Raw genomic sequence first — 86,528 nt, forward strand, 5'->3', positions numbered from 1 at the left:
TCGTGGACCGGGCCGGCCGTACCGTCGCCATGGTCACCCACGACCCGGCGGCCGCCGCCTGCGCGGACCGGGTGATCTTCCTGTCCGACGGCCGGGTCGTCGGCCGCCTCGACCACCCGACGGCCGACGCGGTCGCCGCCCAGCTGAGCGTGTGGGAACGCTGATGTGGCGCATCTCGGTGCAGTCCGTGCGCCACTACTGGGCCCTGTTCGTCGGTACGTTCGTCGCGCTCGCCCTCGGCGTGGCCCTCATCGGCGTCTCGGCGGCCGCCCTGGCCGCCACCTGGTCGGTGCCCGCCCCCGCCGCCGACCTCCCCTCGGTCACCCTCACCGACGGCACGGGCAAGGCCCGCACCCTCTCCGGCGGCGCCCTCGACATGGGCGGCGTCCAGAGCGTGCTGGCCATGGCCGGGGTGGTCTCGGCCTTCGTCACCGTCTTCGTCATCGCGGGCACCTGCGCCTTCGGCATCGCGCTGCGCCGCCGGGACATGGGCCTGCTGCGCCTGGTCGGCGCGGGCGGCCCGCAGGTGCGCCGGATGGTGCTGGGCGAGTCCCTCGCGGTGGCCGTGCCCGCCGCCCTGACCGGCTGCCTCGCCGCGGCCGTCGCCGCGCCCGCCGTCCTGGACGCCCTGAACGGAACCGGCCTCTCCCCGGTCGAGCTGCACCTGGGACCGGTGCTGTGGCCCCTGCTGTTCGCGGCCGGCAGCGGTCTGCTCATCGCCGTCCTCGGCGCCTACGCCGCCTCGAAGCGGGCGGCCCGGGTGCGGCCCACCGAGGCCCTGCGCGAAGCCGACCTGGACGCCCGGACGATGACCGGCGGGCGCGCGGTGAGCGGCGCCGCACTCCTGGTGGGGGGAGCGGTCATGGTGCTCCTCGCCCCCGGCGCCGGCGCCGAGGCGGCCACCCCGCTGGCCCTCTTCGGCACGATGGCGCTGGCCGTCGCGGCGACCCTGCTCGGCCCGGTGTACCTGCCCGCCCTGCTGGGGCTGCTCTCGCTGCCGCTGCGCTGGGCCGACCCGGTCGCCGGGCGGATGGCCGCCGCGTCCCTCACCACCTCGCGCCGCCGCACCGCCTCCCTGGTGGGACCGGTCCTGGCGATCACCGCCGTCGTCGGGGTGTTCACCACCGTCCTGTCCACCGCCGGAGCCGCCACCGAGGCGGACGACCGGGCCCGTACCACCGCCCAGTTGGTCGTCGAGCCCGTGGGCGACGGCGGGCTGAGCGCGGCGGACCTGGCGGCGCTGCGCGCCGACCCGCGGGTGGCCGCCGTCTCCGCGCCCGCCCCGCTCGACGTGGCGGTCGCGGGCCCGATCGAGGTGTGGAAGGACCAGGCGGCGGTCGCCGACCCGGCGAGCCTCACCCGGACCCACCGCATCACCGTCACCGAGGGGAAGGCGGGCATGCTCGCCCCCGGAACGGTCGCGGTGTCCAAGGAGTTCGCCGACTGGTACGGGCGCCACGCGGGCAGCGAGGTGACGTACGGCCTCTTCGGCGGCCGGCCCGTCAAGGCCACGGTGGCCGCCGTCCTGGACGGCGGGTCCGCGGTGCCGCACCTGCTGCTCCCGGCGGCGGACGCCGGGGGCGCGGCCGCCGCCCCCGAGCGGGCGAGCGTCCTGCTCGACCCGCAGGCCGCGGGCTCGGCCGGCGCGGTCGCCGCCGAACTGACGCGGCGCCTGGGCCCCGAGCGGGTCAAGGTCACCGAGAGCGCCCACTGGTTCGACCACGCCTCCACCGGCCAGGACCGGCTGAACCGCCTGGTCCTGTTCGTCCTGACCGGGCCCGCCTCGCTGTACGCGCTCATCGCCGTGGCGAGCACCCTGGTCATGTCCTACAGCAGGCGCGGCCGGGAGGTCGCCGGGATGCGCATGATAGGCGTCAGCACCGGTCAACTGCGCCGCACCGCCGTGTGGGAGACCCTCGGCACCACCGTCGCGGGCGTGGGGATCGCCGCCGTCCTCGTCACCCTCGGCGCCCGCTCCTACCGCGGTGCGCTCACCGTCCTCGGCGGTGAAGCCCCGCTGAGCGTGCCGTGGGCGCTGCTCGCGGGCCTGGCGGGGGCCTGCGCGGTGGTGGGCGTGGTGGTCGGTCTCGTCGCGACCGGCCGTCTGCTCCGGCACGCCGGCGTGGCGGCGATCACCTCCCGGCAGTAGGACCCGGCGGGTGATCGGCGTAGCGTTCTCTGTCACCTCGCGCCTATGCTGGGCCCCCCCACACGACACACCCCCTTCACGTTCACCATTGGACGGCCCGTGCCCGTCAACTGGCTTGGTCCTCACGAGCAGGAGTTTCCATGCGCGTCGCGATCGCCGAGGATTCCGCGCTCTTGCGAGCGGGAATAACGAGGCTGCTGGCCGACGAAGGAATTGACGTCGTCGCTTCCATGGGTGACACCACGAATGTGCTCGACGTGGTGCGCACCACCCGGCCGCACGTGGTGATCCTGGACGTCCGGATGCCGCCCACCCACACCGACGAGGGAATCCGGGCGGCCATCGAGATCCAGCGCTCCTGCGAGGGGACCGCGGTCCTGCTCCTGTCCCAGTACGTGGAGCACACCTACGCCGAGGAACTCGTCCGCAACGCCCGAGGTGGGACGGGGTACCTGCTCAAGCAGCGGGTGGGCGACTTCGACGAGTTCCTCTCCGCGCTGCAACGGGTCCGCGCCGGCGAGACCGTCCTGGACTCCGACATCTTCAAACAGTTCGTCGGCAGTCCGCGGGAGAAGCGGGCCACGGATCTACTGACGCCCCGTGAACGCCAGGTCCTCGAACTCATGGCGACCGGCCTCACCAATGGCGGAATCGTCAACCGCCTCGGCATCTCCGAACGGGCCGTGGAAAAGCACGTCACCGCGATCCTCGGAAAACTGCAGATCCCCAATACCGGGGAGAACCACCGCAGGGTACTCGCGGTCCTCGATTACCTGCGGGGCATCGAACGGCTGCAGGACATCACCGAGTGAAATGTAGTGGTTCGTAGTTCCGTGAAATTGCCGACTCCCTACCGCGTCGCGGCCGGCCTCATCTACCTTTCCGTCGGCAGCCTGGTCGGCCTCCTGCTGGCCCCCCTCGTCGTCGTCTCCCTGGTGCTGCGCGGCGTCTCCTGGCTGCCGCTCGTCGGCCTGCCGCGCGCGGTGATCCTCTGCGCGCGCGGCGCGGCCGCCCTCGCCCGCTGGGCGGGCCGGGTTCCCGCCGACCGGCCGTCCCGCGACAGCCCGTTGTGCGAGGCGCTGCGGGAGGTGCCGGCCAGGATGGCCGTCCTGCGCGACGGCTTCTCCTTCAGCCTCCCGATGCTGCGCGCCGTCGCCGACCTGGAACGGCTGCTCGCCCACTCGGTCGCCGTGGACCGCCCGGCGCCCGGCGAGCCGCCGCACCGTGCGAACGCCCTGCGCGAGGAGCAGCGCCAGTCCTCGGAGGCGAGCTGGGACGACATCGGCTACCTCGGTCTGCTCCTGCTCGGCACGGTGTGGCTGATCCCGCTGGCCGCGCTGGCGATCCCGGTGGTCTCCTTCCTCGTGGCGCTGCCCGTCGGCCCGACCGAGCAGCTCGCCTTCGGCCCCGGCAACACGATCCTGGTGGACGGCCCCGGCACCCGGATCCTGGTCGCCCTGGGCTCCGTACTCGTCTTCGCCGTCCTCATCGGGCTGCTGTTCGGCATGGGCCGGCTGCGCGCCCGCATGGTGCGCCGCATCCTCAGTCGCATCGACGAGGCCGAGGCGCAGCGCCGGGAAGCCGCCGCGGAACGCCAGCGCATCGCCGCGCTGCGGGTCAACGACGCCGATTACCGCCGCCTGGAACGCGATCTGCACGACGGCGCGCAGGCCAGGCTGGCCATGCTGCTGATGACCCTTTCGTATGCGAAACAGCGCCGGAGTGGTGACGCCGAATACCTCACCGCGCTGATCGAGGAAACCCGGGAAGAAGTCCGCAGGGCGCTCGACGAGATAAGGGACCTGGTCCGCGGAATCCAGCCGCCCATTCTCAGCGACCGCGGTCTGGACGCGGCCGTGATCGCGCTGACCGAGAAATTCCACGTACCGGTCTCGGTGTCCGGCCGACTGGAAAGCAGGCCGGACGTCAATGTGGAGTCGGCGGCCTATTACATCATCGTGGAATGCCTGGCCAATACGGTCAAGCACGCGAAGGCCTCCGCCATCGACGTCCGGCTGGAGCAGGACGAGGACCACCTCGTGGTCTCGGTGACGGACGACGGCGTCGGCGGCGCCGCCGGTACCGCCGGAACGGGCCTGCGCGGCCTGGAGGACCGGGCGGCCGCCCTGGGCGGACGGCTCGATGTCGCCAGTCCGCAGGGCGGCCCCACCACGGTGCGCGCCATCCTCCCCTGGTCGATGAACAAGGTCTGACCTGCGACTTTGCCTCACATCGAAACTCCTTGCCCTTCCTTGACCGGGTGGCCGAGGATGTGGGGGTACGGGTAGCCGCACCATCCGGGGTGCGGGTAGCCGCACCTACCGGAGGGATGGGGGAGAGACGTGGAAGCGCACCACACGGCGGAGCGGCTGCGGGAACTCGCGCACGACCACACCGTTCCCGGCGCGCAGCTGACCATTCACCGGGCGGGGCGGAACCTGTCCGCGGCCACCGGAGTCGTCCGTGCCGGCGGCCCGGAAGCGGTCACCACCGCCACGGCGTTCGCCTACGGATCCGTCACCAAGGCCTTCACCGCCACGGTGGTGGCCCGACTGGAGTCCGACGGGGATCTCGAACTCGACGATTGCGTCGGGGAGTACCTGGCGGAGTTCGACGCGGCGACGGACGAGGCGATATCTTCCGTCACCCTGCGGAATCTGCTCAGTCACACCGCCGGCCTGATCGCCGACCACGAGCCGGACCGGGCGGAAGACGCCTCCCTGGCCCGCTATGCGGCGGACATGGCGACCACCCGGTCGCTGCACGCACCCGGCGGCCACTTTTCCTATTCGAATTCCGGATACAACATTCTGGGCCGCGTCATCGAAGCCGTCACCGATATGACGTGGCGGCAGGCGACGGAACGGCTCCTGCTGCGCCCGCTCGCCATCGACCCGCTGTTCCTGCACGGCCCGGCGGCGCCCGGCCGCACCCTGGCCGACTGTCACACCGTGCGCCCCGGCGAGCGCGTGGCGCGCCCCGCGGACCTGTACGTGCCGCCCAGCTGGGCGCCGGCCGCGGGACTCGCCGGGAGCGCCGACGACCTGATCGCCCTGGCCCGGCTCCACCTCGGCAGCCACCCCGCGTCCGCCGTCGTGGCGGGTGCGGACGGGTTCGCCGGAGCGGGCGTACGGGTCGCCGCGGCCGACGCCTTCGGGATGGCCGACGGGTGGGGTGCGGGCCTGGCCCACTACGCCTCGCCCGAAGGCGACTGGCTGGGGCACGACGGCACCGTCGACGGCGGCACCGCGCACCTGCGGTTCCACCCGGCGAGCGGCACCGCCGTCGCCCTGACCACCAACTCCACCACCGGGACGCGGATGTGGGCCGATGTGGTGGACCTGCTCCACTCGCGCGGCATTCCGGTCGGCGACTACCGGCCGTCCCTGCCCCCGCAGGCGCCGCCCGGCGCGGACACGAGCGCCCTGCTCGGTCAATTCCGCAACGGCGACACGTACTTCACCGTCCGTACCCGGGGCGACGTCGGCCGCGGCGCGCACGACGCGGACTGTCCGGGGCTGCGGCTCTCCGACGGGACCGGCCTGGTCGCCGACCTGACCCTGCACGACGGCCTGGTCTTCACCGCCCGCCGCGCCGACGCCGACGAGGCGCCCTACACCGGCCGGTTCGTCCTCGACCCGGCCACCGGCGAGGCCGTCCTGATGCAGCTGGGCGGACGGTCCGCCCGCCGCGTGGCGGTCCGCTAGCAGCCGGCCCGCTGCTCCGGCGCCGCCCCGTGCGCCGCCGCTCCCCGAGCGGCGGCCCGGCCGGGACCTGACCGCCCGGCCGGGCCGCCCCCGCTCTTCCGCCCCCCGCTACCCCCCAACTTCCGCTCTTCCTGCTCGCCGCGGCGCGGCTCCGCCCCCGCGGCCCCCCTTCTTCGCTTCACCCTCACCGCACCCTCACCGGTTTCCGGGCTGCCCGCCCCGGCATCCCCATGCCCGGAACCACCCCTTCTGGAGGTACAACGTGGCTCGCGCCGACGCGTCGGACAACCGGGACCTGCCCCGCCAGGTGGAGTTCTGGCGGGACAGGCTGGAGGGCATAGCCCCCCTCGAACTGCCCGCCGACCGGCCGCGCCCGGTCATCCGCAAGCCCCGCACCGCGACCGTGGAATGCGCGCTCCCCGCTCCCGCCGCCGCGGCGACGGCAGGCCCGGACGCCACCGCGGTCCTGGCCGCCGCCGCCATCGCGGTCCTGGCGCGCCACTCCGGTCAGGAGGACATCGCCCTCGGCGTGCCCTCCCCGCGCACCGGCCACACGGTCGTCCTGCGCGTCACGGTCGACGCCTCCGCCCCGTTCGCGGAGCTGCTCGCCGAGACCACCGCGCGCCTGGCCGACGCCCTCGCCCACGACGGCGTACCCCTCGACGAACTGGCCCGCACCCTGGCCCCGCACAGCGATACGGGCATCACCCCCTTCGTGCAGGCCGTGGTCGCCGTACCGAGTGAACTGCCGCGGGAACTAAAGGAGTTCGACCCGCTCGACCTGTCCTTCGAGACGGACCCGGCGGCGGCGCTGCTCCGGATCCGCTACAGCACCGCCCTCTTCGACGAGTCCACCGCCGCCCGCATCGCCGGCCACCTCGGAGTGCTGCTCGGCGCGGCGGCCGCGGACCCGGCCCGCCCGCTGTCCGCGCTCCCGATGCTCACCGCCGAGGAGTTCGAGCAGGTGGTCCGGGAGTGGAACGACACCGCCCGCGACGTGCCGCTCGCCACCTTCCCCGAGCTGTACGCCGCCCACGCGGCCGCCCGCCCCGACGCGACCGCCGTCATCGACGAGCAGGGGGCGGTCGGCTACCGCGAACTGGACGAGCGGGCCAACCGGATCGCCCACCACCTGATCGAACTCGGCGCGGAGCGCGGCCAGTTGATCGGTCTCTGCGTCGAGCGCGGCGCCGCCATGGCGGCCGGCCTGCTCGGCATCATGAAGGCGGGCGCCGCCTACCTCCCGCTCGACCCGGCCTATCCGGCCGAACGCCTCGCCTACATGCTCCAGGACTCCGGCGCACGGATCGTGCTGACGGAACGCGCCCTGCGCGCCGCGCTCCCCGCCACCGACGCCGTCCTGGTGGACCTGACCGACGACCGCGCCGCGATCGACGCCCGCCCGGCCACCGCCCCCGAGGTCGCACTCGCCCCCGAGGACCTGGCCTACGTCATCTACACCTCCGGGTCCACCGGCCGCCCCAAGGGCGTGCTGGTCTCCCACGCGGGCATCGGCAACCTGGCCGCCGTACAGGCCGAGGCCTTCGAGGTCACCCCGCACAGCCGGGTCCTGCAGTTCGCCTCCACCAGCTTCGACGCGGCGTTCTGGGAGGTCTGCATGGGCCTCCTGAACGGCGCGGCCCTGGTCATGGGCCGCAAGGAGACGCTGGCGCCGGGGGAGCCCCTGGCCGCCTACGCCGCCGAACACGGGGTCACCCACGCCACCCTCACCCCGGCCACCGTCGCCGTGCTGCCCGAGGGCCGCGGCCTGCCCCCGGAGGCCACGCTCATCGTGGCCGGCGAGGCCAGTACCGGCGACCTGGTGTCCCGGTGGTCCGCCGGCCGCCGGATGATCAACGCCTACGGCCCGACGGAGAGCACGGTCTGCGCGACCATGAGCGCCCCGCTGGGCGGCGCGGCCGTACCGCCGATCGGCGCACCCATCGCGAACTTCCGGATCTACATCCTGGACGAGGCCCTGCACCCGGTCCCGGCCGGGGTGCGCGGCGAGCTGTACATCGCGGGCATCGGCCTGGCGCGCGGCTACCACGGCCGCCCCGGGCTCACGGCGGAACGTTTCATCGCCCATCCGTTCGGCGCCCCCGGCGAGCGCATGTACCGCTCCGGCGACATCGCCCGCTGGCAGAGCGACGGCACCCTCGAATACCTGGGACGCGCCGACGACCAGGTCAAGGTGCGCGGCTTCCGCATCGAACTCGGCGAGATCGAAAGCGCCCTGGCGCTCCACCCCGATGTCGCGCAGGCCGTGGTCCTCACCCACAACACCAACCTGCTGGCCTACGTCTCGGCCGCCGCCGGACGCCGCCCCACCGCCGTCGCGCTGCGCACCCACCTCGCCGCCGACCTGCCCGAGCACATGATCCCCTCGGTGATCGTGGTCCTCGACGACCTGCCGCTCACCCCGAACGGCAAGGTCGACCGCAAGGCCCTGCCGGAGCCCGGCTCCGTCCGCGAGAGCGCCCCGGACGCCGAAACGGCCGGCGAGGCCGAAGCGGCCGCGGGCGCCCCGCGCAACGCCGTCGAGGAAACCCTCGCGGGCGTCTGGTCCGAGGTGCTGGGCCTCGAACGCGTCGGCATCCACGAGGACTTCTTCGCCCTCGGCGGCAACTCCATCCTCTCGGTGCAGGCCGTCGCCCGGATGCGCCGCGCCCTCGGCGTCAAGCTGTCCCCGCGCATCCTCTTCGACACCCCCACCATCGCCGCCCTCGCCGCCTCGGTGGCCCCCGAGGAGAGCGTCCAGGACACGGCCATCCCCGTCGTCTCCCGCGACGGCGTGCTCCCGATGTCCTTCGGCCAGCAACGCCTCTGGTTCCTGGAGGACTTCGACCCGGGCAGCGGCGAATACCACACCGCGATGGGCCTGCGGCTGACCGGCTCCCTGGACGCCGCCGCCCTGCGCGCGGCCACCACCGACCTCACCGCCCGCCACGAAGCGCTGCGCACCACCTTCGGCGTCGTCGGCGGCCGCGGCGTCCAGGTCGTGCACGCTCCCGACGCGCCCGAGGCGGCCCCGCAGTGGCGCACCGCCGACCTCACCGACGTCCCCGCCGCCCAGCGCGAGGAGCGGCTGCGCGAGCTGGTGCGCGCCGAGACCGCCCGCGCCTACGACCTCAAGACCGGCCCGCTGGTCCGCGTCCTGCTGGTCCGGCTGGCCGCCGACGAGCACGTCTGCGTCCTCGGGATGCACCACATCGTCACCGACGGCTGGTCCATGGGCGTCGTCACCCGCGAACTGGGCGAGCTGTACGCCGCCCGCACCGAGGGCCGCCCGGCCGCGCTGGCCGACGTACCCGTCCAGTACCCGGACTTCGCGGCCTGGCAGCGCGGCCGCCTCGAAGACGGCGGCCTGCTGGAGCGGCAGCTCGGCTGGTGGCGCGAACGCCTCGACGGCATCGCCCCGCTGGAACTGCCCACCGACCGCCCGCGACCGGCCGTCCGCTCCTCCGCCGGAGCCGTGTACTCCTTCTCCGTCCCCGCCGACACCACCGCCTCCTTGCGCCACCTCGCGCAGGAGCAGGGCGCCACCCTCTTCATGGTGCTCACCGCCGCCGTCAAGACCGTCTTCGCCCGCTACTCGGGGCAGCAGGACATCGCGGTCGGCACCGCCACCTCGGGCCGCGCCCAGGCCGACCTGGACCAGCTGATCGGCTTCCTGGTCAACACCGTCGTCCTGCGCTCCCGGGTCGAGCCGGACATGAACTTCGGGCAGCTCCTCGGCCAGGTCAAGGAGACCGTCCTGGAGGCCTTCGCCCACGAGGACGTGCCCTTCGAGCGCCTCGTCGAGGCCGTGCGCACCGACCGCGACACCAGCCGGACCCCGCTCGTCCAGGCCATGGTGGTGCTCCAGAACGCGCCCGCCGAAGACCTCGGCCTGCCCGGCGTGAGCGCCACCGCCTACCCGGTGGACCGCGAGGCCGCCCCCTTCGACCTCACCGTCGAGTTCTTCGAGACCGACGGGGCCCTCACCGCCCGGGTCGGCTACAGCACCGCCCTCTTCGACGAGGCCTCGATCGCCCGTTTCGCCGGCCACCTCTCCACCCTGATGCTGTCCGCCGCGACCGCTCCCGACCAGCCGCTGGGCGCCCTCGCGATGCTCGGCGACGAGGAGTTCGGGCAGGTCGTACGGGACTGGAACGGCCCCCGCACCGAGCCGCTGACCGGGACCTTCCCGCAGCTGGTCGAGGCCCGGGCGCGCCGGCGCCCCGACGCGATCGCCGTCGAGGACACCCGCACCACCCTCACCTACCGGGCGCTGGACGAGGCCGCCAACCGGCTCGCCCACCACCTCGTCGCCCACGGCGCGGGACCCGGCTCGATCGTCGGCCTGTGCGTGGAGCGCGGCGCCGACCTGGTCGTCGGCCTCCTCGGCATCATGAAGGCGGGCGCCGCCTACCTGCCGCTGGATCCCGGTTACCCGGCCGACCGGCTCGCCTTCATGCTGGCCGACTCAGGCGCCGCGATCGTCGTCACCCAGACCGGCCCGCTGGCCGCACTGCCGCCCACGGACGCCCGCATCGTGGACCTCACCGCCGACCGCGCCCTGATCGACGCGCTCCCGGCGAGCGCCCCCGACGTCGTGCTGCACCCCGCGGACCTGGCGTACGTGATCTACACCTCCGGCTCGACCGGTACCCCCAAGGGCGTCCTCGTCCCGCACGCGGGCATCGGCAACCTCGCCTCCGCCGAGATCGACCGGCTGCGGGTCACCGAGGACAGCCGCGTCCTGCAGTTCGCCTCCTCCTCCTTCGACGGCGCCGTCATGGAGGTCCTGATGGCCCTGCCCGCGGGCGCCACCCTGGTGCTGCCCCCGCACGGCCCGATCGTCGGCGAGGCCCTCCAGGCCTTCCTGCGCGAACGCCGGATCACCCACACCCTGCTCGCCCCCTCCGCCGTCGCCACCCTCGTCCCCGAGGGCCTGGAGGAGCTGCGCACCCTGGTCGTCGGCGGCGAGGCCAGCACCGGCGACCTGGTCGCCCGCTGGGCGCCCGGCCGCCGGATGATCAACGCGTACGGCCCCACCGAGTCCACCGTCGTCGCCGCGATGAGCCTGCCGCTGACGGGCGGGGCGGTCCCGCCCATCGGCAGCCCCCTGCCCAACACCGCGGTCCGGCTCCTGGACGCCGCGCTCCAGCCCGTCCCCGTCGGGGTGCCCGGCGAGCTGTACCTCGCGGGCCCGCACCTGGCCCGCGGCTACCACGGCCGGCCCTCGCTGACCGCCGAGCGGTTCACCGCCGACCCCTACGGGGAGCCCGGATCGCGCATGTACCGCTCGGGCGACGTGGCCCGGCTGCGCGCCGACGGGGCCCTCGAATACCTCGGACGCGCCGACGACCAGGTCAAGCTGCGCGGCTTCCGCATCGAACTCGGCGAGATCGAGAACGCGCTCGGCCGGCACACCGCCGTCCGCGACGCCGTCGTCGTGGTCCACGAGGACGAGCGCGGCCGCAAGCGCCTCGTCGCCTACCTCGTCGCCCGCTCCGCCGCCGACGGCGGCCCCGGCGGCGCCCCCAGCACCGGGGAACTGCGCTCCCACCTCGCCGGGTCCCTGCCCGACTACATGGTGCCCGCACAGTTCGTCACCCTGGACCGGTTCCCGCTCACCCCCAGCGGCAAGGTCGACCGCCGCGCCCTGCCCGCGCCCCAGCCGCAGACCGCGGGGACCGACACCGCCCACACCCCGCCCCGCGACGCCACCGAGGAGACCCTGGCCGCGGTCTGGGCCGACGTACTCGGTGTCGAACGGGTCGGGATCCACGACAACTTCTTCGACCTCGGCGGGGATTCGATCCTCTCCATCCAGGTGGTTTCCCGGGCCCGCCAGGCCGGCCTGCTGCTCACCTCCAAGCTGCTCTTCGTCCACCAGAGCATCGCCGCCCTCGCCGGAGCGGTCACCACGGTCGACGAGAACGCGGCCGCCGCCGCACCGGCCGAGGCGTCGGGCCGCGCCGAACTCACGCCGATCCAGCGGTGGTTCTTCGCGGAGCACACCGTGAACACCGACCACTACGGCATGTCCGTCCAGGTCGAGCTGGCTCCCGACACCGACACGGCGCTGCTGGAGCGCGCCCTCGGCGCGGTCGTCGGCCACCACGACGCCCTGCGCATGCGCTTCACCCGTGACGGTGGCGCGTGGATCCAGGAATACGCCGACCCGGCGGACCGCGCGGCCGGGCTCTTCTCCGTGCGCGACCTGTCCGCCCTCGGTGACGCGGAGCGCGAAGCGGCCCTGCACGAAGCCGCGGCGGGCGCGCAGCGCTCCCTCGACCTCGCGGGCGGCGCCCTCGTCAAGGGCGTGTTCCTGCGGCTCGGCGCGGCCCGCCCGCCGCGCCTGTTCCTCACCGTGCACCACCTGGTCATGGACGGGGTGTCCTGGCGCGTCGTCCTCGAAGACCTCGCCACCGCCTACGCCCAGCTCGCCGAAGGGCGCACGCCCGACCTCGGCGCCAAGTCCAGCAGCTACGGCCAGTGGTCCGAGCGCCTCGCCGAGCACGTCCGTACGGGCGCCCTCGACCACGAGGCCGGCCACTGGCAGCGGGTCGCCGCGGCCACCCGCCCCCTGCCCCGGCCGGCCGGCGCGGACCCGGCCGCCCCGAACACCTTCGGGACGGCGGCCACCGCCTCCGTCACCCTCGGCCGCGCGGACACCGAGGCGCTCCTCCAGCGGGTGCCCGCCGCCTACCGCACGCAGATCAACGACGTCCTGCTGACGGCGCTGGGCCGGGTGCTGGGCGACTGGGCGGGCGATCCCGTCACCATCGCCCTCGAAGGCCACGGCCGCGAGGAACTGTTCGAGGACATCGACCTCGCCCGCACGGTCGGCTGGTTCACCACCATCCACCCCGTCACCCTGGACGTCCCCGCGGGCGACTGGGGCCCCGCCCTCAAGCACCTCAAGGAAGAGCTGCGCGCCATCCCCGGCCGCGGCCTCGGCTACGGGGCCCTGCGCTTCCTCTCCGCGCCCGGCACCCCGGGCCACGCCCTGCGCACCGCCCCGCACCCCGAGGTCAGCTTCAACTACCTCGGCCAGTGGGACGGCACCACCAGCCGCAGCGGCCTGGTCCGCGGCCGCCTCGCCGCCCTCGGCGCCGACCAGGCCCCCGACCAGCCCCGCCCGCACCTCATCGACATCGTCGCCGCCGTCACCGACGGAGAACTGCGCGTCGACTGGATCCACGCGCCCGCCGCGCACCCCACCGAGGCCGTCCAGCGCCTCGCGGACGCCTTCCTCGCGGCCCTGCGCGACCTGGTCGCCCACTGCCTGCTCCCGGACAGCGGCGGCGCCACCCCCGCCGACTTCCCGCTCGCCGCCCTGGACCAGGCCGGCGTCGACCGGATCGCGGGACACGGCAGCGCAGCGAAGGAGACCGAGGACATCCACCCGCTGACGCCGATGCAGGCGGGCATGCTCTTCCACACCCTCTCCGAACCGGGCTCCGGCGCCTACTTCGAGCAGCTGACCTTCGCCCTCGACGGGGTGCGCGACCCGCACCTGCTCGCCGCCGCCTGGCAGAGCGTCGCCGACCACACCGAGGTGCTGCGCTCCTCGCTCGTCTGGCAGGGCACCGAGCGCCCCCTGATGGTCGTCGGCCGCCGCGCCGAACTGCCCGTCACCCACCTCGACTGGCGCACGCTCACCGCGGAGCAGCAGCGCGGCGCCCTGCGCGCGTTCCTCGCCGAGGACCGCGCCCGGCCGCTGGACCTGAGCACCGCCCCGCTGATGCGGCTCGCCCTGATCCGGCTCTCCGACAGCACCGTGCGGCTCGTCTGCTCCTTCCACCACATCCTGCTCGACGGCTGGTCCACCTTCGACGTCCTCGGCCAGACGTACACCGCCTACGCCGCTCTGGCCGCCGGCGAGACGCCCGTCCTGCCGGCCCGCCGCCCCTTCTCCGCCTACGTCGACTGGCTGGAGCGCCAGGACCTCGCCGAGGCCGAGGCGTACTGGCGGGACCTGCTCGCCGGCGTCAAGGCGCCGACCGCGCTGCCCGGCGTCCGCGGCGGCGCGAGCGGCCACCGGGCCGGAGCCGCCGGCCGGACCGTGCGGCGCCTGTCGCCGCAGCTCTCGCGGGAGCTGGCCGACTTCGCCCGCAGCCACCGCATCACCGTCAACACCGTGCTCCAGGGCGCCTGGTCGCTGCTGCTGGGCCGGCACGCGGGGGAGCGGGACGTCGTCTTCGGCGCGACCGTCTCCGGCCGCCCCACCGAACTGCCGGGCGCCGACTCCATGGTCGGCATGCTGATCAACACCCTGCCGGTGCGGGTACGGATCGACGAGGACGCCCCGGTCGGCGACTGGCTGGCCGCGGTGCAGCGCGCCCAGGTGGAGGCCCGCCAGTACGAGTACGTACCGCTGCCGCAGATCCAGGGCTGGAGCGGCGTCGAGGGCGGCACCAGCCTCTTCGAGAGCCTGGTCGTCTTCGAGAACTACCCGGTCGACGAGCGGGCCGCCGCCGCCCACGGGCTGCGCCTGCACGGCCTGGAGGGCACCGAGGCCACGAACTTCCCGCTCAACCTGATCGCCTACGCGGGCGACGAACTGACCTACACCCTGGCCTACGACGCCGGACTGTACGACGACGAGGCCGCGGCCCGCCTCTGCGGCCACCTCGACGCCCTGCTGGCCTCGATCGCCGCCAGTGGCCCGGACCAGCAGGTCGCAGCCCTGACGATGCTCACCGACGCCGAGGCCGAGCTGACGCTGCGGTCCTGGAACGACACCGCCCGCCCGCTCCCGGACGCCACCCTGCACGAACTCTTCGCCGCCCGGGCCGCCCTGCACCCCGACGCCGTCGCGCTCAGCTACGAGGGCCGGGAACTGACGTACGCCGCACTGGACGAGCGCGCCAATCGGCTCGCCCACCACCTGGTCGCCCTCGGCGCCGGCCCGGAGCAGCTCGTCGGCCTGTGCCTGGAGCGCGGACCGGAGGCCGTCACCGCGCTCCTCGCGGTCCTCAAGGCGGGCGCCGCCTACCTGCCGCTCGACCCCGGGTACCCGGCCGGCCGGCTCGCCCACATGATCGGCGACGCCGGAGTCCGGCTGCTGGTCAGCGACGCCGCGCTGCGCGAGCGGCTCCCGGACGCCCCCGGCGCCGTACTGGTCGACCTGGACGCCGACGCGGCGCGGATCGCGGAGCGCCCCGCGACCGCCCCCGCCGTCACCACCGCCCCCGACGGCCTCGCCTACGTCCTCTACACCTCGGGCTCCACCGGCACCCCCAAGGGCGTCCTGACCAGCCACCGGGCCGTCGTACGCCTGGTGCACGAGGCGGCGTACACGGACATCGGCCCGGGCGACACCGTCGCGCAGTTCGCCTCGCTGTCCTTCGACGCCTCCACCTTCGAGGTGTGGGCGGCCCTCCTCGGCGGGGCGCGCCTGGCCGTCCACCCCGCCGAACTGCCCACCGCCGCCGGACTCGGCCGGTTCGTCAAGGACCACGAGGTCACCCACCTCTGGCTCACCGCCGGCCTGTTCCACCAGGTCGCCGACGACGCGATCGGCGCCTTCAGCGGACTGCGCCAGCTCATCGCGGGCGGCGACCGGCTCTCCCCGGACCACTGCGCCCGCGTGCTGGACGCCCACCCCGGGCTGCGCCTGACCAACGGCTACGGGCCCACCGAGGCCACCACCTTCACCACCACGCACGACCTGCGCGGCGCCCTCGGCGACGGCGCGGTCCCGCTGGGCGCCCCGCTGGCCAACACCCGGGTGTACGTCCTGACCGGGGCCCTGGAGCCCGCGGCCCCGGGGGTTCCCGGCGAGCTGTACATCGCGGGTGCCGGACTGGCCCGCGGCTACCTCGGACGGCCGGGCCTGAGCGCCGAGCGGTTCGTGGCCGACCCCTACGGCGCCCCGGGGGAGCGGATGTACCGCTCCGGCGACCTGGTGGCCTGGCGGCCCGACGGCACCCTGGAGTTCCTCGGCCGCAGCGACGGCCAGGTCAAGATCCGCGGGTTCCGCGTGGAAACCGGCGAGATCGAAGCCGCGCTCGTGGCCCACCCGGCGGTGGGGGACGCGGCCGTCGTCGCGCACACCGACGGCGGGGACGGCGCCGGGTCCGGATCCGGCCGTACGGTCCTGGTCGCCCACGTGGTGCCCGCCGCGGGAGCGCCCGCCCCCGACGCCGACGAGCTGCGCGCCCACCTGGCCGCCTCGCTGCCCCCGCACATGCTCCCGGCCGCCTTCACCCGGCTGGCCGCCCTGCCGCTGACCGCGAACGGCAAGGTCGACCGCGCGGCTCTGCCCGCACCGGAAGCGGAGCGGCGCCTGACGGGCGCGACGGCGTACGAAGCCCCGGCCGGCGTCACCGAAGAGGTGCTGGTGGAGGCCTGGGAGGAACTGCTCGGGGTGGAGCGGGTCGGCGTGCACGACAACTTCTTCGCGCTGGGCGGCGATTCGCTGCTCGCCCTGCGGACGGCCTCCCGGATCAACGAGATGTTCGGCACCGACCTCTCGCCCCGGTCCCTCTTCGACCGGCCGACCGTCGCCGAGACCGCCCGGGCCGTGGAGGAGATCATCCTCGCCGAGCTGGAGGCCGCGGCCGGGACGGCGGACGCGGCGGACACGCCGGACGCGTCCACCACGGCCGACGTGCCCGGCGCCGCCGAAACCCCCTGACGGCCCTCAGCCCCCCACCTCGTCCCACCCCCGTCCACCCACGTTCCTTCCTTCCCTCGTTCCGAAAGGCCCACCGTGTCCAACCCCTTCGAACAGCCCGGCCGTTCCTACACCGTCCTGGTCAACGACGAGGGCCAGCACTCGCTCTGGCCCACCGGCACCGCCGTCCCGGCCGGCTGGCAGGCGGTCCTCGCCGACCGGCCGCGCGAGGAGTGCCTCGCCTACGTCGAGGCGAACTGGACCGACATGCGCCCGCGCAGCCTGGCCACCGCCTCCGCGGCGTCCGCGGCCCCCGCCGCCGCCCCGGCCGCCGACCCGGCGGCACGCGGCTGACACCGCGCCCTACGTCACGAGCGGCCCACACCGCTCCCGCCGCTCCGAACCGCTGAACCGCACTCCCAGGGGGATCCCTCGATGAACACGCCGTCTTCTCGCGCGGACCGGATAGCCGCCCTGCCCGACCGGCTCCGGGAATCGCTCGCCCAGCGCCTCGCCGGCCGGGCCCGGCCCGCCGCCGCGGCCGCGGGGCCGCTGGTCCCCGCGGTCCCGCGGGGGGACGGCCTGCCGCTGTCCTACGGGCAGCAACGCCTCTGGTTCCTGGAGGACTTCGACCCCGGCCGCGCCGATTACCACTCGGCGCTGCCACTGCGGATCACCGGCGCGCTCGACGCAGAAGCGCTGCGGGCGGCCGTCGGCGACCTCGTGGCACGCCACGAGGCGCTGCGCACGACCTTCCGCGCCGAGCACGGCAAGGCCCTCCAGGTCGTCCACGACCGGCTCGCCCCCGGCTGGACGGCCGCCGAGGCGGACGGCGAGGACGGCGCACGGGAGATCGTCCGGGCGGAGATGGCGCGCCCCTACGATCTGGCGGACGGCCCGCTGGTCCGGGTCCTGCTGGTCCGGCTCGCGGCCGACGAGCACGTGTGCGTGCTCGGCATGCACCACATCGTCACCGACGGCTGGTCGATGGGCATCGTGGCCCGGGAGCTGGGCGAGCTGTACACCGCCCGCGTCGAGGGACGCGCCGCCGCCCTGGCCGACGTACCGGTCCAGTACCCGGACTTCGCGGTGTGGCAGCGCGGCAGGCTGGAGGACGGCGGACTGCTGGAGCGGCAGACCGACTGGTGGCGGGAACAGCTGAAGGGCATCTCGCCGCTCGAACTGCCCACCGACCGGCCCCGGCCCGCCGTCCGGTCCTCCGCCGGCGCCGTGCACGCCTTCGAGCTGCCGGAGCACACCCTCACCGCGCTGCGGGAGCTGGCCCACGCGCACGGCGCGACGCTCTTCATGGTGCTGACGGCCGCGGTCAAGGCGGTCCTCGCCCGCTGGTCCGACCAGGAGGACATCGCGCTCGGCACCTCCTCGGCCGCCCGCGGCCACCGGGAGCTGGAAGGGCTCGTCGGCTTCCTCGTCAACACCGTCGTGCTGCGCACCCAGGTCGAACCGCAGCTGTCCTTCGCCGAGTTGCTGGGCCGGGTCAAGGACACCGTCCTCGACGCCTTCGCCCACGAGGACGTCCCCTTCGACAAGCTCGTCGAGGCCGTCCAGCCCGAACGCGACCCCAGCCGGACCGCCCTCGTCCAGGCCATGGTGGTCCTCCAGAACGCCCCGGCCGACGCCCTCGCGCTGCCCGGCGCCGAGACCGCGGCCTACCCGCTGGAGCGCGACGCCTCCCTCTTCGACCTCACCTTGGAGTTCGAGGAGCGCGGCGGGCGGCTGCACGGCCTGATCGAATACAGCACCGAGCTGTTCGACGAGAGCACCATCGCCCGGCTCACCGGCCACCTGGAGGTCCTCCTCGACGGCGCCGTCGCCGACCCGGCCACGGCCGTCGGCGCGCTCCCGCTGCTCACCGACGCCGAACACCGGCAGATCGTCGTCGACTGGAACGCCACCGAACTCCCGGGCTTCCCCGTGGAACTGATCCACGAGCGACTGGCGGCGCAGGCCGCCCGCACCCCCGACGCCGTCGCCGTGATCGCCGAGGACGCTACCCTCACCCACCGCGAGCTCGACGAACGCGCCAACCGGCTCGCCCACCACCTGAGCGCGCTGGGCGCGGGCCCCGGTTCCCTCGTCGGCCTCGCCGTCGCCCGCGGCTCGGCCATGGCCGTCGGCCTGCTCGGCATCCTCAAGGCGGGCGCCGCCTACGTCCCGCTCGACCCGGCCTTCCCCGCCGACCGCCTCGGCCACATGACGGCCGACTCCGGCGCCCGGCTCATCGTCACCGAGAGCGCCGTCCGCGACCGGCTGCCCGCGTCCGGCGCCCGCCTCGTCGACCTCGACGCCGAGCGCGAGGAGATCGCCGCCCGCCCCGCCACCGCGCCCCGCACCACGGTCACCGCCCGGGACCTCGCGTACGTCATCTACACCTCGGGATCGACCGGCACCCCCAAGGGCGTCGCCATCGAGCACCGCAACGTCCGCCACATCTGCGCCTCCTGGGCGCAGCGCTACGGCCTCGACGACCTCCGGCTGCGCTTCCTGTCGGTCTCCAGCCTCTCCGTGGACCTCTTCTTCGCCGACCTGATCCGCTCGCTGCCCTTCGGCGGCGCGCTGATCATCGCCTCCAAGGACGTCACCACCGAGCCGCCGGCCCTGCTCGACCTGATCACGGAGACCGGCGCGACAGGTCTGGAGATCGTCCCCTCCCTGCTGAACGCCGTCCTCCAGGAGGTGGAGCGGCGCGGCGACGGCTTCCCGCCGCTGCGCCTGATCTCGGTGGGCTCCGAGGCCTGGCGCGTCGAGGACTGCGCGACCCTCCTGCGCCAGATCCGGCACGACGCCGTCGTCGTCAACGCCTACGGCGGCACCGAGGCCACCGTCGACTCCACCGTCTTCGTGCCGAGCGCCGAGGCGCCGGCCACCACCGTGTACGTGCCCATCGGCCGCCCGCTGCCCGGCACCCGCGTGTACGTGCTCGACGCGCGCCGCCGCCCCGTGCCCGTCGGCGTGCCCGGCGAGATCTGGATCGGCGGCGACGGGATCGGCCGCGGCTACCACGGGCGCCCCGACTTCACCGCCGAACGCTTCGCCGACAGCCCCTTCGTCGCCGGTGACCGGCTCTACCGGACCGGGGACCGGGCCCGGCTGCTGCCCGGCGGCGACCTGGAGTTCCTGGGCCGAGCCGACGACCAGGTCAAGATCCGCGGCTTCCGCATCGAACTCGGCGAGGTCGAGAGCGCCCTGCTCACCCACCCGGACGTCGCCGACGCCGTCGTCCTGGCCCGGCAGGAGGAGTCCGGCCGCCGCAGGCTCGTCGCGTACGTCGTCCCCCGCGCCGCGGGCGCCGACGGCGCACCGGACACCTCCGCCCTGCGCGGCCACCTGTCCGGCCTGCTGCCCGACTACATGGTCCCCGCCGTGTTCGTCACCCTGGACCGGCTCCCGCTCACCCCGAGCGGCAAGGTCGACCGCCGCTCGCTGCCCGAGCCCGAGATCCAGGCCGGCCGCTCCGGAGCCGACCACACCGCGCCCCGCGACGAGACCGAGCGGATCCTGGCCGACGTATGGGCCGACGTGCTCGGCGTCGAGCGGGTCGGCGTCCACGACAACTTCTTCGACCTGGGCGGCGACTCGATCCTCTCGATCCAGGTGGTCTCCCGGGCCCGCCAGGCCGGGATCAAGCTCTCCTCGAAGCTGCTCTTCCTGCACCAGACCATCGCCGCCCTGGCGGGCGCCGCCGTCGCCGCCGCACCGGCCGCCGCCGTGACCACCGAGGTCAGCGGCCGCGCCGAACTCACGCCCATCCAGAAGTGGTTCCTCGCCGAGCACACGGTCGACCCGGACCACTACGCCATGTCCGTCCAGCTGGAACTCGCCCCGGACACCGACCCGGCCCTGCTGGAGCGCGCCCTCGACGCGGTCGTGGCCCACCACGACGCCCTGCGCATGCGGTACACCCGCGAGGGCGACGAGTGGATCCAGGAGTACGGGGACCGGCCCACCGGCCTCCTGTCCGTCCTGGACCTCGACGCCGGCCCGGACCTCGAACAGCCCCTGCACGACGCGGCCCTGGCCGCCCAGCGCGCCCTGGACCTGGCCGGCGGCACCCTGGTGCGCGGCGTCCTCTTCCGGCTCGGCCCCGACCGGCTGCCCCGGCTCTTCCTCGCCGTGCACCACATCGTGATGGACGGCGTGTCCTGGCGCGTCCTCCTCGACGACCTGGCCACCGCCTACGACCAGCTCGCCGCAGGCCGCGCCGCCGTCGACCTCGGCGCCAAGTCCAGCAGCTACCAGGAGTGGTCACGGCGCCTCGCCGACCACGTCCGCGCCGGCGGCCTCGACCACGAGTACGACCACTGGCGCGCCGTCGACCCGGCGGGCGCCCCCGCGCTGCCCGCGGACCACCCGGACGGCAGCAACGTCACCGCCCACGAAAGCACCGTCGAGGTGCGCCTCGGCCGCCAGGAGAGCGAGGCCCTGCTCCAGCGCGTCCCCTCCGCCTACCGCACCCAGATCAACGACGTCCTCGTCAGCGCCCTGGGCCGCACCCTCGCCGACTGGACCGGCAGCGACCGCCTCGTCCTCGGCCTGGAGGGCCACGGCCGCGAGGAGCTCTTCGACGACCTCGACCTCTCCCGCACCGTCGGCTGGTACACCACCCACTTCCCCGTCGCCCTGGCCCTCCCCGGCGACCGGGCCTGGGACGGGACCCTGAAGTCCGTCAAGGAACAGCTGCGCGCCGTCCCCGGCCGGGGCCTCGGCTACGACGCCCTGCGCTTCCTCTCCGCACCCGGCACCCCGGGCCACGCCCTGCGCTCCGACCCGCTCCCGCAGATCAGCTTCAACTACCTCGGCCAGTGGGACGGCGCCACCGGCCAGGACGGCCTCATCCGCGACCGGCTCCCGGCCCTCGGCCTCGACCACGCGCTCGACGAGCCCCGCCCCTACCTCCTCGACGTCGTCGGCATGGTGGAATCCGGCACCCTCGGCTTCACCTGGATCTTCTCCGCCGAGGTCTTCGAACCGTCGACCGTGGAACGCGTCGCCCGGCAGTTCCTGACCGAGCTGCGCGACCTGATCGCGCACTGCCTGCTCCCGGACAGCGGCGGCGCCACCCCCTCGGACTTCCCGCTCGCCGCCCTGGACCAGGCGGACGTGGACCGGATCGCCGGCCGCGGCAGCGCCGCGAAGGAGATCGAGGACATCTACCCGCTGACGCCGATGCAGGCGGGCATGCTCTTCCACACCCTCGCCGAACCCGGCTCCGGCGCCTACTTCGAGCAGATGAGCTTCACCGTGGACGGGGTGCGCGACCCGGCGCTGCTGGAGCGCGCGTGGCAGCACGTGAACGATCACCTCGACGTCCTGCGCGGCGCCGTGCGGTGGGAGGGCGTCGACCGGCCGCTGCTGGTCGTGCACCGCCGTACCGAACTGCCCGTCGTGCACCTGGACTGGCGCACGCTGAGCGCCGGTGAACAGGCGCTCGCGCTGGAGCGCCACCTGGCCGAGGACCGTGCCCGGGGCATCGACCTGTCCGCCGCGCCGCTGGTGCGCCTGGCGATCGTACGGACCTCCGACACCTCGGTGCGCGTCGTGCGGACCTCGCACCACGTGCTCCTCGACGGGTGGAGCACCTTCCAGATGCTCGACGAACTCGTCACCGCCTACCGGGCCGTGGCGGCGGGCGAGCACCCCGCGCTGCCCGCCCGCCGCCCCTTCTCCGCCTACGTCGACTGGCTGGAGCGGCAGGACCTGGGCGAGGCGCAGGCGTACTGGAGCGCGCTGCTGGGCGACGTCACCGAACCGACCGCGCTGCCCTTCGACCGGCGACCCGCCGCGACGCACCGGGCCCAGTCCGCGCAGCGGCTGGTGACCCGGCTGAGCACGGAGGCCTCCGACCGGCTGTACGCCTTCGCCCGCGCCAACCGCCTGACGGTCAACGCCGTCCTGCAGGGCGCCTGGGCGCTGCTGCTGTCGCGCTACTCGGGCGAGCGGGACGTGGTCTTCGGTGCGACCGTCTCGGGCCGCCCGGCCGACCTGGCCGGGGCCGACGCCATGGTCGGCATGCTGATCAACACCCTGCCCGTGCGGGTCGAGGTCGACGCCGACGCGCCGGTCGGCGAGTGGCTGGCCCGTCTCCAGCAGGCACAGGTGGAGGCGCGGCAGTTCGAGTACGTACCGCTGCCGCAGATCCAGGGCTGGAGCGGCGCCCCGCGCGGCACCCAGCTCTTCGAGAGCCTCGTGGCCTTCGAGAACTTCCCGGCGGACGGCGGCGGGCACGACGGCGACGGTGACGGCGTGCGCCTGCACGGCCTGGAGGGCGCGGACGTCACCAACTTCCCGCTGAACCTGGTCGCTTACGCGGGTGAGGAACTGGCGTACGCGCTGGCCTACGACCCCGAGCTCTTCGACGCCGACACCATCGCGCGGCTGGCCGCCCATCTGGAGGCGCTGCTCACCGGGATGGCCGCCGAACCGGGTCGTCCCGTGGCGGCCGTGCCCATGCTGGCGCCGGGTGAGTTCGACCGGGTGGTGCGGGAGTGGAACGCGTCGGGCGGGGTGGAGGCTCCGGCGGGAACGATCCACGGGCTGGTGGCGGAGCGGGCCGCGCTGTCGCCGGATGCGGTGGCGGTGTCGTTCGGTGACGAGTGGGTGACGTACGGGGAGTTGGAGGAGCGGGCGAACCGGTTGGCGCATCATCTGGTGGCGTTGGGTGCCGGGCCGGATGCTCTGGTGGCGCTGTCGGTGGAGCGCGGGGTGCAGATGGTGGTGGGTCTGCTGGGGATCATGAAGTCGGGTGCGGCGTACGTGCCGTTGGACCCGGCGTATCCGGCGGACCGGCTCGCGTACATGCTGGACGATTCCGGTGCGCGGCTGCTGGTCACCCACCGGGGACTGAACCGCCAACTGCCGCTGGACGGGGTAGCGGTGGTGGACCTCGACGCGGACGCCGACGTGATCGCCGCGGCCCCGGCGTCCGCACCGGAGACCGGTGTCACCGGCTCCCACCTGGCCTACGTGATCTACACGTCGGGTTCGACGGGGCGTCCGAAGGGTGTGGCGGTGGAGCACCGGTCGGTGCTGAACCTGCTGGCCAACTGTGACGGGCTCTTCGGGTTCGGGGCGGATGACGTGTGGACGGTGTTCCACTCGTACGCCTTCGACTTCTCGGTGTGGGAGTTGTGGGGTGCGCTGGTGTCGGGTGGTCGTGCGGTGGTGGTTGCGCAGGACACCGCGCGGAGTCCGGAGTTGATGTGGGAGTTGTTGCGGGCGGAGCGGGTGACGGTGTTCAACCAGACGCCGTCGATGTTCCGTGAGCTGGTGGGGAGTGCGGGTGAGGTGCTGCCGGATCTGCGGTGGGTGATCTTCGGTGGGGAGGCGTTGGAGCCGAAGCACGTGCTGGGCTGGTTCGAGCGGTTCCCGGATGCGGGTGCGCGGCTGGTGAACATGTACGGGATCACCGAGACGACGGTGCATGTGACGTATCAGGAGATCACGGCTGCGCATGTGGTGGCGGGTGGCCGGTTGCCGGCGGGGCGTCCGTTGCCGAGTTACCGGGTGCTGTTGCTGGACGAGCGGGGTGCGCCGGTTCCGGTGGGTGTGGCGGGTGAGATCCATGTGGCGGGTGGTGGTCTGGCGCGTGGGTATCTGCATCGTCCGGAGTTGACGCAGGAGCGGTTCCCGGTGAATCCGTTCGGTGAGCCGGGGGAGCGGATGTACCGCTCGGGCGATGTGGCCCGGTGGCGGGCGGACGGGACGCTGGAGTATCTGGGGCGTGCGGACGACCAGGTGAAGATCCGCGGGTTCCGCATCGAGCTGGGCGAGATCGAGACCGCGTTGGTGGGTCACCCGCTGATCCGGGAGACGGTCGTCACCGCCCACCAGGGCGCCGACGGCCACAAGCGGCTCGTCGCGTACGTCGTCACGGACACCGTCGTGCCCCTTGCGGAGCTACGGGCCCACCTGGCGGCCTCCCTGCCGGACTACATGGTGCCGGCGGTGTTCGTGACCCTGGACCGGCTCCCGCTCACCCCGAGCGGGAAGGTGAACCGGCGGGCGCTGCCCGCGCCCGAGGTCCAGGCCGAGCAGCTCGGCACGCAGTACACCGCCCCGCGCGATGAGACCGAGCGGATCCTGGCCGGTATCTGGGCCGACGTGCTCGGTGTCGAGCGGGTTGGCGTCCACGACAACTTCTTCGACCTCGGCGGCGACTCCATCCTGACCATCCAGGTCGTGTCGCGGGCCCGGCGGTCCCTCGGCGGGAGTCTCTCCCCGCGCCTGCTCTTCGAAGCCCCGACGGTCGCGCAACTGGCGGCCGCCGTGGCCCCCGATGACTCCGGTGCGCAGGGGGCGCAGGCCGGGGCGGCCCTCGGGATTCCGGTGGTGCCGCGGGACGGCCTGCTGCCGATGTCCTTCGGACAGCAGCGCCTGTGGTTCCTGGAGGACTTCAACGAGGGCAGCACCGAATACCACTCGGCCACCGCCCTGCGGCTGACCGGACCGCTCGACGCCGCCGCGCTGCGCGCGGCTGTCGGTGACCTGGTGGCGCGCCACGAGGCGCTCCGGACCACCTTCGACGTGGCCGACGGCCAGGGTGTGCAGATCGTCCACCCCGTGCTGGAGCCCCAGTGGCAGGCGGCCGAGGCCGGGACCGAGGAGGAGCTGCGGGAGCTGGCGCAGGCGGAACTGGTCCGCCCGTACGACCTGAAGAACGGCCCGCTCGTGCGCGTGCTGCTCGTCCGGATGACCGGGTCGGCCGCCGAGGAGCACGTGTGCGTGCTCGGCATGCACCACATCGTCACGGACGGGTGGTCGATGGGCGTCGCCGCCCGCGAGCTCGGCGAGCTGTACGCGGCCCGCACGCAGGGCCGCCCGGCGGAGCTGGCCGCCGTACCGGTGCAGTACCCGGACTTCGCCGCCTGGCAGCGCGAGCGGCTGGTGGACGGCGGTCTGCTGGAGGAGCAGCTCGGCTGGTGGCGTGAGCGGCTCGCGGGCATCGAACCGTTGGAACTGCCCACCGACCGGCCGCGGCCGACGGTGCGCTCCTCGGCCGGCGCGGTCCACGGGTTCGAGGTACCGGCGGCCACGCTCGGCGCGCTCAAGGAGCTGGCCCGCGAACAGGGCGCGACGCTCTACATGGCCCTGACGGCCGCGGTGAAGACGGTCTTCGCCCGCTGGACCGGCCGGCAGGACATCGCGGTCGGCACCGCGTCCGCCGGGCGCGGGCAGGGCGAGGGGAACGGCGACCTGGAGCAGCTGATCGGCTTCCTGGTCAATACCGTCGTCCTGCGGTCGCACATCGAGCCGGACATGCCCTTCCGGGCGGTCCTGGACCAGGCGAAGGAGACCGTCCTCGACGCGTTCGCGCACGAGGAGGTGCCCTTCGAGCGCCTGGTGGAGGCCCTCCAGCCGGAGCGCGACACCAGCCGCACGCCGCTCGTCCAGGCCATGGTGGTGCTCCAGAACGCCCCCGGCGCGCACCCCTCGCTGGGCGGGGTCGAGGTCACGGACTACCGGCTGGAGCGGGACACCGCGCTGTTCGACCTGACCCTGGAGTTCGAGGAGTACGAGGGCGGTCTGCGGGCGCTCGTCGAGTACAGCGCCGAGCTGTTCGACGCCGGCACCATCGCCCGCTTCGGCGAGCACCTGAACGTGCTGCTGGACGGCGTCGCCGCGGACCCGGACCGGGCCGTGGCGGACCTCCCGCTGCTGACCGCGGGGGAATTCGACCGGGTGGTGCGGGAGTGGAACGCCTCGGGCGGGGTGGAGGCTCCGGCAGGAACGATTCACGGATGGGTGGCCGACCGGGCCGCGCTGTCACCGGATGCGGTGGCGGTGTCGTTCGGTGACGAGTGGGTGACGTACGGGGAGTTGGAGGAGCGGGCGAACCGGTTGGCGCATCATCTGGTGGCGTTGGGTGCCGGGCCGGATGCTCTGGTGGCGCTGTCGGTGGAGCGCGGGGTGCAGATGGTGGTGGGTCTGCTGGGGATCATGAAGTCGGGTGCGGCGTACGTGCCGTTGGACCCGGCGTATCCCGCGGACCGGCTCGCGTACATGCTGGACGATTCCGGTGCGCGGCTGCTGGTCACCCACCGGGGGCTCAACGGACAACTCGCCGCCACCGATGCCCGGGTGGTCGATCTGGACGCGGAGGCACAGGCCATCGCGGCCCGGCCGGCCACGCCACCGCAGACGGGTGTCACCGGTTCGGACCTCGCGTACGTGATCTACACGTCGGGTTCGACGGGGCGTCCGAAGGGTGTGGCGGTGGAGCACCGGTCGGTGCTGAACCTGCTGGCGAACTGTGACGGGCTCTTCGGGTTCGGGGTGGATGACGTGTGGACGGTGTTCCACTCGTACGCCTTCGACTTCTCGGTGTGGGAGTTGTGGGGTGCGCTGGTGTCGGGTGGTCGTGCGGTGGTGGTTGCGCAGGACACGGCGCGGAGCCCGGAGTTGATGTGGGAGTTGTTGCGGGCGGAGCGGGTGACGGTGTTCAACCAGACGCCGTCGATGTTCCGTGAGCTGGTGGGGAGTGCGGGTGAGGTGCTGCCGGATCTGCGGTGGGTGATCTTCGGTGGGGAGGCGTTGGAGCCGAAGCACGTGCTGGGCTGGTTCGAGCGGTTCGGTGGGTCCGGTGCGCGGCTGGTGAACATGTACGGGATCACCGAGACGACGGTGCATGTGACGTATCAGGAGATAACGGCGGCGCATGTGGTGGCGGGTGGCCGGTTGCCGGCGGGGCGTCCCTTGCCGAGTTACCGGGTGCTGTTGCTGGACGAGCGGGGTGCGCCGGTTCCGGTGGGTGTGGCGGGTGAGATCCATGTGGCGGGTGGTGGTCTGGCGCGTGGGTATCTGCATCGTCCGGAGCTGACGCAGGAGCGGTTCCCGGTGAATCCGTTCGGTGAGCCGGGGGAGCGGATGTACCGCTCGGGTGATGTGGCCCGGTGGCGGGCGGACGGGACGCTGGAGTATCTGGGGCGTGCGGACGACCAGGTGAAGATCCGTGGGTTCCGCATCGAACTGGGCGAGATCGAGACCGCGTTGGTGGGTCACCCGCTGATCCGGGAGACGGTCGTCACCGCCCACCAGGGAGCCGACGGCCACAAGCGGCTCGTCGCGTATCTGGTGAGCGACGGAGCGCCGACCACCGGTGAGCTCCGGGCCCATCTGGCCGGGACCCTGCCGGACTACATGGTGCCGGCGGTGTTCGTGACTTTGGACCGGCTCCCGCTCACCCCGAGCGGGAAGGTGAACCGGCGGGCGCTGCCCGCGCCCGAGGTCCAGGCCGAGCAGCTCGGCACGCAGTACATCGCCCCCCGCGACGACATCGAGGACACGCTGGCGGCCATATGGTCCGAGGTGCTCGGAGTCGACAAGGTCGGCATACACGACAACTTCTTCGACCTCGGCGGGGACTCGATCCTCTCCATCCAGCTGATCTCCCGGGCCCGCCAGGCCGGGCTCCGGCTGACCTCGAAGCTGCTGTTCGTCCACCAGACGGTGGCCGAGCTGGCCGCCGTGGTCGAGCGGACCGCCCCCGCCGCCGACCGGCTCCAGGACCGGCCGGACGAGCCCGCCGAGGTGGCCGGCGCCGTCGAACTCACCCCCGTACAGCGGTGGTTCTTCGACGAGCACACGGTCGACCCGAAGCGGTACACGATGTCCGTTCACGTCGGCCTTGCACCCGAGACCGACCCGGCTCTGCTGGCGTCGGCGCTGGACGCGGTCGTGGCCCACCACGACGCGCTCCGCCTGCGCTTCACGCCGGACGGGGCGGGCGGCTGGACCCAGCAGTACGGGGAGGCCGTAACCGGGGCGCTCGCCGTACAGGACCTGGCGCCGGGAGCCGACCTCGACGAGTCCCTCCACCAGGCGGCGTCGCAGGCCCAGCGCGCCGTCGACCCGACCTCCGGAGCCCTGGTGAAGGGCGTGTTCCTGCGCCTGCCCCGGGGCCGCGCCCCCCGGCTGTTCCTGGCCGTGCACCACCTGGTGATGGACGGGGTGTCCTGGCGGGTCGTCCTGGAGGACCTCGCCACGGCGTACGAGCAGCTCGCGGCGGGCCGTACGACCGTCGACCTGGGCGCCAAGTCCAGCAGCTACCAGCAGTGGGCCCGGCGCCTCGCCGACCACGTCCGCGACGGCGGCTTCGACCACGAGACGGCGTACTGGCGCAAGGCGGCCCGGCCCGTCGCCGGACACGACCCGCGCACCGCCGTCCACGGCGACCTGGCGGTGGAGAGCGTGCGCTTCAGCCGCGCCGAGACCGAGGCGCTGCTGCACAAGGCCCCCGCGGCGTTCCGCACCCGGATCAACGACGTGCTGCTGACGGCGCTGGGCCGGGTGCTGGGCGACTGGGCGGGCGACCCGGTCACCATCGCCCTCGAAGGCCACGGCCGCGAGGAACTCTTCGAGGACATCGACCTCTCCCGCACGGTCGGCTGGTTCACCAGCATCTACCCCGTCACCCTCGACGTCCCCGCGGGCGACTGGGGCCCCGCCCTCAAGGCGGTCCGCAAGAACCTGCGCAAGATCCCCGGCCGCGGCATCGGCTACGGCGCCCTGCGCTACCTGTCGGCTCCCGGCAGCGCGGCGCACACCGCCCTCGCCGGTACCCCGCACCCGCGGATCAGCTTCAACTACCTCGGTCAGTGGGACGGGGGCGCGGGCGGGACCGGCCTGATCCGGGACCGGTTCGAGGGCCTCGGCGCCGACCAGGCACCCGGGCAGCCGCGTCCGCACCTCATCGACATCGTGGCCGCCGTCAGCGACGGGGAACTGCGCGTCGACTGGATGCACTGCCCCGCCGTCCACACTCCCGACACCGTCCGCGCCCTCGCGGACGCGTACCGCACCGCTCTGCGGCAGATCGCCGCGATCGCCGGTAACTGACCACTCCCGGAAGGACATTGTCATGGCCCGTTATGTGCTGAGTGACGAAGAGAAGAAGGGCGTGGCGTCCCTCGCCGACGCGTTCCTCGCCGCGCACCCCGTGTGGGAGCCGATGGAGTACGCGGACGCGATACGCGTCGAGGCCGAGCGGCTCCCCGTCGGCGTCCGGCAGTTCCTCGTCTCCGCCCGAGCCGCCGAGGAGGCGGTGATCGCGGTGGCCAACCTCCCCGTCGACGAGAACCTCGTTCCGACGCCCCCGAGTTGGCAGATCGCCGAGAAGGAGGGCGCCGCGATCCGCGAGGAGCTGGTCCTGCTCCTCATCGCCTCGGTGCTCGGTGACCCGTTCGCCTGGACCAGCCAGCAGAACGGGCGCCTCGTCCACGACGTCTGCCCCTCCAAGGGGCAGGAGGCCTCGCTGACCAGCGCCAGCAGCGAGCAGCAGCTGACCCTGCACACCGAGGACGTCTTCCACACCTGCCGCGGCGACTACGTCGCCCTGATGTGCCTGCGCAACCCCGACGGCGTGGGCACGACCGTCGCCGCGGTCGACGCGGTGGAGATCGCGGAGCCGCTGCGCGAGGTGCTGCACCAGGACCGGTTCCGGTTCTTCCCGGACGACTCGCACGAGGTCGTGCCCCACCACAGCGCGGAGCACCCGTCCGCGCTGGAGGAGCGGCCGCACGAGGTGGCGTCGGTGCTCTTCGGTCCGCAGGACTCGCCGTACCTGCGGATCGACGCGGACTTCACCAGCCCGCTGGCGGGTGACGTGGAGGCCGAGCGCGCCATGAAGGAGGCCGCCGAGCAGCTGGCCGCCGCCGCCGAGCGGGTCGTGCTCAGCCCGGGCGAGGCCGCGTTCATCGACAACTACCGCGTCATCCACGGCCGGGACACCTTCACCCCGCGCTACGACGGCACGGACCGGTGGCTCAAGCGCACGAGCATGGTGCGCGACCTGCGCCGTACCTACGTCCACACCAAGTCGCGCTCGCGGCTGCTCGCCTGATGGCGGTGGTACAGGAGCCGCCGGTCACGGTCGAGGGGCGCGGCGGCGGCCGCGGGTTCACCCTCCTGTGGATCAGCCAGGCGTTCAGCGAGTTCGCGTACAGCACCTCCCTCATCGTGCTGCCGCTGCTCGTCCTCGCGCTCACCGGCTCGCCCTCCCAGGCGGGGATCATCGGCTTCGTCGACGCGGCGGCCATGCTCCTGGCGGGGCTGCCCGCCGGGGCCGTCGCCGACCGGTACGACCGGCGGGCGGTGATGCTCTGGTGCGAGGCCGCGCTGGTCGCCGTCTTCGCCACCCTCGCCCTCCTGCTCTGGGCGGGGGAGGCCTCCCTGCTCGCGCTCGTGGCGCTCGCGCTGGTCAACGGCGCGGCGACGGCCATGATGACGGCCGCGGGCGAGGCGATGATCCCGAGCCTGGTGCCGGCGGCGAAGCTCTCGCAAGCGGTCGCCATGAACTCGGCGCGGACGTACGCGGGCCAGCTCGCCGGCACCTCCGCGGGCGGCTTCCTGCTGGCCCTGAAGAACGCCTTCCCCTTCGTGGCGGGCTGCGCCGCGCACCTGGCCGGGCTGGTCCTGCTGCTGTTCATGCCGAGTCGGCCGGCCGCGACGGCGGCCGGGCCGCCCGGAGCCGCCGGGGAAGCGGACACGGCCGGCTCCGGCCCGGCCGCCGGCGGCCGGCGGGACCTGCTGGAAGGGATCCGCTGGATCGCCCGCCACCCGTTCCTGCGGCTCGCGCTCTGCTACGCCACGGCGACGAACCTCTTCTTCGGCGCCATCTACTTCATCGTCATCGCCTCCGCGCAGAGCAGCGGCATGAACGCCGGGCTCATCGGCCTCATGGCGGGCCTGCTCGGCGTCGGCGGCCTGCTGGGCGCGCTCGCGGCGCCCCTGCTCATGCGGATGCTGACCGGTCCGCGGCCCATCCACCTGGTGCTGTGGCTGTTCGCGTCGCTCACCGTCGCCATCGCGGTGCTCCCCGGCGGCTACACGCCCGGGATCCTGCTGGGCGCGATCGCGTTCGCCGCGCCCACGGCCAGCGCGTGTTTCCAGACGTACCTGCTGATGCTCACCCCCGACAGCCACCGCGGGCGCGCCATCAGCGTCGCGGGGATCTGCAGCGGCGCCGGGGGTGCGATCGCCCCGCTCGGCGGCGGCGTGCTCCTCGACGTCGCGGGCCGGTCCGCGGGACTGCTGGCGTGCGCCGCCGCGATGGCCGCGATCGCCCTGTCGGCCGTACTGAGCCCGGCGATGCGCAGGGGCCCCGCGTAAAGGGCCCCCGCCCGACGATCCCCGCCTCCACCCTCCTCCTGACGAAAGACGGGCACGGACACCCCACCATGACCACCACCCCCCTCTCCAGCCCCTCCACCCCCTCTCGCTCCGCCCTCGACCTGGCGGACCCGGACCTCTACACGAGCGAAGACCGCTTCGCGATGTGGCGCGAGTACGTCGCCACCGACGCCGTGGTCTGGAGCGAACCGGGCATTTCCCCGAGCGGATTCTGGTCCGTCTTCTCGCACAAGGACGTCTCCGCCGTCCTTTCCCCGAAGGCGCCCTTCACCTCCGAACACGGCATGATGATCGGCTTCGACGCGGAGCATTCCGACAACTCCGGCGGCCGGATGCTCGTCGTCAGCGAAGGCAGCTGGCATTCGCTTCTCAAGCGGCTGATCGGCCCTTTCCTTTCCCGGTTGCGGGCCCCCGAACTCGAATCGGTGCTGCGCCGTGAAGTCACGGAGATCATCGAGCGCCTGAAGGCCGAGGACATCACCGATATCGCCCTGGAAGTGGGGCCCCGGCTGCCCGCCGCGATCGTGTGCGAGGTCATCGGCGTACCCGTCGCGGAGCGCGAGCAGCTCATCGAGTTGACACATCACGCCTTCGGCGGGGAAGACAGTTCCTTCGACAAGATGACCCCGGCCGAGGCGCACACGGAGATCCTCTTCTACTTCCACGAGCTCATCGAACGGCGCCGGAAGGAGCCCGGGAACGACCTCGTGAGCGCGCTCCTGGCGGACGGCCGGCTGAGCACCGAGGACGTCCTGATCAACTGCGACAACGTCCTGATCGGCGGCAACGAGACGACCCGGCACTCGATCACCGGCGCCTTCCACGTCGCCGAGCGGTTCCCCGGCACCCTGGACGCCCTGCACGCCGATCCCGGGCAGACCGACCGGGCCGTGGAAGAGCTGGTCCGCTGGACCTCCCCGGCCGCGCACGTCCTGCGGGTGGCCACGGAGGACTGCGAGATCGGCGGCCGCGCGGTCCGGCGGGGCCAGCCCGTGGTGGCCTGGCTGTCCGCGGCCAACCGCGACGAGCGGCTCTTCCCGGACCCGCACACCTTCCTGCCGGACCGTTCCCCCAACCGTCACCTGGGCTTCGGCACGGGTCCGCACCACTGCCTGGGCGCGGCCCTGGCCCGGGTCGAGCTGAAGGAACTGCTGCGCCAACTGGCCACCGAGGCGCGGGGCGTGCGGCTGCGCGGCGAGGTGCGCTGGATGCGGTCGAACCTGGTGCAGGGCTACAGCGGCCTGCCCGTGTCGGTGGACTGGCGCTGACCCCGGAGTGGCGCGGGCCGTTCCCGGCTGTTTATGATCAAGAGGACCTTTCCGGGGGGAGCGTCGCTTTGCTGGAACTGCGCCTCAATGTCGAGGATTTGGCCCGTATTCATGTCGTCAGTACGCTCGGCGTCGCATTCGAGACGCATTTCGCCTGGAGCCGGCTGGCCGAGCAGCAGCGCGACGGATTAGCCGAATGGCGCCGGACCACCCGGCACCGGATGCGCCGCACGTCCACCGTGCATTCGGCGCTGGAACCGCCGCTTTCGCTGCTGGAAACCCTGACGTCACCGGTGCCGCGGGAGGGGGACCTGTTCCACGCCACCGCCGTGGAACCCTTCTGGGACCGCATATCGCGCGCCCTGAAGGCGGAACGGGACGCGTGCGGGCGGGCCATGCTGGCCGGCGGGATGGAGCACGTGCTCAACAGCCTGCACCACGCGATCCGTTGGACGTCGCCGGTGCTGCGCGTCGCCAACTCCCGGGCGCCCCGCACGGCCGACCTCGCGGGGCGCGGAATGACCATCGTGCCCTCGCTCTTCGCCCCGCAGCCCTTCCTCATCGACGCCCACATGGGCTGGCAGGGCCTGCCCATCCTGGTCTACAACATCACGCCGGACCCGGAGTCGGCCACCGCCATGTGGCAGGGCCAGGAAGGCGAATCAGCCCTGCGCGACCTGCTCGGCCGCACCCGGGCCGACGTGCTGGCCACCCTGCAGAAGGCCCGTTCCACCGGGGAGATAGCGGACCGGCTCCAGATCTCCAGCCCCTCGGCCAGCAAGCACATCACCGTCCTGCGCCGGGCCGGTTTCGTGACCACCGAACGCAGACGGAACTGCTCCGTCCACACCCTCACCCCGTTGGGTGAGGCCATCCTCGGCTGACGAATCGAGCCCCCATGCCCTACCTGGTCCGCCACACCGCACCGGCCGCCCCCACGGTGCGCCTGGTGTGCTTCCCGCACGCGGGCGGCGGCGCGAGCTACTTCCGCGGCTGGTCCCGGCACCTGTCCCCGTCCGTCGAGCTGCTGGCGGTCCAGTACCCCGGCCGGGAGAGCCGCTTCACGGAACCGCTGGTCGGGGAGCTGGCCCCGCTCGCGGCGGGCGCCCACCGCGAGCTGCTGGCCGAACCGCCGCTCCCCACCGTGCTGTTCGGCCACAGCATGGGCGCCATGGTGGCCTACGAGACCCTCCTGCTCCTGGAGGCGTCCGGCGCCGCGCACGTCACCCGGCTCTGCGCCTCGGGCCGCGCCCTGGACGCGCCCCCGGTCGGCGCGGGCGAGACCACGGACGCCGAACTGATCGCCTCGGTCAAGGCCCTCGGCGGGACCAACGCGCAGGTCTGGGACGACCCGGAGCTGAGCGGGCTGCTGCTCCCGATCATCCGCAACGACTACCGCCTCATCGACACCTACCGCCGCGCCCCCGGCACTCCGCCCCTGCGAGCGGAGGTCCTCGCCCTCTCGGGCGACGCGGACCCCCGGATCACCCCGGAGCAGGCCGCCCTCTGGGCGACGGCCACCACCGGCCCCTTCTCCGCCCGGGTCTTCGAGGGCGGCCACTTCTACCTGACGGAGCACGCCGCCGACGTGGCCCGGCTCGCGGTGGCCGGCCTCCCGGGCGCCTTGCACGGGTAGGCCGCGCTGTGGCGGGGTCAGCCCCCGTACAGCGCGCGGGCGTGGCCGAGGTCGACGGGCCGGCCCTCGTCCAGGCGCAGGAAATGGCCCAGCTGCCACTCCTGCGCCCGGTCGGCCTGCCGGTTGGCGGTGCTCACCCACGGCGGGTAGACCCGGAAGGCCCGTTTGCCGCCGACCCCGTCCACCGCGAGGACGCCGTGGCGCCGGAGCACGTCCAGGGGGAAGACGAACTGCCCGAAGTGCCGCCCGTCGCGGGTGCTGACCACGAAGAGGTCGATGCCGTCCGCCGCGTCGAACGGCTGGATGGGACCACCCGGGGCGGCCCGCTTCCACACGGTGACGAACTGGCCCGCCTTGGTCGGCGTCACCCTGGCCGCCCGGAACCGCACGGACCGCCCGTCGAGCGTGAACGCGTGCGCGGCGTAGGCGGCACTCTCGGCCTCGGCCACCGGCCGCGAGCAGCGGAACCCGCAGGGGTCGTAGACCAGCTCCTTGGCCGCCAGCAGCTCCTCGTGCGGCGCGTCGGCGCCGGTCAGGGGCCAGGGGGCCGGGTCAGCGGCGCGGTCCGTGCGGTGTGCAGTCATCCGCCCACCCTGTCACGGACGTGCCCCCCGGTAGACGTACCCGGAGGCAGCGGTCTCGCGGACCGTCACCGAGGACAGCGGCAGCGCTGCGCTCAGCCGGTCCCAGATCCACCGCGCGAGCACCTCGCTGGTGGGGTTCTCCAGGCCGGGCACCTCGTTGAGGTAGCGGTGGTCCAGCTCCTCGCGCAGCGGCTGCAACGCCGCCTCGATCTCGCTGAAGTCCCCCACCCAGCCGCGCTCACCGGGCACCTCGCCGCTGACCGTGACGTCCACGCGGTACGAATGCCCGTGCAACCGGGCGCACGTGTGGTCCTCGGCCACCAGAGGGAGCCGGTGCGCCGCCTCGAAGGTGAACTCGCGGACCATTTCCATCTGTCGGATCCCCAGCTGCTCGTGGCGAAGACGCGTGCCGAGAGCGCCTTCCGGCGCCCTCGCCCCTGCCCCACCAGCGTGTGCCGTGCGCCTAACGGGCCCCTAACGATCCGCTAGTGGCGGGTCGTAAGCCGAAATAGCGGACCAGAACGGGTATTTGGGGAGCGCATGCGAAAGGGCGGGGTGGGCGTCACCGCGGTGACGCCCACCCCGCCCACTGGCCGCCCGTGCCCGGCGGGTCAGCCCCTCGCGTGCTGGGAGAGGGTGGCCGCCAGGAGGTGGGAATCCAGCAGGGAGACGTCCGCCGTCCGGTCCGCCCGCGCGTAACCGGACAGCATCCGCTTGGTCAGGACGAGCGCCTCGGGCGCGCGCCGGACGAGGGGCCTGATCCAGGCGTCGACCACCCGGTCCAGCTGGTCCAGCGGGGCCGAGCGGTGGAGCAGGCCGATGCGGTGGGCCGTGTCGGCGTCGAAGACGTCGCAGGTGAGCATGAGCTCGCGGATCCGGGAGGCCCCGGCCTCGGAGACCAGGCGTCCCATGGCCCCGCCCCATGCCGGGGGCAGCCCGATGCCGACCTCCGGCATGCGGAAGCGGCTGGTGTCGGCGCCGGCGCGCAGATCGCAGAAGGAGGCGAGGGCGAGACCGGCGCCGACGACCCGCCCGTGCAGCCGGGCGATGGTGACCGCATGGGTGCTCTCCAGCGCCTGGCAGAGCCGGTGGGCCTTGTCCGCGATGCGCCGCAGCCCCGCGCCGGACGGATCGGCGGCCAGCGCCTGCTCGTACTCGCCCCGGTCGGCACCCAGGCAGAAGTCCGTGCCGAGCGACGACAGCGTCAGGACCCGGACGTCGGGCCGCTCGTGGAGACCGTCGAGCAGGGCGGTGAGGTCGTCGAGGACCGCGACGTCCAGCGTGTCGTCCTGCCCCCAGGGGTTGAGCAGGACGTGCAGGACGGGACCGTCCTGTTCGGTGCGGATCGCCTTGGGGGAGGGGAGGGCGTGCGCGGGGGCGTATCCGGGAGCGTGCGCCGGGCCGGGGGTCGGTGCGGTCATGCGAGGGCCACGTCCAGGTTCAGCAGGCGCCGGAAGGCCACGCGGGGCGCCATCGACGGGGGGCGTACGAGGGTGAGCCGCGGCAGGCGCCGGAGCACCTGGCGCAGCAGCGTCTGCGCTTCGAGGCGGGCCAGCGGCGCGCCGAGGCAGTAGTGGACGCCCCCGCTGAAGGCGAGGTGGTCAGGGGTGCGAGCGGGGTCGAACCGGTCGGGGTCGCGGTGCCGGGCGGGGTCCCGGTGGGCCGCTCCGACCATGAGGTGGACCATCTCGTCGCGGCGGATCTCGATGCCCCCCAGCACGCAGTCCTGCGAGGCGACCCGGCTGATCACGTGGGTGGGCGGGTCGTAGCGGAGGGTCTCCTCCACGAAGCCGGTGACCAGGTCCGGGTTGTCGGCGACCAGGTTCCAGCGTTCCGGGCTCTCGACGAGCCGCAGGATCATCGCAGACAGCAGGGTCGCGGTGGTCTCCAGGGCGGCCAGGACGACGAACAGCACGAGGAAGTACACCGCCTCGTCGGCCTGGTCCCGGTCCGGCTCGATCGCGTCCCACGCCTGGATCCACCGGGTGACGGGGCCTTCACCGGGGTGGGAGCGCCGCTCCCGCACCAGCTCCATGAAGTACGTGCGCAGTTCGGCCGTCGCCGCGTCGGACAGCGCCAGTTGACTGGCGGACGGCAGCAACTCCTGCGTGAACACCTGGTCGTGGGTCAACTGCCGCAGCCGCGGCCAGTCGGCCCGCGGCAGCCCGAGCCACTCCCCGATCGTGGCCACCGGCAGCTCCTCGCAGACGAGCTCCGAGAAGTCCGCCTCGCCGGTGCGTATTCGCTCCGTGAAGGTGTCGAGCAGTTGATCCGTGGTCCGGTGCACCGAGCGGCCGATCCGCTCCACCGTGCCCCGGTCGAAGGTGCCCGCCGCGCGTCTCACCCGGGTGTGGTCCGGGGTGTTGAGCGCCGCGAGCGTGTGGCTCATCTCCCGCGAGGACGGCGCGTTCCAGCGCGTCCCTGCCCCTTGCCGTTCCCGCCAGTCCCGGTCGGGCTCCAGCCACTGCCGACTGCGCAGCACCTGGTCGCACGCGGCGAAGCCCGGTACGGCGAAGCCGCCCCAGGGGGCCGGCACCACCTCGCCGCGCGCGAGCAGCTCGGCGTAGACCGGAAAGGGGTCGGCCTGCCCCCTGGCTGTCCGCAGGCGGGAGAAGAGTGAGGCGGACGCCCGGCGGTCGTGCGACGGAGTTGTGGCAACCCCCATATGGCGGCTCCTTTCTGAGAACCAGCCGCCATGCATACCCACATGATCGTTAAAGCATCCACTACCACTGAGTACTCAAGGGGTTACCAGCATCACATCTGCCTCACTCGCCCCTGGTCCAGGCCAGGAAGCGGCTGAACAGGCCGCCCTTGGGCTGCGGAGCGGCGCTGCCGCCCGTACGGGAGGGCCCGGCGCCGGGGGCCGCGGAGGCGGTCTTCTGCTGCGGGAGCGCCTGGCCCGCGTTCGAGCCGCCCGGCCCGGCCGCCGGGGACACGGCCCGCGGGGTGAAGCGGATCGGGAGGGTGACCAGCGAGCGGCTCCACGGGCTCGGCGCCCAGGTGAGCGCCTTGAACGGGACGCGCAGCTCGACGTCGAGCAGCTGGTTGAGCAGCGCCTCGACGGCCGTCACGGCGATCATGAAGGCCGGGTCCTTGGCCGGGCAGGCGTGCGGGCCCGCGCCGAACGCCAAGTGCGCCTTGGCGCTGAGCTGTTCGCGGTGCTCGGTCAGCTTCGGGTCGGTGTTCGCCGCGGCGAAGGAGATGAGGACCGGGTCGTTGGTCCGCAGTACCCGGCCGCCGAGCTCCACGTCGTGCGTCGGGTAGTGGGCCGCGTAGTTGGCGATGGGCGCGTAGTTCCAGAGCGTCTGGGACACTGCGTCCTCGACCGGCAGGCCCACCTGCCAGTCCTCGCCGAGGTAGAGGGCGCTGCTGGTCCCGATGGCCGCGGTCAGCGGCGCGGTGCCGCCGGAGAGCAGGGTGACCAGCTGGTGCAGCACCTCCTCGTCGGTCAGCTGGGCCGGGTGCTCCATCAGGCGCGTCGTGAGGTCGTCCGTGGGCCGCCTGCGCTTGAGCGCGATCAGTTCGGTGAGCGCCCCGCCGAGCACCTCGTCGGCCCCGGGCGTCCCCTCGAAGATGCCGCTGATCCCGGCGATCACGCGGTCGCCGATCTCGGGCGGGCAGCCGAACAGGTTGCTGAACACCAGCAGCGGCAACGGCTGTGCGTACTCCGCCATGAGCTCCGCCTGGCCGCGGATGTCGGTGCTGAACTGGCTGATCAGGTACTGGGCCGACTGCTGCGTCTGGCGGATGAGCTGGTGCTCGTTGACCGTGGCGAGACTGTCGGTGACGGCCCGGCGCAGGCGGGCGTGCGCCGCGCCGTCGCTGAAGAGCGCGTTGGGCCGGTAGCCCATCATCGGCAGGGCCGGGCTGTCGGCGGGGACGCGCCCCTCGTTCAGCGCGTTCCAGCGCCGGGAGTCGCGCACGAAGGAGCCGGGGTTCTGCAGGACGAACAGGGCGGCGTCGTAGCTCGTGACGAGTTCCACCTGGACGTCGGGAGCGATGTCCACCGGCGCGCTGAGGCCGAACGCGCGCAGCTGCGCGTAGTGGCCGTCGGGGTCGGCTCCGAACGGGGGCCCGTACATCTGGACGTTCCCGTGCGCGGGGCAGCCGGGAGGTATCTCCTGCGGGTCGAGGGGCTGTTGCATTCCTGCGCTCCTAGCCGAGTTGGGACATGAGGTGTTTCACGAGGGTGATGAGGGCCTGCGCCGAGGAGTTCTCGTCCCGTACGTCGCACTCCACGACCGGGGTGTCGGCGGTGAGGTTCAGGGCCTCGTGCACCTCGTCGAGCGGGTAGTGCGTGGTGCCCTCGAAGTGGTTCACGGCGATGGCGTACGTCAGCCCGAAGCGTTCGACGAGGTCCAGCACGGGGAAGGACTCGTGCAGCCGCTCGGGGTCGACGAGGACGAGCGCCCCCAGTGCGCCGCGGGAGAGCTCCTCCCACATCTCCTTGAAGCGCTCCTGGCCGGGCGTGCCGAAGAGGTAGAGCACCAGGGTGTCGCTGAGCGTGAGCCGGCCGAAGTCCATGGCGACCGTGGTCGTCTTCTTGTCGGGCGTGCCCGACAGGTCGTCGAAGCCCACGCTGGCCTCGGTGATCTCTTCCTCGGTCCGCAGGGGCTCGATCTCGGACAGACTGCCGATGCAGGTGGTCTTGCCGACCCCGAAGTGTCCCACTATGAGGATCTTCACCGCATGGGAGACATCTGGATCCAGGTACACGCGTTACGCTCCGAATCGATTCTTCAGGCCCTCGAGCACGGCACTGACCAGTTCTCTGTCGACCCGTTCGGCACGCGGTATCGGCGACCTCGCGAGGATGAGGCGGTCCGCCTCCAGCTGCGCCAGCAGGATGCGGACGACGCCCAGCGGCAGGTGCGTGTGTCCCGCCACCTCGGCCACGGACAGGAAGCCGTCGGCGACCAGGTCCAGGACCTGCCCGGCCTCCGGTGAGAGCGTGCGCGCCGCCGCGGCCTGATCGCTCTCCGGCACCGCCGTGACCAGCGTCGTGTGCTCGTACTCGTGGTCCGGGGGCAGCGCCCGTCCGTTCGTGATCACGAAGAGGGGGACTAACGGCGACGTCAGCTCCAGCTCTTCGTCCTGCTCGAACCCCTCAGACATGACCCGGCCCCTTCCCCGGTGCGGCCGCCGCGGTCAGTCCGGGAACCACCTCGTGCAGGCGCGTGGTGAACTGTTCGATGTCGCAGTCGTGCTCGGCGGCGGCCGCCAGCAGCGCGTCGGGACCGGCGGCCATCAGGAAGATCCAGCCGTGCTGGAACTCGATGACCGTCTGGCGCCACTGCGCGTCCTCCTCCACGCCGGCGAACTGGGAGGTGACCCGGCTGTAGGCGTGGATGCCCGTCATGGCCGCGGAGATCGTGTCCGCGAGGTCGCGGCTCATGCCGCTGGTCGCCCCGCGCGGAAGACCGTCCGATCCCAGCAGCACGGCGTGGCGGGCGCCCTTGACCTCGGACATCACCCGGTCGAGCGCGCCCAGGGCGAACCCGGGGTCACCGGAGCCCTGCTGCCGCGGGGCGTGGCCCCGCCGCCCCCCGGCGTCCTCGGCCCGTACCCGCGGCGGCGAGGTCAGGTTGTTGCCGAGCCGGGCGACCAGCCGGTGCATGCGGAAGGAGATCTGCTGCATGTCCACGTCGGGCGCGGCCGCGGCGGCGAGGTAGGAGCCCTGCCCCGCCCCGATCAGGAAGCTCCAGCCGTGCGAGAACTCGATGATGGTCTGGTTCCACTGCCGCTCCTCCTCCGGTCCGGCGAAGTGGGCCGTCGCCCGGCTGAGGGACTGCATCCCGGCCATGGCCGCGGAGATGGTGCGCACGTCCTTCTCGGCCAGGCCCTCCGTGGCACCGCGCGGGAGGCCGTCCGCGGACAGCAGGACGGCGTGCCGTGCGCGGGGCACGTTGTGCACGATGTCCTCGAGCATCCACGACAGGTCTGCGCTCATGCCTCTTCGGGCCCTTCGAACGAGGTGGCGTCAAGGTTGCGGCCGGAGAGCGTGCCGCGCTGGAACGCCCCCAGGCTGCGCCCGGAAGCGCGCCCCGTCTCCCCGGCGGCCCGGGGGGCCGGCGGCGCGGCGTCGGGATCGGGCACGCTCGCGATGGGGGCCTGGCGCGCGCCGCGCTTGGGCAGCCCGTGCATCGTGCGCGACGTCGCGCTCGGGGGCCGGCTCTCGGGGGCCCGCCGGATCTCGCTGACGGGGGCCTCCTGGGCGGGTGCGATCTCCTCCATGGTCCACAGCTCCTCGGGCAAGAGCACGACGGCCCGGACGCCGCCGTACCGGGAGACCCCGGTCACGTCGACCCGGAAGCCGTGCTGACGCGCGATGAGGCCGATGACCGGGAAGCCGAACTTCGGCTGCGTCCCGAGCTGCGACAACCGGGGGGCGACGTCACCGGAGAGCAGCGCGGTCGCCCGCTGGCGCTCCTCGTCGTTCATGCTGACACCGGCGTCGTCGATGACGATGCACAGGTTGTTCTGCACCCGCTGAAACGTTACTTCGATGGGCGCGTCGTGCTGCGAGAAGCTGGCGGCGTTGTCCAGCAGCTCCGCCACGGCGAGGGCGACGGGCGCGACCGCCGACGCCTTCAGGGCGAGACTGGTCTGCTGCATGATGGCGACCCGGTGGAAGTTGCGGATCTGCCCCTGGGCGCTGCGCACCACGTCGTAGACGCTGGCGGGCCTGTTGCGGCGGCCGAGCGGCGCACCGCACATGACGGCGATGCCCTGCGCCTTGCGCGCCATCTGGGCGTTGGCGTGGTTGACGTCCAGCAGATCGCCGAGGACGCCGTGGCCGCCGTACTTGCGCTGGATGCCGTCCAGAAGCGTCGTCTGCTCGGCGGCGAGGCTCTGCAGCAGGCTGGCGGCGCCCTTGAGGACCGCCTTGGTGTTCTCCTCCGCCGCTTCCTTCGCCTCGCGGAGCGTGGCGTCCTGCTCGCCGCGGAACCTCTGGAGCTCGGCGTGCGTGGCGTGCAGATGGGCGTCCGCCGCGAGCAACTGGCGGCGCAGCTCGGCCTCGGTGTGCTCCTTCTTCGCCCCCAGCGCTCTGTTGCGGGCGACGAGTGCCCCGACCGCGACAACGGCTATCGCCGCCACCGCAACCAAGCACCACACAAGTGCGTCTCGATTCATGGAAACCTTTCCCGGCGCATGGCATGCGGACGGCTGCAGATACACCTCGCGAGGCCCCGCAACACAGCTGACCGGCAGGTTCGCCCGCCGTCGAGCGCGAAACGCGCCGCCGGTCACACATCGGCATCTGCGTCAAAATGGATCAAGATCACAGATGTCGGGATGCTATCACCGGATCTTCATCCCCCCGGACCCCCGCCGACCCCGCACCCACGCCCAACCCACGTACCCCGGAGGCGGGTTGACATGCCCATTCAGCCCCCCACCAGCCACCCCCCACCCCACCCGGCACCGAACCGTTAAGCAGTTCTTCACGAGAGCGGCGGCAATCCCTCACATCACCTGATCTCCCGTCAACCGGAAGGGGAGCGCAGCTGTTCGGCCGCCCGCGCCGCGGATCCGTCGAGGCGGCGCCCCCGGGGCCGTTTCCTGCGGCTGTTCAGGTGGACCAGCGATACCCCGGCGCGGGCCGGTCGTTGAGCCGGGCGTTCCTTACCCTGCATTCGTGCGACTAGAGAGACCTGTGATGATCAACAAGATTCTGGCCACCGCCGCCGCGACCGCGTCCATCCTCGGAGCGGGTGCCGCGGTGGCCGCGCCGGCCATGGCCATCGGCAACGACAACGGGATCAACACCGTCAACGGCAACGGTGCCTCCCAGGTCTACGGCAACCAGAAGACCACCGGCGACAAGAGCCCGCAGCTCAGCCTGGTCCAGGGCACCCTGAACAAGCCCTGCATCGGTCTGCCGGCCAAGGTCAACGCCCAGTCGCTGGTCGCGATCATCGCCAACATCGGCGTCCAGGACGTCAACGTCCTGTCCAACCCGATGAACCAGCAGTGCACCGAGAACTCCACCCAGGCCAAGGGCGACGAGTCCCTCTCGCACATCCTGGACAACATCCCGGTCCTGTCCGGCAACCTGTCCAGCGGCAGCTGATCCGGCCCCATCCGACGGGGCCGGGGTGCCGGACGCCTGCACGAGCGCGCCGGCACCCCGGCCCGGCCCTCCGCCCGGGGGCCCGCCGCCTCGCCGGCCACGGCCGGCGTCAGACCTTCCGGCGGGCCGCGAGGTAGAGCGTGGCGGTCAGCGCCGCGGCCTCGTCCTGCGTGGCCCCCGGGCCACCGGTCTTGGTCTGCGCCAGCTGGAAGACGTTGGCGCCGCCCACGGTGGAGTAGTCGGACCACGCGCAGACCGGGATCCGGTAGTCCGCGTCGGCGCTCTTCGAGGCCCCGGCGTCCTTGGCGTGGACGACCTGCACGTCCTGGCACTTCATCAGCGCGCCTTCGAAGCCCACGGGCTTGACGACCCTCGCCTGCCCGACGCGCCGCATCTCGATTCCGGGCCTCTTCCCGTCGCCTTTGGGGCCCTTGTCGCCCACGCCGGCGAGGTAACGGTCGACCGCCGCGGCCGGATCGGTGATCTCGCCGTACAGACCGTCGAAGACGAGCCGCCTGCCACCGGTCTTCGACGGATCGGCGGGGTCCGTGCTGGGCGCGTTGTACACGGCCGACACGGCACGGGCGTTCTTCACCCCGAGGGCGTCGGCCTCCTTCTTCTGCTGGGCGTTCAGCTCACCGGGCGCAGGGCCCGACTTCGACTTCGTGTACGCGTCGACCGCGTCGGGGGCGACGAGCACGTAGCCCCGGGTCCCGGCGGACACCGCGCTGTTGTCCGTGCTGCTGCCGTCACCGTCGTGGTCGCCGCCCAGCGCGACGTACGCGCCGCCGGCGATCACCGCGAGGGCGACGACCGCGCCCGTGACGACCACGCCGGTCCTCTTCCGCTTCTTCGGCGCCGGCTCCGGCGACCCGAAGCCGGCGGGGGGTCCGAAGCCGGCGGGGGGTCCGAAGCCCTGCGGTGGACCAAACCCCTGCGGGGGACCAAAGCTCTGCGGCGGCCCGAAGCGACCCACGGCGCCGTCGTTCGGGTCCGGATGGTGGTGGCTCATGTGCGCTGTCCCCTCTCCGTTCGAACTGGACGTCCCGATGGTGGAGGGGCCGGCCGACCGGCTGACAGGCCACGCCACCGGCCATTTGCGAGCGGCCATGAGTGACCGGCAGAGCGGCCCGGCAGCGCGGCCCCGCGGGCCGGACCGGGACCGCGCCCTGCCAGGGCGATCGCTCGAAGGGCGACGTGGCGGCGCAGGGAGCGCAGCGGTGTTCGGTCAGGGCGGTGGGCCCCGTCAACACCGTTCTGCCGTCATTCACCTCTGGGGGACGCCGATTGCTTTCCGGCGATCAGTCGGTGCCACCATGCCTGCGCACACAGTCGGCACAGCGGCGAAGCCGTCGGACAGCATGGCAGGTAGCAACGTGACGCCTCAGGTGGTCGACCAGAAGGCTCTCCCCACGCGGCAGCGGCCGGAGCCCGGAGCCGAAAGCACGCAGCCGGCCCCGTCGGCCCCGCCGGCCCCCGAGCGGACCGACGCCGAACTCCTCATCGCGGCCTCGGTCCTGCTCGCGGACGCGGCCCTCACGGCGAAGCAGGCGGGGGCGGAACTCACGGGAGCGCTGAGCAGTTGGCGCTTCGGGCTGGAGGCCCTGCGGCGCCCGGCCTGGGCGCTCGGCGCGGCGCCGAGCAGACCGTACGCGCCGCCCTCGCGGACGCGGGCCTCGGCCCCCGGGACATCGACCACGTCAACGCGCACGGCACCGCGACCCGGCAGAACGACGGCATCGAAGCCGCGCTCATCCGCCGCGTCTTCCCCCACGGGCCGCCCGTCACCTCGGCCAAGGGCGCGCTCGGCCACACCCTGGGCGCCGCGGGCATCATCGAGGCGGCCCGGACCGTCCTCGCCCTGACGCAGGACACGGTCCCACCCACGGCGGGCCTCACGGACCCGGACCCCGCCATGGACCCCGCCATGGACATCGACCTCGTCGGCGGCCGCGCCCGCACCCACAAGTCCGAGGCCGCGGTCAGCCACTCCTTCGGCTTCGGCGGCCACAATGCGGTGGCGGTCCTGACCCGCGCCTGACCGCCCGCCCCGGCCCGCGCCCGGCCCCGCCCGGCCCCCGGAGCCGCCGGGCCCGGCGCGCCGGCACCGGTCGCCCCTCAGCCGTGCGAGGGACGGCCGGTGCCGTGGCGCGCTCGATGCGTCCGGTGCCCGTCAGACCTGGGGCGGCCGACCGCCTTGTCCCTGGTCCCCGCCGAGCTGCTGCTTGAGCTTCTCCTGCGCGGTGTCCACCTGGGAGCTGTACTTCCCCTGGGACTTCTCGTCGACGAAGTCGCCGGCCTTGTCGATGCCCTTGCCCGCCTGGTCCTCGTGGCCCTTCAGCATCTGCTTGAGTTTGTCCATCACGGACATAGCCGTTCTCCTTTGGGTCGGTTGCCCTGCACCGAGGATCTCCCGTTCCCCCGCGGTCCGCATCCCGACTCGCGCAGGCGTTCGAATCGCGTGCGCGCACGTCCGCCATGCGGGTGAGCGGCGGACATGCGCCGACGGTCCTCGACCGGTTGTGCGCTGTCGTGCCAACTCCTGGGCGCAGGAGGTCAACGGGGACGGCCGGGCCGCTCCTAGCGTGGAGGAGTGCCGAGCCGCGGACGCGACCGGGCACGTTACCCATTGCTTCGAGAGGACCCCTCGTGTTCGACATCGCCACGGTGCAGGCCGCCCCCAGCGCGGATCTGCTCACGCCCGACAACTCGGTCATGCTCTTCGTGGACCACCAGCCGCAGATGTTCTTCGGCACCGGCAGCGGCGACCGCGCCGCGATCATCAACAGCACCGTGGGCCTCGCCAAGGCGGCTCGGGCGTTCGACGTGCCGGCCGTCCTGACCACGGTCGCCGCCGAGTCGTTCTCCGGCCCCCTGCTGCCGCAGCTCGCCGAGGTGTTCCCGCAGCACGAGGTCATCGACCGTACGACCATGAACGCCTGGGAGGACGAGGCGCTCGTGGCGGCGGTCAAGGCGACCGGCCGCAAGAAGATCATCCTCGCGGGCCTGTGGACCGAAGTCTGCCTCGTGCTGCCCGCGCTCTCCGCGCTGGAGCAGGGTTACGAGGTGTACGTCGTCTCCGACGCCTCCGGCGGCGTCAGCCCCGCGGCCCACGAGCACGCGCTGCAGCGGATGCTGGCCGCCGGCGCGGTGCCCGTGACCTGGGTGCAGGTCCTGCTGGAGCTGCAGCGCGACTGGGCGCGCCAGGAGACGTACCCCGCCGTCATGGAGATCGTGAAGGCCCACGCGGGCGCGTACGGCCTGGGCGTCGTGTACGCGCAGAGCGTCATCGGCGCGCACGCCGCCGGCTGACCCCCGTGGACACCGGCCTTCTGATCCTGCGCCTGCTGGTGGGACTGCTCGTCGCCGGTCACGGGGTGCAGAAGATCAGCTCGCACCTCGGCGGCAAGGGACTCGACGGCGGCGCCGAGGAGTTCCGCACCGACGGTTTCCGCGGTGGCGCCCTCACCGCCCTCGCGGCGGGCGCCAGCCAGATCGGTTCGGGCCTGCTGCTCGTCGGCGGCCTCCTGACCCCGCTCGCCGCGACCGGCGCCATCGGGGTCATGACGGTCGCGCTCACCGTGAAATGGCGCCACGGGCTCTGGGTGCAGAACGACGGCTACGAGTACCCGCTCGTCCTCATCGGCACCGCCGCCGCGCTCGCCGCCACCGGCCCCGGGGCCTGGTCCCTGGACGCGGCCCTCGGTCTGGCGCCGTACCCGCCGTGGTGGGCCGCCCCGGCGCTCGTGGCCGGCCTCGGCAGCGGGCTCCTCACGCGGCTCGTCCTGCACCGGCCCCCCGCCCCGGCGACCGCCGACCGCTGAGCGCGAACCCCACGGACCGGGCCCGGCCGCCCGCGTACCCCCGACCGGGCGGCCGGGTCCTCCCCACCCTTCCTTCCGAACAGGAGCCCCCCGATGGACACCCTCACGAGCCCGCACGGCGGCGGCCAGCCGCTGCTGCACCAGAAGGGCGCCGAGACCCAGGCGTTCGGCACGCTCAAGCAGCTGCCGATCGGCCTCGGCCACGACACCCGCATGTACGCCTGCCAGCGGCTGAACCGCGTCCTCGCCGACACGCAGATCCTCCACTCCCTCTACAAGAAGCACCACTGGCTCATGCGGGGGGCGACCTTCTACTCGCTCCACCTGATGCTGGACAAGCACGCGGAGGCCCAGCTGGCCATCGTGGACGCGCTGGCCGAGCGGGTGCAGAGCCTCGGCGGCGTCGCCGTCGGCGACCCGCGCCACGTCGCGGAACTGACGGCGATCCCGCGTCCGCCGGACGGCGTCGAGCCGGTGCCCGTCATGCTGTCGCGGCTCCTCGACGCGCACGAGCGGATCCTGATCGACGCCCGGGAGGCGGCCGCCCGGCTCTCCGGGGAAGGCGACGAGGGCAGCGCCGACCTGCTCGTCTCCGATGTCGTGCGCACCGGCGAGGCGCAGGTGTGGTTCCTGGCCGAGCACCTCGTCGACACCCCTCTGGTGCGCAGCTGATGAACGCGCCCTCTCGTCCGTCCCCCGAAGGAGAACCCCTCGTGAAGAACCGTCCGGTCCTCGAACCCGCCGCCCAGGCCTTCGCCGACGCCACCGCCCGGCCGCCGTACCTCTACCAGATCCCCGTCGCCGAAGGCCGAAAAGCCGTGGACGGCGTCCAGAGCGGTGAGGGCGTCCCGCTGCCGGAGGTCGACGAAGAGTGGATCACCGTGCAGGGCGGCCCGACCGGCGACGTCCGCGCCCGGATCGTCCGCCCCCGCGGCGCCACCGGCCCGCTGCCCGTCATCGTCTACCTCCACGGCGCGGGCTGGGTCTTCGGCAACGCCCACACCCACGACCGGCTCGTCCGCGAACTCGCCGTCGGCGCCGGGGCGGCCGTGGTGTTCCCCGAGTACGACCTCTCGCCCGAGGCGCGCTACCCCGTCGCGATCGAGCAGAACTACAGCGTCGCCCAGTGGGTCGCCCGCGAGGGACACCACAAGGACCTCGACGGCACGCGGATCGCCGTCGCGGGCGACTCGGTCGGCGGCAACATGAGCGCCGCCCTCACCCTCATGGCCAAGCAGCGGGGCGACGTCGTGCTCGTCCAGCAGGTCCTCTTCTACCCGGTCACGGACGCGAGCTTCGACACCGGCTCCTACCACGAGTTCGGCGAGGGCTACTTCCTGCGCCGCGACGGCATGCGGTGGTTCTGGGACCAGTACACGGCCTCCGAAGCCGAGCGGGCCCAGATCACCGCCTCCCCGCTGCGCGCCTCGGCCGAGCAGCTCGCCGGCCTGCCGCCGGCCCTGGTCATCACCGCCGAGGCCGACGTCCTGCGCGACGAGGGCGAGGCGTACGCGGCGAAGCTCCGCGCCGCCGGTGTCCCCGTCACCGCCCTGCGCGTCCAGGGCGTCATCCACGACTTCGTGATGCTGAACGCACTGCGCGGGACGCAGGGCGCGGAACTCGCCATCAGTCTCGCCGCCGACACCCTGCGCAAGGCCCTCGCATGACCGCGCCGTCGCCGAGCATGCCGGTGGCGGGGCTCGTCCCCGCCCCGCGCAGGGAGCACGGGCACGCCGACCTCCTCGTCCGCAACGCCAAGGTCTTCACGGGCGACCCCGACCGGCCCGAGGCCCGTGCCGTCGCGATCCGCGACGGCCGGGTCGCGGCCCTCGGCGACGACCACGACCTCGCCCACCTGGTCGGGCCGGGAACGAAGGTCGTCGACGCCCTCGGCCGCCGGGTGATCCCCGGCCTCAACGACTCGCACCTGCACGTCATCCGGGGCGGCCTGAACTACGTCCTGGAGCTGCGCTGGGACGGCGTACGGAGCCTGCGGCACGCCCTCGCCATGCTGCGCGAGCAGGCCGGCCGCACCCCGAAGGGGCAGTGGATCCGGGTGGTGGGCGGCTGGACCGCCGAGCAGTTCGCCGAGCGCAGGATGCCGACCGTGGCCGAGCTGAACGCCGCCGCGCCCGACACCCCGGTCTTCGTCCTGCACCTGTACCAGTCGGCGCTGATGAACCGGGCCGCAGTCCAGGTCGCAGGGTTCACCCGGGAAACCCCCGACCCGCGCGGCGGGCAGATCGTGCGCGGCCGGGACGGCGAACCCACCGGGGTGCTCCTCGCGGCGCCGAGCGCCCTCATCCTGTACTCGACCCTCGCCAAGGCGCCGGCTCTCGACGAGGCCGACAAGCGGACGTCGACGCGCCACTTCCTGCGCGAGTTGAACCGCTTCGGACTGACGTCCGCGGTCGACGCAGCCGGCGGGTTCCAGAACTTCCCGGACAACTACGCCACGGTCGCCGACCTCGCCCGCTCGGGGGAGCTGACCCTCCGGATCGCCTACCACCTCTTTCCGCAGACGGCAGGCCAGGAGCTCGCCGACCTCAAGCGCTGGACCGAGACGGTCAAGCCCGGGGACGGGGACGAATGGCTCCGGCTCAACGGCGCGGGCGAGAACCTGACCTGGGCCGCCGCCGACTTCGAGAACTTCTCCGAACCACGGCCCGAACTCGCCGCCGGCTACGAGAGCGAGTTCGAGAGCGCCGTCCGGCTCCTCCTGGAGAACGGCTGGGGCTTCCGGCTCCACGCGACGTACGACGAGACGATCCGCCGCGACCTGGCCGTCTTCGAGAAGCTCGCCGCCGAAGGGCTCTTCCCGGGCGGCAACCGCTGGCTCTTCGACCACGCGGAGACGGTCTCGGCCGACAGCCTCGACCGGATCGCGGCCCTGGGCGGCGCCCTCTCCGTCCAGAACAGGATGTCCTTCCAGGGCGCGGCGTTCCTCGACCGCTACGGCGCCCGGGCCGCCGCCCACACCCCGCCGGTCCGGGCCATGCTCGACCGGGGGCTGACCGTCGCCGCGGGGACCGACGCCACCCGCGTCTCCTCGTACAACCCCTGGGTCGCGCTCCACTGGCTGGTCACCGGGCGCACCGTCGGCGGCACCGCCCTCTACCCGGCCGGCAACCTGATCGACCGGGCCACCGCCCTCGGCCTCTACACCCGCGGCGGGGCGCAGCTCACCGGCGAACAGGACGTCAAGGGCCTGCTGAAAGAGGGGTGTTACGGCGATTTCGCGATCCTGTCGGCCGACTACCTCACCGTGCCCGAGGACGCCATCCCCGACATCGAGTCCGTCCTCACCGTCGTCGGCGGCCGCATGGTCTACGCGGCCGCCGAGTACGAGGGCCTGGACGAGTCCGTCCCGCCGGTGAGCCCCGCGTGGAGCCCGGTGGCCCACTTCGGCGGCTACCGCAGTGGTGCCCAGCAGGCGCAGGCCGTGGCGGAAGCCGTCGCCGAGTCCGAGCAGCACCGCCGCTGGCGCGTCGCCCGCGGCTCCGTCCACGACGCGGCGCCGTCCTTCGTCGACCCCTGCTTCGCGCACTGAAAGAGAGATCCACCCGATGACCGCAGCCTCTCCCGCCGCCGGCGGCGACACCCCGGTGACCGAGCCGGACGCGCCCCCGGGGCGCCGCTTCGAACCGGACCTCCGGTCGATGACACGGATCAACCTGCGCCCCATCGCCTCACCCATGCCGCTCGGCTTCTTCACGATCGCCATTGCCTCCGTGATGACCGGCTGCCTTCAGCTCGGGTTCTTCGACGAGGGGGCCCGCGCCGCCGTGGCCTTCACCGTGCTGCCGGCCTTCGTCCTCCAACTCCTCGTGAGCTTCCTGGCGTTCGGCGCCCGTGACGTGATCGCGGCGACGCTGATGGGCATCTTCGCCGGCAGCTGGCTGCCCTACTCGCTCATCATGCTCAGCGGCGCCGACGACGGCCTGCGGGTCCTCGGCGTGTTCAACCTGGCGCTCCTCTGCTTCGGGGCCCTGATGACCGCCGTGACCCGGCCCAAGCGCGCGCTGTGGCTCGTCCTGGCGGTGTCCCTCCCGCGCTGGGCGGCCACCGGCCTCGCGGGCGTCACCGGCGCCGAATGGCTGACGCGCACGTCCGGTGCGCTCGGCCTCGTGGTGGCGCTGGTCGCGATGTACACGGCGTTCGCCCTGATGCTCGAAGACATGCGCAGCGAGCAGGTCCTGCCCGTCGGACGCAGCGGCCCCGCCCACCTCGCCGTGGAGGGCGACCTGGCCGTCCAGCTCCGCAACCTGGAACGCCAGGCCGGCGTCCGCCGCACCCTCTGACCCGCCCCCCGACCCACGTAACCCACGTGACCAACTCAGGAGTTCCCCCATGTCCCGACCCGCCCGCCCCACCGTCGTCCTGGTCCACGGCGCCTTCGCCGATGCCTCCAGCTTCGCCCGCGTCATACCCGAGCTGACCGCCGCCGGCCTGGACGTCGTGGCCCCGGCCGTGCCCAACCGCGGCCTCGTCGACGACGCCGCCTACATCGCCTCGGTGGTCCGCGCCGTCGAAGGCCCCGTGATCCTGGTCGGGCACTCCTACGGCGGCGCCGTCATCACCCTCGCCGGCACGGAGGACAACGTCCGGGCGCTGGTGTACCTCGCGGGATACGCGCTGGAGGAGGGCGAGAGCCTGGGCGAGCTGCAGGGCCGCTTCCCGGACTCCGGCCTCGCCGACGCGCTCGTCTACACCCCGTTCCCGGTGGCCGGCTCCACCGAGGGCGGCACCGACGTCTCGGTGGAGAGCGCCGAGTTCCCCGCCCTCTTCGCGGCGGACGTCGACCCGGACCTCGCCGCGGTGCTCGCCGTCTCCCAGCGCCCGCTGGCCGCCCGCGCCTTCTCGGAAGCGGCGCCCGCCGCGGCCTGGAAGACCAAGCCCTCGTGGGGCCTGGTCGCCTCCTGCGACCGGACGATCAATCCCGAGGTGGAGCGCTACGGGTACGAGCGCGCCGGCATGACCACCGTCGAGGTCGAGTCCTCGCACCTGGTCATGCTCTCCCGGCCGCAGGCCGTGGCGGAGCTGATCCTGGAGGCGGTGCGGGCCACCGCCCCCACCACCCGCTGACCGCCGGCCGCCGACCCGATCGTTCAAGATCGAACGATTAGTCGATTTTGTTCGAGCGCTGGTAGCTTCTGATCGCCCCCGAGAACCTTTCGGCGGGCGATCGGAGGAGATCCACCCATGAGGTTCGGTGCGCGGCTCGCGCTCGCCGTCGGCGCCCTCGCCGTCCTTGCCGCCGCCTGTGGTGCTCCGCGGGCCGGCGATCCGCAGGCCGGTGGTTCGGGATCGTCGCACACCGCCGTGGACTGCGGACCGTACGCCGCGTACGGCAGCCACCCGAACACCCGGGTCACCGTCTACGCGGAGAACCGCGACCGGGAGGCGGACCTCTTCGAAGCGACGTGGGCCGACTTCGCGCGCTGCACCGGCATCGACGTCCAGTACGAAGGCGACGGGGAGTTCGAGGCCCGGATCCAGCTCCGGGTCGACGGCGGGAACGCCCCCGACGTGGCGTTCTTCCCCCAGCCCGGGCTCCTGGAACGCTTCGCGCGGGCCGGCAGGCTCAAGCCCGCGAGCGACCGGGTCGCGGCCCTCGCGCAGCAGGGCTGGTCGGCGGACTGGAACCGCTACGCGACCGTGGACGGCACCCTGTATGGCACGCCGCTGGTCGCGAACGTGAAGTCGTTCGTCTGGTACTCCCCGTCGTTCTTCCGGGAGCGGGGACTGGGCGTTCCCCGCACGTGGTCCGAGCTGATGGCCCTGACGGAGAAGATCGCGGCGTCGGGCGTCACGCCGTGGTGCGCCGGGATCGAATCCGCCGAGGCGACCGGCTGGCCCGTGACGGACTGGATCGAGGACGTCCTGCTGCGCCAGCAGGGCGCCGACGTCTACGACCAGTGGGTCTCCCACGCCATCCCGTTCAACGACCCGCGGGTGATCCGGGCCATGGACACCGTGGGGTCCGTCCTCAGGAACGACCGGTACGCCAACGGCGGTTTCGGCCCGGCCGAGTCGATCGCGTCCGTCTCCTTCCAGGAGGCCGGCACACCGGTCCTCTCCGGCGACTGCGCCCTGCACCGCCAGGCCTCCTTCTATGCCGGACTGTGGCCCGAGGGCACCCGGATCGGTCCGGACGGGGACGTCTACGCCTTCCTCCTGCCGGGCGCCGACCCGGACACCCGCCCCGTCCTCGGTGGGGGAGTGTTCACCGCGACCTTCACCGACCGCCCCGAAGTGCGCGCGTTCCAGGAGTACCTGGCCTCCGCGGACTTCGCGAACGCGCGGATGGCGAAGGGTCCGTTCGTCTCGGCGAACAAGGGCGTGGATCCGGCGAACGCCGCCAACCCGGTTGACCGGCTCTCGATCCGGCTGCTCCAGGACCCCGGCACCCGGTTCCGGTTCGACGGTTCGGACCTGATGCCCGCTTCGGTCGGCGCCGGGACGTTCTGGAAGGGATCCGTCGACTGGATCGGCGGCGCGAGCACCCGGCAGGTCGCCGACTCCATCGAGCGGTCCTGGCCGAGCCACTGATGTCGTTCGACCTCTTCGCCCAGCAGCCCAAGCTGCTGTACCTGCTCCAGGGCGTCGCCGCCTTCGCGGCGGTCGTCTCCCTGCTCCTGCTGGCGCTGCACCGCGGGCCGGTACGGCGCAGGGCCGCGGCCTTCCTGCTGCTGGCCCCGGCGTTGCTGCTGCTCACGGTCGGCCTCGTGCTGCCTGCTTTGCGTACCCTGGCCCTGTCGTTCACCGACAGCTCGGGAGAGGCGTGGGCCGGTGTCGACAACTACGTGTGGATGGCCACCGACCCCCGCGCGCTGGTGGCGCTGCGCAACACGCTGGTGTGGATGGTGCTCGTGCCGCTGTCGGCGACCGCGGTCGGACTGCTCTACGCGGCGGCCGTCGTACGGTCGCGGTTCCAAGCGTTCGCGCTGTCCCTCCTCCTGATGCCGATGGCGGTCTCCTTCGTCGGCGCGGGTGTCGTCTGGAGGTTCGTCTATGCCTACCGCGCCGGGCAGTCCCGGCAGATCGGGCTGCTGAACCAGCTCGTCGTCGCGTCCGGCGGCGAACCGCGGCAGTGGCTCGTCGACTCTCCCTGGAACGTCCTGCTCCTCGTCGCGGTGATGGTGTGGACGCAGGCGGGCTTCGCGGCCGTTCTGCTGGCCGGCGCGATCAGGGCCGTGCCCGCGGAGCTGGCCGAGGCGGCCCGGCTCGACGGCGCGTCCCCCCGGCAGGTCTTTTGGCGGATCACCGTGCCCTCCATCAGACCCACTCTGCTCGTCGTGGTCCTCGCCCTGGCGATCGGCACCGTCAAGTCCTTCGACATCGTCAAGACCATGACCGGCGGACAGTTCGGCACGGGCGTCCTCGCCCAGGAGATGTACGACCAGGCCTTCCGCTACGGGGAGACGGGCCGCGGTGCGGCGCTCGCCGTGCTCCTGTTCGTCCTCGTCACCCCCCTCGTCGCCCATCAGGTCCGGGCCCGGCGGAGGGCGGCGTGAACGGCGTGCGGGAGCGGCTCACCTCCCGCGCCTTCACGTCGGTCGCCGTGGTCATCGCGGTCCTCTGGACGACACCGACCCTCGGTCTGCTGCTCTCCTCCTTCCGTCCCGAGCGGGAGATCAAGACGACGGGCTGGTGGACCGTCCTCGGGACGCCGCACCTCACGCTCGACAACTACGGCGACGTGCTGTCCGGCGGCGGCAGCGGCCCGGGGCGGCTCGCGGAGTACTTCGTCAACTCCGTCGTCATCACCCTGCCCTCGGTGCTGTTCCCGCTCGTGCTGGCGTTCCTCGCGGCGTACGCCCTGGCGTGGATCGACTTCAGGGGGCGGGACGCGCTCGTCGTCGGCATCTTCGCGCTCCAGGCCGTGCCGCTCCAGATGGCGCTCGTCCCCCTCCTGCGGCTGTTCTCCCGCGGCCGGCTGTTCCTGCCCGGGTGGCAGCCCACCGGTCCCGCGCGTTTCGGCGAGGTCTGGTTCGCCCACACGGTCTTCGCGCTGCCGTTCGCCGTGTTCCTCCTGCACACCTTCCTGGCCGGACTGCCGCGGGAGCTGATCGAGGCCGCCCGCGTCGACGGCGCGTCGCACGGGACGCTGCTGCTCCGGATCGTGCTGCCGCTGGCCCGGCCGGTCCTGGCCACCTTCGCCGTCATCCAGTTCATCTGGGTGTGGAACGACCTCCTCGTGGCGCTGACGTTGTCCGGCGGGACGGCCGGGACGGCGCCGGTGACGGTCCGACTGGCGGGCATGGCCGGGACGTACGGCAACGAGTGGCAGCGGCTCACCGCGGGAGCGTTCGTGGCGGCGTCCGTCCCGCTGCTCGTCTTCCTCTGCCTGCGCCGGCACGTCGCACGGGGACTGCTCGACGGATCGGTCAAGGGATGAGCCCTGAGCGCGCCGGGGGAGAGGGCAGGGCGGTGCCCGGGAGCACGGGGCTGAGCCGGCCCGGGCTGCGGGGCCGCGAAGCCGAGCTGGAGCGGCTGCGCGCCCTGGTCGAGGCGGTGCGGGGCGGCGAGGGAGGAGCGGTCGCGCTGCTCTCGGGCGAGCCCGGGATCGGGAAGACCGTACTGCTGCACGAGATCGCCTTGCTCGCGCGGGCCCGCGGGTTCGCCGTCAGCCTGGGACGCGCTGAGGAATTGCACGAGCTGGCGCCCCTGGCATCACTGGCCTCCGGCCTCCTGCACGGTGACCCGCCCCTGCTGTCCGCCGCCGACTTCGCGGACCTCGCGGGCCATCACGACCAGCGCATCTGGCTCGTCGAACGACTGGCCCAGCTGATCGAGGAACGCTCGGCGGGCACTGCGGTCCTGATCGCGGTCGACGACGTCCAGTGGGCCGATCCGCTGAGCCGGTTCGCCCTGAGCGTCCTGCCTGCACGGCTGCTCGGTTCCCCCGTCCTCTGGCTGCTCACGAGCAGGAACGACCCGGAGCCGTACGGGCAGGGGCCGCGCACGACGGTCCTCCCCCTGCGGCCGCTCTCGGGCGCCGCCCTGGCCGAACTGGCCCGGGACGCCCTCGGCGAGGACCCGCCGACACCGGTGGCGGCCCTTCTCGACGGGGCCGGAGGCAACCCCTTCCTCGCGACCGAGATGCTCACGGGCATCGCGGCGTCGGGCGCGGACGCGCAGCAGCCGCCGGCGCGGCTGGTCCTCGGTGTGCGCGAGCGGCTGGCCGACCTGCGGCCGGACACCCTGCACTTCCTGCGGATCGGCTCGGTCCTCGGCCGCGCGTTCTCGCTCGCGGACGCCGCCGCCCTGTGCGGCCGGCCCGCCTCCGCTCTCAGCGCCGAAGTGGACGAGGCGATCGCCGCCGCCCTCCTCCACGACGACGGCGAGCGCCTGCTGTTCCGCCACGACCTGCTCCGCCAGGCGGTGTACGCCGATCTCGCCCCGTCCGTACGCCGGGCGCTCCACCGCGAGGCCGCGAGCCGGCTCGTCGCGGCGGGCCGCAGCACCACCGACGCGGTCCCGCATCTGCTGAAGAGCGCCGAACCCGGCGACCGGGAGGCGATCGCGCTGCTCGGCGCGGCCGCCGCGGACGCGCTCGCCCTGATGCCCGACCTCGCCGCCGACCTGGCCGTACGCGCCGTGGAACTCGTACCGCCCCGCGACCCCATGCTGTTCGACGTGGGGGAGCGGGCCATCGTCGCGCTGACCCGCGCGGGCCGCTACACCCTGGCCCGGGACACCGGCGACACCCTGCTCGCCCGGCACCCGCCGCTGGAGACCTTCGCCCGGCTGCAGTCCGTACTCGGCGACGCCCTGTGGCACCTCGACGAGGTCCACGAGCTGACCCGCCGCTCGACCGCGGCGCTGGCGGCCGTGACCGACCCGGTGATCCGCGCCCGGCTCACCGCCCGGCAGGCCCTTGCCCGATCCCGCGGGCGCGACCTGGAGGCCGCGCGCGAAACCGGTGAACAGGCGCTCGCCGAGGCCGAGCGGTCCGGTGACCGGGAGGCCCGCGTCCTCGCGCTGTGGGGCCTCGGCGAGAGCGCCCTCAATGCGGGCGACTGCGCCACCGCCGTCGCACACCACACGGCGCTGAGCGTGTTCGACAGCGCCTTCCTGCCCGAGGAGGCCGTCGCCCGGATCCACCTGGACGACTTCGACACCGTCCGGCGACTCCTGCGGACGGCGGGCGACGCCCCCCTGCGCCCCGCCATGCTGAGCTGGGCCCAGGGAACCCTGAACATGGGCCTCGGCCGGCTCGACGACGCGGACGCCGACCTCGTCACCGCCGAACGCCTCGAAGCGGACCTCCGGGTGCCGGGCAACCTGGTCAACATCCGCGTCAACCGCGGCCTGCTCGCGCTGCTGCGCGGCGACCGCGAAGCCGCCCGGGAACACCTGGACGTCGTGCGGGCGAGCGTGGCCGAGCGGCCCAACATCGGCAACCACGCCGCGCACCACTACGCCGAGGCCGTCGTCGCCGACGCCGACGGCGACCACGCGGCGGCGGCCGAACGGCTCCGGTCCGTGCAGCGCGACCATCCGTTCCTCCGCTGGCGGCTCCTGCGCCCCCATGTCGTCCAGGCCGTGCGGATCGCGCTGCGCGGCGGGGACCGCGGCCTGGCCGAGGACCTCGCGGCCCAGGCGGAGCGGCACGCCACCCGCAACCCCTCCGTGCCGACCGCACAGGGGACGGCCGCCCACGCGGCCGGCCTGGTGAACGCCGACCACGGACTCCTGGAGAGCGCGGTCCGCATCCTCCTCGCCGGCCCGCGGCCGATGCCCCTCGCCGCCGCGTCCGCCGACCTCGGGCGCGCTCTCCTCGATACGGGCGACCCCGCTGCGACACCCGCCCTGACCAGGGCGCACGACCTCTACGCCCGGGCGGGCGCCGACGCGGAGGCGGAGTGGGTGCGGGCCGCTCTCGAACGGGCCACGAGCCGCTCCGGCCGGCGCGCCGGAAGTCTCCGGGCGCGCCCGGACCAGGGCTGGGACGCGCTCACGGCCTCGGAACGCAAGGTGGCCCGGCTGATCGCCGCGGGCCACACCAACCGCTCGGCCGCCGAGGCCCTCGTCGTCTCCCCGCACACGGTCAACACCCACCTGGCGTCGATCTTCCGCAAGCTCTCCGTGCGCTCAAGGGTCCAACTGGCCCGGATCGCGCTCGCGCAGGGCGACGCCGGGGCGGTCACCGGCGGCTGAGCGAACCCTGCGCCCCCGTGCAAGGCACGGTGCGCCGTACGGCAATGCGGGGCGCGGGACCGGTCCTAGCGTGACGGGCATGCCGCGCCGCTTCGACGCGCGGACCACCCGACCCGAATCGAGGGACCATCCCCATGCCGTACATCACCGTGGGCCAGGAGAACACCAACCCCGTCGAGCTGTACTTCGAGGACCGGGGGGCCGGGCAGCCGGTCGTCCTCATCCACGGCTTCCCGCTCGACGGCCACTCCTGGGAGCGCCAGAGCGCCGCGCTGCTCGAAGCCGGCTACCGCGTGATCACCTACGACCGCCGCGGGTTCGGGCAGTCCTCGCAGCCGACCACCGGTTACGACTACGACACCTTCGCGGCCGACCTGAACACCGTCATGGAGACCCTCGACCTGAAGGACGCCGTCCTGGTCGGCTTCTCCATGGGCACCGGCGAGGTCGCCCGCTACGTCTCCGCGTACGGCTCCGGGCGCGTCGCCAAGGTGGCCTTCCTGGCCTCGCTGGAGCCCTGCCTGCTCCAGAGCGACGACAACCCGGACGGTGTCGCCCCGAAGGAGTTCTTCGACGGGGTCGTGGCCGCCGTCAAGGCCGACCGCTACGCCTACTACACGGCCTTCTTCAACGACTTCTACAACCTCGACGAGAACCTCGGCATCCGGATCAGCGAGGAGGCCGTCCGCAACAGCTGGGACACCGCCGCCCGCGGGGGCTCCGTCGCCGCGTCCGCCGCGCCGGCGACCTGGTACACCGACTTCCGCGCCGACATCCCCGCCATCGACGTGCCGGCCCTGATCCTGCACGGCACCGCCGACCGCATCCTGCCGGCCGAGGGCACCGCGCGCCCCTTCCACAAGGCGCTCCCGTCGGCCGACTACGTCGAGATCGAGGGCGCCCCGCACGGTCTGCTGTGGACCCACGCCGAAGAGGTCAACACCGCCCTCCTCGCCTTCCTGGCGAAGTGACACCCGCACCGCCGACCCACCGGGGCGGCGCCGGAGCTTCCGGCGCCGCCCCGGCCCCGGTTCCCGGCGCGGGAACCGCACGAGCTCAAGAGAGCGGACACCCCATGCAGTTCGGCATCTTCACCGTCGGGGACGTGACCCCCGACCCCATCACTGGTCGCACCCCGACCGAACACGAGCGCATCAAGGCGATGGTCGCCATCGCCCTCAAGGCCGAGGAAGTCGGCCTGGACGTCTTCGCGACGGGCGAGCACCACAACCCGCCGTTCGTCCCGTCATCGCCCACGACCCTGCTCGGCCACATCGCCGCCCGCACCGAGAAGCTGATCCTGTCCACGTCCACGACGCTGATCACCACCAATGACCCGGTGAAGATCGCCGAGGACTACGCGATGCTCCAGCACCTGGCCGACGGCCGGGTCGACCTCATGCTGGGCCGCGGCAACACCGGTCCGGTCTACCCCTGGTTCGGCCAGGACATCCGCCAGGGCGTCAGCCTGGCCAAGGAGAACTACGCACTGCTGCGCAGGCTGTGGTGCGAGGACGTCGTCGACTGGGAGGGCACCTTCCGTACGCCGCTCCAGGCCTTCACCTCGACACCCCGGCCGCTGGACGGCGTGCCGCCCTTCGTGTGGCACGGATCCATCAGGTCCCCCGAGATCGCGGAGCAGGCCGCCTACTACGGCGACGGCTTCTTCCACAACAACATCTTCTGGCCCGCCGACCACACCAGGCGCATGGTGCAGCTCTACCGGCGCCGGTTCGCGCACCACGGGCACGGCAGGCCCGAAGACGCCATCGTGGGCCTGGGCGGACAGGTCTTCATGCGCAAGAACTCCCAGGACGCCGTGCGGGAGTTCCGCCCCTACTTCGACAATGCCCCGGTGTACGGCCACGGCCCTTCGCTGGAGGAGTTCACCGAGCAGACCCCGCTGACCGTGGGCTCTCCGCAGCAGGTCATCGAGCGGACCCTGTCGTTCCGGGAGAGCGTCGGCGACTACCAGCGCCAGCTGTTCCTGATGGACCACGCGGGCCTGCCGCTGAAGACCGTCCTCGAACAGCTGGACATCCTCGGCGAAGAGGTCGTGCCCGTGCTGCGGCGGGAATTCGCCCAGGGGCGTCCGGCCGACGTGCCGCAGGCCCCCGCGCACGCGTCGCTCCGCGCCGCCTCGGAGGTGTCCGCCGCGTGAAGCTGGTCGTCGTCTCCGCGGGGCTGAGCACCCCCTCCTCCACCCGCCTGCTCGCGGACCGGCTCGCCGAGGCGGCCCGCGACGGACTCGCCGCCCTCGGGCGGCCGCCGTCGACCGAGGTCGTGGAGCTGCGGGAGGTGGCCGGTGACATCGCGAACCACCTCGTGACCGGTTTTCCGCCGCCGCGCCTCAGCGCCGCGATCGACGCCGTGACCGCGGCTGACGGGCTGATCGTGGTGACTCCCGTGTTCGCGGCCTCCTACAGCGGTCTCTTCAAGTCCTTCTTCGACGTGATCGATCCGGCCGCCCTCTCCGGGAAGCCGGTCCTGACCGCGGCGACGGGCGGTACCGCCCGCCACTCCCTGGTCCTCGAACACGCCCTGCGCCCGCTCTTCGCGTACCTGCGCGCCGTCGTCGTCCCCACCGCGGTGTTCGCGGCCTCCGAGGACTGGGGCTCGGGGGCGGACGAGTACACCGACGGCCTTCCCGGCCGCGTCCGCCGGGCCGGCGCCGAGCTCGCCGCGCTCATGGCGGCCCGCCCGGCCGGTGAGGAGCCCGAGGACGACGTCACCGTCCTCGAACGGCAACTCGCCGACCTGCGCTTCGACTGAGACGGGCCTCCGGGGCCGGGCCACGGCGCCGTGGTGCGCATGGTTCATACTGTTCCGCCTGATGAGCGCGAACCGAGTGACGACGAGAACCGTGCCCGGGGAACGCGAGGACGTACGGACACCGCTGCGCGGCCGGGACGCCGAAATGGCGTTCATCGGGGCGCGGCTCGACGCGCTCGACCGCGGCGAAGGCGGCATCATCCGGGTCGAAGGCCCCGTCGGCACCGGCAGGACCAGGATCCTCGCGGAGTCCGCGGCAGCCGCGAGGCGGCGCGGGACGAGGGTGTTCGAGGGAGCGGCGGACCCCGACGAGCAGTCCGTGCCGCTCGGCCCGCTCCTGGACGGCCTGCTCTCCGGCGAGGCACCGCTCTCGGGTGCCGTCCGCCTCAGGGACCTCGCCACGACGCCCGGCCGGCGTTTCTGGCTGCTCCAGGAACTGGGGGACCGGCTGCGGGAGACGGCGCGCAACGGTCCCCTGCTGGTCGTCCTCGACGACCTCCAGTGGTGCGACGACCTGACCCTCCTGACCGTCAACACCCTCGCGGCCGGACTCTCGTCGCACGCCATCCTGTGGCTGATCGCCGTGCGCGGCGGCAGCGTGCCGTCGGGAGTGCGGACGACCCTGGACCGGATCCGGCGCGCGGGCGCGCACGAGCTGGCGCTGGGAGCGCTGGACGACCGGGCCACCGCACGGATCACCGAGGACGTCCTCGGAGCCGCTCCCGGTCCGGACGTCCTGCGCCTCGCCCGGCGCGCCGAAGGAGTCCCGCAGCTGCTGGTCGAACTGCTCGGTTCGCTGCGGGAGGCGGTGACGATCGAGCACGGCACGGCCGGGCTGCCGGCGGGCGCACCCGCCCCACGGGAGCTCCCGTCCGTCGTGCGCCGCCTCGGCCTGCTCTCCGACGAGGCGCGCGAACTGGTGCGGACGGCGGCCGCGGTGGGCGGCCCGGTCACCGTCGCCCTGCTGGCCGACCTGCTCGGCAGGTCCCCGGCGGCGCTCATCACCGCCGTCCGGGAATCCCTCGACGCCGACCTGCTCACCGAAAGCGGCGATCGCCTCGCCTTCCGCCACGACCTGGTCCGCGAGGCGGTCGAAGCCGGCCTCCCGCTGCCCCTGCGGCGGGCCCTGCGCGATCAGGCCGCCGGGCGGGCTCCGGGGAGCGCCGCCGCCCCCGCCGGGCGTCCCGTCCCCTCCGCCGACGGGACGGCCCCGCCGGCCGGTGCGGGGCAAGCCGGGAGAGCCGTACCGCGGGACGGGACGGAGGCCGGCCGGCTGCGCGCCGCCGCGGCGGAACTCGCGGCCACCGACCCGGGAGCCGCCGCGGAACGCTGCCTCAAGGCCCTGGAACTCACCGCCCCGGACGCTCCGGAGTGGCCGAGGGCCATCGCCGAGACGATCCCGCTGCTCTGGCAGACCGGCCGGGCCGCCCGGGCGCGCGAGCTGGGTGCCTCGGCTCTGGCGGGCGGCGCTCTGCGACCCGAGGACGAGGCGCGCGTACGCCTCGCCCTGGCACGCCTCGCCGTACCGTTCGACTTCTCGGAAGCCGTCCGCCAGGCCCGCGCCGGGGCGGCGCTGCCCGGGATCCCCGTGGAGATGAGGGGACGCCTGCTCGCCGTGCTCGCCGTCGGGCTGTCGATGTCGGGGGAGCACTCGGCCGCCGAGCGGGTGGCCGCGCAGGCGTGGGAGGCCGCGGCGGCGGCGGGGGACCGCTCCGCCGAGGCCACGCTGACGACGGTCCGCTCGGCCGCGAGTTTCCACCGCATGGACCTGGCCGAGGCGTTCCGGCAGGCCGAGCGGGCCGCGGCGCTGGCCGACGCCCTGGGCGTCAGCACCTCGCTGTGGGTTCCGGAGGCCTTGTGGCACGCCCTCCTGTCGCACACCACCGGACGCTCGGCGCAGGCGCTCGCCGCCGCGGAGGAGGGCATCCGGATCACCGGGGAGCAGGGCCGGACGGCGGCCACCCGCATGTGGCTCATGACCCGCTCCCGCATCCTCCTGGAGGCCGGGCGGCTGGCGGAGGCCCGGGCCGACGCCGAAGCCGCGTCCGCCTCCGCGGCGGCCGACGATCCGGGCCCGGGCAACCTCGCCGACGTCACGCTCCGGTACGTGATGATGCGCGTCGCCCTGCACACCGACGACCGGCGGACCGCGCGCGCGTACGCGGCGCAGGCGAGGCGGATGCGCAGCGACGCCGCACCCGTCGTCCGTTACTTCGGCTCCTGGATGCTGGCGCTGCTGGCGGACTCCGAAGGCCGGCCCGACCGGGCCGTCGCCGCACTCGACGAGGTGACGACCTCGCCCGCCGCGGACCGGCCGGCCTACGCCGGCCTGATCGACCCCGCCGACGCCCCGGTCCTCGTCCGCCTGGCGCTGCGCGGCGGCGCCCCCGACCGGGCCGCGCAGGCAGTGGCCCTGGCCGAGCGGCTCGCCGTGCTCAACCCCGGCCTCGCGTTCCTCGCCGCCGCGGCCGCGCACGCCCGCGGGCTCCTCGACAACGACCTCGCCACGCTCGTACGCGCGGCCCGTCTGTACGAGGACTGCCCCCGGCCGCTGGCCCGGGCGTCGGCACTGGAGGACGCGGGACGCAAGCTGGCGCTCACCCGCATGTCCGAAGCGGTGCCGTACTTCGACACGGCCCTCGCGCTCTACGCGCGAGCGGGCGCCGCACGGGACGTCGCCCGCGTCCGCCGGCGCCTGCGGGCCGCCGGTGTCCGGCGACGGCCCGCGGCGCCCGGACTCTCCGGCGAGTGGCCCGAGTTGACGGCCGCGGAGCTGCGGGTGGTACGGCTCGTGGCCCGGGGTCTGGCCAACCGGCAGGTGGCCGAGGACCTCTCCCTCTCGCCGCACACGGTGGGTTCGCACCTGCGCCGGGCCTTCACCAAGCTGGGCGTCACCTCCCGCGGGGAGCTGACCCGACTGGCGAAGCAGCGTGACAGCGCAGAGTAGTCACTTCGTATCCCCCGGGGCCCCGGGGCAATGGACGATTCGTGCGATGTGCCGACGCCGTCGTTTCCTCAGAATGATCAAAGCCGCGGAAGCCAGAAGTCCGCGGGGAACCGGTCACGAGAGGAACAGCGCATGACGGCAAGGCTCCAGCGAGCCCGCCCCGGCAGTCCCGAGCTCCAGGCGCTCGTCGACGAGCTCGCGGAGCGGCTCGGCCGGTCCGTCGCCGTCGACGACCCGCTGGTCCGCATGGTCTGCACCAGCCGTCACTTCGGCGACGAGGACCCGGTGCGCATCGGCACGCTGTTGCAGGGCCGCGCCGACAACGCGGCCATCCGCTACGTCCTCGCGCAGGGCGTGACCCGGTGGTCCAGGCCCGGATTCATCGACGGCCGTGACGATCTCGGACTGCTGCCCCGGTACGTCGCGCCCCTGCGCGAGCGCGGACACCTTCTCGGACTGCTCCTGGTGGTCGTGCCCGACAAGACCCTCGCGGAGCACGAGAGACGTGCCATCGCCGGGGCCGCGGACGCCATGGCCGCCCTGATGCACGGCGAGCGCATCGCCACCGACTCCCGGAAGGCCGACGAGCGGGACCTCGTCCGCGCACTCGTCGGCGCCGACGTCGCCGCCCGCACCACCGCACGGCGGCGCGGCGAGGAACGGGGACTGCTCGGAGCGGCCGGGCACGTCATGGTCACCGTCGTCCAGCTCGGCTGCGCGACCGAGCTCGTGCAGCAGTCCGAGGCGGCCCTGTGGGGGGCGCTGGAGGTGGTGCGCCAGACGCGTTCGGCCCAGGCCCTGATCGCGGTCGGCACCGAGCGGGCGACCCTGCTCCAGCTGCGCGACCGCCCACCGCTCCCGGAGGAGGTCACCGCGCAGTCCGCCCGCATCCTGGACGAACTCCGCACGTTCCTGGGCCCGTCGGCGGACCCCGTGATCGGTGTCGGCGGCCGGCATCCCGCCCTGGACGACGCCTGGACGTCGTACGAGCAGGCGCTCGTGGCGGCGCGCGCGGCACGCCGCCTGCCCACCCTGAAGGGCGTCGGCGACTGGGAGCTGCTCGGTGAGCTCGCGGTGCTGCTCCAGCTGCCCGAGCACGCCCTGAACGCGTCCCTGGTCCCGAAGGCGCTCCGGACCCTGAGCGGCGCCCAGGGCGGCGACCGCCTGCGGGACACCCTGCGCTGCTTCCTGGAACACGCCGGATCGATTCCCCGCACCGCGGACACGCTGGGCATCCACCGGACCTCGCTCTACTACCGGCTGCGCCAGATCCAGGAGATCACCGGCCTGGACCTCGACGAAGGGGCCCACCGGCTCACCCTGCACCTCGGACTGAGGATCCAGGAACTCCTTCCCCGGGCCGGGGAGAGCGCCGCCTGAGCGCGACCCGCTTCGACAACGCGACCCGCTTCGACAATGCGACCCGCTTCGACAAAGCGAGAAGGATCCACGGCCCGATTCCTACAGCGCGCGGTGGTGCGGGCGGCGGGCCCCGTTCGATGATGTCCGTGAGGGCGGGACCGCGAGGTACCGCCTCTGACCAGGGGAGAGGTCATGCAGGAACTGATCACGACGGACGGCGCGCGGCTCGCGTACCAGGACACCGGCGGCGAGGGCGTCCCCCTCGTGATGCTGCACGGCTGGGGGCAGACGCAGGCGATGTTCCGCCACCAGAGCGAGGGCCTGGCGCCCGGCCGCCGCGTGGTCACCGTCGACTTCCGCGGCCACGGGAAGTCCGCCAAGCCCCGTCACGGCCACCGCATCGCCCGGCTCTCGCGCGATGTGCTCGAACTCGTCGACCACCTCGGCCTCGACCGGTTCGACGCACTGGGCTGGTCCATGGGCGTCTCGGTGTGGTGGAGCTTCATCGACCAGTACGGGACCGGACGCATCCGGCGCTTCGTCGCCGTCGACCAGCCCGCTGCGGTCGCCGCCGTGCCCTGGATGACGGGAGGGGAACAGCGCGACTGTGGTGCCATCTTCGACGTGTCGGGACTGCTGTACCTGGGGGCGGCCCTCGCGGGGCCGGAGGGCGACACGGTCCGCGCCGACTTCGTGCGCGGGATGTTCTCCGGCGAGCCCGACGCCGAGCTGCTGGCCTTCGTCCAGGAGGAGATCCGGTCGACACCCGCCCACGCGGGCGTACCCCTGCTGTTCGACCACTGCGCGCAGGACTGGCGCGACGTCCTTCCCCGCATCGATGTGCCGACCCTGGTGATCGGCTGCGAGGGAAGTCATGTGCACCCGGATTCGCAGCGCTTCGTCGCCGAGCGGATCCCCGGCGCACGCCTGCACGTCTTCCCCTCCGACGTGGCGAACTCGCACTTCGCCTTCCTGGAGAACCCGCCGGCCTTCAACGCCGTGGTGGAGAAGTTCCTGGGCGAGGAGCCGGCGAACGGCGCGTGAATCCCCCTCCGTCCGCCCCCACCCACCCCCCCCGCCCACCCACGGCTAGGAAACCCCATGACCCCCGCACTGATGTCCCGTGCGCCCGCACGGGTTCCCCGGCAGGCGCCCCGACCGGCCTCTCCCTCCCCTTCCGCCTCCGCCCCCTCCTCCCGCTCGGGGTGGCTGGTCCGGATGCTCTCCGACATGCCGGAGACGGACGACCGGAACCACATCTACCTCGGCGTCCACGTCCGCGGGCCCGTCGCCGTCGTCCACGGGCGCGCCGAGACCCTGCTGGAGCCGAACGACCTGGTCTTCTGCGATCCGGCCCGGCAGCACCTGCTGCGGTTCGGCGAGGACTGCCGGATGATCTTCTTCCGGGTGCCCCGCTGCTATCTGGGCGTCACGGAGCCGGAACTGGACCGAGTGATCGGCGTACCCGTACGCGGCGGAGAGGGGATCGGGGCGCTGGCGTCCGAGTTCCTGACGGCGCTCGCCGCCGAGGCCGAGTCCCGCCGGTCCGTGATCGGGGACCGGCGCGCCAGGACGGCGGTACACCTGCTCTCCGTCCTGGTCATGGAGCTCCTGGAGGCGGACACGACGGACGGGGCCGCCGGGGACGCGTCCGGGGCCGGCCACGAGATGCTGGCCCGTATCCACGGCTACATCGAAGAACACCTGATGGACCCGGACCTCTCGCCGGAGTCGATCGCCCGCGCCCACCACATCTCCGTCCGCTACCTGCAGAAGCTCTTCCAGAACGACGGCAGCACGGTCAGCCAATGGGTGAGGCAGCGCAGGCTGGAGTTCTGCCGCATCGAACTGGGCCGCACCCACCGGCGGACCACCATGGCCGCGGTGGCGCACCGCTGGGGCTTCAGCAGCCCGTCGCACTTCAGCCGCACGTTCCGCGGGGCCTACGGCATGAGCCCCAGCGAATGGCAGACGCTGGCGACCTCGGCCTTCGCGTCACCGGCTGCCGAAGCCCTTGGCGCGCAAGCGCGTTGAGGCGCGTGTGCGCCGTCATGACAGCGCGGATGCGCGCACCTGCAACAGGTGCCGCTTCCACGGCCCTACCGTGAGCAACCGTCGCACGGAGAGGAGAACTCGCATGCCCCACCCGACCGTTGTCCTGGTGCACGGTGCCTTCGCCGACGCGACAGGCTGGATAGGCGTCATCTCGGAACTGCGGAGCAGCGGAATCCCGGTGATCGCTCCGTCGAACCCGCTGCGGGGCCTGGCGTCGGACGCCGCCTACCTCGCCTCCGTCCTGGCCCAGGTCGACGGCCCGGCGGTCCTCGTCGGCCACTCCTACGGCGGTGCGCTGATCACCGTGGCGGGCACGGCGCAGAACGTCGTCGCACTGGTCTACGTGGCCGCCTACGTACCCCACGAGGGCGAGAGCGTCGGGCGGCTCCAGGGCAACTTCCCCGCGTCCCCATTGACGGGCCACCTGAAGGAGTGGACGTACCCGCTGCCCGACGGCGGCTCGGCGGTCGAGGTCACCATCGAGGAGACGGTGTTCCCCTCCGTCTTCGCGGCGGACGTCCCCGAGAACGTCGCCGCCGTCCTGGCCGCCGCCCAACGTCCCCTCGCGACAACCGCCTTCACCGAAACTGCGTCCGCGGCGGCGTGGCGGACGAAACCGTCCTGGGCCCTGGTGGCCGGCGCGGACCGCACGATCGCCCCCGAGGTCCAGCGCTTCGGCGCCGCCCGCGCCGGCGCCGTCGTCGTCGAACTCCCGGAAGCCTCCCACGCCGTCCTCCTGTCAGAGCCCACCCGCGTGGCCGACCTGATCAGGCAGGCGGTACGGGCGACGGCGAACTGACCGACGGGCCTCCGCTGGCAACGGACCGGCCCAGCCATGAGGAGTGGTTGCTGCAACGGAGCCGACGTACGGACTTACAGCCAGTCGCGCTTCTTGAAGACGACGTACAGGCTCACGCAGACGACCGCCATCAGCAGGACGGCGAAGGGGTAGCCGACCGCCCACTTGAGCTCGGGCATCGTCTCGAAGTTCATGCCGTAGATCGTGCCGACCAGGGTGGGGGCGAAGAGGATGGCCGCCCACGAGGAGATCTTCTTGATCTCCTCGTTCTGTTCGAAGCCGGCTTCTGCCAGGGCGCGCATTTCGGCGTTCTGCTGTTGGGAGACCAGGGTGGCGTTGACCGTCAGGATTTCGGTCAGGGCCTGGCGGAAGCCGTCCACGCGTTCGCTCGTGTGGGTCACGTGGTCCGCGACGTCGCGGAGGTAGCGCTGGAGTTCCTCGTCCGTGCCGTACTTGGCGAAGCCCGCCATCAGGTTGTGGAGCATGCCGACCAGGGGGCGGGTGGCGCGCTGGAACTCGACCATTTCGCGGGAGAGTTCGTAGATGCGGCGCGATACCTCGGGGTCGCCGCGGAAGACCTCGGTCTCGATCTCGTCCATGTCGTTCTGGACGCCTTCGACGACCGGGGCGTAGCCGTCGACCACGTCGTCGAGGATCGCGTAGAGGGCGGCTTCCGGGCCGAGGGCCAGGAGTTCCGGGGTCGCCTCCATGCGGCGGCGGACCGCCGAGAGGTCGGGAGCCGCGCCGTGGCGGACGGTGATCAGGAAGTCCGGGCCCACGAAGATGTGCAGCTCGGCGAAGTCGACCTCCTCCAGGGCGTCCACGTAGCGGGCCGCGCGCAGGACGACGAAGAGGGTGTCGCCGTAGCGCTCCAGCTTGGGTCGCTGGTGGGCCTCCAGGGCGTCCTCGATGGAGAGGGGGTGGAGGTTGAACTCCGTGGCGAGGGAGTGCAGTTCGGGTTCGGTGGGCCGGTGCAGGCCGATCCATGCCATGCCGCCGGGCTGCTCGCGCAGGCGGCGGAAGGTCTCGGCGAGGCCGGTGGGGGAGGCGACCCTGCGGCCTGCGTGGTAGACGGCGGAGTCGACCACGGACCGGTGGGGGGCCGGGTCCGGGCCCGTCGGCGTGCGGCCGGAAGGGGGCGGCGGCGGTGTGGGGCGGCGGCGGTCGGGGCGCTCCGGCATCGGGGTCCGCTTCGGGTCAGTGGTGAGTGGTGAGTGGTGAATGTGACTGTGAGTGGTTCCTTACTAGGCGCATGTGCAGGATATGCGGGAAATGGTCGGAATGCGGGTGGTAAGGGGATCGGGCGGGCCGGGTGGCGTGGGTGGGTCGTTGGGTTAGCGTGCCGTCATGGTCCCCTCGACGCCGCATCAGGCCGCCCGCGCGCAGCCGTCCGTTCCCGTGCTGGGTCCCCGCGCGCTGAACCGGGCCACGCTCGCCCGCCAGCTGCTCCTCGACCGGGCCGAGCGGTCGGCCGGGGACGCCGTCGCGCACCTGGTCGGGCTCCAGGCGCAGAACGTGAAGCCGCCCTACTACCAGCTGCACGCCCGGCTCGCCGGATTCCGTCCCGAAGAGCTGGCCGAGCTGATGGAAACGCGTCAGGTGGTGCGCATGGTGACCATGCGGTCGACGATCCACACGCACACCGCCGAGGACGCGCTCGCCCTGCGCCCCCTGGTCCAGCCCGCCCGTGACAGGGAGATCGCCGTCTTCCGCAAGGGGCTGGTCGGCGTCGACCTGGCGCGCCTCGCCCGGCTCGCGCGCGCCTTCGTCGAGGGTGACGAGCCCCGCACCATGGGGGAGATCGGGCAGGAGCTGCTGCGCGAGTGGCCCGACGCCGATCCCCCGTCCCTGGCCACCGCCGCGCGCTGCGCCCTGCCCCTCGTCCAGGTCACCCCGCGCGGGGTGTGGGGGCGCAGCGGGCAAGTCCGGCTGACCACCCTGCACCACTGGCTCGGCCGCCCGGCCCCCGACGTACCCGCCACAGAGCCGGCGGAGTCCGCGTCAGCCGCGCCGCCCGTCGACGAGGCCGTCCTGCGCTACCTCGGCGCCTTCGGGCCGGCCTCCGTCAAGGACATGCAGGTCTGGGCCGGTCTCACCCGGCTGGGCGCGGCCTTCGAGCGGCTGCGGCCCCGGCTGCTCGTCTTCCGCGACGAGAACGGCGTGGAACTCTTCGACCTGCCCGACGCGCCCCGCCCCGATGCCGACGCGCCCGCGCCCCCGCGCTTCCTGCCCGAGTTCGACAACCTGCTCCTGTCCCACGCCGACCGCACCCGGGTGGTCCCCGCCGGCCTCAAGGGCCGGACGTGGAAGGGCAACCAGGCGTACCGCACGCTGCTCGTCGACGGATTCCTCGCCGGGGTGTGGAAGGAGACGGACGGGGTCCTGACTGTCGAACCGTTCCGGGAGCTCACCCGGGCCCAGCGCCAAGAGGTCGTCGCCGAAGGGGAGTTGCTGCTCGAAACGATGGTGCGGCCCACGGGGACGGCGGACGCCCCGCACGGCGGCGTGCGCTTCGGGTCAATCACCGGCTGACGCCGCTCTGGTGGTGCGTCCGGCGGGCACGGCACGATGCGTTCCATGACATCGAACGACGACGCGTCCGCCACCGCCACCGCACAGTTCCTCGCCGCCCGGGACTTCCTCCTGGAGCGGCGCGGCGCCTACGACGAGGCGTACGCGCACTTCACCTGGCCCCGGCCCGAGCGCTTCAACTGGGCCCTGGACTGGTTCGACCACATCGCGGCCGGGAACACCGCCGACGCCCTGCGCATCGTCGAGGAGGACGGGACGAGCGAGGGCGTCTCCTTCGCCGACATGGCCGTACGGTCGGACGTGGCCGCGAACTGGCTCCGCGACCAGGGCGTCGCGGCGGGCGACCGCATCATCGTCATGCTCGGCAACCAGCGCGAGCTGTGGGAGGTCATGCTCGCCGCGATGAAACTGCGCGCGGTGGTCATCCCCGCCACCCCGCTGCTCGGCCCGGTCGACCTGCGCGACCGGGTCGAGCGGGGCCGCGCCCGCCACGTCATCGTGCGCGCCGAGGACACCGGGAAGTTCGCGGACGTACCGGGCGCCTACACGCGGATCGCCGCGGGGGACGACGTACCGGCGGGCTGGCTGCGGCTGTCCGACATGTACGCGAGCCTGCCCGGTACCGATGTGCCCGACACCGATGTGCCCGATACCGATGTGCCCCGCGCCGGTATGCCCGAAGCCGCCCTGCCCCGCCCCGGCGCCGCCCCCCTCTTCACACCCGACGGGGAGACCCTCGCCGGGGACCCGCTGATGCTCTACTTCACCTCCGGCACCACCGCCCGGCCCAAGCTGGTGGAGCACACGCACGCCTCGTACCCGATCGGGCACCTGTCCACCATGTACTGGCTCGGCCTGCGCCCCGGGGACGTCCACCTCAACATCTCCTCGCCCGGCTGGGCCAAGCACGCCTGGTCCAACGTCTTCGCCCCCTGGAACGCGGGCGCCACCGTCTTCATCCACAACTACGCCCGCTTCGACGCCGAGCGGCTCATGGCGGAGATGGACCGCGGCGGCGTGACCTCCTTCTGCGCCCCGCCGACGGTGTGGCGGATGCTGATCCAGTCCGACCTCGGCGCACTGCGCACCCCGCCGCGCGAGGCGGTCGCCGCCGGCGAACCCCTCAACCCCGAGGTGATCGACAAGGTCCGCCGGGCCTGGGGCGTGACCATCCGCGACGGCTTCGGGCAGACCGAGACCACGCTCCAGGTGGGCAACTTCCCCGGCGTTCCGGTCAAGCCCGGCTCGATGGGCCGCCCGGCGCCCGGATACAAGATCGTGCTGGTGGACCCGGTCACCGGCAAGGAATCCGCGGACGAGGGCGAACTGTGCGTGGACCTGGCGACCCGCCCCGCGGGGGTCATGACCGGCTACCGCGACGACGAGGAGCGCACCGCCGAGGCGATGGCGGGCGGTGTCTACCGCACCGGTGACATCGCCTCGCGCGACGCGGCGGGCTACCTCACCTATGTCGGACGGGCCGACGACGTCTTCAAGGCCTCCGACTACAAGATCTCCCCGTTCGAGCTGGAGAGCGCCATGCTGGAGCACGAGGCGGTCGCGGAAGCGGCCGTCGTCCCGGCGCCGGACCCGCTGCGGCTCGCCGTGCCCAAGGCGTACATCGCCCTGGCGGCAGGCTGGGAGCCCGGGCCGGAGACGGCCCGGGCCCTGTTCGAGCACTCCCGCGCCGTGCTCTCCCCGTACAAGCGGATCCGGCGCATCGAATTCGCCGAGCTGCCGAAGACGGTGTCCGGCAAGATCCGCCGGGTGGAACTGCGCGAGCTGACCGCCCTGGGCGCGGGCCAGGAGTACGACGAGGGCGATCTGCGCTGACGACTGCCTGAACCTCGGGCGGCCGACCTCGGGCGGCCGACCTCAGGCGGCCAGAAGGGCCTCGATGGCGGCGACGACCTCGGGGGCCTCCGGCTCGGTGCGCGGACGGAAGCGGCCGACGACCTCGCCGTCGGGGGAGATCAGGAACTTCTCGAAGTTCCACTGGATGTCGCCCGCCTCGCCCTCGGCGTCGGCGGTCTTCACCAGCTCCGCGTACAGCGGGTGCCGGTTCTCCCCGTTGACCTCGGACTTCTCCAGCATGGGGAAGGTGACACCGAAGCCGGTGGCGCAGAACGTCTGGATGTCGTCCGCCGTACCGGGCTCCTGGCCGCCGAACTGGTTGCACGGTACGCCGATCACCGTGAAGCCCTTGTCCGCGTAGGTGGACTGGAGCCGGGCCAGCCCCGAGTACTGCGGGGTGAGGCCGCACTGCGAGGCGGTGTTCACGAGCAGGATCGCCTTGCCCTTGTACGCCGCGAGGCTGGTGGGCTCGTCGGACAGGGTGGTCAGCGGAATGTCGTACAGGCTCAAGACGCTCTCCTTGGAAGGCAGGACTGGCACTCCCGCCAACAACGCGAGGGCCCCGCGTGTTCCGCGCCCACCGGTCAGTACGGCGCCCCCGTCACCACCAGCGCGTCCGCCGCGTCGTTCACCGGCTGCGGCATCCCGGTCAGGTCCATGACGAACAGCGGGATGCCCAGGTCGTCCGCCCGCGCCCGGCCGTCCTCCGTATATCCGGCCAGGGAGAAGTAGACGCTGGTGGCGGAGGCGGTCAGGCCGTTCAGCCACACGCACTCCACCGCCCGCAGCCCGGCCGCTGACGTCGTCGGATCCACCTGCGCCACCAGCCCGGGCGCCCGCAGGTCGACCGCCGCCGAGGGCACCGGGCGCGTGTCGGGCTGCCGTACGTCCCGGAAGCCGAGCCAGCGCAGGTACAGCGCGGCCGTCGACACCGCGTCGCGGGCGGTACGAATGGTCACCGGGCGGAAAGCGGGCCGTACCGAGGGCGCCACAGAAGGCGTCGGCCCCGGCGCGGGCACCTGCGCGGCCCCCTCGCCCCCCGGCCCCATCGGCCCGCGCCGCTCCGCCGGGCCCACCGCCTCCGCCGGGCCCACCGCCTCCGCCGCGAGGACCGCGAGCCGGACCACCGTCCCGCACGCCGCGCACCCCGCCTCCGGCTGCGGCCACTCGCTCACCCGCCCGCACGCCGCGCACCGCACCGACACCCACGCCTCCGACCAGGTGCGGTGCGTCAGCGGCCGGGGCGGCGCGGAGCGGTCCAGGGGCGGGGCGACCGGGCTGCCGCACGCACAGGGGAAGACCGGAGCGGTGTAGCCGTTCTCGCGCAGGCACGCCGGGCAGCGCACCGGAACCGATTCCGCCATGAGCCGTGTGCCCCCTCCGTCGCTGTGCGTGGGTCCATGCTCCACCACCCGCGACCGTCCGGGGGGTGGGTCGGCCATCTCCGTGCCCGTCCGCGTCCCCGGTCCGGCCCTTCGTACAACTCACCGAGCGGATCGCGGCTTTTGGTGGGTTCCGGGGTTCTCCACCGCCTTGACGATCGGGAACTCGCCGCTTAGCTTGTTCCGTATAGCAGAACAAAACTTCCGGATTACGGAAAAGCCTGACCGCCTGACCCGCAGGAGTACTCGATGCCTCGTATGACAGCCGCCGCCGCTGCAGTGGAGATCCTCAAGCGTGAAGGTGTCGCGCAAGCGTTCGGCGTGCCCGGCGCTGCCATCAACCCCTTCTACCGCGAGCTGAAGAACGTCGGTGGCATCAAGCACACCCTCGCCCGGCACGTCGAGGGCGCCTCGCACATGGCCGAGGGCTACACCCGCACCGCTCCCGGCAACATCGGTGTCTGCATCGGTACGTCCGGCCCCGCCGGCACCGACATGATCACCGGCCTCTACTCGGCCATCGCGGACTCGATCCCGATCCTGTGCATCACCGGCCAGGCCCCGGTCGCCAAGCTGCACAAGGAAGACTTCCAGGCCGTCGACATCGCCTCGATCGCCAAGCCGGTCACCAAGGCGGCGACCACGGTCCTGGAGGCCGCCCAGGTCCCCGGCGTCTTCCAGCAGGCGTTCCACCTCATGCGCTCCGGCCGCCCCGGCCCGGTCCTCATCGACCTCCCCATCGACGTCCAGCTGACGGAGATCGAGTTCGACCCGGAGACCTACGAGCCGCTGCCGGTCTACAAGCCGCAGGCGACCCGCGCGCAGGCCGAGAAGGTGATCCGGTTCCTCCTGGACTCCGAGAAGCCGCTGATCGTCGCCGGTGGCGGCATCATCAACGCCGACGCCTCCGCGCTGCTCGTCGAGTTCGCCGAGCTGACCGGCACGCCGGTCATCCCGACCCTCATGGGCTGGGGCACCATCGCGGACGACCACGAGCTGAACGCCGGCATGGTCGGCCTGCAGACCTCGCACCGCTACGGCAACGAGAACCTGCTCGCCTCGGACTTCGTCCTCGGCATCGGCAACCGGTGGGCCAACCGTCACACCGGTGACCTGGCCGTCTACACCAAGGACCGCAAGTTCGTCCACGTCGACATCGAGCCGACCCAGATCGGCAAGATCTTCGCGCCGGACTTCGGTTTCGCGTCCGACGCGAAGCGCGCGCTGGAGCTGTTCATCGAGGTCGCCAAGGAGCTGAAGGCCGAGGGCAGGCTCCCCGACCGTTCGGCGTGGGCCGCGGAGACGCAGGAGCGCAAGGCGACCCTCCAGCGCCGCACGCACTTCGACAACATCCCCATGAAGCCGCAGCGCGTCTACGAGGAGATGAACAAGGCGTTCGGCCCCGAGACCCGCTACGTCACCACCATCGGTCTGTCCCAGATCGCCGGTGCGCAGATGCTGCACGTCTACAAGCCGCGCCACTGGATCAACTGCGGCCAGGCCGGCCCGCTCGGCTGGACGATCCCGGCCGCGCTCGGTGTCGCCACCGCCGACCCGACGACCCCGGTCGTCGCGCTCTCCGGTGACTACGACTTCCAGTTCATGCTGGAGGAGCTGGCCGTCGGGGCGCAGCACAACATCCCCTACGTCCACGTGCTGGTCAACAACGCCTACCTCGGCCTGATCCGCCAGGCGCAGCGCGGCCTGGACATCAACTTCCAGGTCAACCTGGAGTTCGAGAACATCAACTCCCCGGAGCTGGGCGTCTACGGCGTCGACCACGTCAAGGTCGTCGAGGGCCTGGGCTGCAAGGCCATCCGCGTGACGGACCCGAACGAGCTGGGCGCGGCCCTGGAGCAGGCCAAGAAGCTCGCCGCCGAGTTCCGCGTCCCGGTCGTCGTCGAGGCGATCCTGGAGCGCGTCACCAACATCTCGATGGGCGCCGCCGGCATCGACGCCATCAACGAGTGGGAAGAGATCGCGACCGAGCCGGGCCACGCCCCGACCGCCATCCGCCCGCTGGTCTGAGCCACCGGCCCGGCCCGCCCGGCCGAGCCGCAAGAGAAGGCCCCCGCCCCTCCGCAAGGAGGGACGGGGGCCTTCCCGCGTCCGGTGTCCGGTACGGGCCCCCGCACGCCCTCCTCGGGGCCGCGGGCCCCGGCTCCGCGTCCACCGTGCCGGTGCCGGTGCCGGGGCCGGTGGCGGTGGGCAGTGCCGGGGCCCGCTCCACCGCCGGGGAACCGCTCAAGGCGCACCCGGACGCCGTCCCATGGGCTTCGCGGGCAGGAGTCGCCAGGAGCCGCAGGAGGGCGCTACGGGAGGCCTCGGTCCCGTACAGCCGGCCCCGGGGCGCCCCGCTCCTGACCGCCCCGCCCCGGGTATCGTCGACGTACGGCCGTGGACGCCGGACACGACAAAGCGCCGCGTCACGGGACCGTCCGTGACGCGGCGCTCTGGTGTGTGACCGCCCGACGGGACGAGGCTGGCGCGACAGGACGTTCGCACCCGCCGGGCGGGGTCTTGGGTACAGGGGGGGCGCTGTGCGCGGCCCCTGCACGGGTGGGAGGTCGTGCAGGAAGAGGCTGGGACCGCGGTGGTGGCGACAGGACACCTTGGCTTCGTCTCCCTCAGGTCAAGAGACAAGCCGCTGGGCCTTTACCACCGCACTGGCTCGACACCACCGCGGTCCTCGTCCTGCCCTCACCGCGTACCACCCCTCATCCGGGTCCACGGTGCGGGCCGAGCGTCCGGAATCTGACCTCCCGTCACATTCCGGACGCAGCTCGGGGGCTCCTAGCCTTCGCGCAGGGCGCGAACGGCCTCCTCGACGCGCTTGCCGTAGTCGGCGTCGGCGGCGTGGAAGTGAGCCAGGTTCTTCTCGATGACGTGCTCGAGGGTGACCTGCGAGAGGCCACCGGCGATGTTCGCCACCAGACGCTGCTTGGCGTCCTCGGACATCAGGCGGTACAGCTCACCGGCCTGGAAGAAGTCGTCGTCCTTGGTGTGCGCCGGGGCCTCGTGCGTGCCCGTGTGGCCGCTGACCGCGAGCGGAGCGCCGAGCGCCAGACCGGTCTCGGCCGGACCCTGGTACGAGTTGGGCTCGTAGTTCTTGTCGTGGCGCGAGCCGTTGCGCAGCGCCATCACGCCATCGCGGCCGTAGTTCTGGGCCTGCGTCGCCTTCGGGGCGTTGACCGGCAGCAGGGTGTGGTTCACGCCGAGGCGGTAGCGCTGGGCGTCGGCGTACGCGAAGAGGCGGCCCTGGAGCATCTTGTCCGGCGAGGCGGTGATGCCCGGGACGAAGTTGTTCGGGGAGAACGCCGACTGCTCGACCTCGGCGAAGACGTTGTCCGGGTTGCGGTCGAGGACCAGGCGGCCCACGCGCTGCAGCGGGTAGTCGGCGTGCGGCCACACCTTGGTGAGGTCGAACGGGTTGAAGCGGTAGTCCGCGGCCTCGGCGGCGGGCATGATCTGGACGTAGAGGGTCCAGCTCGGGTGCACGCCGCGCTCGATCGCCTGGAGCAGGTCGGTCTGGTGCGAGTTGGCGTCCTTGCCGACCAGTTCGGCGGCCTGCTCGGCGGAGAGGCAGCGGATGCCCTGGTTCGTCTTGAAGTGGTACTTGACGAAGAAGGCCTCGCCCTGGGCGTTGGTCCACTGGTAGGTGTGGGAGCCGTAGCCGTTCATGTGGCGGTAGGACGCCGGGATGCCGCGGTCACCCATCAGCCAGGTGATCTGGTGCGTCGCCTCGGGGGCGTGCGCCCAGAAGTCCCAGACGTTGTCCGGCTCCTGCTTGCCCGTGAAGGGGTCGCGCTTCTGGGAGTGGATGAAGTCGGGGAACTTGATCGGGTCCTTGATGAAGAACACCGGGGTGTTGTTGCCGACGAGGTCGTAGTTGCCCTCTTCGGTGTAGAACTTCAGCGCGAAACCGCGGGGGTCGCGCACGGCGTCCGCGCCGCCGAGCGAGTCGGCCACGGTGGAGAACCGCAGGAAGGTCTCGGTCTTCTTGCCGACCGTGTTCAGGAACGCCGCGCTGGTGTACGCCGTGACGTCGTCCGTCACCTCGAAGTGGCCGTAGGCGGCCGAACCGCGGGCGTGCACCACGCGCTCCGGGATGCGCTCGCGGTTGAAGCGGGCGAGCTTCTCCAGGAGCTGCTGGTCCTGGATCAGGAGCGGGCCACCGACGCCGGCGGTGGCGGAGTTCTGGTTGTCGGCGACCGGGGCGCCGGACTCGGTCGTCAGCGTGCGCTTCGACATGGTGACCTTCCGTACGGGAACTGCTGGCGGAAAGGGTCTTCCGTCATGCGGAGGTGAGCCTAGGTTCGGCTCGAACTCACCGTCAACAGTTTGTTGAAGAAAGATGAAGAGAGAGGGTCCGGAGCCGGGCGGCCCGGGGAGTGGTGATCCGGACGGTGCCGACGCCTGGGCGCGACAGGACAGGTGTCAGCGCCGGCACCATCCGGAAACTCGGGGCTCCCGGTGGGGGAGCGGAGCGGCGGCCCGGCGTGCGGGCCGCCGGCTCAGATCTGCGCGCCGGAGAGGCGCTCGACCGCGCGCAGCAGGGCGGAGTGGTCCAGGCCGCCGTCACCCTGGGCGCGCAGCGAGGCGACCAGTTGGGCGACGACCGCGCCGACCGGAAGGGCCGCACCGACGTTGCGGGCGGCGTCGGTGACGATGCCCATGTCCTTGTGGTGCAGGTCGATCCGGAAACCGGGCTTGAAGTCGCGGTTCAGGAAGTTGTCCTTCTTGCGGGTCAGGACCGTGGAGCCGGCCAGACCGCCGTTGAGGACGTCCAGGGCGGCCTGGAGGTTCACGCCGGACTTCTCGAGGAAGACGACGGCCTCGGCGCACGCCTGGATGTTCACCGCGACGATGAGCTGGTTCGCGGCCTTGACCGTCTGGCCGGAGCCGTGCGGGCCGCAGAGCACGATGGTCTTGCCGAGGGCCTCCAGGATCGGGAGCGCCTCGTCGAAGTCGGCCTGCTCACCGCCGACCATGATCGACAGGACGGCTTCGATGGCACCGGCCTCGCCACCGGAGACGGGCGCGTCGATGACGCGGATGCCCTTCTCGGCGGCGTTCTTCGCCAGGTCGATCGAGGTCTGCGGGGTGATCGACGACATGTCGATGACCAGCGCGCCGGACTTGGCGTTCTCGAGGATGCCGTTCTCGCCGTAGGCGATGGCCTCGACCTGCGGGGAGGCGGGCACCATCGTGATGACGACGTCGGCGTCCTTGACGGCCTCGGCGATCGAGCCGGCCGCGTTGCCGCCGGCGGCCGCCAGGCGGTCCAGCTTGTCCTGCTCCAGCGTGAAGCCGGTGACCGGGTAGCCGGCCTTCAGGAGGTTCTCGGCCATGGGGGAGCCCATGATTCCGAGGCCGATCCAGGCGATCTTGGGGAGGGTGCTCATGATGAGGGTCCTTCTCTTAATGCTTCGTACGAAAAGTGTGGGGCGTGCCTGGCCGATCGCCTGGACTTCGTCCGCCTAGCGCGCTGCGCGCGCCTCGGCGGGCAGCCACGCGAAGGACGCGGCGGCGTCGGCGGCCTTGTACTCGAGGCCTACGTAGCCCTCGTATCCGGCCTTCTTCAGCTGGTCCAGCAGCCCCTCCAGGGGCAGCTCGCCGGTGCCGGGGGCGCCGCGCCCGGGCTTGTCGGCGATCTGGACGTGGCCGGTCTTGGCGGCGTACTTTTCGATGACCTCGGAGAGGTCCTCATCGTTCATCGCCAGGTGGTACAGGTCGAGCAGGAACTTGGCGTTGCCGAGGCCGGTGGCCTCGTTCACCTTGTCCACGACCTCGATGCCGGCCGGCGCGCTCACCAGCGGGTAGAGCGGCGACTCGGGCTTGTTCAGGGTCTCGATCAGCAGGATCGCCCCGACCCGGTCGGCGGCGCGGGCCGCCACGACCAGGTTCTTCAGGGCCAGCTCGTCCTGGACGGCCGGGTCCACACCCTCGACGCGGTTGCCGTAGAGGGCGTTCAGCGCCTTGCAGCCGACCGAGGCGGCGAAGTCCGCCGCCACGTCGATGTTGGCGCGGAAGCGGTCCGACTCCTCGCCGGGCACGGAGACCGCGCCGCGGTCCGGCCCGGGCAGCTGGCCGGCGTAGAAGTTCAGGCCCACCAGCTGCGTGCCGGCGTCCTCGAGGGCCTTCTTGAGGGCGTCCAGCTCGGACTGGGCGGGAGTGGGGGTTTCGATCCAGGGCCACCACAGCTCGACCGCCGTGAAGCCGGCCGCGGCGGCAGCCGCGGGACGCTCCAGGAGCGGGAGTTCCGTGAAGAGGATCGAGAGGTTCACATCGAAGCGCTGGTCCGTGTATCCCATGAGGGGTGTGCGCTCCTTCCGTATTGCGGAAGTTGTTTTCTGCCTGATGGAAGACTGCAAGCAGGGCGGCGCACTTGTCAAGTGCGCACCGCCGGAAAGTCCCGTTCGCCCGCGGCGCCCGCCGTGCGACCACGGGACGGAGGCGCTGTCGCGCCGCCCCCGGCCGCCGGGTAGCTTGACCGCGTGCGATTGAGAGTGGAGTTCACGACCGAGCCCTTCGACCTCGAAGAGGCCCCCGACCATGCCGTGGCCGCTCGCGAGGTCATGCGGCGGGCCCGGCTGGACGCGGTGGACGTCGGCCCCTTCGGCAACACCGCCGAGGGTGAATCGGCCGCCGTGCTGGACGCGGTCACCGCGTTGCTGCGCGACGCGCTGGGCGCCGGGGCCACCCGCGTGTCCCTCCAGGTGAATGTGATCGGGGAGGACACCCCGTGACCGAGCCCCGCGATCACCCGTTCGTCGCCGCGGTCAAGCCGCTCGTGGACGCGATGGGCGGCGAGCTGATGGACCCCGCCCTGGCCCAGCCCGACGACGTCGTCCTCTCCTGGGAGGGCGAGGACCTGCTCGCCGTACGGCTGCCGCAGCTGTCCGACTCCCTGGACCACATCCTGGCGGCGCTGGAGCGCCGGCACGGCGTGCCGCTGGCGCAGCTGGACCGCAAGACCAAGCAGGACGTGGTCCGGATACTCGAGGCGCGCGGCGCCTTCTCGGTCCGGCACGGCGTGGAGACGGTCGCGGGGGCCCTCGGGGTCAGCCGCTTCACGGTCTACAACTACTTGAACAGGGAGTCGAACCCTCCCCGGGGGGCCGCCAAGCCGACCCCGGAGTGAACGCCGCCTGACCCACGGTGACGAGCCGCCGCCCTATTCATCCGGGCGGCGGCTTTTGTGTACGGGAAGTTTCAACAAAGTGTTGACGCGGTGTTGTCGAGGGCGTTAGCTATGCCCAGCCCGTTAAGCAACAAGGCCACGGAGGCCTACCGTGACTTCGAGTCCGACCCCGGGTCTCACCCGGATCAACACCTTGGACGACAGCGCGGCCACGGCTGAGCTGCACGAGGTGTGCGCCAGCTCGGCCTGGGTGGGCAAACTGCTCGCCCAGCGCCCCTTCTCCACCGTCGACTCCCTCTTCTCGGCCAACGAATCCGCCATGGCGGAGCTGACCGCCGAGGACCTGGGCGAGGCCATGGGGGGCCACGCGCCGATCGGCCGGCCGAAGCCCGGTGACCCGACCTCCGCCCGCGAACAGCGGGGGATGGCCGGCGCTTCCGAAGAGCTGAAGGCCGAGCTGCTCGAACTGAACCTGGCCTACCAGGAGAAGTTCGGTCACGTCTTCCTCATCTGCGCCACCGGTGCGACCGGTGAGTTCATGCGGGACGCGGTCAAGACCCGGATCGGCAACTCGCCGGAGCAGGAGCGGGAGATCGCCCGCGGCGAGCTGGTCAAGATCAACCGGATCCGCCTGACCCGACTCGTGGAGGAAGAGAGCGCATGAGCACCGACACCACCGCTTCCGTGTCCACGCACATCCTGGACACGAGCATCGGCCGCCCCGCCGAAGGCGTGGCCATCGCCCTGTCGGCCCGTACGGGCCTCGACGGCGCGTGGGCCGCCCTGGGCGGCTCCGCCACCGACGCGGACGGCCGCTGCAAGGACCTGCCGGCTCTGCCGGAGGGCACCACCCACGTACGGCTCGATTTCGAGACCGAGACGTACTTCTCGAACAAGCACAGTGCACACAAGCAAGCCGAGGCGCAGCAGGACGCCCCCCGCGTAAGGGACAGCGGTGCGTTCTTCCCCGAGGTGACCATCACGTTCGCGGTCAACCCGGGCGAGCACTACCACGTACCGCTGCTGCTCAACCCGTTCGGCTACTCCGTTTACCGAGGGAGCTAGTCATGGCCACGATTCTGGGCCAGAACCAGTACGGCAAGGCAGAGAACCGCGTCGTCAAGATCACGCGGGACGGCGACACCCACCACATCAAGGACCTGAACGTCTCGGTCGCCCTCTCCGGCGACATGGACGACGTGCACTACTCCGGCTCGAACGCGAACGTCCTTCCGACGGACACCACCAAGAACACGGTGTACGCCTTCGCCAAGGAGTACGGCATCGAGTCCGCCGAGCAGTTCGGCATCCACCTGGCGCGCTGGTTCGTCACCAGCCAGGAGCCGATCCAGAAGGCCCGGATCCGGATCGAGGAGTACTCCTGGTCCCGGATCGCCACCTCGGACGCCAACTCCAAGTTCATCGGCTCCGACGAGGTGAACCACTCCTTCGTCCGCGAGGGCCAGGAGACCCGGGTCACCCAGATCACGTACGACGGCCAGAACTGGGAGGTCATCTCCGGCCTCAAGGACCTGGTCGTCATGAACTCCACGAACTCCGAGTTCTGGGGTTACGTGAAGGACAAGTACACGACCCTCAAGGAAGCCTACGACCGGATCCTGGCCACCCAGGTCTCGGCCCGCTGGCGCTTCAACTGGTCGGACGACGAGCAGCGGATGCCCAACTGGGAGAAGTCCTACGCCGAGACCCGCAAGCACATGCTGCAGGCCTTCGCGGAGACCTACTCCCTGTCGCTGCAGCAGACCCTCTACCAGATGGGTTCGCGCATCATCAACCACCGTTCGGAGATCGACGAGGTCCGCTTCTCGCTCCCGAACAAGCACCACTTCCTCGTCGACCTGGAGCCCTTCGGCCTCAAGAACGACAACGAGGTCTACTTCGCCGCGGACCGCCCGTACGGGCTGATCGAGGCGACGGTCCTGCGGGACGGCGTCGACGCCCGCATCCCCGTGGACATGACCAACCTCTGACGCGGCACGCGCGTCCCGGGGCTCCGCAGTGGCCCCGGGACCGCGACACTCTCCAACTTCCTGAATCGGCACCCGGACGCACCACACGGGGCGGCAGTACTGTCAGCTGTCAAGGCCCCCGGCTCCGGCACTCAAAACCCTGGGCTTTGCCGTGCCCGTACCGCCACTGAAAGCACGAGGAAGTCCCATGGCAGCATCGGCAGCCATTGACGGCGCGGTAGAGCGCATCGTCATCGAGAACTGTGCGATTGCGACCGTCGACGCGAACGACACCGAGTACGCCTCGGGTCACGTCGTCGTCGCCGGCAACAGGATCGAGTCCATCGGCGCGGGCAGGGCCCCCGAGAACCTCGAGAACGTCGTCCGTCGGATCGACGGCACCGGGCACCTCGTGACCCCCGGTCTGGTCAACACGCACCACCACTTCTACCAGTGGATCACGCGTGGTCTGGCCACCGACCACAACCTCTTCAACTGGCTCGTCGCGCTGTACCCGACCTGGGCGCGCATCGACGAGCAGATGACGTACACGGCCGCCCAGGGTTCGCTGGCGATGATGGCCAAGGGTGGTGTGACCACCGCGATGGACCACCACTACGTCTTCCCCAAGGGCTCCGGCGACCTCTCCGGCTCGATCATCCGCGCCGCGTCCGAGATGGGCGTCCGCTTCACCCTCGCCCGCGGCTCGATGGACCGCAGCGAGAAGGACGGCGGTCTGCCGCCGGACCACGCGGTCGAGACCCTCGAAGGCGCGCTCGCCGACACCGAGGCGACCGTCAAGAAGCACCACGACCACTCCTTCGACGCGATGACCCAGGTCGCCGTCGCGCCGTGCTCCCCCTTCTCGGTCTCGACCGAGCTGCTGAAGCAGGGCGCCGAGCTGGCCCGCCGCCTCGGCGTGCGCATGCACACGCACGGCTCGGAGACCGTCGAGGAGGAGCAGTTCTGCAAGGAACTGTTCGGCATGGGCCCGACCGACTACTTCGAGTCGACCGGCTGGCTCGGCGAGGACGTGTGGATGGCGCACAGCGTCCACATGAACGACTCCGACATCGCCGCCTTCGCCCGTACCAAGACCGGTGTGGCGCACTGCCCGTCCTCCAACGCGCGCCTCGCCGCGGGCATCGCCCGCGTCCCCGACATGCTCGCCGCCGGCGTCCCGGTCGGCCTCGGCGTGGACGGCACCGCCTCCAACGAGTCGGGCGAGCTGCACACCGAGCTGCGCAACGCGCTGCTCATCAACCGCCTCAACCCCGTCCACCGCGAGCGCGCCCTCAATGCGCGCCAGGCCCTGCGCCTCGGTACGTACGGCGGCGCCCAGGTGCTCGGCCGCGCCGACAACATCGGTTCGCTGGAGGTCGGCAAGTGCGCCGACCTGGTGATGTGGAACCTGAGCACGCTGGCCCACTCCTCGATCGCCGACCCGGTGACCGCCCTGGTCTTCGGCGCCGCGGCCCCGGTGACCCTGTCGCTGGTCAACGGCAAGCAGATCGTCGAGAACAACCGACTGCTCTTCGCGGACGAGGACGCCATCGCGGTGTCCACCCGGGAAGAGGCGCAGCGCCTCGCGCGACTGCAGTCCTAGCGATCCGGCCGTGCAGGCCTGATCCCACGGAGTCCGGTCGGGGGGGACGGCCCCCGACCGGTCGCCGCGGACCCGAGCGGGGTCCGCGGCAGCCGGTCCCGGGCGGTGCCGCGTTCCTACGGCGCCCCCGGGGACGGTGACTCGTGCCACCGGCTCCACGGCACGTGCCCCCGCGCCACTGCCACGGCACCTCCAGCTCTCGCCGCCCCACGGACTTCCCGGAGAACGACTCGGGCGAATCGTTCCTCCACCTCGTCGCCTGCCCCCACGAGCACCCACAGGCACACCCCACAACCGAACACCGTTTCCAAGGCTCGACTCGCACAGCTTTCGCACCACCTCCAAGACACCCACGTCCCTGCCGACGTGTTACCCGACCGGAGGAAGCCGTGGCCGCAACGCCCAGGTTTCGCAAAGACGCAGTCGCAGTACCGCAGGAGAAGCACCCGGTCGACGAGACCCTGCCTCCGCTGAAAATGTTCACCAGCGGTCTCCAGCACGTGGCGGCCATGTACGCCGGCGTGGTCGCACCGCCCATGATCGTCGGGCCGGCCGTCGGACTCTCCCCGACCGAGACCGCGTTCCTGATGGGCGCCTCGCTCTTCACCGCGGGACTCGCCACCCTCCTCCAGACCCTCGGGTTCTGGAAGATCGGCGCCCGGCTCCCCTTCGTCAACGGCGTCTCCTTCGCCGGTGTGACCCCGATGATCGCGATAGGCAAGGGCGAGGGCGCGGACGCCATCCCCGTCATCTTCGGCGCGATCATGGTCGCCGGTCTGGTGGGCTTCTTCGCGGCCCCCTACTTCGGCAAACTGGTCCGCTTCTTCCCGCCGGTCGTCACCGGTACGGTGATCACCCTCATCGGCGTCTCGCTCCTGCCCGTGGCCTTCAACTGGTCCCAGGGCGGCAACCGCACCGCGACCGACTACGGATCGATGAAGAACATCGGGATGGCCGCGGTCACCCTGGTCATCGTCCTGCTGATGCGCAAGTTCCTGCGCGGCTTCCTCCAGCAGATCGCCATCCTGCTCGGCCTGGTCGCCGGCACGCTCCTCGCGATCCCGCTGGGCATGACCGACTTCGGCCCCATCAAGAGCGCGGACGTGGTCGGCTTCCCGTCCCCCTTCCACTTCGGGGCCCCGCAGTTCCAGGTCGCCGCCATCATCTCGATGTGCATCGTCATGCTGGTCTGCATGACCGAGTCCACCGCCGACATCCTGGCGCTGGGCAAGATAGTCGGCCGCCCGGCGGACGCGAGGACCATCGAGGGCGGTCTGCGCGCCGACACCCTCGGCAGCGCCATCAGCCCGCTGTTCAACGGCTTCATGTGCAGCGCCTTCGCCCAGAACATCGGGCTGGTCGCCATGACGAAGGTGCGCAGCCGGTTCGTCGTCGCGGCCGGCGGCGGCATCCTGATCCTGCTCGGCCTGTGCCCGATGGCGGCCTCCGTCATCGCGCTGGTCCCGCTGCCGGTGCTCGGCGGCGCGGGCATCGTCCTCTTCGGATCGGTCGCGGCCAGCGGCATCCAGACCCTGGCGGGCGCCGCCATGGAGAAGGGCGAGAACGCCCTGATCGTCGCCGCTTCCCTCGGGATCGGCCTGATCCCGATCGCCGCGCCGACCTTCTACCACGCCTTCCCGAAGGATCTGCTCGTCGTCCTCGACTCCGGCATCAGCACGGGCTGCGTGGTGGCCATCGTGCTCAACCTGGCCTTCAACCACCTGGGCAGCCGCAAGGGCGTGGCCCCGGCCACCGCCCCGGAAGCGGTCCCGGCGCACTGAACGGCCGTACGGCGGTGGGGGGGGGAGGGAGGGGGGGGGGGGGGGGGGGGGGGGGGGGGGGGGGGGGTAGGGGGGGGGGGAGGGGGGGGGGGGGGGGGGGGTGGGGGGGGGGTGGGGCGGCGGCCACGGAGGGGGAACGAGCGGGATCAGG

General features: G+C 72.6%; 61 protein-coding genes (1 of these 61 running past the window's edge). 44 read left to right on the forward strand and 17 right to left on the reverse strand.

Translation table 11 applies throughout. The features are described 5' to 3' along the window. From AC0693_RS21455 to AC0693_RS21515, 13 genes are all read left to right on the forward strand, one after another. Positions 1–164: the final stretch of an ABC transporter ATP-binding protein gene (locus AC0693_RS21455; protein ID WP_356405626.1), read on the forward strand. Its footprint begins 583 nt before the window's first position; the window shows 164 of its 747 coding nt (coding positions 584–747); the start codon falls outside the window, past its left edge; its stop codon occupies positions 162–164. Beyond that, positions 164–2,149, forward strand: coding sequence for an FtsX-like permease family protein (locus AC0693_RS21460; protein WP_478802572.1), 1,986 nt, complete (start codon positions 164–166; stop codon positions 2,147–2,149). The genes AC0693_RS21455 and AC0693_RS21460 overlap by 1 nt, the downstream gene beginning before the upstream one ends. A 140-nt stretch (positions 2,150–2,289) precedes the next feature. Then, entirely contained in the window at positions 2,290–2,961 is a 672-nt protein-coding gene (locus AC0693_RS21465) for a response regulator transcription factor (protein ID WP_356405630.1), read from the forward strand. Positions 2,962–2,982: 21 nt separating this feature from the next. Further along, positions 2,983–4,362 (forward strand): sensor histidine kinase, encoded by a 1,380-nt coding sequence (locus AC0693_RS21470; RefSeq protein WP_478802573.1) that lies wholly within the window; start codon positions 2,983–2,985, stop codon positions 4,360–4,362. 129 nt (positions 4,363–4,491) lie between these two features. Further along, positions 4,492–5,856 (forward strand): serine hydrolase domain-containing protein, encoded by a 1,365-nt coding sequence (locus AC0693_RS21475; protein WP_478802574.1) that lies wholly within the window; start codon positions 4,492–4,494, stop codon positions 5,854–5,856. Positions 5,857–5,923: 67 nt separating this feature from the next. After that, the gene (locus AC0693_RS21480; protein WP_478802611.1) at positions 5,924–16,492 is read left to right on the forward strand and encodes an amino acid adenylation domain-containing protein; all 10,569 of its coding nucleotides are present in this window, start codon (positions 5,924–5,926) and stop codon (positions 16,490–16,492) included. A gap of 75 nt (positions 16,493–16,567) precedes the next feature. Then, entirely contained in the window at positions 16,568–16,825 is a 258-nt protein-coding gene (locus tag AC0693_RS21485; protein WP_468464704.1) for an MbtH family protein, read from the forward strand. A gap of 81 nt (positions 16,826–16,906) precedes the next feature. Next, a complete protein-coding gene (locus tag AC0693_RS21490; RefSeq protein WP_478802575.1) occupies positions 16,907–29,326 on the forward strand; it encodes an amino acid adenylation domain-containing protein in 12,420 nt (4,139 codons plus the stop codon). 22 nt (positions 29,327–29,348) lie between these two features. Next, a complete protein-coding gene (locus AC0693_RS21495; protein WP_356414605.1) occupies positions 29,349–30,329 on the forward strand; it encodes a TauD/TfdA family dioxygenase in 981 nt (326 codons plus the stop codon). Continuing rightward, on the forward strand, positions 30,329–31,597 hold the full coding sequence (locus tag AC0693_RS21500) for an MFS transporter (protein WP_478802576.1): 1,269 nt from the start codon (positions 30,329–30,331) through the stop codon (positions 31,595–31,597). Before AC0693_RS21495 ends, AC0693_RS21500 begins: the two co-directional genes overlap by 1 nt. A gap of 68 nt (positions 31,598–31,665) precedes the next feature. Next, positions 31,666–32,886, forward strand: coding sequence for a cytochrome P450 (locus AC0693_RS21505; protein ID WP_478741635.1), 1,221 nt, complete (start codon positions 31,666–31,668; stop codon positions 32,884–32,886). 68 nt (positions 32,887–32,954) lie between these two features. Next, a complete protein-coding gene (locus AC0693_RS21510) occupies positions 32,955–33,770 on the forward strand; it encodes a winged helix-turn-helix domain-containing protein (protein WP_478741634.1) in 816 nt (271 codons plus the stop codon). A gap of 14 nt (positions 33,771–33,784) precedes the next feature. Continuing rightward, positions 33,785–34,522, forward strand: coding sequence for a thioesterase II family protein (locus AC0693_RS21515; protein ID WP_478802577.1), 738 nt, complete (start codon positions 33,785–33,787; stop codon positions 34,520–34,522). Positions 34,523–34,539: 17 nt separating this feature from the next. Here AC0693_RS21515 and AC0693_RS21520 read toward each other — a convergent pair whose 3' ends face one another. The 9 genes from AC0693_RS21520 to AC0693_RS21560 form a co-directional block, all read right to left on the reverse strand. Next, on the reverse strand, positions 34,540–35,106 hold the full coding sequence (locus AC0693_RS21520; RefSeq protein WP_478802578.1) for a MepB family protein: 567 nt from the start codon (positions 35,104–35,106) through the stop codon (positions 34,540–34,542). A 12-nt stretch (positions 35,107–35,118) separates the two neighbouring features. Then, positions 35,119–35,478: a 6-carboxytetrahydropterin synthase QueD gene (queD, locus tag AC0693_RS21525; RefSeq protein ID WP_478802579.1), complete on the reverse strand. Its 360-nt coding sequence runs from the start codon at positions 35,476–35,478 to the stop codon at positions 35,119–35,121. A 239-nt stretch (positions 35,479–35,717) separates the two neighbouring features. Then, positions 35,718–36,527, reverse strand: a complete 810-nt coding sequence (locus tag AC0693_RS21530; RefSeq protein WP_356414626.1) for an enoyl-CoA hydratase/isomerase family protein — start codon at positions 36,525–36,527, stop codon at positions 35,718–35,720. Next, complete coding sequence (locus AC0693_RS21535; RefSeq protein WP_478802580.1) at positions 36,524–37,771, reverse strand: cytochrome P450; 1,248 nt, start codon at positions 37,769–37,771, stop codon at positions 36,524–36,526. The genes AC0693_RS21530 and AC0693_RS21535 overlap by 4 nt, the downstream gene beginning before the upstream one ends. Positions 37,772–37,874: 103 nt before the next feature. Continuing rightward, positions 37,875–39,254, reverse strand: coding sequence for a cytochrome P450 family protein (locus AC0693_RS21540; protein ID WP_356414632.1), 1,380 nt, complete (start codon positions 39,252–39,254; stop codon positions 37,875–37,877). 10 nt (positions 39,255–39,264) lie between these two features. After that, positions 39,265–39,825 carry a GTP-binding protein gene (locus AC0693_RS21545; RefSeq protein ID WP_356414635.1) on the reverse strand — a complete coding sequence of 187 codons (561 nt, stop codon included), beginning with the start codon at positions 39,823–39,825 and terminating at the stop codon, positions 39,265–39,267. Positions 39,826–39,828: 3 nt separating this feature from the next. Then, positions 39,829–40,224 carry a DUF742 domain-containing protein gene (locus AC0693_RS21550; RefSeq protein WP_469316485.1) on the reverse strand — a complete coding sequence of 132 codons (396 nt, stop codon included), beginning with the start codon at positions 40,222–40,224 and terminating at the stop codon, positions 39,829–39,831. Next, the gene (locus AC0693_RS21555) at positions 40,217–41,059 is read right to left on the reverse strand and encodes a roadblock/LC7 domain-containing protein (RefSeq protein WP_469316484.1); all 843 of its coding nucleotides are present in this window, start codon (positions 41,057–41,059) and stop codon (positions 40,217–40,219) included. Before AC0693_RS21555 ends, AC0693_RS21550 begins: the two co-directional genes overlap by 8 nt. After that, the gene (locus tag AC0693_RS21560) at positions 41,056–42,243 is read right to left on the reverse strand and encodes an ATP-binding protein (protein WP_468472049.1); all 1,188 of its coding nucleotides are present in this window, start codon (positions 42,241–42,243) and stop codon (positions 41,056–41,058) included. Before AC0693_RS21560 ends, AC0693_RS21555 begins: the two co-directional genes overlap by 4 nt. A 526-nt stretch (positions 42,244–42,769) precedes the next feature. Here AC0693_RS21560 and AC0693_RS21565 point away from each other — a divergent pair. Further along, positions 42,770–43,183: a rodlin gene (locus AC0693_RS21565; protein WP_356414646.1), complete on the forward strand. Its 414-nt coding sequence runs from the start codon at positions 42,770–42,772 to the stop codon at positions 43,181–43,183. 109 nt (positions 43,184–43,292) lie between these two features. Here the strand turns inward: AC0693_RS21565 and AC0693_RS21570 are convergent, their stop codons facing one another. Next, the gene (locus AC0693_RS21570; RefSeq protein WP_478802581.1) at positions 43,293–44,015 is read right to left on the reverse strand and encodes a hypothetical protein; all 723 of its coding nucleotides are present in this window, start codon (positions 44,013–44,015) and stop codon (positions 43,293–43,295) included. Between the two features lie 750 nt (positions 44,016–44,765). On the opposite strand from AC0693_RS21570, the gene AC0693_RS21575 reads away from it, so the two are divergent. Then, entirely contained in the window at positions 44,766–45,224 is a 459-nt protein-coding gene (locus tag AC0693_RS21575; protein ID WP_478802582.1) for a hypothetical protein, read from the forward strand. Between the two features lie 132 nt (positions 45,225–45,356). On the opposite strand, the gene AC0693_RS21580 is transcribed toward AC0693_RS21575, so the two are convergent. Then, positions 45,357–45,554, reverse strand: coding sequence for an antitoxin (locus tag AC0693_RS21580; protein ID WP_356414655.1), 198 nt, complete (start codon positions 45,552–45,554; stop codon positions 45,357–45,359). A 278-nt stretch (positions 45,555–45,832) separates the two neighbouring features. Here AC0693_RS21580 and AC0693_RS21585 point away from each other — a divergent pair, with 278 nt between their 5' ends. The 19 genes from AC0693_RS21585 to AC0693_RS21675 all read left to right on the forward strand — a co-directional run bounded on the left by AC0693_RS21585 (position 45,833) and on the right by AC0693_RS21675 (position 68,108). Further along, entirely contained in the window at positions 45,833–46,495 is a 663-nt protein-coding gene (locus tag AC0693_RS21585) for a hydrolase (RefSeq protein WP_469338773.1), read from the forward strand. Positions 46,496–46,500: 5 nt separating this feature from the next. Next, positions 46,501–47,007, forward strand: a complete 507-nt coding sequence (locus AC0693_RS21590; protein WP_478802583.1) for a DoxX family membrane protein — start codon at positions 46,501–46,503, stop codon at positions 47,005–47,007. Positions 47,008–47,100: 93 nt separating this feature from the next. After that, entirely contained in the window at positions 47,101–47,679 is a 579-nt protein-coding gene (locus tag AC0693_RS21595) for a Dps family protein (protein WP_469338770.1), read from the forward strand. Positions 47,680–47,720: 41 nt separating this feature from the next. Next, positions 47,721–48,674, forward strand: a complete 954-nt coding sequence (locus AC0693_RS21600; RefSeq protein WP_478802584.1) for an alpha/beta hydrolase — start codon at positions 47,721–47,723, stop codon at positions 48,672–48,674. Continuing rightward, entirely contained in the window at positions 48,671–50,557 is a 1,887-nt protein-coding gene (locus tag AC0693_RS21605; RefSeq protein ID WP_478802585.1) for an amidohydrolase, read from the forward strand. The genes AC0693_RS21600 and AC0693_RS21605 overlap by 4 nt, the downstream gene beginning before the upstream one ends. A 16-nt stretch (positions 50,558–50,573) precedes the next feature. Next, positions 50,574–51,308 (forward strand): GPR1/FUN34/YaaH family transporter, encoded by a 735-nt coding sequence (locus AC0693_RS21610; RefSeq protein ID WP_469338764.1) that lies wholly within the window; start codon positions 50,574–50,576, stop codon positions 51,306–51,308. Between the two features lie 49 nt (positions 51,309–51,357). Further along, entirely contained in the window at positions 51,358–52,092 is a 735-nt protein-coding gene (locus tag AC0693_RS21615; RefSeq protein ID WP_469316476.1) for an alpha/beta fold hydrolase, read from the forward strand. 117 nt (positions 52,093–52,209) lie between these two features. Then, a complete protein-coding gene (locus tag AC0693_RS21620; RefSeq protein ID WP_469316475.1) occupies positions 52,210–53,559 on the forward strand; it encodes an ABC transporter substrate-binding protein in 1,350 nt (449 codons plus the stop codon). Continuing rightward, positions 53,559–54,524 (forward strand): carbohydrate ABC transporter permease, encoded by a 966-nt coding sequence (locus AC0693_RS21625; RefSeq protein ID WP_478802586.1) that lies wholly within the window; start codon positions 53,559–53,561, stop codon positions 54,522–54,524. Before AC0693_RS21620 ends, AC0693_RS21625 begins: the two co-directional genes overlap by 1 nt. Next, a complete protein-coding gene (locus AC0693_RS21630; RefSeq protein WP_478802587.1) occupies positions 54,521–55,408 on the forward strand; it encodes a carbohydrate ABC transporter permease in 888 nt (295 codons plus the stop codon). Before AC0693_RS21625 ends, AC0693_RS21630 begins: the two co-directional genes overlap by 4 nt. Next, the gene (locus AC0693_RS21635; RefSeq protein ID WP_478802588.1) at positions 55,405–58,173 is read left to right on the forward strand and encodes a helix-turn-helix transcriptional regulator; all 2,769 of its coding nucleotides are present in this window, start codon (positions 55,405–55,407) and stop codon (positions 58,171–58,173) included. Before AC0693_RS21630 ends, AC0693_RS21635 begins: the two co-directional genes overlap by 4 nt. A gap of 134 nt (positions 58,174–58,307) precedes the next feature. Further along, positions 58,308–59,144, forward strand: coding sequence for an alpha/beta fold hydrolase (locus tag AC0693_RS21640; protein ID WP_356414690.1), 837 nt, complete (start codon positions 58,308–58,310; stop codon positions 59,142–59,144). Between the two features lie 104 nt (positions 59,145–59,248). Continuing rightward, positions 59,249–60,334: an LLM class flavin-dependent oxidoreductase gene (locus AC0693_RS21645; protein WP_478802589.1), complete on the forward strand. Its 1,086-nt coding sequence runs from the start codon at positions 59,249–59,251 to the stop codon at positions 60,332–60,334. After that, positions 60,331–60,945 (forward strand): FMN reductase, encoded by a 615-nt coding sequence (locus AC0693_RS21650; RefSeq protein ID WP_469338746.1) that lies wholly within the window; start codon positions 60,331–60,333, stop codon positions 60,943–60,945. The genes AC0693_RS21645 and AC0693_RS21650 overlap by 4 nt, the downstream gene beginning before the upstream one ends. 61 nt (positions 60,946–61,006) lie before the next feature. Then, the gene (locus tag AC0693_RS21655; protein WP_478802590.1) at positions 61,007–63,892 is read left to right on the forward strand and encodes an ATP-binding protein; all 2,886 of its coding nucleotides are present in this window, start codon (positions 61,007–61,009) and stop codon (positions 63,890–63,892) included. A 132-nt stretch (positions 63,893–64,024) separates the two neighbouring features. Continuing rightward, positions 64,025–65,272, forward strand: a complete 1,248-nt coding sequence (locus AC0693_RS21660; protein WP_478802591.1) for a PucR family transcriptional regulator — start codon at positions 64,025–64,027, stop codon at positions 65,270–65,272. Positions 65,273–65,446: 174 nt separating this feature from the next. Continuing rightward, complete coding sequence (locus AC0693_RS21665) at positions 65,447–66,298, forward strand: alpha/beta fold hydrolase (RefSeq protein ID WP_478802592.1); 852 nt, start codon at positions 65,447–65,449, stop codon at positions 66,296–66,298. A 186-nt stretch (positions 66,299–66,484) separates the two neighbouring features. Beyond that, entirely contained in the window at positions 66,485–67,288 is an 804-nt protein-coding gene (locus AC0693_RS21670) for a helix-turn-helix domain-containing protein (protein WP_478802593.1), read from the forward strand. Between the two features lie 103 nt (positions 67,289–67,391). Beyond that, positions 67,392–68,108 (forward strand): alpha/beta fold hydrolase, encoded by a 717-nt coding sequence (locus tag AC0693_RS21675; RefSeq protein WP_478802594.1) that lies wholly within the window; start codon positions 67,392–67,394, stop codon positions 68,106–68,108. Between the two features lie 74 nt (positions 68,109–68,182). Here the strand turns inward: AC0693_RS21675 and AC0693_RS21680 are convergent, their stop codons facing one another. Beyond that, positions 68,183–69,289, reverse strand: coding sequence for a magnesium and cobalt transport protein CorA (locus tag AC0693_RS21680; RefSeq protein WP_478802595.1), 1,107 nt, complete (start codon positions 69,287–69,289; stop codon positions 68,183–68,185). Positions 69,290–69,455: 166 nt separating this feature from the next. On the opposite strand from AC0693_RS21680, the gene AC0693_RS21685 reads away from it, so the two are divergent. Together AC0693_RS21685 and AC0693_RS21690 are read left to right on the forward strand one after the other, a co-directional pair. Further along, the gene (locus tag AC0693_RS21685; protein WP_478802596.1) at positions 69,456–70,640 is read left to right on the forward strand and encodes a winged helix DNA-binding domain-containing protein; all 1,185 of its coding nucleotides are present in this window, start codon (positions 69,456–69,458) and stop codon (positions 70,638–70,640) included. 45 nt (positions 70,641–70,685) lie between these two features. Beyond that, positions 70,686–72,473, forward strand: coding sequence for an AMP-binding protein (locus tag AC0693_RS21690; protein WP_478802597.1), 1,788 nt, complete (start codon positions 70,686–70,688; stop codon positions 72,471–72,473). Positions 72,474–72,515: 42 nt separating this feature from the next. Here the strand turns inward: AC0693_RS21690 and AC0693_RS21695 are convergent, their stop codons facing one another. Beyond that, a complete protein-coding gene (locus AC0693_RS21695) occupies positions 72,516–73,004 on the reverse strand; it encodes a glutathione peroxidase (RefSeq protein ID WP_356414721.1) in 489 nt (162 codons plus the stop codon). Between the two features lie 74 nt (positions 73,005–73,078). Continuing rightward, positions 73,079–73,858 (reverse strand): hypothetical protein, encoded by a 780-nt coding sequence (locus AC0693_RS21700; RefSeq protein ID WP_478802598.1) that lies wholly within the window; start codon positions 73,856–73,858, stop codon positions 73,079–73,081. Positions 73,859–74,125: 267 nt separating this feature from the next. Between AC0693_RS21700 and gcl the strand changes: the two genes are divergently transcribed. Next, the gene (gene gcl / locus AC0693_RS21705; protein WP_478802599.1) at positions 74,126–75,904 is read left to right on the forward strand and encodes a glyoxylate carboligase; all 1,779 of its coding nucleotides are present in this window, start codon (positions 74,126–74,128) and stop codon (positions 75,902–75,904) included. A 765-nt stretch (positions 75,905–76,669) separates the two neighbouring features. On the opposite strand, the gene AC0693_RS21710 is transcribed toward gcl, so the two are convergent. The 3 genes from AC0693_RS21710 to AC0693_RS21720 form a co-directional block, all read right to left on the reverse strand. Beyond that, positions 76,670–78,127 carry a catalase gene (locus AC0693_RS21710; RefSeq protein ID WP_356404882.1) on the reverse strand — a complete coding sequence of 486 codons (1,458 nt, stop codon included), beginning with the start codon at positions 78,125–78,127 and terminating at the stop codon, positions 76,670–76,672. A gap of 263 nt (positions 78,128–78,390) precedes the next feature. Further along, on the reverse strand, positions 78,391–79,281 hold the full coding sequence (locus AC0693_RS21715; RefSeq protein ID WP_478741585.1) for a 2-hydroxy-3-oxopropionate reductase: 891 nt from the start codon (positions 79,279–79,281) through the stop codon (positions 78,391–78,393). A gap of 75 nt (positions 79,282–79,356) precedes the next feature. Next, entirely contained in the window at positions 79,357–80,190 is an 834-nt protein-coding gene (locus AC0693_RS21720) for a TIM barrel protein (protein WP_478802600.1), read from the reverse strand. A 183-nt stretch (positions 80,191–80,373) separates the two neighbouring features. Here AC0693_RS21720 and AC0693_RS21725 point away from each other — a divergent pair, with 183 nt between their 5' ends. From AC0693_RS21725 to AC0693_RS21755, 7 genes are all read left to right on the forward strand, one after another. Beyond that, positions 80,374–80,625, forward strand: a complete 252-nt coding sequence (locus AC0693_RS21725; RefSeq protein ID WP_356404888.1) for a hypothetical protein — start codon at positions 80,374–80,376, stop codon at positions 80,623–80,625. After that, positions 80,622–81,020: a helix-turn-helix domain-containing protein gene (locus tag AC0693_RS21730; RefSeq protein WP_478802601.1), complete on the forward strand. Its 399-nt coding sequence runs from the start codon at positions 80,622–80,624 to the stop codon at positions 81,018–81,020. Before AC0693_RS21725 ends, AC0693_RS21730 begins: the two co-directional genes overlap by 4 nt. A gap of 151 nt (positions 81,021–81,171) precedes the next feature. After that, entirely contained in the window at positions 81,172–81,684 is a 513-nt protein-coding gene (gene uraD, locus AC0693_RS21735) for a 2-oxo-4-hydroxy-4-carboxy-5-ureidoimidazoline decarboxylase (RefSeq protein WP_469338710.1), read from the forward strand. Then, the gene (uraH, locus tag AC0693_RS21740) at positions 81,681–82,085 is read left to right on the forward strand and encodes a hydroxyisourate hydrolase (RefSeq protein WP_356404893.1); all 405 of its coding nucleotides are present in this window, start codon (positions 81,681–81,683) and stop codon (positions 82,083–82,085) included. Before uraD ends, uraH begins: the two co-directional genes overlap by 4 nt. Before the next feature lie 2 nt (positions 82,086–82,087). Next, positions 82,088–83,011: a factor-independent urate hydroxylase gene (pucL, locus tag AC0693_RS21745; RefSeq protein WP_356404895.1), complete on the forward strand. Its 924-nt coding sequence runs from the start codon at positions 82,088–82,090 to the stop codon at positions 83,009–83,011. Positions 83,012–83,198: 187 nt separating this feature from the next. Beyond that, positions 83,199–84,596, forward strand: coding sequence for an 8-oxoguanine deaminase (locus tag AC0693_RS21750; protein ID WP_469316429.1), 1,398 nt, complete (start codon positions 83,199–83,201; stop codon positions 84,594–84,596). 389 nt (positions 84,597–84,985) lie between these two features. After that, complete coding sequence (locus AC0693_RS21755; RefSeq protein ID WP_356404899.1) at positions 84,986–86,377, forward strand: nucleobase:cation symporter-2 family protein; 1,392 nt, start codon at positions 84,986–84,988, stop codon at positions 86,375–86,377. Positions 86,378–86,528 lie beyond the last annotated feature (151 nt).

The organism is Streptomyces sp. NPDC043876 (genome assembly GCF_056435825.1).

What these genes read in the sequence shown, in the direction of transcription:
- AC0693_RS21460 (WP_478802572.1), top strand. Translation starts at nt 164, where the DNA reads ATGTGGCGCATCTCGGTGCAGTCCGTGCGCCACTACTGGGCCCTGTTC.
- AC0693_RS21465 (WP_356405630.1), top strand. Translation starts at nt 2,290, where the DNA reads ATGCGCGTCGCGATCGCCGAGGATTCCGCGCTCTTGCGAGCGGGAATA.
- AC0693_RS21490 (WP_478802575.1), top strand. Translation starts at nt 16,907, where the DNA reads ATGAACACGCCGTCTTCTCGCGCGGACCGGATAGCCGCCCTGCCCGAC.
- AC0693_RS21495 (WP_356414605.1), top strand. Translation starts at nt 29,349, where the DNA reads ATGGCCCGTTATGTGCTGAGTGACGAAGAGAAGAAGGGCGTGGCGTCC.
- AC0693_RS21500 (WP_478802576.1), top strand. Translation starts at nt 30,329, where the DNA reads ATGGCGGTGGTACAGGAGCCGCCGGTCACGGTCGAGGGGCGCGGCGGC.
- AC0693_RS21505 (WP_478741635.1), top strand. Translation starts at nt 31,666, where the DNA reads ATGACCACCACCCCCCTCTCCAGCCCCTCCACCCCCTCTCGCTCCGCC.
- AC0693_RS21515 (WP_478802577.1), top strand. Translation starts at nt 33,785, where the DNA reads ATGCCCTACCTGGTCCGCCACACCGCACCGGCCGCCCCCACGGTGCGC.
- AC0693_RS21520 (WP_478802578.1), bottom strand. Translation starts at nt 35,106, where the DNA reads ATGACTGCACACCGCACGGACCGCGCCGCTGACCCGGCCCCCTGGCCC.
- queD (WP_478802579.1), bottom strand. Translation starts at nt 35,478, where the DNA reads ATGGAAATGGTCCGCGAGTTCACCTTCGAGGCGGCGCACCGGCTCCCT.
- AC0693_RS21530 (WP_356414626.1), bottom strand. Translation starts at nt 36,527, where the DNA reads ATGACCGCACCGACCCCCGGCCCGGCGCACGCTCCCGGATACGCCCCC.
- AC0693_RS21535 (WP_478802580.1), bottom strand. Translation starts at nt 37,771, where the DNA reads ATGGGGGTTGCCACAACTCCGTCGCACGACCGCCGGGCGTCCGCCTCA.
- AC0693_RS21540 (WP_356414632.1), bottom strand. Translation starts at nt 39,254, where the DNA reads ATGCAACAGCCCCTCGACCCGCAGGAGATACCTCCCGGCTGCCCCGCG.
- AC0693_RS21550 (WP_469316485.1), bottom strand. Translation starts at nt 40,224, where the DNA reads ATGTCTGAGGGGTTCGAGCAGGACGAAGAGCTGGAGCTGACGTCGCCG.
- AC0693_RS21555 (WP_469316484.1), bottom strand. Translation starts at nt 41,059, where the DNA reads ATGAGCGCAGACCTGTCGTGGATGCTCGAGGACATCGTGCACAACGTG.
- AC0693_RS21560 (WP_468472049.1), bottom strand. Translation starts at nt 42,243, where the DNA reads ATGAATCGAGACGCACTTGTGTGGTGCTTGGTTGCGGTGGCGGCGATA.
- AC0693_RS21565 (WP_356414646.1), top strand. Translation starts at nt 42,770, where the DNA reads ATGATCAACAAGATTCTGGCCACCGCCGCCGCGACCGCGTCCATCCTC.
- AC0693_RS21580 (WP_356414655.1), bottom strand. Translation starts at nt 45,554, where the DNA reads ATGTCCGTGATGGACAAACTCAAGCAGATGCTGAAGGGCCACGAGGAC.
- AC0693_RS21595 (WP_469338770.1), top strand. Translation starts at nt 47,101, where the DNA reads ATGGACACCCTCACGAGCCCGCACGGCGGCGGCCAGCCGCTGCTGCAC.
- AC0693_RS21605 (WP_478802585.1), top strand. Translation starts at nt 48,671, where the DNA reads ATGACCGCGCCGTCGCCGAGCATGCCGGTGGCGGGGCTCGTCCCCGCC.
- AC0693_RS21610 (WP_469338764.1), top strand. Translation starts at nt 50,574, where the DNA reads ATGACCGCAGCCTCTCCCGCCGCCGGCGGCGACACCCCGGTGACCGAG.
- AC0693_RS21615 (WP_469316476.1), top strand. Translation starts at nt 51,358, where the DNA reads ATGTCCCGACCCGCCCGCCCCACCGTCGTCCTGGTCCACGGCGCCTTC.
- AC0693_RS21620 (WP_469316475.1), top strand. Translation starts at nt 52,210, where the DNA reads ATGAGGTTCGGTGCGCGGCTCGCGCTCGCCGTCGGCGCCCTCGCCGTC.
- AC0693_RS21625 (WP_478802586.1), top strand. Translation starts at nt 53,559, where the DNA reads ATGTCGTTCGACCTCTTCGCCCAGCAGCCCAAGCTGCTGTACCTGCTC.
- AC0693_RS21635 (WP_478802588.1), top strand. Translation starts at nt 55,405, where the DNA reads ATGAGCCCTGAGCGCGCCGGGGGAGAGGGCAGGGCGGTGCCCGGGAGC.
- AC0693_RS21640 (WP_356414690.1), top strand. Translation starts at nt 58,308, where the DNA reads ATGCCGTACATCACCGTGGGCCAGGAGAACACCAACCCCGTCGAGCTG.
- AC0693_RS21645 (WP_478802589.1), top strand. Translation starts at nt 59,249, where the DNA reads ATGCAGTTCGGCATCTTCACCGTCGGGGACGTGACCCCCGACCCCATC.
- AC0693_RS21655 (WP_478802590.1), top strand. Translation starts at nt 61,007, where the DNA reads ATGAGCGCGAACCGAGTGACGACGAGAACCGTGCCCGGGGAACGCGAG.
- AC0693_RS21660 (WP_478802591.1), top strand. Translation starts at nt 64,025, where the DNA reads ATGACGGCAAGGCTCCAGCGAGCCCGCCCCGGCAGTCCCGAGCTCCAG.
- AC0693_RS21665 (WP_478802592.1), top strand. Translation starts at nt 65,447, where the DNA reads ATGCAGGAACTGATCACGACGGACGGCGCGCGGCTCGCGTACCAGGAC.
- AC0693_RS21670 (WP_478802593.1), top strand. Translation starts at nt 66,485, where the DNA reads ATGCCGGAGACGGACGACCGGAACCACATCTACCTCGGCGTCCACGTC.
- AC0693_RS21675 (WP_478802594.1), top strand. Translation starts at nt 67,392, where the DNA reads ATGCCCCACCCGACCGTTGTCCTGGTGCACGGTGCCTTCGCCGACGCG.
- AC0693_RS21680 (WP_478802595.1), bottom strand. Translation starts at nt 69,289, where the DNA reads ATGCCGGAGCGCCCCGACCGCCGCCGCCCCACACCGCCGCCGCCCCCT.
- AC0693_RS21685 (WP_478802596.1), top strand. Translation starts at nt 69,456, where the DNA reads ATGGTCCCCTCGACGCCGCATCAGGCCGCCCGCGCGCAGCCGTCCGTT.
- AC0693_RS21690 (WP_478802597.1), top strand. Translation starts at nt 70,686, where the DNA reads ATGACATCGAACGACGACGCGTCCGCCACCGCCACCGCACAGTTCCTC.
- AC0693_RS21700 (WP_478802598.1), bottom strand. Translation starts at nt 73,858, where the DNA reads ATGGCGGAATCGGTTCCGGTGCGCTGCCCGGCGTGCCTGCGCGAGAAC.
- gcl (WP_478802599.1), top strand. Translation starts at nt 74,126, where the DNA reads ATGCCTCGTATGACAGCCGCCGCCGCTGCAGTGGAGATCCTCAAGCGT.
- AC0693_RS21710 (WP_356404882.1), bottom strand. Translation starts at nt 78,127, where the DNA reads ATGTCGAAGCGCACGCTGACGACCGAGTCCGGCGCCCCGGTCGCCGAC.
- AC0693_RS21715 (WP_478741585.1), bottom strand. Translation starts at nt 79,281, where the DNA reads ATGAGCACCCTCCCCAAGATCGCCTGGATCGGCCTCGGAATCATGGGC.
- AC0693_RS21720 (WP_478802600.1), bottom strand. Translation starts at nt 80,190, where the DNA reads ATGGGATACACGGACCAGCGCTTCGATGTGAACCTCTCGATCCTCTTC.
- uraH (WP_356404893.1), top strand. Translation starts at nt 81,681, where the DNA reads ATGAGCACCGACACCACCGCTTCCGTGTCCACGCACATCCTGGACACG.
- pucL (WP_356404895.1), top strand. Translation starts at nt 82,088, where the DNA reads ATGGCCACGATTCTGGGCCAGAACCAGTACGGCAAGGCAGAGAACCGC.
- AC0693_RS21750 (WP_469316429.1), top strand. Translation starts at nt 83,199, where the DNA reads ATGGCAGCATCGGCAGCCATTGACGGCGCGGTAGAGCGCATCGTCATC.